At 37.8% G+C, this 109,262-nt stretch carries 105 protein-coding genes, 1 tRNA gene, 2 pseudogenes and 3 riboswitches; of the genes and pseudogenes, 67 read left to right on the forward strand and 41 right to left on the reverse strand.

What is annotated here, in order from left to right; all coding sequences use genetic code 11:
- From CZ490_RS22595 to CZ490_RS02245, 6 genes are all read left to right on the forward strand, one after another.
- A partial coding sequence (locus CZ490_RS22595; protein WP_234987155.1) for a BclA C-terminal domain-containing protein occupies positions 1-716 on the forward strand: 716 nt, incomplete at its 5' end.
- A gap of 195 nt (positions 717-911) precedes the next feature.
- Positions 912-1,619 carry a hypothetical protein gene (locus tag CZ490_RS02225; RefSeq protein ID WP_200801537.1) on the forward strand — a complete coding sequence of 236 codons (708 nt, stop codon included), beginning with the start codon at positions 912-914 and terminating at the stop codon, positions 1,617-1,619.
- Positions 1,620-1,934: 315 nt separating this feature from the next.
- The gene (locus CZ490_RS02230; protein WP_077617353.1) at positions 1,935-2,162 is read left to right on the forward strand and encodes a hypothetical protein; all 228 of its coding nucleotides are present in this window, start codon (positions 1,935-1,937) and stop codon (positions 2,160-2,162) included.
- A 103-nt stretch (positions 2,163-2,265) separates the two neighbouring features.
- Positions 2,266-2,394, forward strand: coding sequence for a YjcZ family sporulation protein (locus tag CZ490_RS02235; protein ID WP_077617354.1), 129 nt, complete (start codon positions 2,266-2,268; stop codon positions 2,392-2,394).
- A gap of 150 nt (positions 2,395-2,544) precedes the next feature.
- Positions 2,545-2,799 carry a sporulation-specific transcription regulator SpoVIF gene (gene spoVIF / locus CZ490_RS02240; protein ID WP_077617355.1) on the forward strand — a complete coding sequence of 85 codons (255 nt, stop codon included), beginning with the start codon at positions 2,545-2,547 and terminating at the stop codon, positions 2,797-2,799.
- A gap of 136 nt (positions 2,800-2,935) precedes the next feature.
- Positions 2,936-3,178 carry a hypothetical protein gene (locus CZ490_RS02245; RefSeq protein ID WP_077617356.1) on the forward strand — a complete coding sequence of 81 codons (243 nt, stop codon included), beginning with the start codon at positions 2,936-2,938 and terminating at the stop codon, positions 3,176-3,178.
- A 12-nt stretch (positions 3,179-3,190) separates the two neighbouring features.
- Here CZ490_RS02245 and CZ490_RS02250 read toward each other — a convergent pair whose 3' ends face one another.
- The 5 genes from CZ490_RS02250 to CZ490_RS02270 form a co-directional block, all read right to left on the reverse strand.
- Entirely contained in the window at positions 3,191-3,865 is a 675-nt protein-coding gene (locus CZ490_RS02250) for a DUF421 domain-containing protein (RefSeq protein WP_077617357.1), read from the reverse strand.
- 117 nt (positions 3,866-3,982) lie between these two features.
- Complete coding sequence (locus CZ490_RS02255) at positions 3,983-4,405, reverse strand: GNAT family N-acetyltransferase (protein ID WP_077617358.1); 423 nt, start codon at positions 4,403-4,405, stop codon at positions 3,983-3,985.
- A 7-nt stretch (positions 4,406-4,412) separates the two neighbouring features.
- The gene (locus CZ490_RS02260; RefSeq protein WP_077617359.1) at positions 4,413-4,928 is read right to left on the reverse strand and encodes a YjcG family protein; all 516 of its coding nucleotides are present in this window, start codon (positions 4,926-4,928) and stop codon (positions 4,413-4,415) included.
- 104 nt (positions 4,929-5,032) lie between these two features.
- Positions 5,033-5,758, reverse strand: a complete 726-nt coding sequence (locus CZ490_RS02265; RefSeq protein WP_077617360.1) for an alpha/beta hydrolase — start codon at positions 5,756-5,758, stop codon at positions 5,033-5,035.
- A gap of 107 nt (positions 5,759-5,865) precedes the next feature.
- Complete coding sequence (locus tag CZ490_RS02270) at positions 5,866-7,095, reverse strand: dicarboxylate/amino acid:cation symporter (RefSeq protein ID WP_077617361.1); 1,230 nt, start codon at positions 7,093-7,095, stop codon at positions 5,866-5,868.
- Between the two features lie 137 nt (positions 7,096-7,232).
- A riboswitch (cyclic di-AMP (ydaO/yuaA leader) is annotated at positions 7,233-7,389 on the reverse strand.
- 209 nt (positions 7,390-7,598) lie between these two features.
- Between CZ490_RS02270 and CZ490_RS02275 the strand changes: the two genes are divergently transcribed.
- Positions 7,599-7,671: transfer RNA gene (locus CZ490_RS02275), tRNA-Val, on the forward strand.
- 114 nt (positions 7,672-7,785) lie between these two features.
- On the opposite strand, the gene sstT is transcribed toward CZ490_RS02275, so the two are convergent.
- The 3 genes from sstT to CZ490_RS02290 form a co-directional block, all read right to left on the reverse strand.
- Positions 7,786-9,021: a serine/threonine transporter SstT gene (sstT, locus tag CZ490_RS02280; RefSeq protein WP_077617362.1), complete on the reverse strand. Its 1,236-nt coding sequence runs from the start codon at positions 9,019-9,021 to the stop codon at positions 7,786-7,788.
- A gap of 314 nt (positions 9,022-9,335) precedes the next feature.
- Entirely contained in the window at positions 9,336-10,013 is a 678-nt protein-coding gene (locus tag CZ490_RS02285; protein WP_077617363.1) for an SOS response-associated peptidase, read from the reverse strand.
- 25 nt (positions 10,014-10,038) lie between these two features.
- On the reverse strand, positions 10,039-11,298 hold the full coding sequence (locus CZ490_RS02290) for an ATP-binding protein (RefSeq protein WP_200801538.1): 1,260 nt from the start codon (positions 11,296-11,298) through the stop codon (positions 10,039-10,041).
- A gap of 206 nt (positions 11,299-11,504) precedes the next feature.
- On the opposite strand from CZ490_RS02290, the gene CZ490_RS02295 reads away from it, so the two are divergent.
- Together CZ490_RS02295 and CZ490_RS02300 are read left to right on the forward strand one after the other, a co-directional pair.
- Positions 11,505-12,002 carry a PTS sugar transporter subunit IIA gene (locus CZ490_RS02295; protein ID WP_077617364.1) on the forward strand — a complete coding sequence of 166 codons (498 nt, stop codon included), beginning with the start codon at positions 11,505-11,507 and terminating at the stop codon, positions 12,000-12,002.
- A 248-nt stretch (positions 12,003-12,250) separates the two neighbouring features.
- Positions 12,251-13,510, forward strand: a complete 1,260-nt coding sequence (locus CZ490_RS02300; protein ID WP_077617365.1) for a helix-turn-helix transcriptional regulator — start codon at positions 12,251-12,253, stop codon at positions 13,508-13,510.
- A 194-nt stretch (positions 13,511-13,704) separates the two neighbouring features.
- Here the strand turns inward: CZ490_RS02300 and CZ490_RS22125 are convergent, their stop codons facing one another.
- On the reverse strand, positions 13,705-13,872 hold the full coding sequence (locus CZ490_RS22125; RefSeq protein ID WP_142255324.1) for an ACS family MFS transporter: 168 nt from the start codon (positions 13,870-13,872) through the stop codon (positions 13,705-13,707).
- Positions 13,873-13,977: 105 nt separating this feature from the next.
- The gene (gene cudC, locus CZ490_RS02305; protein WP_077617366.1) at positions 13,978-14,508 is read right to left on the reverse strand and encodes a choline uptake/conversion transcriptional regulator CudC; all 531 of its coding nucleotides are present in this window, start codon (positions 14,506-14,508) and stop codon (positions 13,978-13,980) included.
- 325 nt (positions 14,509-14,833) lie between these two features.
- Here cudC and proV point away from each other — a divergent pair, with 325 nt between their 5' ends.
- The 4 genes from proV to CZ490_RS02330 all read left to right on the forward strand — a co-directional run bounded on the left by proV (position 14,834) and on the right by CZ490_RS02330 (position 21,068).
- Entirely contained in the window at positions 14,834-16,084 is a 1,251-nt protein-coding gene (gene proV / locus CZ490_RS02315) for a glycine betaine/L-proline ABC transporter ATP-binding protein ProV (protein ID WP_077617368.1), read from the forward strand.
- Complete coding sequence (locus CZ490_RS02320; protein ID WP_077617369.1) at positions 16,084-16,932, forward strand: ABC transporter permease; 849 nt, start codon at positions 16,084-16,086, stop codon at positions 16,930-16,932. The genes proV and CZ490_RS02320 overlap by 1 nt, the downstream gene beginning before the upstream one ends.
- Complete coding sequence (locus CZ490_RS02325) at positions 16,932-17,834, forward strand: glycine betaine ABC transporter substrate-binding protein (protein WP_077617370.1); 903 nt, start codon at positions 16,932-16,934, stop codon at positions 17,832-17,834. The genes CZ490_RS02320 and CZ490_RS02325 overlap by 1 nt, the downstream gene beginning before the upstream one ends.
- A gap of 165 nt (positions 17,835-17,999) precedes the next feature.
- A complete protein-coding gene (locus CZ490_RS02330; protein ID WP_077617371.1) occupies positions 18,000-21,068 on the forward strand; it encodes an efflux RND transporter permease subunit in 3,069 nt (1,022 codons plus the stop codon).
- A 13-nt stretch (positions 21,069-21,081) separates the two neighbouring features.
- Here CZ490_RS02330 and CZ490_RS02335 read toward each other — a convergent pair whose 3' ends face one another.
- Complete coding sequence (locus CZ490_RS02335) at positions 21,082-22,914, reverse strand: DNA ligase D (protein WP_077617372.1); 1,833 nt, start codon at positions 22,912-22,914, stop codon at positions 21,082-21,084.
- Positions 22,915-22,988: 74 nt separating this feature from the next.
- Positions 22,989-23,897 carry a non-homologous end joining protein Ku gene (gene ku, locus CZ490_RS02340; protein ID WP_077617373.1) on the reverse strand — a complete coding sequence of 303 codons (909 nt, stop codon included), beginning with the start codon at positions 23,895-23,897 and terminating at the stop codon, positions 22,989-22,991.
- 427 nt (positions 23,898-24,324) lie between these two features.
- On the opposite strand from ku, the gene sigI reads away from it, so the two are divergent.
- Positions 24,325-25,077: an RNA polymerase sigma factor SigI gene (sigI, locus tag CZ490_RS02345; RefSeq protein WP_077617374.1), complete on the forward strand. Its 753-nt coding sequence runs from the start codon at positions 24,325-24,327 to the stop codon at positions 25,075-25,077.
- Positions 25,074-26,126: an anti-sigma factor domain-containing protein gene (locus CZ490_RS02350; protein ID WP_077617375.1), complete on the forward strand. Its 1,053-nt coding sequence runs from the start codon at positions 25,074-25,076 to the stop codon at positions 26,124-26,126. Before sigI ends, CZ490_RS02350 begins: the two co-directional genes overlap by 4 nt.
- 45 nt (positions 26,127-26,171) lie before the next feature.
- Here CZ490_RS02350 and CZ490_RS02355 read toward each other — a convergent pair whose 3' ends face one another.
- Positions 26,172-26,366, reverse strand: a complete 195-nt coding sequence (locus CZ490_RS02355) for an alpha/beta-type small acid-soluble spore protein (RefSeq protein ID WP_077617376.1) — start codon at positions 26,364-26,366, stop codon at positions 26,172-26,174.
- A 211-nt stretch (positions 26,367-26,577) separates the two neighbouring features.
- Between CZ490_RS02355 and CZ490_RS02360 the strand changes: the two genes are divergently transcribed.
- A complete protein-coding gene (locus tag CZ490_RS02360) occupies positions 26,578-27,927 on the forward strand; it encodes a TrkH family potassium uptake protein (protein ID WP_077617377.1) in 1,350 nt (449 codons plus the stop codon).
- 33 nt (positions 27,928-27,960) lie between these two features.
- Here the strand turns inward: CZ490_RS02360 and CZ490_RS02365 are convergent, their stop codons facing one another.
- Positions 27,961-28,311 (reverse strand): DUF3905 domain-containing protein, encoded by a 351-nt coding sequence (locus CZ490_RS02365; RefSeq protein WP_407639773.1) that lies wholly within the window; start codon positions 28,309-28,311, stop codon positions 27,961-27,963.
- A gap of 147 nt (positions 28,312-28,458) precedes the next feature.
- Between CZ490_RS02365 and CZ490_RS22455 the strand changes: the two genes are divergently transcribed.
- Positions 28,459-28,614 (forward strand): hypothetical protein, encoded by a 156-nt coding sequence (locus CZ490_RS22455; protein WP_200801539.1) that lies wholly within the window; start codon positions 28,459-28,461, stop codon positions 28,612-28,614.
- Between the two features lie 224 nt (positions 28,615-28,838).
- Here the strand turns inward: CZ490_RS22455 and CZ490_RS02370 are convergent, their stop codons facing one another.
- Positions 28,839-30,581, reverse strand: a complete 1,743-nt coding sequence (locus CZ490_RS02370; RefSeq protein WP_077617379.1) for a B12-binding domain-containing radical SAM protein — start codon at positions 30,579-30,581, stop codon at positions 28,839-28,841.
- A 278-nt stretch (positions 30,582-30,859) separates the two neighbouring features.
- Here CZ490_RS02370 and CZ490_RS23145 point away from each other — a divergent pair, with 278 nt between their 5' ends.
- Both CZ490_RS23145 and CZ490_RS02380 read left to right on the forward strand, forming a co-directional pair.
- Positions 30,860-32,623 (forward strand): methyl-accepting chemotaxis protein, encoded by a 1,764-nt coding sequence (locus tag CZ490_RS23145; protein ID WP_077617380.1) that lies wholly within the window; start codon positions 30,860-30,862, stop codon positions 32,621-32,623.
- 128 nt (positions 32,624-32,751) lie between these two features.
- Positions 32,752-33,222 (forward strand): methylated-DNA--[protein]-cysteine S-methyltransferase, encoded by a 471-nt coding sequence (locus CZ490_RS02380; protein ID WP_234987156.1) that lies wholly within the window; start codon positions 32,752-32,754, stop codon positions 33,220-33,222.
- A 114-nt stretch (positions 33,223-33,336) separates the two neighbouring features.
- Here CZ490_RS02380 and mtnA read toward each other — a convergent pair whose 3' ends face one another.
- The 3 genes from mtnA to CZ490_RS02395 form a co-directional block, all read right to left on the reverse strand.
- A complete protein-coding gene (mtnA, locus tag CZ490_RS02385) occupies positions 33,337-34,389 on the reverse strand; it encodes an S-methyl-5-thioribose-1-phosphate isomerase (protein WP_077617382.1) in 1,053 nt (350 codons plus the stop codon).
- A 4-nt stretch (positions 34,390-34,393) separates the two neighbouring features.
- Positions 34,394-35,587 (reverse strand): S-methyl-5-thioribose kinase, encoded by a 1,194-nt coding sequence (gene mtnK, locus CZ490_RS02390; RefSeq protein WP_077617383.1) that lies wholly within the window; start codon positions 35,585-35,587, stop codon positions 34,394-34,396.
- Positions 35,588-35,690: 103 nt separating this feature from the next.
- A riboswitch (SAM riboswitch) is annotated at positions 35,691-35,849 on the reverse strand.
- A gap of 84 nt (positions 35,850-35,933) precedes the next feature.
- Positions 35,934-36,722 (reverse strand): carbon-nitrogen family hydrolase, encoded by a 789-nt coding sequence (locus CZ490_RS02395; protein WP_077617384.1) that lies wholly within the window; start codon positions 36,720-36,722, stop codon positions 35,934-35,936.
- Between the two features lie 173 nt (positions 36,723-36,895).
- On the opposite strand from CZ490_RS02395, the gene CZ490_RS02400 reads away from it, so the two are divergent.
- From CZ490_RS02400 to CZ490_RS02430, 7 genes are all read left to right on the forward strand, one after another.
- Complete coding sequence (locus CZ490_RS02400) at positions 36,896-38,068, forward strand: pyridoxal phosphate-dependent aminotransferase (RefSeq protein WP_077617385.1); 1,173 nt, start codon at positions 36,896-36,898, stop codon at positions 38,066-38,068.
- A 121-nt stretch (positions 38,069-38,189) separates the two neighbouring features.
- A riboswitch (SAM riboswitch) is annotated at positions 38,190-38,298 on the forward strand.
- A 79-nt stretch (positions 38,299-38,377) separates the two neighbouring features.
- Positions 38,378-39,616, forward strand: coding sequence for a 2,3-diketo-5-methylthiopentyl-1-phosphate enolase (gene mtnW, locus CZ490_RS02405; RefSeq protein WP_077617386.1), 1,239 nt, complete (start codon positions 38,378-38,380; stop codon positions 39,614-39,616).
- A 2-nt stretch (positions 39,617-39,618) separates the two neighbouring features.
- Positions 39,619-40,281 (forward strand): 2-hydroxy-3-keto-5-methylthiopentenyl-1-phosphate phosphatase, encoded by a 663-nt coding sequence (locus CZ490_RS02410; protein ID WP_077617387.1) that lies wholly within the window; start codon positions 39,619-39,621, stop codon positions 40,279-40,281.
- Positions 40,274-40,900, forward strand: coding sequence for a methylthioribulose 1-phosphate dehydratase (locus CZ490_RS02415; RefSeq protein WP_077617388.1), 627 nt, complete (start codon positions 40,274-40,276; stop codon positions 40,898-40,900). Before CZ490_RS02410 ends, CZ490_RS02415 begins: the two co-directional genes overlap by 8 nt.
- 22 nt (positions 40,901-40,922) lie before the next feature.
- Positions 40,923-41,465 (forward strand): 1,2-dihydroxy-3-keto-5-methylthiopentene dioxygenase, encoded by a 543-nt coding sequence (locus CZ490_RS02420; RefSeq protein ID WP_077617389.1) that lies wholly within the window; start codon positions 40,923-40,925, stop codon positions 41,463-41,465.
- Between the two features lie 181 nt (positions 41,466-41,646).
- Entirely contained in the window at positions 41,647-42,276 is a 630-nt protein-coding gene (cbpA, locus tag CZ490_RS02425) for a cyclic di-AMP binding protein CbpA (RefSeq protein ID WP_077617390.1), read from the forward strand.
- A 314-nt stretch (positions 42,277-42,590) separates the two neighbouring features.
- Entirely contained in the window at positions 42,591-42,845 is a 255-nt protein-coding gene (locus tag CZ490_RS02430) for an aspartyl-phosphate phosphatase Spo0E family protein (RefSeq protein ID WP_142255325.1), read from the forward strand.
- A 115-nt stretch (positions 42,846-42,960) separates the two neighbouring features.
- Here the strand turns inward: CZ490_RS02430 and CZ490_RS02435 are convergent, their stop codons facing one another.
- Positions 42,961-44,193 carry an MFS transporter gene (locus CZ490_RS02435; protein ID WP_077617391.1) on the reverse strand — a complete coding sequence of 411 codons (1,233 nt, stop codon included), beginning with the start codon at positions 44,191-44,193 and terminating at the stop codon, positions 42,961-42,963.
- 218 nt (positions 44,194-44,411) lie between these two features.
- Here CZ490_RS02435 and CZ490_RS02440 point away from each other — a divergent pair, with 218 nt between their 5' ends.
- Entirely contained in the window at positions 44,412-45,359 is a 948-nt protein-coding gene (locus CZ490_RS02440) for an aldo/keto reductase family protein (RefSeq protein ID WP_077617392.1), read from the forward strand.
- A gap of 43 nt (positions 45,360-45,402) precedes the next feature.
- Here the strand turns inward: CZ490_RS02440 and CZ490_RS02445 are convergent, their stop codons facing one another.
- Positions 45,403-46,905 carry an ATP-binding protein gene (locus CZ490_RS02445; RefSeq protein ID WP_159439895.1) on the reverse strand — a complete coding sequence of 501 codons (1,503 nt, stop codon included), beginning with the start codon at positions 46,903-46,905 and terminating at the stop codon, positions 45,403-45,405.
- 231 nt (positions 46,906-47,136) lie between these two features.
- On the opposite strand from CZ490_RS02445, the gene CZ490_RS02450 reads away from it, so the two are divergent.
- Positions 47,137-48,702, forward strand: a complete 1,566-nt coding sequence (locus CZ490_RS02450; RefSeq protein WP_142255326.1) for a bifunctional metallophosphatase/5'-nucleotidase — start codon at positions 47,137-47,139, stop codon at positions 48,700-48,702.
- A gap of 44 nt (positions 48,703-48,746) precedes the next feature.
- On the opposite strand, the gene motB is transcribed toward CZ490_RS02450, so the two are convergent.
- Together motB and motA are read right to left on the reverse strand one after the other, a co-directional pair.
- The gene (gene motB / locus CZ490_RS02455) at positions 48,747-49,505 is read right to left on the reverse strand and encodes a flagellar motor protein MotB (RefSeq protein WP_077617394.1); all 759 of its coding nucleotides are present in this window, start codon (positions 49,503-49,505) and stop codon (positions 48,747-48,749) included.
- Positions 49,498-50,289 carry a flagellar motor stator protein MotA gene (motA, locus tag CZ490_RS02460; protein WP_077617395.1) on the reverse strand — a complete coding sequence of 264 codons (792 nt, stop codon included), beginning with the start codon at positions 50,287-50,289 and terminating at the stop codon, positions 49,498-49,500. Before motA ends, motB begins: the two co-directional genes overlap by 8 nt.
- Before the next feature lie 214 nt (positions 50,290-50,503).
- Between motA and CZ490_RS02465 the strand changes: the two genes are divergently transcribed.
- Together CZ490_RS02465 and map are read left to right on the forward strand one after the other, a co-directional pair.
- Positions 50,504-52,198, forward strand: a complete 1,695-nt coding sequence (locus tag CZ490_RS02465) for a M3 family oligoendopeptidase (protein ID WP_077617396.1) — start codon at positions 50,504-50,506, stop codon at positions 52,196-52,198.
- Positions 52,199-52,314: 116 nt separating this feature from the next.
- Complete coding sequence (gene map, locus CZ490_RS02470) at positions 52,315-53,067, forward strand: type I methionyl aminopeptidase (protein ID WP_077617397.1); 753 nt, start codon at positions 52,315-52,317, stop codon at positions 53,065-53,067.
- A 44-nt stretch (positions 53,068-53,111) separates the two neighbouring features.
- Here map and CZ490_RS02475 read toward each other — a convergent pair whose 3' ends face one another.
- Positions 53,112-53,411, reverse strand: a complete 300-nt coding sequence (locus tag CZ490_RS02475) for a hypothetical protein (protein ID WP_077617398.1) — start codon at positions 53,409-53,411, stop codon at positions 53,112-53,114.
- A gap of 339 nt (positions 53,412-53,750) precedes the next feature.
- Between CZ490_RS02475 and CZ490_RS02480 the strand changes: the two genes are divergently transcribed.
- Both CZ490_RS02480 and CZ490_RS02485 read left to right on the forward strand, forming a co-directional pair.
- On the forward strand, positions 53,751-54,215 hold the full coding sequence (locus CZ490_RS02480) for a GNAT family N-acetyltransferase (protein WP_077617399.1): 465 nt from the start codon (positions 53,751-53,753) through the stop codon (positions 54,213-54,215).
- A 27-nt stretch (positions 54,216-54,242) separates the two neighbouring features.
- The gene (locus CZ490_RS02485) at positions 54,243-55,223 is read left to right on the forward strand and encodes a DMT family transporter (RefSeq protein WP_077617400.1); all 981 of its coding nucleotides are present in this window, start codon (positions 54,243-54,245) and stop codon (positions 55,221-55,223) included.
- A gap of 42 nt (positions 55,224-55,265) precedes the next feature.
- On the opposite strand, the gene CZ490_RS02490 is transcribed toward CZ490_RS02485, so the two are convergent.
- Positions 55,266-57,401 (reverse strand): ATP-dependent Clp protease ATP-binding subunit, encoded by a 2,136-nt coding sequence (locus CZ490_RS02490; RefSeq protein WP_077617401.1) that lies wholly within the window; start codon positions 57,399-57,401, stop codon positions 55,266-55,268.
- A gap of 235 nt (positions 57,402-57,636) precedes the next feature.
- On the opposite strand from CZ490_RS02490, the gene CZ490_RS02495 reads away from it, so the two are divergent.
- Complete coding sequence (locus tag CZ490_RS02495) at positions 57,637-58,680, forward strand: YkvI family membrane protein (protein WP_077617402.1); 1,044 nt, start codon at positions 57,637-57,639, stop codon at positions 58,678-58,680.
- A 41-nt stretch (positions 58,681-58,721) separates the two neighbouring features.
- Here CZ490_RS02495 and CZ490_RS02500 read toward each other — a convergent pair whose 3' ends face one another.
- Positions 58,722-60,800, reverse strand: coding sequence for a helix-turn-helix domain-containing protein (locus CZ490_RS02500; protein WP_159439896.1), 2,079 nt, complete (start codon positions 60,798-60,800; stop codon positions 58,722-58,724).
- Between the two features lie 228 nt (positions 60,801-61,028).
- Between CZ490_RS02500 and CZ490_RS02505 the strand changes: the two genes are divergently transcribed.
- From CZ490_RS02505 to CZ490_RS02515, 3 genes are read left to right on the forward strand one after another with little or no spacing between them, the layout of a single operon-like run.
- Positions 61,029-61,736, forward strand: coding sequence for a DUF5058 family protein (locus tag CZ490_RS02505; protein ID WP_077617404.1), 708 nt, complete (start codon positions 61,029-61,031; stop codon positions 61,734-61,736).
- Between the two features lie 21 nt (positions 61,737-61,757).
- Entirely contained in the window at positions 61,758-62,495 is a 738-nt protein-coding gene (locus tag CZ490_RS02510; protein ID WP_234987157.1) for a small-conductance mechanosensitive channel, read from the forward strand.
- Positions 62,496-62,545: 50 nt separating this feature from the next.
- A complete protein-coding gene (locus tag CZ490_RS02515; RefSeq protein WP_327078396.1) occupies positions 62,546-63,952 on the forward strand; it encodes an amidohydrolase in 1,407 nt (468 codons plus the stop codon).
- Positions 63,953-64,125: 173 nt separating this feature from the next.
- Here CZ490_RS02515 and CZ490_RS02520 read toward each other — a convergent pair whose 3' ends face one another.
- Positions 64,126-64,725: a CPBP family intramembrane glutamic endopeptidase gene (locus CZ490_RS02520; RefSeq protein WP_077617405.1), complete on the reverse strand. Its 600-nt coding sequence runs from the start codon at positions 64,723-64,725 to the stop codon at positions 64,126-64,128.
- A gap of 123 nt (positions 64,726-64,848) precedes the next feature.
- Between CZ490_RS02520 and CZ490_RS22600 the strand changes: the two genes are divergently transcribed.
- Together CZ490_RS22600 and rarD are read left to right on the forward strand one after the other, a co-directional pair.
- The gene (locus tag CZ490_RS22600; protein ID WP_234987158.1) at positions 64,849-64,974 is read left to right on the forward strand and encodes a DUF6254 family protein; all 126 of its coding nucleotides are present in this window, start codon (positions 64,849-64,851) and stop codon (positions 64,972-64,974) included.
- A gap of 231 nt (positions 64,975-65,205) precedes the next feature.
- Complete coding sequence (rarD, locus tag CZ490_RS02525; protein WP_407639774.1) at positions 65,206-66,132, forward strand: EamA family transporter RarD; 927 nt, start codon at positions 65,206-65,208, stop codon at positions 66,130-66,132.
- Between the two features lie 29 nt (positions 66,133-66,161).
- Here the strand turns inward: rarD and CZ490_RS02530 are convergent, their stop codons facing one another.
- Positions 66,162-66,344, reverse strand: a complete 183-nt coding sequence (locus CZ490_RS02530; RefSeq protein ID WP_077617407.1) for a YkvS family protein — start codon at positions 66,342-66,344, stop codon at positions 66,162-66,164.
- Between the two features lie 209 nt (positions 66,345-66,553).
- Here CZ490_RS02530 and CZ490_RS02535 point away from each other — a divergent pair, with 209 nt between their 5' ends.
- Positions 66,554-67,408 carry a patatin-like phospholipase family protein gene (locus CZ490_RS02535; protein ID WP_077617408.1) on the forward strand — a complete coding sequence of 285 codons (855 nt, stop codon included), beginning with the start codon at positions 66,554-66,556 and terminating at the stop codon, positions 67,406-67,408.
- 39 nt (positions 67,409-67,447) lie between these two features.
- On the opposite strand, the gene CZ490_RS22235 is transcribed toward CZ490_RS02535, so the two are convergent.
- Entirely contained in the window at positions 67,448-68,101 is a 654-nt protein-coding gene (locus CZ490_RS22235) for a hypothetical protein (RefSeq protein WP_077617409.1), read from the reverse strand.
- Positions 68,102-68,343: 242 nt separating this feature from the next.
- Between CZ490_RS22235 and CZ490_RS02545 the strand changes: the two genes are divergently transcribed.
- The 7 genes from CZ490_RS02545 (at position 68,344) to CZ490_RS02575 (ending at position 74,347) form a co-directional block, all read left to right on the forward strand.
- Positions 68,344-68,538, forward strand: coding sequence for a hypothetical protein (locus CZ490_RS02545; RefSeq protein ID WP_077617410.1), 195 nt, complete (start codon positions 68,344-68,346; stop codon positions 68,536-68,538).
- A 92-nt stretch (positions 68,539-68,630) separates the two neighbouring features.
- Positions 68,631-69,083 carry a MarR family winged helix-turn-helix transcriptional regulator gene (locus CZ490_RS02550; RefSeq protein ID WP_077617411.1) on the forward strand — a complete coding sequence of 151 codons (453 nt, stop codon included), beginning with the start codon at positions 68,631-68,633 and terminating at the stop codon, positions 69,081-69,083.
- Positions 69,084-69,260: 177 nt separating this feature from the next.
- Complete coding sequence (locus tag CZ490_RS02555) at positions 69,261-70,004, forward strand: GTP cyclohydrolase II (RefSeq protein WP_077617412.1); 744 nt, start codon at positions 69,261-69,263, stop codon at positions 70,002-70,004.
- Positions 70,005-70,300: 296 nt separating this feature from the next.
- Positions 70,301-70,891 carry a cell wall hydrolase gene (locus CZ490_RS02560; protein WP_077617413.1) on the forward strand — a complete coding sequence of 197 codons (591 nt, stop codon included), beginning with the start codon at positions 70,301-70,303 and terminating at the stop codon, positions 70,889-70,891.
- A 134-nt stretch (positions 70,892-71,025) separates the two neighbouring features.
- Positions 71,026-71,985: a nucleoside hydrolase gene (locus CZ490_RS02565; protein ID WP_077617414.1), complete on the forward strand. Its 960-nt coding sequence runs from the start codon at positions 71,026-71,028 to the stop codon at positions 71,983-71,985.
- Positions 71,986-72,182: 197 nt separating this feature from the next.
- Entirely contained in the window at positions 72,183-72,527 is a 345-nt protein-coding gene (locus tag CZ490_RS02570) for a DUF4257 domain-containing protein (RefSeq protein ID WP_077617415.1), read from the forward strand.
- Between the two features lie 200 nt (positions 72,528-72,727).
- A complete protein-coding gene (locus CZ490_RS02575) occupies positions 72,728-74,347 on the forward strand; it encodes an ABC-F family ATP-binding cassette domain-containing protein (protein ID WP_077617416.1) in 1,620 nt (539 codons plus the stop codon).
- 50 nt (positions 74,348-74,397) lie between these two features.
- On the opposite strand, the gene CZ490_RS02580 is transcribed toward CZ490_RS02575, so the two are convergent.
- Positions 74,398-74,658 (reverse strand): spore germination protein, encoded by a 261-nt coding sequence (locus tag CZ490_RS02580; RefSeq protein WP_407639775.1) that lies wholly within the window; start codon positions 74,656-74,658, stop codon positions 74,398-74,400.
- 72 nt (positions 74,659-74,730) lie between these two features.
- Positions 74,731-74,916, reverse strand: a complete 186-nt coding sequence (locus CZ490_RS02585) for a hypothetical protein (protein ID WP_077617417.1) — start codon at positions 74,914-74,916, stop codon at positions 74,731-74,733.
- A gap of 173 nt (positions 74,917-75,089) precedes the next feature.
- Here CZ490_RS02585 and CZ490_RS22240 point away from each other — a divergent pair, with 173 nt between their 5' ends.
- On the forward strand, positions 75,090-75,245 hold the full coding sequence (locus CZ490_RS22240) for a hypothetical protein (protein WP_159439897.1): 156 nt from the start codon (positions 75,090-75,092) through the stop codon (positions 75,243-75,245).
- A gap of 72 nt (positions 75,246-75,317) precedes the next feature.
- Here CZ490_RS22240 and CZ490_RS02590 read toward each other — a convergent pair whose 3' ends face one another.
- Positions 75,318-75,512, reverse strand: coding sequence for an alpha/beta-type small acid-soluble spore protein (locus CZ490_RS02590; RefSeq protein WP_077617418.1), 195 nt, complete (start codon positions 75,510-75,512; stop codon positions 75,318-75,320).
- 693 nt (positions 75,513-76,205) lie between these two features.
- Entirely contained in the window at positions 76,206-77,138 is a 933-nt protein-coding gene (locus CZ490_RS02595) for a CobW family GTP-binding protein (protein ID WP_077617419.1), read from the reverse strand.
- Positions 77,139-77,244: 106 nt separating this feature from the next.
- On the opposite strand from CZ490_RS02595, the gene CZ490_RS02600 reads away from it, so the two are divergent.
- The gene (locus CZ490_RS02600; RefSeq protein WP_077617420.1) at positions 77,245-78,300 is read left to right on the forward strand and encodes a GGDEF domain-containing protein; all 1,056 of its coding nucleotides are present in this window, start codon (positions 77,245-77,247) and stop codon (positions 78,298-78,300) included.
- 64 nt (positions 78,301-78,364) lie between these two features.
- On the opposite strand, the gene CZ490_RS02605 is transcribed toward CZ490_RS02600, so the two are convergent.
- The 4 genes from CZ490_RS02605 to CZ490_RS02620 form a co-directional block, all read right to left on the reverse strand.
- Entirely contained in the window at positions 78,365-80,293 is a 1,929-nt protein-coding gene (locus CZ490_RS02605; protein WP_077617421.1) for a TRAP transporter permease, read from the reverse strand.
- Positions 80,294-80,325: 32 nt separating this feature from the next.
- Positions 80,326-81,333, reverse strand: coding sequence for a TAXI family TRAP transporter solute-binding subunit (locus tag CZ490_RS02610; protein ID WP_077617422.1), 1,008 nt, complete (start codon positions 81,331-81,333; stop codon positions 80,326-80,328).
- Positions 81,334-81,412: 79 nt separating this feature from the next.
- Complete coding sequence (gene nadC, locus CZ490_RS02615) at positions 81,413-82,273, reverse strand: carboxylating nicotinate-nucleotide diphosphorylase (protein ID WP_077617423.1); 861 nt, start codon at positions 82,271-82,273, stop codon at positions 81,413-81,415.
- A gap of 240 nt (positions 82,274-82,513) precedes the next feature.
- Entirely contained in the window at positions 82,514-83,746 is a 1,233-nt protein-coding gene (locus CZ490_RS02620; RefSeq protein WP_077617424.1) for an aminopeptidase, read from the reverse strand.
- 214 nt (positions 83,747-83,960) lie between these two features.
- Here CZ490_RS02620 and CZ490_RS02625 point away from each other — a divergent pair, with 214 nt between their 5' ends.
- The 7 genes from CZ490_RS02625 to CZ490_RS02650 all read left to right on the forward strand — a co-directional run bounded on the left by CZ490_RS02625 (position 83,961) and on the right by CZ490_RS02650 (position 93,682).
- Positions 83,961-84,461 carry a DUF1648 domain-containing protein gene (locus CZ490_RS02625; protein ID WP_077617425.1) on the forward strand — a complete coding sequence of 167 codons (501 nt, stop codon included), beginning with the start codon at positions 83,961-83,963 and terminating at the stop codon, positions 84,459-84,461.
- A gap of 44 nt (positions 84,462-84,505) precedes the next feature.
- The gene (locus CZ490_RS02630; protein WP_077620914.1) at positions 84,506-85,213 is read left to right on the forward strand and encodes a copper homeostasis protein CutC; all 708 of its coding nucleotides are present in this window, start codon (positions 84,506-84,508) and stop codon (positions 85,211-85,213) included.
- 103 nt (positions 85,214-85,316) lie between these two features.
- Positions 85,317-88,253, forward strand: coding sequence for a PD-(D/E)XK nuclease family protein (locus CZ490_RS02635; RefSeq protein WP_077617426.1), 2,937 nt, complete (start codon positions 85,317-85,319; stop codon positions 88,251-88,253).
- Positions 88,246-91,455 carry a UvrD-helicase domain-containing protein gene (locus tag CZ490_RS02640; RefSeq protein WP_077617427.1) on the forward strand — a complete coding sequence of 1,070 codons (3,210 nt, stop codon included), beginning with the start codon at positions 88,246-88,248 and terminating at the stop codon, positions 91,453-91,455. Before CZ490_RS02635 ends, CZ490_RS02640 begins: the two co-directional genes overlap by 8 nt.
- A 251-nt stretch (positions 91,456-91,706) precedes the next feature.
- Positions 91,707-91,829, forward strand: coding sequence for a hypothetical protein (locus CZ490_RS22755; protein WP_268761982.1), 123 nt, complete (start codon positions 91,707-91,709; stop codon positions 91,827-91,829).
- Between the two features lie 330 nt (positions 91,830-92,159).
- On the forward strand, positions 92,160-92,975 hold the full coding sequence (locus tag CZ490_RS02645; protein WP_077617428.1) for an NAD-dependent epimerase/dehydratase family protein: 816 nt from the start codon (positions 92,160-92,162) through the stop codon (positions 92,973-92,975).
- Positions 92,976-93,094: 119 nt separating this feature from the next.
- Positions 93,095-93,682 (forward strand): YdcF family protein, encoded by a 588-nt coding sequence (locus CZ490_RS02650; RefSeq protein ID WP_077617429.1) that lies wholly within the window; start codon positions 93,095-93,097, stop codon positions 93,680-93,682.
- Positions 93,683-93,732: 50 nt separating this feature from the next.
- Here the strand turns inward: CZ490_RS02650 and CZ490_RS02655 are convergent, their stop codons facing one another.
- The 3 genes from CZ490_RS02655 to CZ490_RS02665 form a co-directional block, all read right to left on the reverse strand.
- Positions 93,733-95,058, reverse strand: coding sequence for a (Fe-S)-binding protein (locus tag CZ490_RS02655; RefSeq protein WP_077617430.1), 1,326 nt, complete (start codon positions 95,056-95,058; stop codon positions 93,733-93,735).
- Positions 95,055-96,467, reverse strand: coding sequence for a glycolate oxidase subunit GlcD (gene glcD, locus CZ490_RS02660; RefSeq protein WP_077617431.1), 1,413 nt, complete (start codon positions 96,465-96,467; stop codon positions 95,055-95,057). The genes CZ490_RS02655 and glcD overlap by 4 nt, the downstream gene beginning before the upstream one ends.
- A gap of 87 nt (positions 96,468-96,554) precedes the next feature.
- Positions 96,555-97,664, reverse strand: coding sequence for a CdaR family transcriptional regulator (locus CZ490_RS02665; RefSeq protein WP_159439898.1), 1,110 nt, complete (start codon positions 97,662-97,664; stop codon positions 96,555-96,557).
- A gap of 174 nt (positions 97,665-97,838) precedes the next feature.
- Here CZ490_RS02665 and mnmH point away from each other — a divergent pair, with 174 nt between their 5' ends.
- From mnmH to CZ490_RS22130, 4 genes and pseudogenes are all read left to right on the forward strand, one after another.
- Entirely contained in the window at positions 97,839-98,903 is a 1,065-nt protein-coding gene (mnmH, locus tag CZ490_RS02670) for a tRNA 2-selenouridine(34) synthase MnmH (RefSeq protein ID WP_077617433.1), read from the forward strand.
- Between the two features lie 168 nt (positions 98,904-99,071).
- The gene (locus CZ490_RS02675; protein WP_077617434.1) at positions 99,072-100,256 is read left to right on the forward strand and encodes a DUF5667 domain-containing protein; all 1,185 of its coding nucleotides are present in this window, start codon (positions 99,072-99,074) and stop codon (positions 100,254-100,256) included.
- A 145-nt stretch (positions 100,257-100,401) separates the two neighbouring features.
- Positions 100,402-100,746: a hypothetical protein gene (locus tag CZ490_RS02680; protein WP_077617435.1), complete on the forward strand. Its 345-nt coding sequence runs from the start codon at positions 100,402-100,404 to the stop codon at positions 100,744-100,746.
- An 86-nt stretch (positions 100,747-100,832) separates the two neighbouring features.
- Positions 100,833-100,928: pseudogene (locus CZ490_RS22130) on the forward strand (acetyltransferase); the annotation flags it as partial.
- A gap of 268 nt (positions 100,929-101,196) precedes the next feature.
- On the opposite strand, the gene CZ490_RS02685 reads toward CZ490_RS22130, so the two are convergent.
- A complete protein-coding gene (locus CZ490_RS02685; RefSeq protein ID WP_077617436.1) occupies positions 101,197-101,520 on the reverse strand; it encodes a hypothetical protein in 324 nt (107 codons plus the stop codon).
- Positions 101,521-101,667: 147 nt separating this feature from the next.
- Here CZ490_RS02685 and CZ490_RS02690 point away from each other — a divergent pair, with 147 nt between their 5' ends.
- Genes CZ490_RS02690 through CZ490_RS02700 form a run of 3 tightly spaced genes read left to right on the forward strand, consistent with a single transcriptional unit; the run spans position 101,668 to position 103,829 of the window.
- Positions 101,668-101,871, forward strand: coding sequence for a hypothetical protein (locus CZ490_RS02690; RefSeq protein WP_077617437.1), 204 nt, complete (start codon positions 101,668-101,670; stop codon positions 101,869-101,871).
- Between the two features lie 43 nt (positions 101,872-101,914).
- Positions 101,915-103,060 (forward strand): GNAT family N-acetyltransferase, encoded by a 1,146-nt coding sequence (locus tag CZ490_RS02695; protein WP_077617438.1) that lies wholly within the window; start codon positions 101,915-101,917, stop codon positions 103,058-103,060.
- 25 nt (positions 103,061-103,085) lie between these two features.
- On the forward strand, positions 103,086-103,829 hold the full coding sequence (locus tag CZ490_RS02700; protein WP_077617439.1) for a hypothetical protein: 744 nt from the start codon (positions 103,086-103,088) through the stop codon (positions 103,827-103,829).
- A gap of 36 nt (positions 103,830-103,865) precedes the next feature.
- Here CZ490_RS02700 and CZ490_RS02705 read toward each other — a convergent pair whose 3' ends face one another.
- Entirely contained in the window at positions 103,866-104,861 is a 996-nt protein-coding gene (locus CZ490_RS02705; RefSeq protein WP_077617440.1) for a zinc-binding dehydrogenase, read from the reverse strand.
- A 608-nt stretch (positions 104,862-105,469) separates the two neighbouring features.
- Between CZ490_RS02705 and CZ490_RS02710 the strand changes: the two genes are divergently transcribed.
- From CZ490_RS02710 to CZ490_RS02730, 5 genes and pseudogenes are all read left to right on the forward strand, one after another.
- Positions 105,470-106,540 (forward strand): DmpA family aminopeptidase, encoded by a 1,071-nt coding sequence (locus tag CZ490_RS02710; protein WP_234987159.1) that lies wholly within the window; start codon positions 105,470-105,472, stop codon positions 106,538-106,540.
- 12 nt (positions 106,541-106,552) lie between these two features.
- A complete protein-coding gene (locus CZ490_RS02715) occupies positions 106,553-107,254 on the forward strand; it encodes a gamma-glutamyl-gamma-aminobutyrate hydrolase family protein (protein WP_077617442.1) in 702 nt (233 codons plus the stop codon).
- 115 nt (positions 107,255-107,369) lie between these two features.
- On the forward strand, positions 107,370-107,816 hold the full coding sequence (locus CZ490_RS02720; protein WP_077617443.1) for a GyrI-like domain-containing protein: 447 nt from the start codon (positions 107,370-107,372) through the stop codon (positions 107,814-107,816).
- Positions 107,817-107,949: 133 nt separating this feature from the next.
- Complete coding sequence (locus CZ490_RS02725) at positions 107,950-108,768, forward strand: ADP-ribosylglycohydrolase family protein (RefSeq protein ID WP_077617444.1); 819 nt, start codon at positions 107,950-107,952, stop codon at positions 108,766-108,768.
- A gap of 215 nt (positions 108,769-108,983) precedes the next feature.
- Positions 108,984-109,262: pseudogene (locus CZ490_RS02730) on the forward strand (Crp/Fnr family transcriptional regulator); the annotation flags it as partial.

Here is a 109,262-nt window from a genome sequence, read left to right on the forward strand (position 1 = left end):
CAGGTCCGACAGGCCCAACAGGTCCAACCGGCCCAACAGGTCCAACCGGCCCAACAGGTCCGACAGGCCCGACAGGTCCGACAGGCCCAACAGGTCCAACCGGCCCAACAGGTCCGACAGGCCCGACAGGCCCAACAGGCCCAACCGGCCCAACAGGTCCAACCGGCCCAACAGGTCCGACAGGCCCAACAGGCCCAACCGGCCCGACAGGTCCAACAGGAGTATGTGAATGTAAAGAAAGATATTGTAACGTCTATTATGATGGTCCGCTAACTGTTAATGTAACAACTGGTTCACCAGTTCCATTTGATGAAGAAGGTGAGTGTTCAGAAACTGATGGAACACCAGATTTTATACGAAATGCAACCTCAGTAACTGTTGTAAATGCAGGAGTATACCTTGTTAACTACAGTGTTATTTTTAATAATACACCTGCCACTAATGATGTTTTTGGGGTGTTTCAATTATATGTAAATGGTGACCCAATTCCAGCTAGTAGATTTGGAACTAGAGTAACACTCGCAAATAATCCAGCAGGAAATACAACAAGATTACAAGTAAATGGAGAAGCAATTGTTGCCATTCCTGCAGGGGGAATACTTGAATTAAGAAATATCGGAGGATCCACAGTTCATATTCGAGTTGAAGTAGCTGGTACAGCAATCAATGGTGCTGCAATGACGATTGTACAACTAGACAATGAAGAAGAAGTTTAACAAAAAAGGCATAGGGACTTTGTCTCTATGTCTTCATTATTTTAAAGATGTAATTCCTATAAGTATTTATATCTTACTTAATTTTGGAAGCAAGAGCTTAAAAATAAATTTAAGAGGGACATGTGCTGAGTCATTATTCAAACTCAGTAAATACAATATCAAGACATTAAAATTGAAAGACTGAGGTGATTAAAATTGTCGGGGATTCATTTCCATAATGATGAATGTGAATGTTCGAAGTGTTGTATTAGCGGACCAAGAGGTCCAAAAGGTAAACGTGGCCCAACCGGCCCAACCGGCCCAACCGGCCCAACCGGCCCAACCGGCCCAACCGGTCCACCTGGAGTTTGTGAATGTCCTACATGTGACTGTTGTACAGAAGGAATGAGAGAGGTACTAGAAGCATTAGCTGCTAGGACCCCGGATGTTGAAGTTGACCTAGGAACTATTGATCAAACAGGTCCAGGTCAGGGTAACAATAATTTTATTATACAAGCTGTAGTAGATGGTTTTGTTGCAGTTGGAACAGTCCCAGGTATGGGAACAACTCGACGTAATGCGGCATTTCCAATTTGTAATGTTGTCGGAATTACAGCCAATGATGCAGCAACAGTTGCGATTTTAAATGGTCTAGAACTTCCAGGTGATATAGAGGATTGTGAAGATTGTTGTGAGGAATCCATGAGGGAATTTTTATCAAGAGTTATTGGTCAAAGCATAGATATTGATACAACAGCTACTGGTCAGTTTAATAATCTCCAGAATGTCTTTATCCGCTCTGCGGAAGATATTGGCCAAGGTGTAGTGAGAGTTACTGATACTGCAGAAGGACCTCCAGGTCGTGTATGGATTTTAAGTCTTTGCGAAATTACAACTGTTCAAGGATTTGCAACATTGATTTAATAGTAAGTAGGAGGCTGTTCATTTGAACTAGCCTTCTTCTCTTTTAAAAATGGCGCTTGCCTTTGACAAAAATCTTAGCAGGCATTGTAGCATTAATGATTGATAATAAAAAGAAACCGAATCAGAATCAATGATTTACTCCGGATGATATTAAAGAAATTTATTATATGGTGCAGTTAAATGGAAAGGCATTAATTATAATACTTATGGTGCTGGGTATATTAATGCGCAAAACTCCATCAAGTAATTTTCACCTAAAAAACAGGCTCATGCAGCCTGTTTTTATCATTTTATAAAGCAAGCGGAGGTGTAGCGATGAGTAAATTTGAAAAAGAGATAGAACGTTTTGTTGCTGACTACTATAAGGACCATAATGAAGTGAAGGGTAAACTTGATAAATGGGCTGCTGAAAACGAAAAGGGATTGAACCAACTGGCAATAGAAGCAGGGAAGTTCGAAAAAGAGCTTGAAGCAAGAATGGAGAAACTAGATCGGTGGTTTGCAAAACAACAGAATGAATTGGATAAGAACTTGGAGAGTTAACGCGGATTCTGAATTTCCGCACTTGCCCTGTGTTCCTGTCCTCACCAAAACAAGCCTCCAAACATATTTTATAATGTACTCTTTTAAAGAGGAGGTGCGAAATATGGGCTACGGATTCGGTGGTTGCGGCTATGGTTATGGCGGTGGCGGATACGGCGGCGGTTCAACTTTTGTTTTAATCGTCGTATTGTTCATCCTATTAATTATTGTAGGTGCTTCTTTCTACAACTAATTAAATAATTTTTCCAGTAGAAGTACGAGTCGATCGGCTCGTACTTTCTCCATTTATCACATGAAATGAAGGATACAATTTTTCAGCGATTCGTCGCACCACTTGTTGGTTGGGTTCATAAGATATACCACAATGTAAGGAGGCTTCGAAATGGATAATAACTTTTTTAAGAATATTGAAAAGAAAACAGGCGTGAATATGCAGGATGTATTCCAGTTAGCAAACTCTTTGCAAAATGCTAATTTTAAGGATGAGAAAACAGTTCGTTCAGTAATTAGAAGGGTTTCTCAAATTGCAAATAAGCCAGTAAACAAACAGCTTGAAGACAAAATTGTAAAAAGCATTGTAAGTGGAGACGAAAAATTGGACTTCGGCACTATTTCAAAAATGATAAATAAAAAATAAGGCAAGGGGTCTGGCGAAATTGTCAGGCCTTTTTCTAGATGACCCTTATAATCATCGGGAAGCATTCGAATTCTATCAGTAATAAAAACAAAAAAACATACATATAAAAAAATAAATCGAGTTGGAGGGCGAGTATATGGGCTATATTTTACCAATCAATAATGAACAATACACTCAATATGTACATCGAACAACGCCTTATAAAACGAATTATTTAAGGCTTCATCAAATTAACCCAGCTTCATTGACCTATAATCAGCGTAATTATGACCAACAGCATACCGAACAAAAATCAACAATGAAAAAACCAAGCCAATATGTTGAAGCAGTTCGTGCACAATATACTGGAAAAGGATTACTATACAATGAGCGCATTTAATAAAAGGGAAGGTTAGTATTCTTGAATGTACAAGCCTTCCTCTTCAAGCCATTCTGCAAAAAGTAAATCCTTGTATGTGGTTACACCTTGATTCTTCAATTCTGATTGTAGCCAAGCTTCAGAAAATCCACTTTCCCTCAGGTTTTCTTCAATTAAGACACCATCACTTACTAATGTTATCGGAAGTCTAACCTTCTGTTCCGCCATCTTGTAGTCACTTCGAGTAGGTGGATCATAAGGTGATTTTTTGAGGACACTAATCGAACCGTCTGTTTCCAGGATGGCATACTCAGCTTCTCTAATCGAAAAAACACCCTTCGAACGGAGGAGATGCTGAAGTTGGTTAATATCCAATTTGTTTTTCTTTAAATGCTCTTTTATAATTTTTCCTTTATGTATTATAATCGTAGGCTTCCCCTCAAGAAATGGTCTCGTCCTGCGAATCTTTTGTGTAATCACTTCTATCACATAAATCAGGCCTCCCCAAATAACGATGGCAAATAGAATGTGGGAGATCCCTATCTTTTGGTCAAATACAGCATTTCCAACTAGTTCACCGAGTACTAAGGCGGAGATAAAATCAAAAGCCGTAATTTGGGTTATTTGTGTTTTTCCTAGTATTTTAGTAAGTACCAATAACCCTAAAAGCCCAACCCCTAAATCAAGTGTAATCCTAAAGTATTCCATTAAGCTCACCCCTCTATGGTAGAATGAGCAGGATTGTCCTTTTTTATCCAATAATCACCCCAAATAGGATAAACGCGGTCAATGTAAAAAAGGATGTCATTTGACATCCTTTCGTGCTTATACTTCTTTTATCATCGTGACATGAGGTATACCAGCATCCATGAAAATGCCAGATACAGTTTCATATCCCAATTTTTTATAAAAGTTTTCTGCTTGAGTTTGTGCATTGAGCTTTAATTTTGAAATACCTCGCTCTTTTGCAATATCCTCCATTTTATGCATAATCACATTTCCTGCACCTTTTTTACGATGTGAAGCAAGTACACAGATACGCTCTACTTTGCCGTAACCATCTAGTACACGGAAACGTCCGGCTCCAACAGGTTCATTGTTATCATAGAGGACAATATGTGTAGACTCATCCTCAAATTGATCGATTTCTTCCTCTAGAGGGACATTTTGTTCATCAACAAATACAACTTTTCTTATTGTAAATGCATCGTCTTTTTCTTTGTTGTTTGTTACGATTCTAGGTTCCATGTTGTGTTTACTTTTCCTTTCCTAATCGAAATGTTTCATATACAGTCCAAGATCCATTTTCTAGTTGATAAAGAAGATGGATGCGGTCAATTTGTTCCTCATGGTTAATGTTTAGCATACGTAATTGGCCATATACATCTGAATGTTCATCACTTGATAACTTTTGGCCAATGGTAATGTGTGGGACAAACGCATATTCAGGTTCTCCTGCAAAATACCCAGAGTGGAGTGCATTATGTAAGTTTTGTAGTTCTTCAACAGGGTCTACTTTTAAATAAATAACATTATTCACAGGAGAGAATGAGCTAACTTTTAATATCTTAAGTGTAAATGGTTCTGCCTGTTTTGTAATTGAATCCAGTTCTTTAGTAATTTCATTAATTTCATCATCGGATGCGTCAAATGCATTCTTAACTGTAATATGTGGTGGAATCAATGCATAATGCGGATCATACCGTTTACGATACGAATTTGCTGTATCTTGAAGTACTTTGGATGGGAAAATCACTATACCATATTTCATTTTTGTTACCCTCCTCATGATTAATCAATCAAACTTGGAAGTACTTGGATTTGTTTTACATCATTATAACAAATAACTAAAAATGATAGAACACAAAAACTGTGTCATTTCAACATTTTTGACAGTGCTCTTGGTAAGTCAGGCTGCCAATGCGTCCATGTATGATTACCATTAAATTCTTCATAAAAATAAGGATAGCCCTTGTTCGAAATAATTTTATGTAATTCTCGGTTTGGTGTTAGAAAATCCTCCACCTCACCTTTCGTTGTTTTTACTTCAGTCTCACCTGTTCCAATCACATGATACAAGTCAAGAAGATGTGGTTCTTCAAACTTTTCTACTTGGCGAAGAACATGATTATTGACAAGAGGTGATTGCATGATTACCTTCCCAAATGTATGAGGATATTCGAGTGCTGTTAGAAGGGAAATGGTTGCCGCTAATGAATCCCCAATTAATGCACGGCCTTGCCCCATTTGGTAGGTTGGAAATTCTTGATCTAAAAATGGTACAAGTTCTTCCCCTAAAAATCGTTTATATAATGGGAATTGCTCACCCTCAGGGTGATATTTCCTACGGCGGTCTGCAACACTTTTATACGGTACGCCAACTATAATAGTGTTGGCTATCTCCTTTGACTCCAATAACGAGTCTGCAACCCGCGCGACTCTGCCAAGATTAAAATAGTCACGTCCGTCTTGAGCGATTAGTACATTGTATTTATAAAGAGGGGAGAAGGTTGCTGGTAGATAAACGATAAGCTCAAGTTCCTCATTTAAGATCTTACTATGTATAGTCATTTCCCTAACTGTACCTTTATTAACCGTCATATTTTATCCTCCAAACACTCAATCAAAATCAAACTTACTTCTTTATTATAACGCCTGAAAAAAAGGAAAGCGACAGGAAATAGTCCCTGTCGCAAATTCTTGAAAAATTATACGGTAGCTTCATCCATGTGCTTTTTTTCTGATTCTGCAACATAGACTGCACACGCAGCATCACCTGTAATATTGATGGCTGTACGTGTCATATCAAGTAAGCGGTCAATACCGATGATTAATCCAATTCCTTCTGGAGGTAAACCAACCGATTGAAGAACCATTGCAAGCATAATAAGTCCGACCCCTGGCACACCAGCTGTTCCAATACTTGCGAGTACAGCAGTTAAGATAACTATTAGAATTTGAGAAAAAGTAAGATCATAACCGTATACTTGTGCAATGAAAATTGTGGCAACACCTTGCATAATAGCAGTTCCGTCCATGTTGATTGTGGCCCCCAATGGTTGAACAAAACTACTGATTGATTTAGGAACCTTTAGATTGTTTTGAGCCATTTCCATTGAAATTGGTAGTGTGGCGCTACTACTTGATGAGCTAAAAGCAACCGTCATCGCCGGAGCAAAGCCTTTAACAAACTCAATTGGGTTGCGTTTTGCTAATAAGGCTACAGTTCCACCATATGTGATAACAGCGTGAATGAGTAGGGCAGCAAGTACGATTAAGAAATAGCCAATCATTGCTTTAATTGCAGCATAACCTTGGCCTCCAATGGCAGTTGCAATTAAGCCAAACGTACCATACGGAGCAGTTCTCATAACAAGATGAACAAGATACATTAATATTTCATTTGCTTGTTCAAATAAATTTAAAATACCCTTTGTTTTCTCGCCTAACACAGTTAAAGCTAATCCGATAAATATCGAAAATGCGATAATTTGAAGCATATTTGCATCATTCATAGCGGTGAAAGGGTTTGTTGGGATAATCCCAATTAACGTTTCCATGAAGGGAGGTGCTGAAGTGGCACCTTCATAAGTTGCCCCTTCTGTATTAAACCCTCCACCGGAGCCAGGCTTAAATATAGAAGCAAGAGCGATTGCAATCGTAATGGCAATCGTTGTTGTTGCAATGAAATAAGTAATCGTTTTAGCCCCAATTCTACCGAGTTTTTTTGGATCTCCAAGACCCGCAACTCCTAGAGTAATAGAAACTAAGACAATTGGAACAACGAGCATTTTAATTAAACCTAGGAAAATCTGTCCAAGTGGAACAAAAACCCAGTTATTTGCATACTCAAAAATTGTTGGTGATGTGAGATTTAATATAAGACCGACAATGGCACCTAAACCTAAACCTAATAAAATCTTTTTGGTTAATGACATAAATAACCTCCTCAAAGATGTAGTTGAATGTGTATAGTGGCAGCAAAAGGGTAGTGGTATTTCGATGAAAAGCATACTTTAGGAGACGCAAAAAACCACGAGAGTCTGCCCGTGGCTTAGGTGTAAAAATTACGCAACTATGCTCTCTCCAGATGCTTACGAGGTTAGCTGTCGGATTCGGATGAAGAGTATTTTCCTACCTTTTTATAAAAAAGGATTCACCCCGTGTGCACTTCCTTTTGCACGAATATGGTTCCCCCGTTTCCCAAAATGGGAATTCAGCGTATATTAAATTGTACTTTGCCTTGATATAATATTTATAGCTTATAATATGTATTTATGTCAATTATAACATATTTTCTCACAATTCTTATGTTGTAAATAGTATGACGTTTTATTAAACCTATATATTTAATAAGTAACCTATTCTCTCATGATAATTAATAGAATACAATTGACAAATTAACTAAACGCATGTATATTATGAAGTATTCTAATACTTTGATTCCGTAGCTCAGCTGGGAGAGCGCTACCTTGACAGGGTAGAGGTCGTTGGTTCGAACCCAATCGGAATCACTAACAAGAAACCCTTGATAATTTTCTATTATTAAGGGTTTTTTTTATTACATTCTAATACTTTCTTAAAAACCACCCGCACAACTTATGCGGGTGGTACTATCTTACATATAATTAAGCGGATTTAATCACAACATTCTTCTTTTCTTTTCGCTTTTTCGCGTATTCAGCTGTAGCTGTGAATAGTACGTCTGATGAAGAGTTAAGGGCTGTTTCGCAAGAATCTTGTAGGACACCAATGATGAAGCCTACAGCGACGACTTGCATGGCAACATCGTTTGGAATTCCAAATAAACTCGACGCAAGTGGAATAAGTAAGAGTGATCCACCAGCAACCCCTGAAGCCCCTGCTGCTGACACTGCTGAAAGTACGCTTAAAATTAGAGCTGTTCCAAAATCTACCTCAATTCCAAGTGTATGAACGGCTGCAAGAGTCAGTACTGAGATAGTGACTGCAGCTCCGCCCATGTTAATCGTACCACCTAGCGGGATAGACACTGAATACGTATCTTTATTTAATCCAAGTTTTTCACAAAGATTCATGTTTACAGGAATGTTTGCAGCAGAGCTACGTGTAAAGAACGCAGTCATTCCGCTTTCTCTTATACATCTGAATACAAGTGGATAAGGATTTTGACGAATGTATACATAAACAATTAACGGGTTTACAACCAGCGCGATAAAGAAGAGACACCCAAGTAGTAGGGCTAGGATTTTTCCATATTCCATAAGCGATGAAAGCCCGTTTGTAACAAAGGCATCGAAGACAAGTCCCATGATACCGAGTGGAGCAAGGCTAATTATCCATTTTACAACGGTCGTGATTGCATCAGATACATTAGAAAGTAAAGTTTTTGTTGTGTCATTTGCACTTTTTAATGCAATTCCAAGTACAATGGCCCAAGCGAGAATTCCGATGTAGTTAGCATTTATGAGAGCATTAATAGGGTTGTCCACTATATTAAATAACAATGTTTGAAGTACTTCTAAAATACCACTTGGTGGTGTAAGGTCTTCTGCCCCAGTTACAAGTGATAACTTAACTGGAAAGACAAAGCTTGCTACAACAGCAACAAATCCTGCTAAGAAGGTACTAATCGCATATAAACCAATGATGGACTTAATATTTGTTTTAGCACCACTTCGTTGTTTAGAAATTGCGTCAATAACTAAGAATAAGACCAATACGGGGGCAACTGCTTTTAAAGCTCCAACAAACAAAGAACCGAAAATAGATACCCATTTGGCTCCATCTGGAACTAGTAAAGCCAATAGTATACCAGCTATAATCCCAACTAGGATTCTTTTTACTAAACTAATTTGATTCCATTTGTGAAACAGATTTTTCATCCTTTTTCCTCCTCATCTAGATGTCTTATAATGTTTGATACTTATATATTTTTGTAAGTTTAACACGAAAATTGTAAATTGTGAATAAATTTTAAAGTTAAAATAGTTTAGTGAAATAGTAATTTTGTTCGTTTTTAACTAGAATATTTATTTGTAACACGAATATTGGCTTTATTTTATCATAGGAATGTATGTTTTTCTCGTATTGTCTTTACAATGAAAACATTACCAATCTACCATAAATTAACCAAAAGATTTAATCCAATAAATGATAAAAACGACTGATTTCCGGTAAGAAATTAGTCGTTATTCGTTTAACATATTCTTTGTATTAAATTTGGTGAGTTGTTCCGAGGAGAGTTAACTAGTGATGAAACCTCATAAGCCTCCATGGCGTCCGCATGCAATGGTTTGAGTAAGTGAGACACTACAGATACATCGTCCAATGATGGGTCAAGCCATGTTTTTTCATCTTCTTTTTTTAGAATAACTGGCATTCGATTATGAATATCCTTCATGAGCTCATTGGGGGTTGTCGTAATAATCGAACACGAAAATAATGTTTTCCCATCAGGAGAATTCCAACGTTCCCATATGCCTGCCATAGCGAAAAGTTCCTCGGATTTTAATTTTATCCTCATTGGTGTCTTTAAGTTGTTTGCATCCTTTTTCCATTCATAAAAGCTATCCGCTATAACAAGACAGCGTCTTTGCTTAAAAGCCTGCCGGAAGCTAGGTTTTTCGGCTAGCGTTTCGGCACGAGCATTTATCATTTTATATCCAATTTTTTCATCCTTTGCCCACGATGGAACAAAGCCCCAACGTAAGTATCCCAAACGATTCCGTTTGCCGTCATTGATTACTGAAAGGACAGAATGAGAAGGGGCTATATTAAAGCTTGCGGTGTACAAATCTTGTTCTATAGCTGCTTCAATATCAAAACGGTTAAGTATTTCATCAAACTCTGCGGATAATGTAAATCTTCCACACACGGCAAAATTCACCTGCCTATATTTATTAAGTAGAAGGGGGATGATAGATGGGTAGTTTAATGATAAAGGAGGTGCCCTTACCAACCACACTTTCTACATCAATTGTACCTTTTAATTGATTAATAATTTGAAAACAAATCGTTAGTCCAATACCAGTTCCTTTATCCTTCGTAGAATAAAAGGGTGTACCAATTTTCGCAATCTGTTCTTTTGTCATACCTGGTCCGTTATCGGTAATTTTTACAACTATCTCTTGGTCTTTTGAGAGGGCGTTGATTTGTAATACTCCATCATTACCCATTGCTTCGATTCCGTTTTTAATGATATTTATTAAAACTTGCTTGATTTCGTCTTTATTCCCATTAATAAAAAGGGATTCTTCAATTGAGGATTGCACCGCAACATTTTGAATATTTGTATAAGATGTCATTAACTCTATTGTTTTTGCAAGTTCTTCACTTATGTTAACCAATTGACTACTCGTATTATTAGGCTTTGCTAAAGATAAATAATCATTAATTATTGATTGAGCACGGTTTAATTCTAAAAGTGAAATTTCGAGATAATTACGTTGCTTATCCGTTATATTGTCGTCACGACCAATTAGTTGGATAAATCCATTTACCGTTGTTAATGGATTACGAACCTCATGTGCAACAGAAGCAGCAAGTTGACTAATAACATTTAATTTTTCCGAACGTCTAAGTTCCTGCTGTAGTAGGATTTGCTGATTTAAGTTTTCAAATATTAGAATCACTAATAGGAGTGTAACCCACGTAATGAATGAAAAAATTAACATAACGAGGATCTGCTCATGTAAATTATTCTTCATTAATGTGATAGCTCTTGTTAACACAATCATACTGTATAAAGCAGTTAAAACCATTAATTTGCTATATAAGAGAAGGGAACAGTATTTTTTCAATAGAAAATAAAAAAGAATAGCTATTATTGCGTAGTTCATAAACAATGTAAAAACATTAGATTCACCCAGTAATTGAAGATAAATCAACATAATAAAAATTATGCCGATACCCGGCAAAAAACCAACATAAAGAAAGGAAAGAAAAATTGGGATAATCCTGAAATCAAAACTAAAACCATTTGCATAAGTGACCGGAAAAGACAGGGTTAAAACAAGGATTAGCACCATCATTCCAAATAATTTAACAGCAAGAAATTTTTGCGAGTTAAAATTGTTTTGAATCACAAGTAAATAATAAAGTAGAATAGGAAAAATGACGATGAGAACATGATATAGTACATGGCCGATATGATCCTGCAAGGTTTCAGCACTTCCCTTAAATCTAAATTTTACGACTATTTTCTTTTTTAAAATTCGACATTATCACTGATATTCCTTCTATTTTCACAAGTGTATTATCATAAAAAATTTTTTAAATATACAGATATAAATTAAATAATTCATATTTCTTTTTTTCTTGTAATGGGTATGATAAAACTAAATATATCTTAATTTGGAGGCTTATTATGTTTAAAAAGTTATTTGGCAGCAAAGACAAAAAAATAGAGGAAGTATTAGTTGCTCCTGCAACTGGTAAAGTACTTCCATTAGAAGAAGTTCCAGACCCAGTGTTTTCGCAAAAAATGATGGGGGATGGACTTGCTATTGACCCAACCGAAGGTAAAATTGTATCGCCAGTAAAAGGTGAAATTATTCAAGTATTTCCGACAAAGCATGCAGTAGGAATCAAAACTGAAATAGGTTTAGAGCTCCTCATACATATTGGGCTTGAGACAGTAAATATGAAAGGTGAGGGTTTCACTGCTCATGTTAAAGAAGGGGATAAAGTAGAGGTTGGTACGCAATTAGTAACCTTTGACATGGATTTAGTTAAAGAGAAGGCGGCAAGTACAATTACCCCGATCGTTATCACTAATTTTGATGATGTGGAATCGTTTGAACAGCTTGGAAATAAAGAAGCAACGGCGGGTACTACTGAGTTAGCAAGAGTCAAAAAGAAATAACAGCGCGGTCCTATAAGGGGCCGTTTTTTCATTACCAAAAAGAGACTGTTGTCGCATTTATCTATAGTACTATTTGTTTATTTGTTCGTGATTTTACATATGTAGATTCGGAAAAGCATAGAATCGTAATGGGTTGGTTATATGAAAATGCAAAAAATGAGTCTTTTTACCTAAAGATAAAAAAAGGGATTTCCAATAATTTCTCGAAATGAGTATATAACCAGTCAGTGAGAGGGCAGGCATAAAATATGGAGATAGGAAGCAGAATACGATTCTTTCGAATTCAAAATAATATGACGCAGGAAGAACTAGCACAAGAAATTATCTCAATTTCTTATCTTTCAAAGATTGAAAATAACCAAACTTCAGCAAGTATTGAGGTTTTAGAATTATTATGTGAACGATTAGGAATTAAACTGATTGAAAGTGAAGAATACACACAATTAAAAGAACTTCATGATTGGTACCACCTTATGGTTGCTCGAAAGAGAGAGCCAGTTCTTGAATTTTATGAGTCCTATGAGTGTAAGAACACAAATGATTCTAGGGTTGCCATTTTCTTTGTATTATTTGAATTAAGGCATTTTATCTTTACAAATCAATTAGATAAAGCTGAAGATCAAATTAAGAAGATTGATTTATACAGAGATATATTTGAAGTTCGTATGAACTATTTTTATGAGAAATTTGTTGGCCAATTTTATTACTTAAAAAGCCAATTCTCTGTTGCAATGGAACATTTTAAGGCTGCAGAGGGAATTTTAACAAGTAGTGTACATTTTGAAAGTTGGGAAACAGCAGATTTATACTATTATATCGGGCTAAATAATAACCGAATGGGGAAACTAGCCTTAAGTATCGTAAATATCCAGAAGGCACTTGCTATCTATCAATCTCTCTATGATTTGAAAAGGAGTGCCGAATGTCAAATACTTTTGGGTATTTGTTATGAAAAAATTGATGAGTTTCAGATGGCAGAAGAGAATTATTTACTAGCAACAAAGGTAGCCGAAGGAATTAACGATTCATCCTTATTAGGTTTAATATTCCATAACCAAGGTGTTTTATATTCGAAAATCGGCAAATCGGAAGAAGCCATCGAGCACTTTTTAAATAGTTTAAAACATAAAGCAGATGATATGGTAATCGGTCGTTTACGCTCTATTCACGGACTAATTGATGAATATTATAAAAGTGGAGAGTATAAGAAATGTCAAAAATGGCTGGAAACTGGTCTAGCTTTAGTCGAAAACCATCAAGGGTATCCAGAATTTAGAATTCATTTTACTTATTATGATTATTTGCTTAATAAGCTTGAAGATTTACAAAGGTTTATTGAAAAAGACGCATTGCCTTATTTTGAAGGTAATGAACATCATCTCCAAGTTGCTTACTATGCAGAAGAACTTGGGAAAATCTATCAAGAAAATCATAAATATAAGTTAGCAAGCTATTATTTTTCAAAGGCTGTTTCGTCTTTGAAAAAACATAGTCATCTAAATCAATAAAAAATGAATGAAAAGGAGCTGGTACTATGAAGAAGTTTATGTTAATCCTAATGCTTGGCCTTGTAACAATTGCTGGTTATCAATTAACTGAAGGTGTTGCAGGGGTAGACAATGATTATCCGGATTCTGTAGAAGTTCAAGTATAACCAAGTAAGCAGCCCAGATCAGACTGGGCTGCTTTTCTTTTGTATCGCTTATAAAAAGTGATGATAATTGTTTTGATTGTTCTGCTTTACCTCATCAACTTGGCTTTGAATTTTGCGGGAGTTAGTAGTGCGTTTCTTTTTTGATAGATGGTCTGCAACGAAACCAACGAAAAGAATGCCTCCAATAAAAATTAACATCCATCCCCAAAATGGCATGTTTTCACCCCCATAATGTAGACTATGTGGGTTGAACAAATTTGATGATGTGTAAGAGTGAAACGTAATCTATTTTACATATAAAAAAAGCAACGTTCATAAACGTTACTTTTTCGGAACATATGTAAAGATATCATGTGACTCAAAGCTATCGACTAAACGGTCAAGCCAGAAATAATATTCTAACGCACTATTAAGTTTTATAATATCGCCCTTAGCCTCTTCTTTAATCTCTTCGCTTATTTGCTCTTCTTTTAAAAGCTCCTGCAAATCAGTTAATGATTTTTGAATGGCACTTACATTCATGGAAATACCATTTCTCCATTTTATCGTAAAAAAATCAATAAAGGTTTGATACCAATCTTCTTCTACCTCATAAAGATCTTTTCGAATTCCTTTTTTCCACACCTTATCGACCATTTTTAAATCCATTAAGTTTCGCACGGATGTACTCATACTGGTTTTACTCATACCCAGTTCTTGTTTCATTTCATCCAGTGTCATTGGCTCGTCATGAAAATACATTAGACCCCAGAGTCTACCGACTGAAGGAGTTACTCCATATAAATTCATATTTTGAGAAATTGCATCAATTACACGTTCTCTTGCTTTTTCTAGCTTGTCTACGCCTTGCAAATAGATTCACATCCTACATCAAAAGTGTTTGATATATATAGCCTACTCATTTGAACAAAGAATGTAAAGTGGAGCAGGTAATTGTAATATGGAGGATATTGGAGGAATTCTAAGTATCAAGTATGTATAGTACGTACAGTTTTTACTTTACAAACTTTACGGAGGTATTTACGGTTTTCTCCGCTTTGAGTATTTTGGAAATCATTACTACAATTAAATGGTCAATGTTACTAAATGCTTATTTCAAGCTATTTGGTATTGTGAAGAATAAAAAAAGTGGATTGTTTAAATGTATAGTTTTAGCAATACATATTGAGGTGAAAGAATGGATAGTGAAAAACAAGTAAAAATTAAGGTGTCCAATGTAACGAAAATATTTGGACGCCAGTATAAGAAAGCAATTCAATTATTAAAGGAAGGGAAAACGAAACAAGATATTCTAAAAAAGACCGGAGCAACAGTTGGTGTCAACCAAGCAAGCTTTGAAGTATATCCAGGTGAGATTTTTGTCATTATGGGCCTATCTGGGAGTGGTAAATCTACATTGGTACGTCTTCTTAATAGATTAATAGAGCCAACAGCTGGTCAAATTATGATTGACGGTAAAGAGGTTGTATCTATGAGTAAGGAAGAAATCCGTGAGGTACGTAGAAAAAAGATGAGCATGGTCTTTCAACGATTTGCTTTATTCCCGCATAAGACGGTTCTTCAAAATGCAGAGTACGGTTTGGAGATTCAAGGTGTAGCAAAGGAAGACCGTTCTAAGAAAGCACTTGAATCGCTAAAGCTAGTTGGATTAGAAGGGTATGAACATCAGTATCCAGACCAACTAAGTGGTGGAATGCAGCAACGTGTCGGTCTTGCAAGAGCACTCGCTAATGACCCTGATATTTTATTAATGGACGAAGCGTTCAGTGCTCTGGACCCATTAATACGTAAGGATATGCAGGATGAATTGATTGAACTACAAGGAACAATGGAAAAAACGATAATCTTCATAACACATGACCTTGACGAAGCGTTACGAATAGGTGATCGTATCGCGCTGATGAAGGATGGTAACATCGTACAAATCGGAACACCTGAAGAAATTCTTATGAATCCTTCAAATGAGTATGTAGAACGATTTGTGGAAGATGTTGATTTGTCCAAGGTATTAACAGCTGGTCATATTGTTAAACGAGCGGAAACTGTACAGGTAGATAAGGGTGCTAGACTTGCACTTAAGATTATGAAAGATAGCGGTCTATCGACTGTTTATGTGGTAGATAAGCAGAAAAAGCTCGTTGGCGCAGTTAGTGCAGTAGATGCTTCGAGAGCAGTCGAGCAAAATCTAGCTTTAATGGAAGTTATGGAAACGGATCTTAAGACGGTTGAAACTAGCACACTACTTGTAGATTTATTCGATGATGTATCACAAGCAACAATACCTGTTGCTGTAGTTGATGAACAAAATCGCCTTAAGGGAATTGTCATACGAGGTGCTGTTATAGGTGCATTAGCAGGTAATGACACATATATCAATGACTTTGGGACTGAACAACTCCCTCCAAGTGTTGAAAAGGAGGCGTTATAATGGAAGGATTATTGCCAAAGCTGCCATTGGCTGACTGGATTGACAGTTTTATCGATTGGTTAGTATCAAACTTTGAATTTTTATTTGAAGGTGTTGCAGCAGGACTTGAAGGTTTTGTAGAGGGAATAGTTGGTGGATTAGGATTTATTCCTTCTATTCTATTAACGATTATTATTGGTGCAGTAGCTTGGAAGATTTGTAATTGGAAAATTGCCCTCTTTACATTAATTGGTTTGCTTTTAATCGATAATCTGGGTTACTGGGCCAATATGCTCGAAACAATCGCGCTCGTATTAACTTCTGTAGGGATATCCATCATTCTTGGTATACCTCTAGCGATATGGGCATCACAAAATAAAACAGTGGGTAATATTGTGATCCCGATACTGGATTTCATGCAAACAATGCCGGCATTCGTTTACTTATTACCGGCAATCTTCTTCTTCAACATTGGTGTTGTACCTGGTGTTGTAGCGTCTGTTATTTTCGCGATGCCACCAACAATTCGTTTAACGATTCTAGGGATTACTCAAGTACCAAGTGATTTAATTGAGGCAACTGAGGCATTTGGGTCAACGACAAAACAACGATTAATAAAAGTTCAGATACCGCTGGCTATGCCAACGATTATGGCTGGTATTAACCAGAGTATTATGCTGGCCTTATCAATGGTTGTTATTGCCTCAATGGTTGGTGCACCAGGGTTAGGTGCAGATGTTTACCGTGCAGTTACACAGCTGCAAACAGGAACTGGTTTTGAAGCTGGTCTGGCGATAGTTATAGTTGCTATTATCTTAGACCGGATTACTCAAAATATAGGAAAAAATAAACAAGGGGGAACTGCTTAATGTTTAAAAAAGTAGTAAAAGCATCATTAGCAATTGGAATAACGTTAGGACTTGCTGCATGTGGTAGCGATTCTGAGGAGGCAGGTAATACACCTAGTTCTTCAACTGCTTCTGTAGGAGAAAGTGTAGAATATGAGATTATTGGAATTGACCCAGGTGCGGGCATCATGAAGGCAACGGCTTCGGCTATTGATGAGTATGGTCTTGAGGAATGGACATTAGTTGAGGGTTCTGGTGCGGCAATGACAGCAGCACTTAAGAAGGCTTATGACAAAGAAGAACCAATCATCATTACAGGCTGGACTCCACATTGGAAATTCTCTGCTTTTGATCTTAAATATCTTGAAGATCCAAAAGGTGTATATGGTGGAGAAGAATTTATTCACAGTATTGGTAGACTGGGATTAAACGAAGACTTGCCAGGAGTGCACAAGCTTTTAAGTCAATTTAAATGGGAAGCTGCAGATATGGAAGAAATTATGGTTGATATCCAAGACGGAGAAGACCCAAAAGAAGCTGCTGCTAAATGGATTGAATCGAATTCAGATAAAGTCGCTCAGTGGACTGAAGGAGTTCAAGAAGGAAATGGAGAAGAGGTAACAATAGCTTTAGTTGCTTGGGATAGTACAATTGCAAGTACAAGTGTAATTACTAATGTTCTTGAAGACCTTGGCTATAAAGTAACACAAAGACAGGTAGAAGCAGGTCCAATGTGGACAGGTGTTGCAGACGGAAGTGTTGATGCCTTCCTAGCTGGTTGGCTTCCGGTAACACATGCAGACTACGCTGAAAAATTTGATGGACAATTCGAGAAGATTGGTACAAGTATGGAAGGTGTAAAAATCGGTTTAGTCGTACCTGAGTACATGGATATCGATTCAATCGAAGATTTAAAAGAATAACTTTTCAATATTTTGTCATATTTAACCAATGAAATGCTTACTGGAAACTGTACACTCTAAGGAGAGTGTGCAGTTTTTTTTTACTAAAAGAGAAACCGTTAATGCGGGGTAAAATGGGTATAATGTCAATTGTGTCCTATTTTTTCTGAAATGAGGTACTGTTTTATGAACATTAGTAGATTTTCAATAAAAAGACCTATATTTACATTGGTTACCATGTTATTAGTGATTATATTAGGTTTTGTTTCTTTAATGAATATCCCCATAAAATTAATTCCTGATATCAATCCGCCTGTTGGTGTAGTTGTAGCTAATTATTTCGGAGCAAGTCCGAATGAAGTTTCAGAAAAAGTGACAAGGCCACTTGAACAAAGTTTGTCAACATTGCCAGGCTTAAAAACTATGTCTTCAACTTCACAGGAGGGCGCCGCCTTAGTATTATTACAGTTCTCGTGGACAACCTCAATTGATGATATTGAAAATGAAATTCTAAGCAGGATAAATCAAACCCAAATCACAGAAGATGCAGAAGCACCGCGCTTCTTAAAATTTGATCCATCGCAATTTCCGATTATTCAACTGTCACTAAGCATGGAAGGTAATGAAAAGGGACTACAGGATCTCGCAGAAAGCTTAACAACGGAACTTAATAAAGTAGAAGGTGTGGCAAATGTAAGTCTGTCTGGTGTTGTTACGGAAGAGATAAAAGTTGAATTAGACCAAGAACAATTGGAAGAGTACGCTTTGACACAGGCTGATATTGTAAATATATTGCGAGCAAACTCAATTTCTCTTCCTGGCAATACGATTGAATCACAGGGATTGAATCTTACCACGAGAGTCATTAGCACATTGGATTCTGTCGAAGACTTAGAAGAACTCTCAATAACGATTGACCCACTATTAGGTGAAAGAGTGGTACTGGGTGATCTAGCAGAAGTTAAACTTGTACCTGAATCACAAAGTACAATAACGCGCGCCAATATGGAACCAGCGATGTTAGTTAGTATCCTTCAAGAATCAGACGCAAATACAGCACAGGTATCGACAGCATTTCATAAAGAATTAGAAGAAAAACTTTCTCAAGAGAAATATAAAAATGTCCAAGCAGATGTTTTATTTGATCAAGGGGACTATGTCAAACTAGCGATTGGAAACATAACGAATACACTAATACTTGGTGGTCTATTTGCAATGATTGTACTTTTTTTCTTCCTTCGAAGTGTAAAGAGTCCGCTCATCATTGGAATAGCAATACCTTATTCCGTTATAGTTACATTTGTGCTCATGTATTTTTCGGATTTCTCGTTAAACATACTTACGCTAGGTGGGCTAGCCCTTGGTATAGGAATGCTGGTAGATAATTCAATCGTCGTTATCGAAAATATTTACAGACATTTATCCATGGGGAAAGACCCTAAGCAAGCTGCAGCGGATGGTACAAAGGAAATTGGAACAGCGATTATTGCATCGACCTTGACTACGGTTGCAGTTTTCTTACCTGTTGTTTTTATTACCGGATTAATTGGTGAACTTTTTACAGAATTTGCTGTAACCATTGCCTTTAGTTTGTTTGCATCCTTAGTTGTAGCATTGACAGTTGTACCTATGCTAGCCAGTCGATTCTTAAAAAGTCCGAATGAGGATGTTGAAGGAATAAGACAGGCATCAAAAGGGATGCGCACTTTAGAAAAAATGACAAGATGGTCTTTAGGTCATCGGTTCATTGTTCTCTTGCTTACCATAGTGGTGTTCGGAGCAAGTATGTTCGGTTTATATTCAGTCGGTACAGAATTTATCCCTAAGAGTGATGAAGGTTTTTTTACAATAAATCTGAAGCTTGAAAATGGTACCTCACTAGAGGAAACACAAAAGACAATTGCAGAAATTGAAAAGCGACTAGAAGATGAGACAGATGTTGATGTATATGTTAGCTTGATCGGCACTACCCAGGAGAAAAGTTTTAGAGGGGGAGGAAGTTCCAACGAAGCAGAGATATACGTCAAGATGATTGATTTCGAGGACAGAGAGCGCACAACATTTGAATTTGTAGATGATATGAAAAGCAAAATAGAGGCTTCAGTTACTAAGCATCATCCGGATGCTACCGTTAGATTTAGTCTTCAGTCTTCATCAGGTGCAACGCCAAATACCTTGCAGTTCCATGTGAAGGATACTGAAAAGAGTCGTCTCGAGGACTCAGTGGCAAAGATTTCGGATGCACTTTCTGATCTGAAGGATGTAACAGAAGTTTCAACTGATGTATCTAATACAGTAGAGGAACTTCAGATTAAGGTAGATAAAGAAAAAGCATTTGAGGAAGGTCTTGCACCTGTTCAAATTGCGACAACAGTCAATGAGGTAACAAGGGGAACGCGATCCCTACAGTTAACAGACGGGAAAAATCAAATATACGCTGTAAATGTTAGCTATGATCGAGATTTCACTAATAATATTGAGGGGTTGAGAGCCCTCCTTTTAAAAACACAAACAAATAACTTTGTTACTTTAGATGAAGTAGCAGAAATTGAAATTGGTGAAGGTCCTTTAACGATCCGTAGAATAGATCAGCAGCACGCGGTACAATTCACAGTAAAATACGTATCGTCTACTAACCTCGGTTCAATTTCCAAACAGGTAGATGATACGGTGGCGGGACTAGGGCTATCTGACGAAACAGACCTAGTGTATAGCGGTGATAAGGAACTGTTAGACTCTTCTATGGACCAGATGATACTAGCGTTTGTACTCGCACTCACGTTAATTTATTTCGTGATGGCAGCACAATTCGAATCATTAAAATATCCATTTGTGATTATGTTCACGGTGCCGTTAATGGTAATTGGTGTTGCGATTGGCCTTTATGTAACTAATACTCCAATTGGCATTACGGCTATTATTGGAATCATCGTATTGGCCGGTATCGTGGTCAACAATGCAATTGTGATTGTGGATTATATTAATAAGAAAAAAGAAGAAGGAATGCCATCACAAGAGGCGATCGTAATAGCAGTCAAAGATAGGACTCGACCGGTTATGATGACAGCCTCTACGACGATCTTAGGGCTCTTGCCACTGGCCTTTGGGCTCGGTGAAGGCTCCGAAATCAATCAACCGATGGGAATTACCGTTATCGGAGGATTGGTTAGTAGTACACTTTTGACGCTATTCATTATTCCGATTGTATATAGCATATTTGATAAAGAGATAAAGAGAAGAGTTAGGGGGAAGTAGTTGAAATAAAACCCTAACTCTGTCTCAAAAATTCTAATACTGGTTCAAATGGCTGCTGTTCTTTCGCATTAAAGTAATTCGCGAAAGGGCAGCCTTTTTCCTTAATTCTGTCAACAATTGTTTCCAAAGGGAAATCCTCGATTGATAAATCATCCGTTATCTCATCCCAATAAAGCGGAGTAGCTACATAGGCGCCATCGTTTCCCCTGACAGAATAAGGAGCTACAATTGTTTTTCCTTCTGCGTGCTGGACATAATCCACATACAAGCGATTTCCGCGATTCTTCTTGAGCCTTTCAGTTGTAAATAGGTCTGGCTCCATGGTTGTTAAATAGTTAGCGATAAACTCCGTGAATTGTCGTGTGTCTTCATACGTAAAACGATTTTCTGGAAGTGGGATATAAATCTGTAACCCCTTGTTTCCAGATGTCTTAACAAATGAAGTTAATTTAAGTCCATCAAAAACATCCTTTAATAGAGTCGCTGCCTTTTTCGCCAATGGAAAGGCATCGCGGGAAGGTGGGTCCAAATCAAAAACAATCTCAGAAGGTCCTTTTGAATAAATTGTTTGGAAGGGAATATGGAACTCAAAACTCAATTGATTTCCTAACCATGTTAATGTTTTTAAGTCATTACATAGAATATAGTCAATGCCCTCAGATACCGAAGTTTGGATAAAATCTGGAGCATAATCTGGGCAATTCTTTTGATAAAAGGATTCCCCATACATTCCATGTGGATAACGAATGACAGTCAACAACCGGTCCTTTAGAAAGGGAAGCATATAGAGAGAAATATCCACCAAATAATGAATATAATCGAGTTTTGTAATGCTTTTATCCTTCCAAAGTGGTTTGTCCGGATGAGTAATCTCGATATCTTCTGGTAGTAACGGAACATTATTGACAAGCTTGTCCCACGTGCAATCCTTCCATTCAAGATCAAAGCGAAATTGTGAAAAGCTAGGCTGTCGTAATTGTTCTTTATATAATTCTAAGTAATGAAGCTCTACACAAATACCAGGGTCAACCTTAATAAATTGTCCTGTCTCCTCAACTGAATTACTTTTTATGACCCTGAGAAGGGCTTGCCTTTCATCAGGAGAGAGCCCGTGCGAAAATAGCCCAATTTCGTAAACCGAGTTATTTTTTAACACACCGACATGGAAAAATGAATTCTTTTTATCATATCCAAGAATAAAAAACGCACCTACCTGCCAATTTTTAATTTTGTACCAGTTCGTTGTACGTTTTCCTTCATCCCATGTGCTGTCTATTTTCTTTGCAATAATACCTTCTGCGCTAGATTCAGTCACTTTCTTCCAGATTGAATGAAAATCAAGTTCATAATTAACTAGCTGTATGAGTTGCCGACTAGTAGGATTAATTTGAACAGATAAATTAGCGTGATTAAATAGCTTCACTAATTCATTTTTGCGAACCTGAAATTTTTCCATCATTAGACTTTTATTATTTAACTTTAATAAATCAAAAACTAAATAATGAGCGGGATTATCTGAAGAAATTTGAGCTATTTTATCAGCGCTCCTTAAACGACCTCGTTTTTGAATTTGCTCAAAGCTTGCCTTATACGGAGATTCAAGTATGCAAAGTTCGCCATCAAAAATGAGGGGGAGCTGTGGTGCCATCAAATCTGAAAACTCTTCACATTGCGTAATAACTTCAGGAAACTGCTCATTTAGTAAATTTCCGTTTCTGCTAATGAGCTGAATACGATCTTTTTCCCAATGCAGCATAGCTCGGAATCCATCATATTTAATCTCATATACCCAATTAGAGCCCGAAGGTGCCTCGAAAATAAGGGTAGGAAGCATTGGTTTTAGCATCGTATCACTCCTTTAAACATAAACAATTGAAAAAACGTTTTAACGAAGAGCTCCCTATTTAAAAGAGCTTTAGCTTACGATCCAACCTTTTTACGGGTTGTTCTAGATTTAGGTTTTCCAGTTGCTGTTTGCTCAGTACCTGTTGGTGCATCTGATTTCGATTTCGTAGTCCCTTTAGGCGAAGCAGATTTCTTTGATGTTGCTGTTTCTTTCGATTTCGTCCGCTCAATACTTGCCTGCAGGGCACTCATTAAGTCAACAACATTTGTGCGAGGTGCTTCTTTCGATGTTGTTCCTTCATTATTATTTACTTTGGATTCAATTAACTCCATTAAAGCAGTTCGATATTCATCTTTATATTTCTCTGGATTAAATTCCGTTGTTAATTGATCAATTAACATAATTGCCGTATCGAGTTCTTTGTCATTTAAATCAATTTCTTCAGGGACTCCTGGTACCTCAGCCACATTTCGGACTTCATCTGGGTAATGGATAGTCTCCATAACAAGGCTATTCTTATAAACACGAATAATAGCCATTTGTTGTTTGGATCGTATTGTAATTTCTGCGATTCCTATTTTTCCGGATTTTACAAGTGCTTCACGAAGTAGGGCATACGCCTTGCTTCCGTTTTCACCAGGTCCCATGAAATAAGAACGACTAAAATAGATTGGGTCAATTTCTTCAAGCTTAACAAAATCGATAATCTCAACGCTCTTATCCTCATGCTCATCTTTTAATTCCTTTAGCTCCTCATCACTCAAAATGACGAATTTTCCTTTTACATATTCATACCCTTTTACAATGTCTTCATTTCCAATATCTTTTTCACAATTTGGGCATGTTTTTTCATATTGGATCGGTGTATTACATTCCTTGTGAAGATTTCGGAGTTTAACGTCTTTATCCTCAGTTGCAGAGAATAGCTTAATTGGGATATTAACAAGACCAAAGCTGATGGAGCCTTTCCACATTGTATGCATTTGAATTCCCACTTTCCTTTTTATATTCACTGTCCAAATTCATGAGTTTTAGTGTTCACGACATGTATGGCATATTAGTAGGCGATCAAGTTTAAGGTGTTACACTTTTTTATATTCTTTCCTAATTCAGACTTAGGGAATGATGGTAATATAAACCTAAGAAATTTTATGATAAATATTTAAACAACCCCCTCAAAAAGAAACGAGATGTCGTAATCTGTAAATGAGTCAAACATTACAAAGTTAATGAGTGTTGTAACGCAAAAGAAATATATGTTACAACGCCTGTCACCTTTTCATTAAAGGTATAGTCTTAGGTATTAGTTCTTTTGTAATAAATTTTAGAAAAGCTATCCATTGTGAAATTTTGCTATTGAATCTCACTCTATACTCTTGCTACTATTAACAAATAGTAAAGAGAATAGAGGTGAAACCAGTGCTTAGCCTATTGTTTAAAATTGGAAAACGAAAAAGCACTCTGGAAGAAACCGTTATCGAGATTCAAAATGGAAATCAGCAACTACAAAATCAGCTAATTGAAGACTATAAACCCTTTATTGCGAAAAATGTTTCCGCAGTTTGTAAACGATATATAAATGAATCAGACGATGAATTTAGTATCGGACTTATTGCGTTTAATGAAGCCTTAGAAAAGTATTCGAAGGAAAAGGGAAGCTCGTTTTTATCCTTCGGTGAGCTGCTCATTAAACGCCGTGTAATAGACTACATTCGAAAAGAAGCGCGTGTCCGCAATATTAACTTCATTTCGAACGGTGAATCGGATGAGGAAGGTGCACAATCAAAGATAGAAGCACACCTTTCTGTAGATGATTACCAAAGGAAAGTGGAACAAGAACAGAGAAAAGAAGAAATTCTCCATTTTCACAAGGTATTACAGGAATTTGGTTTGTCATTTCATGAATTACTTGAGATTTCTCCGAAGCATACAGATGCCAGACAAAATGCAATATTGGTGTCAAAAGTTGTAGTGGAAAATGGGGAGCTTTTGGCAACGTTGTTTGAAAAGAAGCAACTTCCCATTAAGCAGCTGGAATCAAAAGTAGCGGTGAGTCGTAAAACGATAGAGAGAAACAGGAAATATATCATCGCAATGGCAATCATATTATCTGGTGATTATGTCTATTTAAAAGATTATCTAAAAGGGGTGCCAGAGAATTGAAAAAGGGGATCGTTTTGGATGTGAACGATGAATATGTTACGATGCTAACCCCTGAAGGTGAGTTCGTAAGAGCCAAGCATACAAAAAAGAGCTATGAAATTGGCGAAGAAACAACCTTTTTTCCAATCAATGACCGTGTAAGCAGAACTTCTAAGCAACGTTTCTTTCAAGTGAAGAAATGGCGTTACGCATTTGCAAGCTCATTAGTTGCAATTTTATTATTATCTATCTTTATTCCTTTTTCACCGCGTAACGAAGTGTATGCATATATGTCTATTGATATCAATCCAAGCTTTGAAGTCGGCTTAGATGATGAACTTCGTGTTGTCAGTTTAGAGGCATTAAATGATGAGGCGAAAAAACTAGTGGAGTCAATTCCAGATTGGAAAAATAGCAATTTAGATTCGATCACTGAAAGAATCATACAATTTAGTAAAGAGAACGGCTATCTTAATGATGGGAAAGAAGTCCTGATAACAACAGTTGTGGCAGATACACATAATACAGATGTAGACCGTGAGCTTCAACAAGGCATTCAAGAGATAAAAGAAGAATATGAAAAAGAAGAAATCTCGGTAACTTCGGTAAAAAGCACAGTCGAAACAAGAAAAAGTGCCAAAGAAAAGGGAATTTCAACTGGGAAGCTATTAATTAGAGAAAATAAGGTTCCAAAACCTGTACAAAAAGAGAAAGCCCAACCTGTTGAACAAAAGAAACAAATAACTAATCAACAGGATAATGCCATTGATCAAAATAAAATAGAGGAATTTAAAAATCAAGGCAAGCAGAGGGCAGAGGAAGTTCGTGAAGAGCTTGAAGAGAAAAAAGAACAGATAAAAGAAAAAGTCAAAAATAATGTAGAAAACTCTAATATGCCAACCCACGTAAAAGAGAAACTCGAAGAAAAGTGGGAAAATAACCAAAAGAAACACGAAGAGAAATGGGAAAAGAAACAACGCAAGCAAGAAGAAAAGGAACGGGAAAAACAAGAGAAAAGGCAAAATAAAGAAAACAACCGTGGTAAGGGTAAGGAAAATGACGATGATTAAAAGCCGAGGCATGTACCTCGGCTTTTTTCCACTTTATGAAGTTTTTTACTCGCCGCCTCTTAATTGGTGTTGTGCTTGTGAAACTAGGCGCTTTGTAATTTCCCCACCTACAGAACCATTCGATCTTGATGCTGTATCAGAACCAAGATTAACTCCAAATTCTTGAGCAATTTCAAATTTTATTTGATCTAGGGCCTGTTCAATACCAGGTACAAGTAATTTATTACTACTTCTAGCCATTTTAATCACTCCTTATCAATATAGAACAACGTATATTCGTTGTATCTATAGTATAAGAAGAATATTAATTTCAATACTGGAAATGCATACTAATCGAAGTGTTATCATTTTGGAAATGGACTAAGATCTATTAAAAAAATCCTTTTAATACGACTATGATTTCTATATGATATAGAGATAAGATTTTACTTTAGGTTAGGAATGAATTTCAATGATGAAAAAAATAAATCGATACATCAATAACCTTACACCTGCTCAATTAATTTTTGCGTTTTATCTTTTAGCAGTATCAATTTCAGTTGTTTTACTTAGTCTTCCCATTGCCATCAAGGAAGGGGTACAGGTATCCTTTATCGATACACTGTTTACTGCTGCAAGTGCAGTAAGTGTAACTGGATTAACTGTTATCTCAATAAGGGATACATACACTGAAGTAGGTATCTTTATTTTAATCTTTGTACTTCAGGTTGGCGGTATCGGAATAATGACAATGGGCACCTTTATCTGGTTAATCTTTCGGAGGAAAATTGGCCTTAGGGAAAGACGCTTAATCATGGTCGATCAAAATCAATCACAATTATCTGGGTTGGTAAACTTACTTAAACAAATCATCATTATAATTGTTGGAATTGAGTTCTTTGGAAGTTTAGTACTAGGCCTTTATTTTATGCAGTTTTTTGATACCTGGCAGGAAGCGTTTCTCCAAGGGATTTTTGCTGCTGTTAGTGCGACCACAAATGCAGGATTTGATATAACAGGAAATTCTCTAGTTCCATACGCAAATGATTATTTCGTCCAATTTATTACGATTATTTTAATAGTTTTAGGTGCGATTGGGTTCCCGGTATTAGTTGAATTAAAGGATTTCCTTTTTGAGAAAAAAGGAAGATATCGATTTTCACTATTTACGAAGCTTACGACTGTTACCTTTTTATCGTTAGTTATTTTTGGTACATTAATAATTTTCCTCTTGGAATCTAACCACTTTTTTAAAGATTTGGCGTGGCATGAAACGTTTTTCTATTCATTATTCCAATCGGTTACTACAAGAAGTGCAGGTCTTGCTACGATGGATGTGAATCACTTTTCAGAGCCTACCTTATTATTCTTGGGGGCTATGATGTTTATAGGTGCTTCTCCTAGCTCTGTGGGTGGAGGAATAAGAACTACTACATTTGCCATCAATATATTGTTTTTATACAACTATGCAAGAGGAAATAAAAACATTAAAATCTTCAAACGCGAGATTCATGAAGAGGATATAAAAAAATCACTCATTGTTACGATATTTGCCTTCTTTACATGCTTTCTTTCGATATTTTTGTTAACAATTACTGAGAACTTTACGTTTACCGAAATTTTCTTTGAAGTAGCTTCTGCTTTTGGTACTTGTGGGTTGTCCATGGGGATTACTCCTGAACTAAGTAATTTCGGAAAGATCCTTCTAATCTTGTTGATGTTTATCGGAAGGGTAGGTATCCTTAACTTTATTTTCATTATTGGTAAGAAGGGAAAAGATGTCAAATACCATTACCCAAAAGAAAGACTGATTATTGGATAACAAATAGAGCACCGTTTGTGGTGCTCTATTGCTTTAATCATTACCGTAGCTGGTGTCTTTAGAGGGGTGCATGAAAGGAACACCTTTCGGTTGTTTTTTCTGTTCTAGCAGTTCTCGGTTTTCTGTTGTATTCCAGCCGATATCATTGGTTGGATGAACCCACTGGTCACCGGCCATAATCTCTGGATTGACCTCATCGCTCCAATTATTAAGTGGTGAATTTGGTGAATCGTAAAAACTATCTCCAATCACTACTCCATGTTCATTAACAAACGGTTCCTGCATTTTAATACCTGTTCCTTTAAAGGATGGTGCTGATATTTGATGGGGCATCGTTTCATCTAAAATTGGTGATTCTATTTCGGTTCGTTGTTTCTTTTTCATCATTCTACACACCTCGCACAACAATTTTCTCATAGTTTTTACAACTAAAAGCCAAATTATAAATATGTAAACAGGTAGCAGGTAGACTTTACCATTTATGCGCTTGCCACTCATGGAGAAAACTACAGATGAAAAGGGGGGAACAACATGAAACGTAAAGTTAAATTCGATGCTGCAGGAAAGAGCAATATGACTCCAAAGGAAAGTATGCCTGATACGGAATTTTCAGCAGAAGCGGATTACGAAAACCCGATGAAGGGTGCTAACCGCAATTCAAAAAAAGGTAATAGTACGGGTGAATAGTCTTAAAAGGAAGCGACTTGAAAGAGGAACATCGACTAACTACTGCCACATCCTGTAGAAAAGGTCGATGTCAGCACCAACCTGTGCTAGTCTGACAAGCACAAGAAGAGCTGGCTAGAAGGTTCTTCTTCTGCCTTCTGGGCAGATTGGCTCGTGACCTATAGGGGCAAGTTCACTGTAACTTAATTTAAAAAAGAGTCAGCTAGGGCTGACTCTTTACATTATCAAGCTTTTCGAGAAAATACCCTTGCTTGTCTCTCGATTGGATCAAAATATACAAGCAAATACGTTTCCTGCAGATTAATGTCCCCTGTTTGTAGATAAGTTTCTAGATCAAATGGAATTTTTTCAACTACCGTATGCTTATATAGATCTTTCTCCTGAAGCTGTAACGTTGTAAATTCCTCTCCTAGCGCCTCTGGTTTTTCTACAATCTCCTGATAGAAGGATGCACGTTCTTGTTTACTAACAAAGTCCTCCCACCATGGCTTACGCGGCTTGTATTTCTGATTTCGTAAATAATCATACTTCATAATTGCTTCAATGATTGGAAGCTGAGCTTTATTCGTTGCATCTAGAAATTCATACAGACGTTTAAATAAATCCTCAAGTTGGTGACCAATTCTTGACCAACCACGTTCGTCCCAGAAAGTACCGAAATCCTGGAAGAAGTCGAATGGTGTTTCGAAGCTATGGGTCACTAAAAACTCTACTGTTTCATTCATCCGATGGTCATTCCAGTATTTTTCGAGCACATCCTCAACTTGTTTAATTCTTGTTATATCGTCAAAGCTCAAAACATTATTTCCTAAAATTTCATACGGTGAATGATCCATATAGATATAATCATGTTCTGAAGCGCGAATTCGTACTCCTGTTCCGCGAAGCATTTTTAAAAAGCCTAGCTGAAGTTCTTCAGGGCGCATCTCGAAAACATCATTAAACGTTTGTCGGAAAGAATGATAGTCTTCTTCAGGTAACCCCGCAATCAAGTCTAAATGTTGATCGATTTTTCCGCCTTCTTTTACCATTGTTACGGTTCGTTGAAGCTTGGAGAAGTTTTGTTTGCGTTGCACTAATTCGTTTGTTAAATCATTTGTTGATTGCACTCCAATTTCGAAACGGAATAACCCTGCAGGTGCATTTTTATTTAAAAAGTCAATGACTTCTGGTCGCATGATGTCTGCTGTAATTTCAAATTGAAATACAGTCCCTGGTCGGTGCTCATCAATTAAAAATTGGAACATCTCCATTGCGTAGCTTCTACTTATATTAAACGTGCGGTCAACGAACTTAATGGTTTTAGCACCATGGTCCATTAAGAAACGAATATCAGATTTAATCTTTTCACGATCAAAATAACGAACTCCTACCTCAATGGAGGAAAGACAAAACTGACAATTAAAAGGACAACCACGACTTGTTTCAATATAGGTTACACGCTTTGAAAGATGTGAAAGGTCTTCTTCAAATCGGAATGGAGAAGGAAGGTCCTTCAAATTAAGTTTGTTTCGTTGTGGGTTGATTTTTAATTGTTCCTTTTTACGGAAACAAACTCCACTAATTTCTTCTGTACTTTCCCCATCACGTATAGCCGTTAAAAGGTCCTTAAAGGTTTCTTCACCCTCACCAATGACAATATAGTCAACCTCAGGTATACGTTCTAGCCATTCGTGAACATCATAGGTTACTTCAGGGCCGCCAAGGATGATAATGAGTCCCGGGTTTATTTTTTTCAGCATCTTAATAACTTTAATTGTTTCTTCAATGTTCCAAATGTAACAGCTAAAGCCTATTACATCAGGTTTTTTACGAAACAAATCCGTAACGATATTCATAGCTGGATCTTTAATTGTGTACTCAGCGAGTGTTACATCAAATTCAGGCTCAGCAAAAGCCTTTAAATATCGTATTGATAGACTTGTGTGGATATACTTTGCATTCAGTGTACTTACAACAATGTTCATTCTCTTGCTCCTTAATCATTAATCCAATACGCCTTGGCGTATTTGCGCCCAGATTTTCTTCGAGCCTGCTCGAAAAAATACCTTTGAAAATCTGAGGCATCCGCCGGAGGCTGTGACTTAATTCACAACTAATATATTTTACCACAGTAGAATAGTAGCACCAAATCTACATCAAAAATAACAGAATATATTTCAAAATCCGACAATTTCCACTATAATAATAAATAGTGTAAACGGTTTATGAAAGAAGAGAGATAGACAGCAAAGGGGGAAGACAATTGAAGGGGTCAAAAAGAAAGAAAAGGGAGAAAAATGTTCAAAAGAAATCATCATTGAAACTATCAAGTTGGTGGCATAATTTGAAAATTGGCCATAAATATGGAGTGGCATTTACCCTCACAATACTTTTATTTTGTATTTCAGCATTCATTATTTTTATTCAGCTCAATAATGTTAATAATGCAATGAAGAATATGAAAAGTAACGGTGAGTCCTCCATTTTAATTACAGAAATGGCAAGTGTGTTTAATCAATTAGGTAATGAAATTAGCATCTACATACAAACCAGTAACGGTAAGCATGTGACAGCTTTTCAAGATTTAAGTAAGCAATATGATGAGTTATCAACTAGTATTAAACCTGCCATTACGACATTTGAAAGTGAACAACTCTATACTAAAGTAGGAGAAAATAAACAACAGTTGACCGTTTTATTTGATGAAAAAGTTTTCCCAGCTGTCATTGCAACAGATAAACTCAAGTCAATTGAAGCGAGTCAGGAAGCAGATAAGTTAATTAAGGATACTGTAAGGCAATTGGAGCAGCTAAAAACAATCATGAATGTTAATACTGATCGTGCGTCCTCTGCAGCAAGTTCAAATGTATCCGGAACATTAGTCGTTTTACTTGTTTCAATTGCTGCATCTACTGTTATCGCCATTTTGAGTCTTGTTATTATTGGTCGCAATATAGGTAGTCAGCTTGCAAATTTGGTTAGGGTATCGAATCGAATTGCTGATGGAAATTTAACAATCGATACCATTCAAGTTAAAGGTAAAGATGAAATTGGTTTATTAAGTAAATCATTAAACAGCATGAGTGATAATCTTCGTTCGATGATACATGAAATATCAACTGTTTCAAAGCAGGTGTCATCGAAGAGCTCTGAACTTATGAGCTCATCAAGTGAAGTGAAAGCTGCCAGTCAGCAAATCGCTTCAACTGTGCAGGAGTTGTCGACAGGTGCTGAGGAGCAAGCACACTCGTCTACACAATTAGCTAAAATGATGGAAGAATATACTGAAAAAATTCAAACGGCCAATCAGAATGGAACCGAAATTAGTAAGTCATCACAAAATGTTCTAGAAATGACGAAAAAAGGTCATGAGTTTATGAACACATCAACTGAACAGATGAATAAAATTAACAGTATCATGGAATATTCAGTTGAAAAGGTTAAAGGACTCGATGAACAAACAAAGCAAATTTCAACTCTTGTAAAAGTTATTCGTGAGATTGCGGATCAGACCAATTTACTAGCACTCAATGCTGCTATTGAGGCTGCTCGTGCTGGAGAGCATGGCAGGGGGTTTGCAGTTGTTGCTGATGAGGTTCGTAAACTAGCCGAGCAAGTTTCTCATTCTGTTAAAGATATAACAGAAATTGTAAATAGTATCCAAACGGAATCAAACTCAGTTGCGGATAGTTTATTAAACGGATACAATCAGGTGGAAGAAGGAGCAAAGCAAATTCAAGTGACAGGTCAAACATTTGAGGATATCTATGATGCCGTAACAGTTATGGTTAAACGAATCCAAATGATTTCAGAAAATCTAGATACAATCGCTAGCAGTACTGTAGAGATGAATTTATCCATAGATACTATTGCAGCTGTATCCGAACAATCTGCAGCTGGTATCGAGCAAACATCTGCATCTGTTCAACAAACAAACAGCTCAATGGAATCAATCTCTGACCACTCAGAACTCCTATCAGACCTAGCAGAAAGACTAAACACGATGATCACTAGATTTAAACTCTAAATCGTACAAAACCAGTGCTACCTATGGGCACTGTTTTTTTATAAAATAAAAATTTACCCAATTCGATTTGGTCATTGTAAAATAAATGATAGAGAAGGGAGTACGAACGAATGTATAAATACAGTGAAATGCAAACTGACATTTTTGGCACTATTTATATCCTCACACATGAACAAACATTAATCGATATATCGTTAACAAAAGAAGACTGGGAAACAGTATGTAACAAATACGATGTCACCTTTGCTCCAGATGATGCTACCCTTGTAGAAATTAAGAATCAGCTCGAGGACTATTTTAAAGGCAAACGCAAAACTTTTAGTTTTTCAATAGCATGTAAAGGTACGGCATTTCAGGAACAAGTGTGGAATGAATTATTAAACATTCCCTATGGTGAAACGCGCTGCTATGCAGATATTGCAAATGCCATAAATAATCCTAAGGCAGTACGCGCTGTCGGACAAGCAAACCGAAAGAACCCGATACCTATCGTTGTCCCATGTCATCGTGTAATTGGAAAGGACAAATCACTAACAGGCTACACCGGGACAAGAACGGACTTAAAGGAAAAACTATTAGAATTAGAGGGTGTGCTTTAAAAGGGGTTTTATACTTAGCTAATTTTTTGATTAAAATCGATAGAATGGATAAAAATCATAACCATCAGCAGAAAAAAATCCAGTGTGCAGACACTGGATTTTTTCTACTACCCCTTAAGTTTCAAACAAATGTCGAATTTCTACTTCAAGCTCACCCTGCAAAATACCTTTTTCGGTAATAATGGCAGTAATTAACTCATTAGGTGTGACATCAAAGGCTGGATTATACACTTGAACACCTTCAGGAGCGATGCGTGATCCATTTAAATGAGTCACTTCTTCAGGATTGCGCTCCTCAATAGGGATATCTTTACCGCTTTCTAAAGACACGTCAAAAGTCGAAAGCGGTGCAGCAACATAAAAGGGAATGTTGAATGTTTTTGCTAAGATAGCCAAATTAAAGGTGCCGATTTTATTTGCAGTATCACCATTAGCCGTAATTCTATCTGCTCCTACGATAATAGCATCAATACCTTTTTCAGCAATAGTGTGAGCTGCCATATTATCGGTAATAAGCGTTACATCGACTCCTGACTGGAGTAGTTCCCATGTTGTAAGCCTGGCTCCTTGTAAAACCGGTCTTGTTTCTGAAGCATACACTTTCAGATTTTTACCTTGTTGTGCTGCAAGGTGGAAAGGAGCTAGTGCTGTTCCATAACGGGCCGTTGCAATTGAGCCGGCATTGCAAATGGTTAACACCTTAAACCCATCCTTAAAGAGGTCGAGAGCATTTTCACCGATCTCACGACAGATCTCTTCATCTTCAGCTTGAATGCGGATTGCCTCATGAACAAGTGTAGTTTTTGCTTCATTAACAGACTTTGCTTCTTCAATACTAGCAACTATGCGGTTTAATGCCCAAACCAAGTTGACAGCAGTCGGTCTGGAACTTGCCAAGTATGCTTTATCCTTTAAGAGTCTTTCTTTAAACTCGTGCAATGTAAACTCTTCTTCGTAACTTTGAGCAGCAAGGGCTAATCCAAATGCTGCGGTAATCCCAATTGCCGGTGCGCCACGGACTTTTAGTGAGACGATACTATCCCAGACGTCTTCAATAGTAAGAAGCTCGACAAACACAGTCTCTAAGGGAAGCTTAGTTTGATCTAATAGTTTAATTGATGTTTCATTCCACTGAACGGATTGTGGCACTGTTTTGATTATTGTCATGTTGTCACTCCTTAGCTGTTTTTTCGACGTAGTTTCGTAGAGTTCCTAATTCTTTAATCACCTTTCGGTTAAGAATTAACTCTCGACCTAGACGCAGTGCTTGTTGTTTCGTTGCAATTCTGACTGCGAAATCCTTAATACCATCTAAATCTGCAACGTGGGCAAGCCCAATTGTTCTACGAATTAGTTCACAGCCTGCAAATCCAATTGCGTCTTCAAATGCTTGCTCAAGGATAAATTCTAAAAAGCCTTCCGTATCGCGGTAAGAATCGACAGCTTCATTTTTCCAAAGAGCGGAGAAGGTTGTAGAGAATACATCCCAGGTCTTTTCGATATGTTGATACAACGGTTCACGGTTCTCTGTGTCTCTTGAAATTGCATTAAGTAATAAATTTGCAATAAATTGGCCGAGGTCAAAACCAAGTGGACCAAAGTAGGCGAATTCGGGATCAATGACTTTCGTTTCAGTATTGCTTGCGAAAATACTGCCAGTATGTAAATCGCCATGTACTAGTGCATCTGCTTGAGTTAAGAATTTTTGCTTAAGCTTTGCAACCTCTAGCTTTAAAGTGGTGTCTTTCCAGATTTCTTCGACATTCGTTCTCAGTTGCTCTTCGAAACTATTTGTGTCGATATCGAAAAATGGATCTGTAAAAACTAAATCCTCCGTAATTTTACAAAGATCAGGATTAATAAATCGTTGAACAAGCAACTTTTTCTTCGTTGGCTCAAGTCCATAGTCCGATGTGTAAAACAATGTTTTAGCTAAAAATGTTCCAATGTGCTCTGATAAAAGCGGAAAGTTGTGACCCTCAATTAGTCCAGCCCTTGAAATTTGTAAGTGTGAGAGGTCTTCCATGACAGTTATCGCGAGTGCTTCATCGGTATAATAAACTTTTGGTACAAGTGATGGTACATAGTCAGCTGTAGATAATAAGGCATTAGCTTCGATTGTTGCCCTCTTAAGAGATAGCGGCCAGCTTTCTCCAACTACTTTTGCATATGGTAATGCTTGTTTGATGATGATGCCATGTTCATTTTTTACATCTGTAATGTGGAATACGAGGTTTAGATTACCGTCACCGATTTCCTCGCACTTAAGTACTTTACCTTCTTCAAATAAACGTAGACGATTAGCTAATGCCACCGCCGTACTTTCAGTTAATGGTTCATAAATCGCTTGTTGTGAGATTGCCATTTTATATACCTCCAATCAGTGTCATTTTTCTCGTTGGAGGCTTTTCTAAAAACAGAAAAGCCTCTTTCTCATTAGAAAGAGGCTTGAAGACAGGGCTTCGCACCTCTTATCTGCCAGAAAGTTATATACTTCCTGCTGGAATTAGCACCGTGCCTTATGGGGGTATCCCCAGCGCTAAAATTAGCGCCCCACCTTACGATGGAATTACGGTCGGTTGCTGGGCTTCATCGGGCCAAGTCCCTCTGCCTGCTCTTGATAAGAGATTCATATATTTAGTTTTTGATTGTTTAGTTGATACTGAAATGAATCATAACAACGAATACACATAATTGTCAATCATTTTTTATTATTGATAAAATGTAGGACGACGGTCCTGGAAAATTGGGATTTGCTTTCTAACATCTTGAACCTTGCTTAGATTAATGTCCGCGACTACTGTTGTGCTTTCAGTACCAGCCTCAGCAATAATGTTTCCCCAAGGGTCTATGATCATTGAATGTCCGGCAAATTCGTTATCTGGATTACTACCTACACAGTTACAAGCAACAACATAGCATTGATTTTCAATTGCACGGCTAAGAAGTAAGGTGCGCCAATGTTCAAGGCGAGGTAGTGGCCATTCTGCTACCACGAATAAAACCTCTGCACCTGATGTTGTATGTGCACGAATCCATTCCGGAAAGCGAATATCATAGCAAATGACTCCAGCAGCAGGGACATTCTCAATTTTGAAGTCACCTTTTTCTTCACCTGACTTTAAATATAAATGCTCATCCATGAGTTTGAACAGGTGAAGTTTACTGTATTCACTAATTACTTCACCGTTACGATTAAAGACAAACATGGTGTTTGTGATATGTTGACCTGTCTTTTTTGCAATGGAACCAGCCACTATGTTAACGGAGTGTTGTTTTGCTAGTTTTTGTATAAATGCCTTAGTTTCGACACCGTCCTCATCAGCAATTTCATCTAATCTTGTTAGATCATACCCGGTTGTCCACAGTTCAGGTAGAACGATAATATCTGGTTTTGTATGTTTCATTGTTTGTTCGATTTCATGCGAAACAATTTTAAAATTTTCTTGCGGTTTTCCGAATAGAATATCATACTGAATACAAGCAATTTTTAGATTCATTTGACAGCCTCCGTAAAAATGATAATTTATAAGTGAGTTCAAAAAGAAGATAAAAAGGACTACTACAGGTTAAGGTTCTTTTTTTTCGGACTTTGAACAGACTCTTTACAAGTTATCTCTAACAATATATGATTTTTGACTAGTATTTCAAGTATTTTGAAGAAGGTGTAGATATGAAAAAATTTCAACAATCAGAAATTCTGCAGAAGTTACCAAAACAGTTTTTTGCCTCACTCGTTGCTAAGGTAAACAAAGTTGTTGCCGACGGCCATGATGTGATTAATTTAGGACAAGGGAATCCTGATCAGCCAACCCCTCAGCATATTGTTGAAGCTTTAAAGGAGGCTGCTGACCAGCCTAAATTTCATAAATATTCTCCGTTTCGTGGTCATGCCTTCTTGAAGAAAGCAGTGGCACAATTTTATCAACGTGAATATGGAGTTGAGCTAGACCCGGAAACAGAGGTGGCCGTTTTATTTGGTGGAAAAGCGGGATTAGTAGAGATTCCGCAATGTCTTTTAAATCCTGGGGATATTGCATTGGTTCCAGATCCGGGTTATCCAGATTATTGGTCCGGTGTTGAACTTGCAAGAGCCGTAATGGAGTACATGCCCTTGAAGGAAGAAAATGGATTTTTACCGGTTTACTCGGATATCGATCGTGACAAACTTGAAAAAGCAAAAGTGATGTTTTTAAATTACCCGAATAACCCAACTGGGGCTGTTGCAACGAAAGACTTTTTCGAAGAAACAATCTCTTTTGCAAAAGAACACGATATATGTGTAGTCCATGATTTTGCTTATGGTGCGATTGGATTTGAAGGGAAAAGACCAGTTAGTTTTTTAGAAGTCGAAGGTTCAAAGGATATTGGGATTGAGATTTATACTCTTTCCAAAACCTATAATATGGCAGGCTGGAGAGTTGGATTTGCTGTAGGAAATTCAAGTGTGATTGAAGCGTTAAATGTCATTCAAGACCATATGTATGTAAGTCTATTTAGTCCAGTTCAAGTAGCCGCAGCGGCAGCTTTGAATGAATCACAGGATTGTGTAAAGGAACTTGTGGATAAGTACGAATCAAGACGCAAAGCTTTTATTGGTGCGCTACAGGATATTGGTTGGGATGTTAAGGCACCTGAAGGTTCATTTTTCGCATGGCTACCAGTACCTGAAGGCTACACATCTGTTAGTTTTGCAGATTTATTGCTTGAGAAAGCACATGTTGCAGTTGCACCAGGAATCGGCTTTGGTGAATATGGTGACCGCTATGTACGTGTTGGACTATTAACCGATGAAGGCCGACTTGTTGAGGCGGCGAATCGAATCAAAAAACTAAACTTGTTTTAAAATTAAAAAACATTTGACAAGAAAAATGATACCTGTCATAATCCTAATTAAATTCCATTGTGAAATAGAAAAAAGGGTTGGGCTTTTCTAATGGAGGCTCAACAATTACATAAAATTTATTTTCTTATCAAGAGCAGGCGGAGGGACTAGCCCAGTGAAGCCCGGCAACCGACTTACATCGCGTAAGCACGGTGCTAATTCTTGCAGCTAATTAAGCTGGGAGATAAGAAGATGTTAGTTTGCTAACCTCTTCTTATGAAGAGGTTTTTTCGATTTCTTCGACATTTTTGATTGAAGCGAGGGGTAACAATGAGCGAAGTGATTGCCACATATTTGATCCATGATTCAGGGGCCAACTTAGAGAAAAAAGCCGAAGAAATTGCATTGGGCTTAACAGTCGGTTCTTGGACGAATCTACCAAAACTTGAACAAGACCAATTAGAAAAGCATAAGGGTACGGTCATTAGTGTTGAACAGTTAGAGTCAGACGACAGAATCAATCAATATCTTGGAAAAAAAGTAAATAAGGGCATCATTAAAATTGCCTATCCAAGTGCTAATTTTAGTTGGGATTTACCAGCCATTTTAACGACGAGCTTTGGAAAACTTTCCTTAGATGGAGAGGTAAAGTTACTAGACGTAGAGTTTTCGCAAGAGATAAAATCCGCATTTCCAGGACCTAAGTATGGAATTAATGGTATTCGAGAAAAACTTGGAGTTTTTGATAGACCACTGGTGATGAGTATTTTTAAAGGAGTAATCGGCAGGGATATTGAGTATTTAAAAGACCAGTTACGAGAGCAAGCCCTAGGTGGAGTAGATATCATCAAGGATGATGAAATCTTATTTGAAAACCCTAAAACACCTTTTGAAACTAGAATTATAGAGGGTAAAAAGGTGTTAGATGAAGTCTACAGCGCAACAGGGCACCGAGCATTGTATGCTGTGAATCTATCTGGAAGAACATTTGAGTTAAAGGAAAAAGCTAGGAAGGCTGTAGAACTTGGTGCTGACTTGTTATTGTTTAATGTGTTTGCTTACGGAATCGACGTCCTTCAAGCTCTAGCGGAGGATTCAGAAATTACATTACCAATTATGGCTCATCCAGCAGTTAGCGGTGCACTTACGCCATCTAAATTTTACGGTTTTTCGAATTCATTGCTCTTAGGAAAATTACTACGATATGCAGGTAGTGACCTAGTCTTATTCCCTTCACCGTATGGTAGTGTTGCACTAGAAAGAGAACAGACACTTGCGATAGCAAAGGAATTAACAAAGGTTGATGAGTCATTCGCGCCTTCTTTTCCTGTACCATCTGCCGGCATTCATCCAGGCTTAGTACCCCTCTTGATCAATGATTTTGGTATTGACAGTGTAATTAATGCGGGTGGTGGCGTTCACGGTCATCCTGATGGAGCTGTTGGGGGCGGAAAAGCCTTTAAAGCTGCCATAGAAGCAGTACTCCAGAAAAAAACTCTTGTAGAATATGCACAAAATAGCTCGGAGCTTCAAAAAGCGATAGAATTATGGGGTTCCAAAGAGGTGTAACGATGAAAAAACCTATTATTTTCTGTGATTTTGATGGCACAATTACAAATACGGATAACATTATTGCCATTATGAAAAAATTCGCGCCTCCTGAGTGGGAACAATTGAAGGATCAAGTACTTTCACAAGCCATTCCTATTCAAGAGGGTGTTAGTAAGATGTTCGCGCTTTTACCTTCTGCATCGAGAAAAGAAATTACAGAATACATTCTTGAACACGCGGAAATCCGCGAGGGCTTTGAAGAATTTGTAGCATTCTTAAAAGAACAAGGTATCCCCCTATACATCGTCAGTGGTGGAATCGACTTTTTTGTAGAACCGCTATTAGACGGGCTTGTTTCTAAGGAGCAAATATACTGTAATAAGGCTGACTTTTCAAAAGAAAGAATCAATATTGTATGGCCATATACATGTGATGAAAAATGTGAATATGACTGCGGATGCTGTAAACCCACTTTAATTCGAAAGTTAGCCAAACAAACTGATTTTAAAATAGTAATTGGTGATTCGATTACAGACCTTCAGGCAGCTAAGCTGGCTGACAAGGTCATTGCTAGAGACTTTCTCGTTGAAAAATGCAAAGAATTAGAGATTACACACACACCGTTTCATTCCTTTTTTGGTGTAATTGAAAGTCTCAAAAAGGAGGTTGTGACAAATGCTTAGATTGAAACAATGGAGTGAACTTGCAGATGTGAAGGATGAGCTTGCGAGCCGGGATTGGTTCATGGGAACGAGTGGGAACCTTGCAATCAAAGTATCTGACAATCCAATTACTTTTTTAGTTACAGCAAGTGGCAAGGATAAGAGGAAACGAACAGATGAGGACTTTCTACTCGTTGATGGAGCGGGGAATCCAGCTGCTCCAACAGATTTGAAACCATCTGCAGAAACATTGTTGCATGTAGAAATCTATAACAAAACCAATGCTGGTTGTAGTCTTCATGTCCATACTGTCGATAACAATGTTATTTCTGAACTTTACGGGGATAAGGGAGAAGTTGTCTTTCAAGGACAGGAGATTATAAAGGCACTTGGCTTATGGGAAGAGGACGCGGAAATCCGCATTCCGATTATTAAAAATCATTCCGATATCCCGACACTTGCCAAACATTTTAGTGAGCATGTGAAGAGCGACTTTGGTGCAGTTCTAATTAGAAATCACGGAATTACAGTTTGGGCCAAAGATGCATTCGACGCAAAAAAACATCTAGAGGCCTATGAATTTCTATTTAGCTATCATCTAAAACTACTAGCATTAAATCCCATACAAATTAGGGTATAAAATAAAAAACGAGGTGGAGAAAATGGCAAATATTCATTTACGTAACACAGGAGAAAGAGTAGAAGGACAAGAAAAGGTAGCTGCATTTTTAGAAGAGCAGGGTGTTCTATATGAACACTGGGATACTAGTAAACTACCAGCTGAACTTAAAGGAAATTGTAAAATTAATGACGAAGAAAAAGAGCAAATCTTATCGATTTATGAGGAAGAAATCAAGTCATTAGGTGAACGCAATGGATACCAAAAATGGGATGTTATTGCACTTTCTGAGGCAACTCCGAATCTGGATGAACTTTTAAAGAAGTTTGAACAAGTACATGTCCATACAGAAGATGAAGTTCGTGCAATTGTAGCAGGGCACGGAATTTTCGTTATCAAAGGAAGTGGAGACACAGGCTATTTCGACGTAGAATTAGAGGCGGGTGATGTGATTTCTGTACCAGTTGATACACCACATTTCTTTACATTAATGGATGACCGTGAAGTGGTTGCTGTGCGCTTGTTTATCGACCCGGAAGGTTGGGTGGCACATCCTTTTAAAGACCCAGAATTTGCTCAAAACTAAATGGATCAGAAAGAGCTTTATGGTAGTGTTCCATAAAGCTCTTTTCGATAGGTCGAAAGTACGAATTTTATTTACATATTTATCCGAATATGTTACATTTTTGTTCACTGGTATACATACAATTTCTTGAATATACTATAGTAGAGAGGCATTTCTTTCTATTTTATGAGGAGTGGGGAAAATGAAAATACGCTATAATTTTGTCCAAAAATCAGATGTGAAATTTTGTGATGACAAACTTACGATTGAACAGGCTCTTCAATTATTAAATGAAACAGGTTTTCGCTCAATTCCCGTATTATCGAAAAATGGCACAAACTTTGAAGGTTTAATTTACAAAGTTGATATTTTAGAGTACTTATATGAAAACAAAGGAGACGCAAATGCAAATGTGTCTACACTTGTCGAAAGTAAGGATGCCTACGTATATGAAGAAGACTCATTCTTTAAGACATTTTTAACAATCCGACGTTTACCATTCATTGCTGTACTGAATACTGAAAATGAATTCCAAGGAATTATCACTCATGCAAATGTTATGGATGTCCTAGAGGATTCATTCGGAATGAAGACGGGTGGTTATACTTTAACTATTGCTACAATTGAACATAAAGGGGCCATTAAGGAGCTTGTTTCATTGATTCGTGATATTAATATTGATGGCATGCTAACCCTTGATAATGGTGAAAAATATCTCCGCCGCATAATTTTAAATCTACCTGGTTCACTTGGCGAGGAAAAGATTCAAGAAGTTAAGCGGAAACTAGAAGCAAAAGAATTCCGCGTTACACATATCGATCGAATTAAATAAAAAATGAATAAATGAATAAAACCTATAGATGGAAAATCTATAGGTTTTTCTATCAAAATTTTTTGTCGTTTTATGTGTTATTATAGGTGTCGAAAAAAGTTGAACTGCGTCTTGGAAGCGATTTCGTACACAATTTTGTAAATTTTTTAAAGAAAAAAATGTCTATTTTTGCGAATCTATTTACATAAATAGTAGATTTTGTAATAATTCATAGAGTAGCAACTAGTGATGAACCAAAAGTTTTAGTGTGGTACATACCATAGTTGTATGCGGCGTTAGGACTCATCTAACGTGTGAATAAAGGAGTGGAAGTTTTGGAAACCAGGCGTGTAGATTACAAACAGATACTATTAGACGAAATCAATAAAAAAAGAGAAGAAATGATCACTATTGCTAATAGTACGGGGTTTACAAGTAATGAAACAATCGAATGTAGTCAAGAACTTGATGAACTTATAAATATCTATCAACGAGCAGAAACAGCAGAACGAAACCATTCACTTTTTCGTCAGTTTTTAAAGAGAGTCATGTTATTTTTCGCACTTCAAAAAGTCAGCTATAAATCATAAATATAAGATGCAAGTTCCAAACAATTCATAGCATGGATTGTTTATTTTTTTTGATAAAAAAAGCGAAAAGTATTTCATGAAAAAAAGGACGCTTAGAGCGTCCTTACCAATCAAATTAAGCATTATTCCATTCATTTAGTTTTCGATCAGTTGGTAACAGGAAGGCTAAGAGTCCCAACAAAGGAAGGAAGCCCATAATGATGATGGTCGGTGTCAATCCGATAGCATCGATGATTGAACCAATTGCTACACCACCTATCGCTCCCATACCGAACGCTAGGCCAACAATCAACCCGGACATCATCCCAATTTTTCCTGGCATCAATTCCTGCGCGTATACGACTGTAACGGAGAAGCTGGATAACAGGATAAATCCAATCACTGTTACGAGTACAATCGCGACATGCGGACCGACAAAAGGGAGAATCAGTGCCATTGGAGCTGTTCCTAGTAAGGAAACGATTATCACATTTCGTTTTCCAAACTTGTCAGCCAAAGGTCCACCAAAGAATGTTCCTAATGCTCCTGTTGCTAAAAATAGGAAGATAAAAATTTGAGCTTGTGAAATGCTGTACCCATACTTTTCGATTACGTAAAAAGAGTAAAAGTTTGTGATGCTTGACATATACCATGTGCGTGCAAATACAAATAAAATAAGAACAACTAATGCAAATTTTATAGCTTTCATGTTTCGCGGAACAGACGAAATTGCTTTTTGAACCTTCTTTTGAAGTTCAATTGTCTTTAGGGTTTTTGAATACCATTTAGCAATATAGATAAGTAGGCCAACCGCAAGTGCTGCAACTAATGAAAACCAAATAGCTCCAAATTGTCCGAGAGGAACAAGTATTAATGCCGTAATAACTGGGGCAAGAGCCTGACCTGAATTCCCTCCCACTTGATAAATGGATTGTGCCAATCCACGTCTGTTACCAGCAGCCATGTAGGCAACACGCGACCCTTCTGGATGGAAAACAGCAGACCCTACACCAATTAACAAGACTGAAAGAATAATAGTTACAAAATTAGGCGCAAATGCTAGCCCAATCACACCAAAAAAGGTAAAGGTTAGGCCAATTGGCAAAGCGAAAGGCATTGGTTTTTTATCCGTATACCAACCCACAACAGGTTGGGCAACTGATGATACAATCTGTAATGCAAAAGATATTAATCCAAGCTGTGTAAACGATAATCCCATGGATCGTTCTAAAATAGGAAACATTGCTGGAATAATAGCTTGGATGGAGTCATTTAACATATGGCAAAATCCAATAATAAATAATATTGAGTAAAGCGTTTTCTGAGCATCGGCTTCTGTACTTGTAGCCTGTGTTTTAACTGCAAGCATTTTAAACTTCCCCTTTGTTTCTCTCATGTTATAGTTTTTTCATCCTTCCCTCTATGAAAAACCTTTTTCCCATTTTTGTAAAGAGAAAAGTAAAAATAAATAGGATGTAAATCAAGACAGAAAGCGACATATCTATTTTTTCCAGTAACAGCTTTACCTAGTTTGAAATTTCTGATAAATTTAGTGGTAAGATAGTAATCTCGATAAGGAGGCATGACATGAAATACAGAAGATTGGGCCGGTCTGGTCTTAAGGTTAGTGAAATAAGTTTAGGAAGCTGGCTAACTTTTGGTAAAACAGTTGATGAAAAAATGGCAGCAAAAACGGTTCATAAAGCGTATGAACTTGGTATAAATTTCTTTGATTCGGCAAATGTATATGAGCGTGGAGAAGCTGAGCGTATATTAGCGAGCGCTTTAAAGGAATATCCTCGAGAATCATATTGTATTACAACAAAGGCATTTGGCCAGATGGGAGACGGCCCAAATGATAGAGGTTTATCCAGAAAGCATATAATGGAACAGGTTCACGCAAGCTTAAGACGGATGGAATTAGATTATGTAGATGTGTTTTATTGTCATCGCTATGATGAAGAAACTCCTTTAGATGAGACACTTAGAGCAATCGATGATTTAGTAAGACAAGGAAAAATCCTGTATGTCGGGGTAAGTGAATGGACAGCAGCCCAAATCCAAGAAGCTGTTGCGATTGCAGATAAATATTTATTAGACCGAATTGTCGTCAATCAGCCTCAATACAATATGCTCCATCGTGATATAGAGGATGAGATAATCCCAGTTTGTGAGAAAAATGGGATTTCACAGGTCGTGTATTCACCGTTGGCCCAAGGAGTCTTAACGGGAAAATATCGAGATGGTACGATACCATCCGGTAGTAGGGGAGCCAATTCCCAGGTAAATACATGGGTAAAAAATATCATAGGCGGAATCGTTTCAACTAAACTAGATCGACTCGAGGAGTTTGCACTGGAATTAGGTGTTACCTTGCCTGAATTAGCCCTTTCATGGATATTGAGGCAGCATAATATAGCAAGTACACTTGTTGGTGCAACAAATCCCGAACAAATTGAGGCAAACGCCAAGGCATCAGAACTAGTACTTGGATTTGAAGAGATTAAAAGAGTGGAAGCAATCCTTACAGTTTAATCATTTCATAACAAAGCCCACTTTATTTAAAGTGGGTTCATTATTATGATTCTTCATGTAGTGGCAAACGAACTTCAACTAATGTACCTTTGCCTTCTGTACTATCAATTGTTATTGTCCCATTATACATATTGACAATTCGTTTACATATCACAAGTCCAAGGCCAGTTCCAGTATCCTTATTTGTGAAAAATGGGTGATAAACCTTGTCCAGAATACTCTCCGGAATTCCGACACCTGAATCTGAAATCTTCAGTAAACAATTTGAATCAACTTTTTGAATGGAGATAGTCAATTGTCCTCCAGTTGTTTGCATCGATTCAATTGCGTTTTTTGATAAATTTAAAACAACTTGTTTGATATTATCTTTTGAGCAATGAATGTAGAGTGGTGATTCTGATAGTTGCAAATTTAGATCTACATTATATAAATTTGACTCAGATTGAATAATGGGATGGACTTCTTTAACGATTTCATTGAGATCTTGGCTCTTCCTAATATCTGCAGTAGGTTTTCCAAGAATCAAAAACTCATTTACAATATCATTGATTCTCGTTATTTCCTGTTGAATGACAGAGAAATAGAATTGATCACTCTGGTCTTTGTGTTTTTCGCTTAAGAGTTGAATAAGCCCTTTAACACCGGTAAGCGGGTTTTTAATTTCATGGGCTGTACTTGCCGCTAGAGTTCCTACCAGTTCTAATTTTTGTAACTCATTTTCCTCTCGCTCACGTGCGGCTTGTCGTTTTAATAGATGATACTTTCCAAATAGAAATAGTATGTGAGTAAGTATCAATAGAATACCACTAAAAATTACTGAGTTTTGGATAAAATGGTTTTCAGGAGTTAATGTAACCTGTGGCTTTGCTTCTACCGTCCAGTTCACATTAGCGAGTTCAGTACGAATGATATCCGAATTTATTGAGTGGAAATCATCATTTGTCTTTATTAATTCTTGGCCGGAAGAGTCTATGACTCTTAAAATTTCATCGGGTGTTAAGACTTTGACTACGTTTTCCAAATAATCTAAACGCAGGCTATGTAGTAGCACTCCTTCGACTTCATTTGATTTTAGAACAGGTGTAGCTATTGTAACGATATACCTACCTGTAATACTTCCAGTATGTGCGGATGAAATAACAGGTTGTTTTGTTAAAATTGCCTGCTGAAAGTATTCTCGATAGCCTATATTCAATTTTTTATCTAGGGGTAATGAAGAAACTAGAATCTCTCCATCTGGGCTCGCCCAATGGAGACCAGAGAAACGATCATCTTTTTTCTGAATGGAAGTTAGTATATTTTGAATTTCTTCAGCACTGTTTTTATTTTCTAGTACTATCCCAAGAGTTTCAGTACTTGCCACCGTTTCACCAATAAATCTGTCAATATAGCTAGATTGAAAGTTAACAGCCTCTATTGTTTTTTCTGCCTGTTTATTAATGGTAACCTGATAGTGAAAATTTGTGAAAAGTATACTACCTATGGCAGTAGGTAAAATTACAATTAATAGATATATTAAGATATTCTTTAGAACCTGAGATTTCAAAAACATTCCCCTTACCATTTATATTGTAAAAATATTATATCAAAATGGAAGTGGGAAAAAAATTTAATTCGACAAAATAAGAAAATTGGTAACTATGTTTAAAACTTTTTGATTATATATTGTAGTTGTTTCAACCTATATGCAGCCAAAAAGGAAAGTATACAATTTTTTACACTTAACCTGGTAATATGTGTATACTAAGAATTGAGCCTATACAGAAGAGGTAAAGAGATGAAATCTATTACAATTACAATTCTTGAAACAAGCGATGTTCACGGCAATATATTTCCAATTAATTATGGGAATAATGAGCCTGCAGGACTAGGTCTTGCAAAAATTGCGACTGTCATCAAACAAGAGAGAAGTCGTAACCCGAACACAATCGTTATTGATAATGGAGATCTTATACAAGGAACGCCTTTAACGTATCATTTTGTGCGGTCAAATAACAAAAAAATAAATCCCATGATTAAACTGTTAAATCACTTAAAATATGACGCAGCAGTTGTCGGAAATCATGAATTCAATTATGGAATGAAAGTTCTCCAACAAGTGATAGAAGAGTCAACTTTTCCATGGCTATCAGCCAACATTCTAAATGATAAAGGTAATCCTTTTATAGGTAAGCCTTATATCATCGTTGATTTAGAAGATGGAATTAAGGCAGCAGTTCTTGGTGTCACTACTCACTTTATTCCAAACTGGGAAAACCCTGATCATATTAAAGGACTTACTTTTGGTGATGCTTTTGAGACAACGAAAAAATGGGTAGAGAAAATCCGTAAGCAAGAAAACCCCGATCTAATGATTGTCTCCTATCACGGTGGATTTGAAGCAGAACTTGAAACGGGTGAACCTTCTGAAAAATTGACTGGTGAAAATCAGGGATACCTTATTTGTAAGGAAATAGATGGGATTGATCTACTATTAACAGGGCATCAACACCGGACATTGGCTGGTACGGTCAATGGTGTTCCAATTGTGCAGCCTAGTTTTAATGGGCAAGCTATTGGAAAGGTTACTCTACAACTGTCAAAATGTGATGAAAGATGGAAGATTACTGAAGCAAAACCAGAAATCCTTTTCGTTAGTGAAATAGAAGTTGATAACAGGTCAATCGAATTAGTTGAAGAGTATGAAAAAGAGACACAAGCCTGGTTGGATCAGCCAATTGGGCAGGTTATTGGAGATATGACAATCGACGACCCACTTAAAGCGCGCCTATACGATCATCCGCTTATTGAATTTATTAATAAGGTGCAAATGGATGTGGCGAAAGTAGCCATCTCAAATACGGCTCTATTTAATAATATTTCAAAAGGTTTTCCTTCAAAGATTACAATGAGAGACATAGTTTCAAGCTATATATATCCCAATACGTTGTCAGTCATTCGAATAAGTGGAAAAGACCTGAAGGAAGCACTTGAAAGAAGTGCGGGTTACTTTATGCTTGAAAACGGGGAGGTGGTTGTAAATCCCTCATTTACAACACCAAAGCCACAGCATTACAACTATGATATGTGGGAAGGTATTAATTACACGTTTGATTTATCGAAGCCAATCGGGGAACGTGTAGTTGAGTTAACTTTTGAAGGTAAACCCATTCGTCCAGATAGCAAATATGATGTGGTTATGAATAACTACCGTGCAGGTGGTGGTGGTGAATATCTGATGTTTAAGGATAAGCCCATTATTAAGGATATCCCACTTGATATGACGGAGTTGATTGCTAATTATATTCTTAAAAGAGGAACAATTAAGGCAACAGTGGATGAAAATAGGAAAGTGATTTGGTAACAAAAAGTGCCCAGGATAGCCTATATCCTGGGGTATTTTTATGATTATTGCTGTTCAGTGTTCGGTAGTATTAAAATCTCAACACGTCGATTGAGTCTTCGTCCTTCTGCTGTATCATTCGTTGCAACTGGCTCGTATTCACCTAGGCCACGCGCACTGAAACGGCTTGGATCTAGTTTTTTATTTTCTAGCAGGATAGCCATAAAGTTTATGGAACGCATCACACTTAAATGCCAATTGTTTTTGAACTCGCTATTTTTAATGGGAATCGCATCGGTATGCCCAGAGACAATAATAGTGCGTGGTGGATTCATCACCAAGAGTTCAGATATTTCATGTGCTAATTCTCTATCTTCTGCCCTAACTTTTGCACTACCGGAGTCAAAAAAGGCACCGTCCTGAATTGTCACGTACAAACCTTCTTCAGTTAAGTTCGTTTTTAAACTCATCTCTAATTTGTTTTCAACGATATAGTCGTTAATTTTCTCTTGTACTTTCTTAAGTTCCTCTTGCTCTTGTTCTGCTTTTGATTCTACTGTTTCTAGTGATTCATCCCTTTTACCTGTAGTCCTATTTTCAATTTCCACTGGCACAGGACTCTCATAATCTAAAACTGAAGAGCCCCCACTAAAAATACTATTAAATGAACTTTTTAGAGTGTTGAATTTCTGAGCATCAACATTACTTGCGGCAAACAGTACGATAAAAAGAGCTAGCAACAATGTCAAGATATCCGCATAGGGAACCAACCATGATTCATCCATATGCTCTTCGTGCCTTTGTTTTCTTTTTCTTCTAGCCATCTATCGTTTCACCTTCAGTCAAAACCTTGTCGCGGTCTTTGTTAGATAGGTACATTGAAAGTTTTTGTTCAATTGCTCGAGGAGATTGACCTTCAAGTACGGACAAAACACCTTCAATCATGACTTCTTTAATTTTAATTTCTTGTTTTGATTTTTGTTTTAATTTATTTGCAAAAGGATGCCATAATACATAACCTGTAAAAATCCCTAACATGGTTGCAATGAACGCAGCTGCAATAGCCTCCCCAAGTGCATCAGTATCATCCATATGCCCCAATGCCGCTATCAGACCAACTACTGCTCCTAATACCCCAAGTGTCGGTGCATAGGTACCTGCTTGTGAAAAAATAGAAGCACCTGATAAATGACGTTCTTCCATTGCTTCGATTTCTTCACTCATTACATCACGGATAAATTCCGCACTTTGTCCATCAACTGCCATACTCAATCCATTTTTTAAAAATGGATCGTCAACTTCAGCAACCTTTGCCTCAAGCGCTAAAAGTCCTTCCTTTCGAGCGATAGTAGCCCAGTTAGAGAACATCGGAATCAAATCTTCAACACTTAACATCTTTTTTTCTTTAAAGAGTACACCGAATAGCTTTGGTACCTTTTTTAATTCACTCGTAGGAAAAGCAATCGTAACAGCACCTACTGTTCCTAAAATAATGATCAAAAACGCAGCAGGGTTTATTAATGCTGATAATGAAACACCTTTTAAAACCATACCTACAAATACCGCAACCAATCCAAGTATGACACCTATTAATGACGATTTATCCAACTATATCACCTATGCTTTCATACAAAATAACTAGAGTAGAACATGTTTGTTGTATCTCTCATTCTACTATTTTTATCGACAAACTTACTAGGATATTTAGCGATTCCTATCAATTTATGACGAAAACTTCTTGGTAGATAAGTTATGTAGTTGTAGTTTAAAATGTAAGAGTATACATATTATTCTAATCTCTTATCGAAAAGGGGAACCTTCTATGAATTTTAATGAGTTTAAGTATGAACGTCCGAATATGGACGAAGTAGAGCAATCATTCAATGTTGCACTAGAAAAATTTAAACAAGCAGCAAATTTCACTGAACAAGATGAGGCAATGAAGGAAATTGTCGCAATCCAAAACAAAGTGGATACTGCCTTCAACATTTGCTATATCAGACATACCATTGATACGAATGATGAATTCTATAAACAAGAGCAAGATTACCTCGACGAAATTCAGCCATTGGTTCAAGGCTTAACAACGAACTATTATGAATCTCTAGTGAGCTCGAAATTTCGTCCTGAATTAGAAGGGAAATGGGGGAGGCAGCTTTTTGATTTTGCTGAAACACAAGTAAAAACATTCTCGCCTGAGGTTGTAGAGGACCTTCAATTGGAGAACAAGCTTACATCCGAATATACGAAATTAGTCGCCTCAGCTAAAATTATGTTTGAGGGAGAAGAACGTACGTTAGCACAATTGCAGCCTTTTACTGAATCAACAAATCGTGATGTACGTAAAAGGGCAAATGAAGCACGTTTTGAATTTTACAAGGGGCATCAGGAGAAATTTGATGACATCTACGATCAACTTGTGAAAGTTCGAACACGTATTGCACATAAGCTAGGGTTCAAAAGTTTCGTTGAGCTTGCATATGTAAGATTATCAAGAACCGACTACAATGCGGAAATGGTAGCAAACTTTAGAAAGCAAGTGAAAGAACATATCGTACCATTATCCGTAAAGCTACGGGAGCGTCAAGCAGAACGGATTGGACTTGATAGTTTAAGATATTATGATGAATCATTCAGTTTTCAGTCAGGTAATCCTGTACCTAAGGGTGACCCTGAATGGATTATTGAAAACGGGAAAAAGATGTATGAAGAGCTTTCTGAAGAAACGAAAGAGTTCTTCAATTATATGATTGATTCGAATTTGATGGACCTTGTTGCAAAGAAAGGGAAAGCTAGTGGAGGATACTGTACGTACATTAGTGAATACCAGGCACCATTTATTTTTTCAAACTTCAACGGAACTTCAGGGGATATAGATGTATTGACCCATGAAGCAGGTCATGCCTTCCAAGTTTACTCAAGTAGACATTATGAGGTACCTGAATACAATTGGCCAACATATGAGGCTGCAGAAATTCACTCTATGAGCATGGAGTTTTTTACATGGCCATGGATGGAATTATTCTTCAAGGAGGATACAGATAAATACAAGTTTTCTCATTTAAGTGAAGGACTTCTATTTTTACCATATGGAGTAGCAGTGGATGAATTCCAACATTTTGTGTATGAAAATCCGGACGTAACACCTGCAGAGCGTAATAAGGCATGGCGAGAAATAGAGAAAAAGTATCTACCTGGACGTGATTATGATGGCAATGAGTACTTAGAAAAAGGTGCCTTCTGGCAGCGGCAAACTCATATTTACACGGATGCCTTCTATTATATTGACTACACATTAGCTCAAATTTGTGCGTTCCAATTTTGGAAAAAGTCACGAGAAAATCATGACGAAGCATGGGCTGATTACATTCATCTTTGTAAGCAAGGTGGAAGCAAGCCATTCACCGAATTGGTGAAGGTTGCAAATCTACTTTCGCCATTTGAAGAAGGGACAGTTGAGTCGGTTGTAGGTGAAATTGAATCCTGGCTGAACAGTGTAGATGATAAGAAATTGTAAAAAAATCATTGGGACTGTGCCTTTTATTCAAATTTTTCAAATTGAATTGTATGTTATGCAAAAAACATTTATTAAGGATATAATAAAAACATCAAATTAGTATTGAGGGTGTTTTCATGATTCATTTAAAAACAAAACGAGAAATTGAATTAATGCGAGAAGCAGGACAAATTTTGGCCGCATGTCATAAGGAAATTCGCAAACTAATTCAACCTGGAATTACAAGTTTAGAAATTGACAGCTTTGCTGAGGATTATATAAAAAAGAATGGTGCTACGCCTGAACAAAAAGGTTATAAGGGCTATAAATATGCAACCTGTGCTTCTATAAATGATGAAATTTGTCATGGCTTTCCACGTAAAGAACCCTTAAAGAACGGTGATATCGTTACGATTGATATGGTAGTTAATCTTGGTGGCGCACTTGCAGACTCTGCATGGTCGTATGGCGTTGGAGAAGTATCCCCGAAGGCAGCGAAACTCCTTGATGTAACAAAAACGGCAATGTATAAGGGGATTGAACAAGCTGTGATTGGAAATCGACTTGGAGACATTGGTCATGCAATTCAATCATATACCGAAGGCGAAGGATTTTCAGTCGTACGTGACTTTATTGGTCACGGAATTGGTCCATCGATGCACGAGGAACCACAAGTTTTACACTATGGTCTTCCAAACAAAGGGCTACGCCTGAAGGAAGGTATGGTCTTCACAATTGAGCCAATGGTCAATGTTGGAAAATGGCAATCAACAATGGACAAGAACGGCTGGACGGCTCGTACCATCGATGGAAGTCTATCAGCTCAATATGAACACACAATTGCAATCACCCAAGATGGTCCATTCATCTTGACTGATCAAGATGCATAAACCCGAAAAAAAGTGTCACAAAAAATTTTGTGGCACTTTTTTCGTTAGAGAAACATTTCAACTAATCTTGGGAAGATGAAGTCTGATACCCAATGAAAGTAAAGGGGGAAAAAGACGACGAGTAAATTCCCGTATAGGCAGTATCTACAATAAAACTTCTTTGCCGTTCCAGGCTCTTCTGCAATAGACGCAAATACAGCTCCAACTAAACATGTAAAAATGAAAAAACCATAACCAAATAAACTATCAAACCTCTCATTAAACAAAATAAACCCTAATGCAGAACCATTAAAAAATAATAGGAAAAAGGACATTGATAAGAAAAATGTAGGAATAATGGACATGTTTTCCACCTCAATACAGTATATGAGTGTGTACTAGGGGAGATGACGATGTTATTTATTTTAGAAAATTGATTTAGATTTAGGATAAAAGAGCAAGTCTTTATGTTAAAATGAATTATTAGAATATTCCCTACAATGAAGGGTGTATTTGTAAAATTTTCAATACCAATAGTTTATTAGTTAATTCTCGACCTAGTTATCATGTCTAGCTCCAGGCGCCATCGGCTCTCTGGTCTAAGCCAATCGCTTCGGAAGGCAAAAAGCACCTTCTGTCAGCGCTTGTCTTATGCTTGTCGCCGATAAGCGGGCGCCTTGCGCTTTTCTATTGGGGGAGGGTAAATGAAAAAAATCATCTTGCGTGATGTAACAATGGAAAATTTACTGGATGTCATTCGCTTAAAATCAGAGGATAAAGAATTTGCTTTGTTCGAAAAATGGATTGCGTCAAATGTGTTTTCACTTGCCCAAGCCAAAGTTCAACCGGATTGGGTAACGAAGGCAATTTATGACAGAACACAGTTAATCGGGTTTACAATGTATGGTCTTGAAAATGAGCGAAACCGCTTTGAATTATGTAGGATTATGATTGATTATAAATACCAAGGAAAAGGCTACGGGACTCTAGCGGTGAAGGAGATCATATCAGAAATGATCAAAACATTGCCTTTTTGTGATGAAATTTACTTGTCGGTTATTCCGACAAATTTAGCAGCAATTCACGTTTATACGAAAGCAGGATTTGCAAAAACAGGAGAAATCATAAAAGGCTTTGTGGATGAAGATGTATATTGTTTCAAGGTCTAGTTCGTTTAAAGTGGAAGGAGTACAGAAATGAAAGCGATACTCATAGGAATCGTTTCATCCCTTTTTTTTGCAGTAACATTTATTCTAAATCGTTCAATGGAGCTATCAGGTGGTAGCTGGCTCTGGAGTTCTTCATTAAGGTATTTTTCAATGCTGCCATTTTTAATCGGAATTGTACTACTGAGAGGAAACTTGAAAGAGCTACTTCTAGAGTTAAAAACAAATCCTGTTAAATGGGTCTTGTGGAGTACGATTGGTTTCGGGTTATTTTATGCACCACTTACCTTTGCTGCAGCATCGGGGCCGGGTTGGTTAGTAGCGGGAACGTGGCAATTTGTTATTATTGCGGGTCTTCTCGTCGTCCCCTTTTTTTATAAGGCAATTGAAACAACGGATGGTCTGCAAAAGGTCCGTGAAAAAATCCCTGTTAAAGGTCTTATATTTTCTAGTTTTATATTTATTGGAATTCTTTTAATACAGCTTCAGGAGGCAGACGGAGGCATAGGAATGGAAATGCTTCTTGTTGGAATTCTTCCAGTTGTTGTTGCAGCATTTGCATATCCATTAGGAAATCGAAAAATGATGGAACATTGTAAAAATGAATTTGATACATTTCAACGTGTGCTAGGAATGACACTTGCGTCAACACCATTTTGGATTATTATTGCTTGTATTGGAGGTGCTACTGCCGGCCTACCGAGCGCAGGACAGATTTTACAATCATCTATTGTCGGTATATCCTCCGGGGTCATTGCAACTGTTCTATTCTTTTTTGCAACGGAAATGGTTAAACATGACCAAAATAAGCTAGCTGCAGTTGAAGCAACTCAGGCGACTCAAATTATCTTTGTGATGGTTGGCGAGGTTCTTATCCTAAGCGCTCCACTACCGACGACGTATTCCTTCTTTGGGCTCTTGATGATTGCAGGTGGAATGGTACTGCATAGCATGTTCTCAAATCGAAAAACACCTATTAAAGTAAATGAACTTGAGACGAAATCATTATAAAAAAATGCAGAGCTTAGTGGCTCTGCATTTTTTTGTGATACCTTATTTCACAACAATTTTATTGTCTTCAACTGTTACAACTAGGTTTGCTTGATCTTCGTTTTCTAAGAGAACATCTGTGATTTGGTCTTCAAGCTGTTCTTGGATGACACGACGTAATGGACGTGCACCAAAAGCAGGGTGATAACCAAGCTCAGCTAATTTTCCTTTCGCACCTTCATCGACGGTAATGGATACTTCTTGCTCGTTTAGAGTTGCTTCAAGCTCATGTAACATTAGGTCCACGATTTGTAGTAGGTGTTCTCTTTCGAGTTGTTTGAATTCGATAATAGCATCGAATCTGTTCAAAAACTCAGGCTTGAAGAAGGAGCCGAGTGAATCAAGGATAGATGACTCTTTGTATGCATCTGTTTCAGCTTGTTCAAAACCAACGGTGATTTTCTTAGGACCTCCGACACCTGCGTTACTAGTCATAATAATAACTGAGTCTTTGAAGCTTACTGTACGTCCTTGGCTGTCGGTTAAGCGACCATCCTCTAGAATTTGCAGGAACATATGCTGTACGTCTGGATGTGCCTTTTCAATCTCATCTAAAAGAATGATGCTATACGGATTGCGACGGACTTTTTCGGTTAGTTGACCTGCTTCCTCGTGGCCAACATACCCCGGAGGTGAACCGATGATTTTAGACACAGAGTGTTTTTCCATGTACTCACTCATATCGAGACGGATCATCGCATCCTTTGAACCGAATAATTCCTGGGCAAGTGTTTTGGTTAATTCCGTCTTACCAACACCAGTTGGTCCTACAAACAAGAAGGAACCAATCGGACGATTTTTTGCCTTTAAACCTGCACGGCTACGACGAACTGCTTTAGCAACCTTTGTAACTGCTTCGTCTTGGCCAATGACTTTTTTAGCTAAGTTTTCAGCTAAATACTTCATTTTTTGTTGTTCATTTTCTTGGAGTTTACCAACAGGTATCCCTGTTTTCTTTTCAATAATTTGTTGAATATTTGCTACATCGACAAGATTTTCTTCTTTAGAATCTGTATTATTTAACTGCTTTTCAAGAAGTATTTCTTGATGACGAAGCTTTGCGGCCAATTCATAATTTTCTTCGCCAGCAGCTTTTTCTTTTTCAGCGGCAATTTTAGCCAATTCATCTTCAATATCTTTTGGATTTGTACCACCTGAAACTAAATTCATTTTCGAACCAGCTTCATCAAGTAAGTCAATTGCTTTATCTGGTAAGAAGCGGTCTTGAATATAACGATGTGATAATGTCACACAGGCTTGGATTGCCTCAGTTGTGTATTTTACACCATGGAAATCTTCATATTTTCCTTTAATGCCTTCTAGAATTTGAATTGCTTCATCGATAGTTGGTTCATTTACTGTAACTGGTTGGAAACGACGTTCTAATGCTGCGTCTTTTTCAATTTGACGATATTCTCTTAGAGTCGTTGCACCTACAAGCTGTAGCTCACCACGAGCAAGAGCAGGTTTTAAAATATTTCCTGCATCCATTGAACCTTCAGCAGAACCTGCCCCAACTAATAGGTGTATTTCATCGATAAACAGAATAACATTTTTACGTTTTTGAAGTTCTGTAATTAATTGTTTCATACGATCCTCAAATTGACCACGAACGCCAGTGTTCGCAACAAGTGAAGCAACATCTAATAAGTATACTTGTTTATTTGAAAGCTTGCTAGGAGCTTTTCCTTCAGCAATTTGTAGTGCTAAACCTTCAGCAATAGCAGTTTTCCCTACACCCGGTTCCCCAATAAGAACAGGGTTGTTTTTATTACGGCGATTCAGAATTTCAATTACTCGCCCTATTTCCTCATCACGACCTATTACTGGATCTATTAGTCCAGCTTTCGCCATTTGTGTAAGGTTTCGACCAAAATGGTCAAGGAGACCTCCGCCATTTCCACCTTGTTTTGATTGTGCTTCTTGGTGATTGCTTCCCATTTGCTGACCAAAAGCCTTACCTTTAAACAGGTCTTCGAATGTGAACTGAGGGAAACCGGACATTCCTGAAGGTATTTTCATGTTGTTCTTCTCCTTCGCATAGCACTCACTACAAAGCTGAAGTTGTCTTGTGTCATGATTCACTTGTACGTGTAATTGAATAGTAGCTTCATTTTGATTACATGCTTGACAAATCATAAATAATACCTCCTTGAATTTTGACTATCTTTGACCAATTTAATAATGAAATAGGTCTTATCGATGTCTGACCATCTTTGACCTTATGTCTATAGTATACTTTGACCAAATTTGACTTTCAAGTAAAAAGTCCTTGTAAATTTTTCCTATGGTAACCGAAAATTTTAGCTCGTCTTATTTGTAGGACTTGTACATATATATCAAGTAACATAGACAAATAATGAGGTGGCTTTTAGTGCGAGGGAATTGGGGAGCGGCGTTCCAAATTGGAGCGGTATATGTTGGAACAATCGTAGGAGCGGGCTTTGCAACAGGTAAAGAAATTGTTGAATTTTTTACTCAATACGGTTTATTAGGTTTGGTCGGAATTGGAATCAGCGGTTTCCTATTTATATGGTTAGGGACGAGGATTATGATTATTGCAAATCGGATACAAGCAGATTCATATAAGGAATTTAATGAATATTTATTTGGTAAAAAAATTGCGTTAGTAGTGAATACACTTATGCTGCTAGTGTTAATTGGAGTCACCTCTGTCATGCTTTCAGGAGCAGGGGCGGTTTTTCATGAACAATTGGGACTTTCCTATCAACTCGGTATTTTAGTCACATGTGCACTATCAATAGTTGTTCTAACATATGGAAGTAAAGGTTTGTTTGGTGTGAACATGTTCGTAGTACCGATTATGATTTTCTTTAGTATTGTGATTGCAGTCGAAGTTATTTCTAGCGATGCAGCTAGTTTACTGCTTATACCTGAATTGGAGTCGCGAAACATTAAGTGGATGATCTCTCCTTTTTTATATTCGGCATTTAATTTAACGATGGCAATGCCAGTTTTAGTTCCATTAGCAAAAGAAATTGATCAAGAAAAAACATTAAGGTGGGGCGGGTTTATCGGTGGAGGCGCATTATGCCTGATTCTAATTACAAGCCATATCTCCTTGTCAGCACTACCGAATGTCGAGAGCTTTGAAATCCCGATGGCTGAGGTTATGAAAAACTTCATGGTGGCGTTTTACTGGTTATACATTTTAGTGATTTATGGTGAAATCTTTACATCAGTAATCGGAAATCTTTTTGGCCTTGAGCGGCAATTAAAAAATACAATCAAACTACCATCAACAATCATTGTAATTGGCATTCTAGCGGTCGCTTATGTCATAAGTCAACTAGGATATGGTTCCTTAATTTCGTTTCTATATCCGTTATTTGGGTATATGAGTTTAATACTACTGGTTCTGTTATCAAGGCCTATAAAACGATTACCGAAAAAATAAAGAGGTTAGCTAAAACCTCTTTATTTTAGATGTAACCGTACCTAAACCTCCTCGGAGTAGGCAAAAGATTCTTTTAAGTGACAGGCTAACTGTATCTTTAGGAAATCTTTTGGATCATTAAAACTTAAATGTAGGATATCCTCAATTTTCTTAAGACGTTGATATAATGTATTGATGTGTATATGGAGACTTTTCGCTGTTTCATTAATAGATTTATTCAACTTTATATATGTAACCAAAGTTGTTTCCAATTCGTTTTTCCTTGACCATTCTGAGTGTAACGGGTGGAAAAAGTCATTTATGAATTCCTTTATTTCATTACTGTCCTGATTAATAAAGAGACGATTTACTCCAATGCTCTCATAGGTAATGATACCTGTTTCTTTTTTGTTTACTAAATATGAAACGGATTTCTTGGCTTCTTCATAGCTCTTCCCTATATGATAAGCTCCTTTTTTAGTTGAACCGATACCTGCACATAAGAGGGTATCGTTATTATTAGTCCAATCGTTTATGATTGTCTTCAATTGCTTTATTGGTTCATCAATTAAAGTACTATCCTCTAGTGAAACAAGCAAAATTATTTTATTATGAAATCCATAGATGAGACTCAATCGGGGAATATTCTTCTTTATAAATGAAATGATACTGTGAATATCTGCACTTAGTTTATATAAATCTTTATGATTAACAAGCTCAATAACACCTACAAAAAAGGTATGGGAAGGATTAAGGTTGAATTCTTTTCTTTTACTAATCAGTGTCTCGGGCTCCCTACTCCTTATCACTTCATTAAAAAACTCGTGTGTTTTTTTATAATAGATTTCTTCAAATGTATGTTTTTTTACGAGTTCAAGTGCGAGTATGGCTCCACCTTGCTCAATTACAATTCGATCAAACATCGATAGTGTATAGTTGTAGGGTAAGATAAAACAACCAAGAAAAATGGTACCATTGAAGATTGGATAAAGGTAATAGTTTTCCTCCACTGGCTTTCTTATTTTTATGAAAACAGGCTTTCTTTTCGCTTTAAATAGGAGAGAAATTTCATCGGTACTAAAATAATTTGGTTGATTGGCTCGACCATGATACCAATCATTTTCTAAATAATCGTAAAAGGATACATGTCCATTAATCATTTTTCCTATTTCTTTAACGATGGTCTTTAATCCCTTATTTTGTAGTGAGAATTTAATAAGTGTGTTATGAACTTCGTTTCTTTTTGAAAGTTCGTGTAATTTCTCTCTCACTTCAGTATAAAGACGAGCATTTTGTATCGCAATCGCTACTTGTGAAGCAAACCCTTGTAAAAGTCGAACATCTCCGTCTGTAAACTTTCCCATTTTATCAAACTGGTGAATTGTCATTACACCAATCCGTTGATTCCCAATTGAAATAGGGACACTAACGATTGCTTGAATTACTTTCCCTCCTGTAGAAGAGTTAATAATCTGTAAATTCCCCTGAGTAATAGAGTTTTCACTCATTTTATCAAAGATTTGTTCTGTTGAATGGTAGATTAATGGTTTTCCTTCTTTAAATACCATACCTGTAATAGATTCCCCGACATTCATTTTTAACATTCTTATTATTGGTTCAAAACCCACACTTGTTTTACAATTTATTTTTTTCTCAATAGGGTCATAGAGCTGGAGATAACCTGCATTTGCTACAGGTATTACCGACAAAGCATTCTTAACAATTTTTTCTAATAGATCTTCAAGCACAAGGGATGAAGAGACCGAACGGATACCTTCGATTAGGATTTCTAGTTCAGTATCTTTTGTTTGAATTTGACTTTTGGCCTCTAACAATTCAAAACATACATATAAGTAGTCCAATTCACTTTTAGTAAAGGGACAAGTTAAACTATTTGAGCAAAGTAGCACCTGGTGCCCACTCGTATATGAAAATGCTACATATACGTACCCCTCATCAGAAACGACCTGGTATTTTGCATCATGACTCCAGTTTTGTTGTGTCACATTTACTTTATCTATGATGCCTTTTCTATGAAAGAGCTGAAATGAGGTGTCTTGTGGCTTTTGAATCCAAATCTCATAATGAGCACTTTCAAAACTTCTATCCAAAAAGGAAATAAGCAGCTGTTTGGTCGTCATTTGTAACCTCCGCATCATGAAAGGAATATAGAATGTTCCATATTTTACAAAATTTAAATGTAATATAATACATTGTATTACGTGTTTGAATGAATTACTATAAAAATTAGAAAATATAGAATCTTCTATTTTTAAAAAATGAATACGCTTACTTATGGTGTGGTTAATTTACTAGTCAAGGGACTTATGGTGAAACACAGGAAAAATAGTTAAAGGAGGAAGATTTGATTGGAAAAAGTACTACAAACTGCAAATAGCTGGCCACTTTGGATCTTTGCCGCACTGATAGTTGGTATAGTAATCTTTCAAGCTATCATTTTTATTCGACTGGCCTCAAATGCAAGTAGATCCGTTGGCATGTCCTCTACAGAGGTGAAGTCTGCAATTAGGGCCGGCGCGATTAGTTCGCTTGGGCCATCGTTAGCAATCATTGTTGTTGCAATATCGATGATTTCATTAATAGGAAGTCCTGTTACATTAATGAGGATATCTATTATTGGTTCTGCGGCAATTGAAACAGTCGGAGCAAGTATTGGCTCAAAAGCAGCTGGAGTTGATTTAGGCTCTACAGAGTATACATTACAAGCCTTTACGAATGCTGTATGGGTAATGTGCCTTGGTGGAATGGGCTGGTTATTATTCGTTGCTCTATTTACGAAGTCTCTAGGAAAGATTCAAAAAAAGGCAGAGGCGAATCCAAAAGGTGTAAAGATGTTAAGCACAGTTTCTGTTGCGGCTATGATAGGTGCTTTTAGTTATCTCGGTGGGGGAGAAATGGTAAAAGGTATGAGTGAATTTATCGTATTTATCATCGCTTTTATCGTAATGCCTATTATTATCTGGATAGGAGATAAATCCCAATTAAGATGGTTAAAAGAATGGTCGTTAGGTCTGGTAATTATTGTGGGTATGATTGCGGGTTACTTAATATCTTAAAAAGGAAGGTAGGAGAACTTAATGCCAGTTAATCGAGAGGAAAGTAATATACTCTTAAATGAAGCAATTCCGGGTACCCAGGGAATCGTACCAACTTCAGCAATGGACTTTGAGACTTTTCAGATAAAGTCCCATTTTTGGGGAAGGCTAACGATTTGGGCGGTCATTGCCTTAACCTTAATCGTACCCTTATATCTATCATTTGTTCTTGGACATCATCCTGGTTGGGGGACTATTATTTCGGGTTTTACAGCTTATGCAGCTATCATTATGTTTGTTTGGGTATTGGAACCGATTAGTTATTATCCTGTTTTAGGTGTTTCTGGTACATATTTAGCCTTTTTAACAGGTAATATTGGAAATATGTGCCTTCCGTGTGCTTCGGTTGCACAACGGGTTATTAACGCAGAACCAGGAACGAAAAAGGGGGAAATTACAGCTTCATTAGCGATTGCGACGGCTTCCATCGTAAATGCGATTGTACTTATTTTAGCCATACTAAGTGGTGCCTATATCCTTACCATACTGCCAGAGTCGGTTATAAGCAGCCTGAATTTTGTCCTTCCTGCTATATTTGGAGGAGTGATTGCTCAATTTGCAATAAAGAAACCACTATTTGGTATAGTTGGAATCGCATTTGGTTTGTTTGTTAATCTAGGTCCCGTTCCTCGTGCCTTTCAGACATTTGTCTGCATACTCGGTACAGTCATTGTTTGTTTGCTTTTAGAGAGGATTAAAAAACAAGAGAAAATTAGGTAAAGTGATGCTTATGATTTATAGTCGTAGGAAAGGAGTGAAACTACATTTTTATGGATGTACGAATGCGTAAACAAACAATTCTTCAATGGTTAAAAAGCGGACAGTCTGAGTTCACCGCAATGGCAAAACATATATGGGAGAATCCACAGGTCGCCTACGAGGAGACATATGCTAGTGAGCTGCAATCCTTAAAATTAAAAGAAGAGGGATTTCGTATACAACCATCCATTGGCGGAATGTCTACAGCCTTTGTTGCTGAGTACGGTTATGGTAAACCAATTATTGGGATATTAGGTGAATACGATGCGTTACCTGGTCTCTCACAAGTTGTCAAACCAGTTCAGGAACAGGTTGAAAAAAATGGACCTGGTCATGGATGTGGCCATAATTTACTTGGAACAGCAGGTGTAGAAGCGGTTGTAGCGTTAAAGAAAGTGATGGAGGAATATAATCTATCTGGTACGATTCGTTATTATGGCTGTCCAGCGGAAGAAGTGTTATCTGGTAAAACGTTTATGGCAAGGGAAGGTGTCTTTGATGATTTAGATTGCGCTCTAACTTGGCATCCATGGACCTCAAATATGGTACTAAATATGAGTATGCAAGCGATTGTTTCGATTAGGTTTCATTTTGAAGGAATCCCTGCACATGCTGCATCAGCACCACATGCCGGAAGAAGTGCACTAGATGCCGTGGAATTGATGAATGTCGGTACAAACTTCTTAAGAGAACACCTTCTGGATGGATCACGCATTCATTATGTGATTACAAATGGGGGACTTGCACCTAATATTGTTCCAGAGCATGCTAGTGTTTGGTATTACTTAAGAGCAGCCACAAAAGAGCAAGTTGAAGATATCCTTGGGCGAGTTGAGAAGATTGCACAAGGTGCAGCCCTCATGACAGAAACTGAGGTTCGGTCAGAAATAGATGCTTTTGCTTATGACACACTTCCTAATGACGTTTTAAATGACCTCATGTTTGAAAATATGAAACTAGCAAATCCATTAGAATATACTGTAGAAGAAGAAAATTTCGCTAGGGAATTAGTAAAAACAGTGGATACTACTATTGTAAAAAGTGCACAACGTCTAACGGATGAACTTCTCCCAACCAATTATCAAAATGATAAACTAACAAAGGGAAAAGTATTAACAGGTTCAACCGATGTTGGTGATGTTAGCTGGATTACTCCGGTTGGATCGATTATGGCTACATGTGCCCCTGTTGGGATCCAGTTACATACATGGCAGGCAACAGCTTCATTTGGTTCATCCATTGGTTTCAAAGGAATGCATTTTGCTGCACAAACAATGGCATTATCGGCATTTGATTTGTTACTCAATAAGAATCAGGTATTAGATCGAGCTAAAGAGGAATTTCGTTCAAGTACAAGAGAAAAGCCATATGTTGTGGGGATTCCAGAAAATGTTCAACCATCCCCAGTTAAAAAATAGAGCCTTTTAATAATGGTCCTGGATAAACCTTTTACAATGCAAAACACATACGAAATGGCAAAAATAGAATCTCAGGCAACGCGAAAAAAATCACCTAGGAGATCATCGAAGGTGTAGTTACCATTCGTTGATCTCCGTTTTTTTTCGTTTCGACATAAGGGGTACCGCCTAAGTCAAAATATAGGAAATAGGACAAGTAAAAATAGATTAAATATAAGATGAGAAAGGATTACTAGAAATATATTTCGTTTCCACATATACAAGCTTCCCCAGATTACACCTCCAGCAAAAGTTGCAAGCAAAAAGAGTGGATTTAACGTGTATATATTGGCTGACGTATAGAGTAGTGATGATAATATAACCACGACTTTTTTATTCTGTATTGTATACTCAATCCGCCCTTGTATATAGCCACGCCAAAACAGTTCTTCACCAGGAATGATAATTAAAAAGAGGGCGAAGTAATGCCATGTGAGCTGTGGCTGGACCTTCATGTAAAGCGTAGTAACATCGGCTAACTGATTAGGTAATAGAACTCCAGAACCGAATTTTCCAATAATAAAGAGACCATACAATAGGAGACCGGAAAAGATACTTAAACCAAGGCTTGAAGCTGAGATATTATGATAATCAAAGTTTCCGGAATTTATTGCTGCAACGGATAATATGAAGAAGGATACCGTGAACATGACCCAAAAAGGAAGGTCTGTTAGAAAACTAACTGCCAATAATATGTGCGCAAGTATGAATAAAAGATAAAAGTGTTTTTTCATCGTGATTGCCTCTTTACTTATGATATGTCGTACTCATTTTATCATGTTGATGATTTTTTTAGAATAAATTAGCCGTGGCGACTCATCCTAAAGATGATAATCAAAAAGAAGGAGATGCCAATAATGACACAATCAAAGAGCCAACAAGAACGTCAATGGAACGTACGTAAACAATCACAAAACCCTCATGGTAAAGTAAAGTCATTCGAACAACTAGCAGAAGAGGCTGGAAAAAATCGCAAAGAATAGTGATGATTTGCTACACACCCTTATTGGGGTGTGTTTTTTTGAGCGAAAGGACTGAATTGATATAGGATATGGTACATAAACATCATAATTTAAGCTGAATCAGTCACATAACAGATAATCTTTCCAATTCATTTTCGTTGTGAAATATCGGGAACCGAAATATAATTAACAAATGACATAATGAAAATGATTTTTAGACAGGAAAGAAGGATCGGTATGGGGCAAGACAACATGAGAGAGTATAAAATTGGCATTCTATATACGGCGATTGCCTATATAGCTTGGGGGGTATTGCCTCTTTATTGGAAATTAATTGACTCAATTCCAGCAGTGGAGATACTAGCGCATCGGATTGTATGGTCGCTCGTTTTTGTTTTACTGATTATTCTTATATCAAATAAGGGCAAGCAGCTAGTAACGAGTCTCAAAGAAATCTTTAAAAACAAAATTAAACTAGTAGGTATTATTGCATCATCTATTCTTATTACAATTAACTGGGCAACTTATATTTGGGCGGTTAATACGGACCATATTATTGATGCAAGCCTAGGGTATTATATCAATCCATTGGTTAGTGTCCTTTTGGGCATTATCGTGCTAAAAGAACGCCTTTTGTTCTGGCAGGGAATCTCATTTGGGTTAGCTGGGATTGGCGTACTTATTTTGACGTTCCAGTATGGGAGTTTCCCGTGGGTTGCTTTTACACTTGCACTTAGCTTTGGATTTTACGGACTAACGAAGAAACTTGCAAAGCTTGACTCGCTCATTGGTTTAGCGATGGAAACAATGGTGGTTGCTCCAATTGCACTCATTTATTTAGGATTTCTTCATAATAGTGGAGTTGGGTCTTTTTCAGGAGCTTCATTTGATGTGAAGCTATTATTAATGGGGGCTGGAGTTGCAACAGCATTGCCGTTACTATGGTTTGCTTCAGGAGCAAATCGAATTCCATTATCAGTAGTTGGAATCCTCCAATACATTGCACCAACAATTAGCCTCTTGTTAGGAGTTTTCCTTTATCAGGAGCATTTTACAAAAGTTCATTTGGTCACGTTTATCTGTATTTGGGCGGCATTGCTCATTTACTCATTCTCAAAAACGAAATTATTGACTTCCTTCCAACCGAAATTTACAAAGGATAAATCATTAGGAGCTTAAGCTCAAAAAGGGAGCCGAAAAAGCTCCCTTTAAACTGCATTAATAATTCTATAGTTCTTGTGATTTACGACAGTTCTACTCTCTAAATCTAGGTCTCTATAGTTTGACATATATGTTAAGTCTACAATAACTGAGTTTTCATTTACTTTTTCTACAATACCTTTAAGTCCTTCTCTAAACTCAATGATATCCCCGATTTCTGCAATTTTCATCATGTCACCCTCCATAGCATTCTTTGAAATTCAAAGTATCAGAAAATAGATATATCTTACAAAAAAACCATTTTTTTATATTTTGCCTTATTTTCATAATTAAGTAAAGCGTTTTCATTAGTAATTTATTATAAATGATTATAAATTGTGTGACAACAATTAAATATTTTTTTATAGTAAGTAAATAAGACATTTTTTGGGAGAGAAGTATAGTGAGAGATATAGGTTTAGTTTTAGAAGGTGGTGGAATGCGTGGTGTTTACACGGCTGGCATTCTCGAATATTTTATGGAGCAAGATGTTTATTTTCCATATGTAGTGGGTGTCTCTGCGGGTGCATGTATGGCAGCGTCCTATTTATCTAGACAAATGGGGAGGAATCGGACAGTTAATATTGATTATGTTAATCACCCAAACTACTTATCATTGCGGAATTTGGTAAAGAATAAACAGCTATTTGGGATGGATTTTATTTTTGATGAAATTCCGAATAAACATGTCCCATATGACTATGATTCTTTTTATCAATCAAAAGAAGAATTTGTGGTGGGTACGACTGATTGTGAAACAGGAGAGCCTCTATATTTCAAGAAAGAGGATTACGGAAATAACATACTTAAGATCATTCGTGCTTCAAGTTCATTGCCATTTGTAGCACCGATTATTGAATTCAAAGGGAAAAAGTTATTAGATGGTGGTATTACAGATCCGATACCATTGGTAAAAGCACAGAAAGATGGAAATCAGAAAAATGTAGTGATTTTAACCCGTAATAGAGGGTATTTGAAAAAGAAGTCCAGCATGGGGTGGGTTGTAAGACGCTCATTTAAAGAATATCCATACCTAGTTAAAGCTATGGAGAGCCGATATCAGCGATATAATGAAACACTTGCTTACATAGATAGGGAAGAGCAAGCGGGAAGAATATTTGTCTTCAGCCCATCAGAACCACTAGAAGTGGGAAGGGTTGAACGAAATCCAGTGAAGTTAACAAATTTATATGAGCTGGGGCTAAAAGACGCACGTACACAGTTTGATCAATTTCAAAAATGGTTGCTCAGTTAAAGTAGAAAAAGGTGCCTCAGTATTGAGACACCTTTGTTCTTATCTCGGGCCAAATCCGCCCATCATCCCAGGTCCACCCATAGGTCCATGATGCTGTCCGCAGCCGCAACCGGGACCATGAGGACCAAATCCAGCCATAGGCCCAGCACCAGGTCCTCCGGGCCCGAATCCAGCCATAGGCCCAGCACCAGGTCCTCCTGGCCCGAATCCAGTCATAGGTCCCGCACCAGGTCCTTGAGGTCCGAAGCCAGGTCCTCCGGGCCCGAATCCAGCCATAGGTCCCGCACCAGGTCCTTGGGGTCCGAAACCACCCATCATGCCTGGTCCACCCATAGGTCCGTGTGGTTGCCCACAACCGCAACCAGGTCCATGAGGTCCATGGGGTACCATCATTTGTGGTGCCATACTAGGAGGTACTTGAGGATTAAACCCTGCAGACATCACTGCGTCATCATCCTCATGGCTAGCGCCACAACCACAATCTTCATCCATCATCTGTTGTTGAATCGGGTATTGTTGGCTGCCTTCTACTTCATATGGTGAAGCACCAGGATATCCCATTTGCGGGACATTTGTACCTTGCATCATATCTTCAGGAGCATAGCCCATTCCGTGTTGTTGTGGGGCTGTTGGTAATCCCTGTTGATTATACATATTGGGATTCATAAACATTGGGTTTTGATAATTCTTCATCGAATCCACCTCTCATTTGTATTAAAACAGCTAAAAAGTCAACAATTCTGTGTCATTCAACTCATTAATTCACTACTTTTTGAAGACTTTTAACTTTTTCATCGAACGTATAAATGCCTACTAGACATTTCCACCATATCTTATGCCTATTAACGGATTGTGTGTGATATCGTGATATAAATGGGTATTTGCCTTGTTTCTAATGAAAGGACACACTATAATCTATCAGTGAGGTGTTTAATTTGGATGAGCAATTTGTTAATGAAATTTTAAATAAACTACGTGATGGAGAACTAAGTGAATATTTGGTTAAAAAAGATCAATTTTTGGAGTTTCGAAATGTATTGGTAATACGGGAGGACTTTAAGCATTTTCGTGGAATCGCCATTCATGGTGGGGATGTCCTGTATCGGTATACGGAGGCTGCAAGGAGTTAGTGGGACAAAAGTCTTATCAATATAGTTGACAAATACTGTGAAAATCGAGTAAAATTATCTTGAATTCGAGATAATGAAAAAGGGTGGATTGTATGGAAGCAAATGAATCAATCAATGTTCCTAACCTCTCCTTAAAGTTTTTTGTGATACTATCTAGAGCATTCCGTTCAGTGAATGAGCGGGTAGAAGAGGATGTAAAAGGATACGGATTAAACTTAACTGAATTTGCTGTATTAGAGCTTCTCTATCATAAAGGAGACCAGCCGATTCAGCACATTGGAAAAAAGGTCTTATTGTCGAGCGGAAGTATAACATATGTTGTGGATAAATTAGAAAAGAAGAATTTCCTCGTACGAATTCCTTGTCCGAAGGATCGACGTGTCACATGGGCGTCTATTACGGAGGAAGGCAAACAATTTATGGATACTATATTTCCTAAACACCAAGAGGCTATAGAAGAAATTGTTGGAGGTCTGTCTGATTCTGAAAAAGAGGAAATGATGACTCTATTGAAGAAGCTTGGGTATCACGCAGAAAAAATATAAGTAATTATTCAATAGCCTTGTAGAAACGACACATCGAATAACTTCGATGTTCTTTTTTGCTCTTTTTGAAGCGTGTATTTTTTAGGATAGGAACACAGTGTATATTGCTTGACCTCCCTTTTAAAAAAATACTATACTTTCCAAAATAGAGAGAAAAGGTAGAGAGGGAGAATGGATATGGTTACAAATGAAGCAAAGAGCCTTCTTTTGAATAAAATGAAGATGATTCAAAAAGCAGATCAACAAGATATCTGTTTAGTTGGTCCTGTTCGTTTACCAGTCCAATTAGATGATCAAATTGTGACATTTAATTGGTATACATGGTTGAAGGTTGAGCGTGAAATGAGTCCAGTGGATGTACTTGATTCACTTTCACAAACTACTTTAGCAGAGATGCAACAATCGTCAGTTCTTGTTTATGGTGAGTTTGATACGGAAGATGAAGCGCTTATTCGAATGCACAGTATTTGTCATACGGGAGATATTTTTGGGAGCAAGCGCTGTGACTGTGGTTTCCAATTGCGTGAATCAATGAGAATGATTGTTTCGAATGGTTGTGGTGCTCTCTTTTATTTAGCAAACCATGAGGGAAGAGGAATTGGATTGTTCACAAAATCTCTTGCGTATATTCTTCAAGAAGAAGGACTAGACACCGTAGAAGCGAACCACGCATTAGGATTTGAGGACGATAGCCGCAATTATGAAGATGCGATTCGCGTGTTAACAGAGTTACGTGCTAAGCCAGTTACGTTAATTACAAACAATCCGAAAAAACTAGCGGCCTTACAAAAACATGGGTTATTATCGGACACACATATCCCCCTCTGGGGAGATGTTTCGGATTATAATAAGAACTATTTAGCAACGAAGGTTGAAAAGTCGGGTCATATCCCATCCGACGAAAAAATTGCAATTGGATAAGTTTCAATCTAATGGAAGCTGTAGGAAACTACAGCTTTCTTTTTTTGTATAAATCAGTTGAAATTCTTGTAAAACATATTACATAGCTGTGATGTTTGTAAAATACAGCCCGTATATTTCCTCTATGTCCATTAATTAGGTAAAAAAAACAACAGGGATATTTTTTCCATGTATTTTTTCGGATGAGTTGTCTCATAGGTTCTAGCGTTCTGCCATTTATTGGACGATGAATCGAAATATTACAGCTGTTAACCTTCTAGTAGGCGTAAAACAAAGATACTAGGAGGAATTAAACGATGAAGAAACTAAAAAAGATTGGATTTGCAACTGCCTTAACACTTTCATTATTCGCTTCAAGTGTGAGTGCATCGGCAGCAACTCATACAGTACAATCAGGTGATACATTTTGGAACCTTGGAATGAAATATGGAGTTTCAGTGTTAACTCTTAAGGAAGTAAACAAACGATCAAGTGATTTAATCTATCCAGGTGAAAAACTTGAAATACCACAATCAGTTTCAAGCGAGGAAAAAGAATTACTAGCTCGACTTGTACATGCTGAAGCCAAAGGTGAACCATATGAAGGTAAGGTTGCTGTGGCAACGGTTGTATTAAATCGTGTAGATTCAGATGAATTCCCTGATACGATTAAAGAAGTCATTTACGAGAAAACACCAGGTGGTGCTTTTGCGTTTAGCCCGGTGCTAGATGGCCAAATCAACCAAGCAGCTGACGAAGAATCTAAACGTGCTGTAGACGAAGCCATTACTTTCCGTGGTCAAGGTAAAGGGTCATTATTCTTCTTCAATCCAAAAAAGACATCAAATGAATTTATGTTCTCTAGGGAAGTAACAACAGTAATCGGTAACCACCGTTTTGCAAAATAAACCTTTTTATTAAAACACTCATTTCGTTAAGAAATGGGTGTTTTTTATCATTATTAAGTGAGTGTGTATGTGATGATTAACTTCCTCATATAGTGAGTAATATGGATAGATATTATTGGAGGGAGAGGGAAGGTATGGCAGTAAAAGTCCTGTTTTTTGGAGACCCAGGAATAGATGATTCTCTGGCAATTATGTATGGATTACTCAATCCAAATATCGATCTTGTTGGAATTGTGCCAAGCTATGGAAATGTGGAACAAGAGCAAGCAATACAAAACGTGGCCTATTTATTATCGTTAGCAGGTAGAACGGATATCCCGATTATTGCAGGTGCAAAGGGACCATTGTCTGGCGAAATTATACCGTTTTACCCAGAGATTCATGGAGAAGAAGGGCTTGGACCAATTCAGCCTCCTGATACGTTACCAGTAGCAGAATTATTAAATTTTGACGAGATTTTTAAAATCATTGAGCGCTATGAAAATGAACTCTATATCGTTGACGTAGGAAGGTCAACATCACTTGCCATTTCGTTTATCCTTGGTGGGGATATCATGAACAAAGTTAAAGGCTATTATATTATGGGCGGGGCTTTTCTCGTGCCTGGAAATGTAACCTCAACTGCTGAGGCTAATTTTTATGGTGATCCAATTGCTGCCAATTATGTTGTTGAACATGCTCGAAACCTTTCCGTTTTTCCATTAAATGTAACGTCTGAAGCATTATTAACTTCTGATATGGTAGATACCATTATCCAACAGGGAACCCAAAATCCGTATCGAAGTTTAATAAAGCCTATTTTTGACTATTATTATGAAGCCTACAAGGAACTTGTACCAGGAATAGAAGGAACACCTTTACATGATGTTGTTGCACTAAGTGCAATTGCGAATCCAGGAATTGTTCAGTATGCGAGACGTAGAGTACAAGTAGAATTATTTGGTGAGACAAAAGGAGAAAGTATTGCGGATTTTCGCCCGAAACCAGAGGAACAACCCACAGAAACGCTGGACAGAATTGCATTACGCTTTGATTATGAAAAGTTTAGTTCTGATTTTATGAGGGTGATGACAGAAGGAAGGGTGGATAGGTAGTTTTAGGTAGTCCTTTAGGGTGGCGAAATAAATAATATACAGAAAATGGTACCAATGTATCAGAAGAGTATTTTAAATTTTCGGAAAATATACCCAAGCTTTCTTATCCACATTTAGCATATAATGTGAATAAGGAAGCTTCTGTTTGTTGCCTAAGGTCAAGCATTACAAAATCTAGACCTTTAGGGGGTGATGACATGTTACTTCATCTCGCACTAGCAATCCTAATTGGTGGTTCTATGGGGTTGTTGGGACATGCTAAAAAACAGGGGAAGATTGAAAAACCACGTATGACAAAGCGTTTTATTCATCTAGGATTTTTAGAAGAAGTCTTAATTGGCATGATTGCTTCAGTATTAATCGTCGCTTCTAGTGACACAGAATCTATTTTTAGAGTGGTGTTCCTCTCAATTTTAGCAGGCTATGGGGGAGAGAGAATCATGCAAGGATTCGATTTAGTCAGACACACAGAAAAACAGAGCATTTCGCCACTGCAAACAAATCAAGAACAGGAGAACAATGAGAAGAATGATGCAATGTAAAGTGAATCAGATAAAAAAAGTATCCCAAGCTTTATTTTTATGACTCTATTGGCAGTAATTACTGTGCGTGGAGTCATTTTTATTTTGAGTTAAAGTACTGTGGATTTTTCCCATCTGTTCATATTGCTCCAAAAGTAGAGATGTTTCTAGTAAAATGGTATAATCAGTAGCAATGATATGAAATGGAGGATTTACAATAGATGATTACAGTAACAAATGTAGGTTTGCGTTACGGTGACCGCAAACTTTTTGAAGATGTTAATATAAAGTTTACACCGGGTAATTGTTATGGCTTGATTGGGGCAAATGGTGCAGGTAAATCTACTTTCTTGAAGATTTTATCTGGTGAGATTGAGCCGCAAACTGGTGATGTGCATATGACACCGGGTGAGCGCCTTGCTATATTAAAACAAAACCATTTTGAATATGAGGAGCATGAAGTCCTTAAGGTTGTTATTATGGGACATGCCCGACTCTTCGAAGTGATGCAAGAGAAGGATGCCATTTATATGAAGGCTGATTTTTCTGATGAGGACGGTATGAGAGCAGCTGAACTCGAAGGTGAATTTGCTGAATTAAATGGGTGGGAAGCAGAATCTGAAGCTGCCATCCTATTAAAAGGATTAGGAATCTCAGAAGACCTTCACACGAAAAAAATGGCTGAACTTACTGGTTCTGAAAAGGTAAAAGTATTATTGGCACAGGCATTATTTGGAAAGCCTGATGTTCTATTACTTGACGAGCCTACCAACAACTTGGACCTCAAAGCAATCAAGTGGCTAGAAGAGTTTTTAATTAACTTTGAAAATACGGTAATTGTCGTATCCCATGATCGTCACTTCTTGAATAAAGTATGTACACACATGGCTGACCTCGATTTTGGTAAAATTCAAATCTATGTTGGTAACTATGATTTCTGGTATGAGTCAAGCCAGTTAGCTCAAAGAATGGCACAAGATACAAATCGCAAAAAAGAAGAGAAGATTAAAGAACTTCAAAACTTTATTGCACGATTCAGTGCGAATGCATCAAAATCTAAGCAAGCAACATCTCGTAAAAAGTTGTTAGAAAAAATTTCACTTGATGATATTAAACCATCTTCTCGTCGTTACCCATTCGTAGGTTTCACTCCAGAACGTGAAATTGGTAATGATCTTCTACGTGTTGAAGGCCTTACAAAAACAATTGATGGCGTTAAAGTACTTGATAATGTGAGCTTTATTGTGAATAAAGAGGACAAGCTAGCATTTGTAGGTAAAAGTGAAATAGCTATTTCAACCTTATTTAAAATCATAATGGGTGAAATGGAAGCTGATAGTGGTACATTTAAATGGGGAGTTACAACGTCACAAGCATATTTCCCTAAGGACAACTCTAAGTACTTCAATGGTGACGAGCCTACATTAGTAGATTGGCTTCGTCAGTTTTCACCAAATGACCAAAGTGAAAGCTTCCTTCGCGGGTTCCTTGGAAGAATGTTATTCTCTGGTGAAGAGGTCTTGAAAAAGCCAGGCGTTCTTTCCGGTGGAGAAAAAGTGCGTTGCATGCTTTCAAAAATGATGTTAAGTGGCTCAAATGTATTGGTACTCGACGATCCAACCAACCATTTAGACCTTGAGTCCATTACAGCTCTAAACAATGGCTTAATTGCATTTAAAGGGTCAATTTTATTTACATCGCATGACCATCAGTTCGTCGATACAATTGCAAACCGTATCATCGAAATCACACCGAATGGTCTCGTTGATAAGCAAATGACATATGATGAATATCTTGAAAATGCAGAGTTGCAAAAACAAGTTGAATCAATGTACGCATAAAAAATAGAGGGTATCAAAGGGCCAAGCATTGACCTTTTGATTCCTCTTTTTTATGTCCCTGTTGCAGTGTTTGCATCGGAGAAATCTGGATCAAGTGTATTGGATCGACTTACATGATTGTGGTTGGTCACATAAATACCTGTATTGAAAGATCCCGAACCTGTAATGGTCTTACTCGAGGATGTAGGCGAGACATAAAAAGAATTACCGGTGACAATGACTCCCTCATTGCTGTTGATCTCAATCGGTCCTAAAAAGATAGACGCCATATGATTTGCACCTGCCCTAGCTAAGGATTCTAGTACTAGCATATGGGACTTTAGGAAATGTGAAAGGTACAAACCCCTAAAAAAGAAAAAGATAAGCCACAAAGGGCTTATCATTTACTTACCAAGTAAGGCTAATATACCTTTAAAGATGAGAACAAAAGAAAAGACGATTATCGTGAGGACCCCCACCAGTGTGAATACTGTGTGTAAACTCGTTAAAACGGTATCGTATGCAGTTACTCGAATAAGAGCAAACCCTGCTAAAATACAGGCTAAAAATAAGAAAGCAAATTTATCCAATCGATTTCCCTCCTTTACTACACTATATGTCCCATTTTCTCGAAAGTGAGGAAAACCAAGATTATTTAATCATTTTTTAACAATCAGGAATAAAAACGTTTTACGTGAATAGAATGGTTTTGTCGGGAAAAAATGAAGAACTACGAAGGTTTGAAAACGATAGGGTGGGACAGATGGCATTAGTAAAAAATTGTATCATTGTGCTGTTATTTGCATTATTAGTTGTGGGAATGATTTTATTGGGAGTAAGGACAATCGAAGCAAAGGAAAATCCAACTGTGGCGATGACAACAGAGGTAATATACGTAGAAAACGCCGTTCATTTCTAAAGGGAATGAACGGCGTTTTTTTGTGTGTTTATAAAGTGATAAGGGAGCCGCAAAATGGGCTCCCTATGTTAACTATTGTTGCGAACCATTTCTAAGTTGCTGCTGAGCCATCGCAACGAGGCGTTTCGTCATTTCGCCCCCAACGGACCCATTCGCACGTGCGGTCGTATCTGCACCAAGCTGAACTCCAAACTCATTGGCAATTTCTTCTTTCATTTGGTTTAGAGCATTCTCGCTACCAGGAACCAATAGTTTGTTTCTTGCCATGATACACCACTCCCGACTTATATTTTGAGTAACCAATGATGATTACTCATTATTAAATTCCCACGTAAAGCGCGAATCCATGCTTGGGAAAAGGGACCAATTGACGGATGACTAGGTATGTGAAAGATATTTTGGATTGTGAATGGAATTTATTAAGGGATAATGGGAAAACGAACCAGTTAAAGTGATATACAGGTTCCTATATGTAAGAAATTAGGAAAAGTCAAACCCGCAAATACATTATACAGGTTCACAAATGTAAAAAATTAGGGGAAAACGAACCAGTAAAAGCGATATACAGGTTCGTATATGTAAGAAATTAGGAAAAGTCAAACCCGCAAATGCATAATACAGGTTCGCGAATGTAAAAAATTAGGGAAATGCGAACCAGTTAAAGCGATATACAGGTTCACAAATGTAAAAAATTAGGGGAAAACGAACCAGTTAAAGCGATATACAGGTTCGTATATGTAAAAAATTAGGAAAAGTCAAACCCGCAAATGCATAATACAGGTTCGCGAATGTAAAAAATTAGGGAAATGCGAACCAGTTAAAGCGATATACAGGTTCACAAATGTAATAAATTAGGAAGAAGCAAACCCGCAACAGCGAAATCCAAGTTTGCAAATGTAAGTATTCAGAAAAAACGAACCAGTTAAAGCGATAGCCTGGTTCGCAAATATAAAAATCGATCTACTCCATCTTCAAACTTTCTTCCTCTAGCTTTTCCATCTCTACTTTCATCCAATTAGGATCCATTTTTTCGCCAATAAATACTAATGTTGACTTGTAGTTCATCAGTTCCTTCATGTAAATGGGCGTTCCGTAAGAGTATTGGAATAAATAAGTGTGATTTGAATGGGTAAACTTTAAATAGCCCTTAATCCGAAAAATAGTGTCAGGCATATTCTTAAGCCACTCTTCAAACAAATCAAGGTCAAGTTGATTTGAAAATGTATGTACATACGTTTTTAGCTTCAAATCAAGTTGTACATGGGCACGCTCATGTGGTTTACGCTCTGCTTTTTTTAGTGTACGCAGGTCATCAAGTTTCACAGCAGCATGTTTGGTTAGCAAGCACTTGGCTTCATTGTTAATCGATTGAATTTCAAAGAGAATATTTCCTTGTTCCATCTCTGACAACTGGTCAACCTTATTGAGTAACAACACGTCCGCATGATGCACCTGTTCTCGTAACAGCATTTGAAGCTGAGGGCTCAGCGTATTTCGTTCCTTCCAGCGATTAACGTCGACTAGTGTCACGATGGATTGGACAAATAATTGATCTGCAAAAAGTGGCGACATACACGCATCCAACACTTCAATTGGATGAGCAACACCTGTAGTTTCAATATAAATCGCATCAAGTTCATGGTCCTGTAATAGCCCTTGTAGATTAACTTCCAGTTGGCCTTGAATGGTACAACAAACGCATCCATTTAACAATTCCTTTAGAGGAGTATTCTCTGAAACCGCATTTGAATCTATTGAAACCTGTCCAAGTTCATTCATCACGACGGCCACTTTACGCCCCAATTCTTTTTCTTGAGTTAGAATATTTTGTAACAAAGTGGTTTTACCACTTCCTAAAAATCCAGATAAAATAAAAACCTCAATTTTTTCCATAAAAACTCCTCATTCTTTTTCTTTATAAATATAGTGCTTATCTCTTATAATAAAAGTACCATCTCTTATTATAACGAATAATTCCTAACAGGAAAGAGGAGCAGCTTTGAAACACCTTCATACGAATTATTCATTCTTTGATTTAAAGATTCGAACATATAAAGTTATGCTCCCTATTTTAATAGTTGCTTCTGCGTTCGCCACTTATTTGGAGATTACTATTGGTTCAAACAGCCTCTTTAATAGGGTTGCACTACCTTCTCTTTTAGTATGGTTCATTGTGATTTACTTGATGGTATTTAAACAAAACTCAAACCTTTTTCGATATATCGAATACGTGACTATAATTTTAATTAGTGCCTTATTCTTAGGGAAGTTTTGGGTAGCCCTTCATTTGGAATTTGGTGTTTCCCGTGAATATGAGTTTGGTGAGTTTTTTAATTGGATACCGTTGTTTTTTATCTTTATTTTCTTCACATTTAATGGAAAAAAGGCACTTCTTGTTTCACTTGGCTTTTTAACGTTAACAACAATCATTGCGCTCGATTACTTCTTGCTTGTGGATTTTGATAGGTATAGCATTAGTCCTATTATTCAATTTCACCTATCAAACATGGTTTATGTAATAGCCCTTTATTCGTTGCAAAAGCTTAAGGAAGTCCTATTACATGCAGATGCATTAAGGAAAACATCGATTACCGATTTTCTAACAGATTTACCGAACCGCAGGTATATGCATTCTTTGTTGTCTCAAGAATTTGAAAAGGAGAACAACTTATCGGTAATTCTATTTGATGTTGATAATTTTAAATCAATTAATGATCAATATGGTCACGATATTGGAGATCTTGTGTTAATCAAACTCTCTGTTACGATTAAGTCCTATCTTGGTGAAAAGGGAGTTCTCGGTAGATGGGGAGGCGAAGAATTCCTTATTGTCTTAAAAAACACCCCAGTTATAAAAGCAACAGAAATTGCTGAAGAAGTCAGGGTGTTGCTTGAAAACACTAAGATTGATGAGGTTGGAAGGGTTACTTCGAGCTTTGGAGTAGCAGGGAAAACTGAAAATGATGTGCCCCACATGTTGCTGAATCGTGCAGACAAAGCCCTATACGAAGCAAAGGAAAATGGGAAAAATCAAGTATGTATCAAAACCGTTTGACAGTTGCTAATAAAATAGAGAGCTAAAAAGTTCAGTGTAAAACAACACTGAACTTTTTATTTAATTATGCACCTTTTTTTTGTGGAGTGTATTGTACATGTCGATTTTTTTGATGTGCAATGACTAGAGTAAACAGGATGATGCCTATACCACTAATTAAAACATGTGGGTAAATGAGCAATAGCCCACTTGTTAATAATAGCAGTCGTTCTATTATTGTCGTCCTCCTCTGGAGCCAGCCAATCACACCGGCACTTAATGAAATAACACCAATTACCGCTGTTACGATCGAAAGAACAATATCAATTGGATCTCCATCTAGCAATAAGGCGGGTTCAAGAACGAACATAAACGGAACGATGAAACCCACTAATCCTAATCGTACGGCTTCTAAACCAACTCGGTTCGGGTTACTATCTGAGATTCCTGCGGCTGCATAAGCTGCCACAGCTACAGGTGGTGTAATTGCAGAAAAAATAGAGAAATATACGATAAATAAGTGAGCTGACATTAATGAAACACCTAACTCCATCAATGCGGGAGCAGCTAACATCGCGGTTAAGATGTAAGCTGCTGCAACCGGCATCCCCATTCCTAAAATGATACAAATGAGCATAACGAGAAGTAATGTAGGAAAAAGCATACCTTCAGTAAGGCCGAGTACCACACTCGTTAGTTTTCCGCCAAGTCCTGTTGACATAATCCCGGAAATAACTAAACCTGCTGCCGCACAAGCTGTCGTGACCGGGATGGAGGACCTTGCACTGTCGACCATCGCTTCAAAAATTTGCTTAATTCCCATTCTCGTCTTTTTACGAAACCAGCTTACTACTACAATCGATAAAACACCATAGAGTCCAGTGCTAGATGCACTAAAGCCATTTAATAGCATAACGAGCAAGACAACCAGGGGAATAAAATAGTACCATCCTTCCTTTAACACTTGGGTGACCATAGGTATATCTTTTTTATCTGCAGTTGGCAAATTTAATCGTAACGCTTCAAAATGAACCATTGCAAGTAAAGAAACGTAATAGAGAATACCTGGAATGATAGCAGCAACAACAATCGTAATATACGGTAGCTGAGTAATAGCTGCCATCAAAAAGGCAGATGAACCCATAATTGGTGGTAAGATACTGCCTCCAGTTGATGCAGCAGCCTCAACGGCTGCCGCAAAAGACGGTTTATATCCAGCACGTTTACTCACCGGTATAGTGAACGAGCCTGTCGTTACAACGTTTGCTATTGGACTTCCTGATATCGTCCCAAAAAATGCACTAGCTAAGACAGCCACTTTTGCAGCTCCGCCACGCGTTCTTCCAGCTAGAGCAGTCGATAGATTGAAGAAAAACTCACCAGCTCCTGCTTTATGCAAAAATGAACCGAATAATAAAAACATGTATACAAATGAAGCCGAAACGGCTAAAGGTGAACCCCAAAGGCCGTTAAAGCTATATGATAAATCCTCGATCACTTCAGAAAATGAAAACTCACGATGCCAAATAAGCCCTCCTAAATGATGCCCCCACAATGCATAACCGATTCCAATTAAGACGACGATAACGATGGGCACTCCAATTGTCCTGCGGGCTGCTTCGATACTTAACACTACAAATATAAAGCCAACTATAATATCCGTAGTTGAGAGGGGATCGACAATTGGAATTCTTTCTGAAATCCGCTCTGCATGAATAGTAAAGTAGATCCCAGCCCCGAGGGCTAAAAGAGCAAAAATAGAATCCACAATAGTTGGGGTCATTGTGGTTTTCCCTTTTTTTGAATAGCTATAAGACAAAAAGGATAAGAGTAGGATGAAGGATAAATGGGTCGCTAAAAGCTGAATTGGTGCCATTTTACCCCAAACAACAGACCAAATTTGAAATACAGATAGAATAAATGAGAAACCTAAAAATATGGTCAAATGTGGACCTGTCAATTGTCGCTTTTCACCTTCTGTGAGGCCACTAGTCATAATATGTTTAAAGCCCATTATGTTGGGAACTCCCTTCAAAATGTGGTGAATTATTGGATGAGCCCTTTTTCAATAAAAAATCGCTTCGCGCCAGGATGAAGAGGGACCTTCCCAACTTTCGTAAAGGTATCATCTGATAGTTTTTTAAATTCTTTATGAACTGTCCCTAGATATTCAAAGTTTTCATAGATTGATTTTGTAATCCGATACACTTCTTCTTCAGGAACATCCTTGTGAACAATTAATATAGCGGGTGTATATAAGGTATCTAGCTCTTGCTTTAGAAAGTCATAACTTCCTGCAGCGATTGTTCCTTGTTCCATTCCTAATTTATCTGCAACAGCCTGCAAAATATCTTTATTCATCGAGATAAACTTCATGTTAGTAGTGGTGGATGCTTCTAATATATCACTAGAAGGAACAGACACAGCGTCACCTGTCACATCAATCCGATTTTCTGCCATCAGTTCAAATGTTTTAGATCCACTTAAATGGTCAACAGAGCCACCCCAGGCCTTGATATCTTTGTAGGTTACACCGTATTCTTGCAATATTGCTCTTGTAATCATTTCACCTGCTGAGCCTCTTTGATCGACTGCTAATCGTATCGGGACTTCATTTTCAATAACCTCGTCTAATGAATCAAATCCAACATTGGCTCTTGCTATTAATTGATAATAGTTAGCTGGAATAATAACACTAATTGCCCGAATGTCTGGATAGGCATCTTTATAGGGCTCTGAACCACTGAATGCTGAATAAGCTGTCATCGCGTAAGAGATTCCATAAGGAACAGTATTTGTACCGACACTTGCTGGATTCTCCACAATTCCCCCAGGCTCGACTGTTACAAGTGCTCCTTTATTTTCGCGTCGGATTGTTTCTGCGATTCCCTCTGTAAAAACTGACCATGCGCCACCTGTACGTCCACCAATAATGGTCGTACGAATATCTTCTGTTGAACCGACAGAAACCGCTCCAACTTTATTCATACAACCAGATAGAAGTAAACAGCTAATTATGAAGATGAGAGGCAAGGTCCATTTTCTTTTATACATTCTTTTTTACCCCCAAAAGATATGGTAATCGAATACTCACCTAGAAATTGGCGAGACTAGTCGGAATATCGGTCTTTAACTACTGATTGATAACAACCTTTTTATCTCCTTCTTTAACTTGTAAGCTAATATCTAGGGCTTTAACAGAATGAGTTAGAAAACCTAATGATATATTCTGGACACCGGTTCCTGAATAGCTTGCTAAATTAGCTAATGTGATTCCTCCAGAAGCTTCAGTAATGATTCCATTTGGCACTAACTGAGTGAATTCTTTGACCTCTTGTGGGCTACGATTATCAAACATGATTACGTCTGCGCCAGCTTCTACCGCTTCCATTACTTCTTCTGCGCACTCTGTTTCTACTTCAATCTTGACCATGTGACCAAGTTTTTCACGTGCAGCTTTAACCGCTTTTGTAATCGAACCGCAATAAGCAATATGATTATCTTTAATCATGACACCATCATAAAGTCCAAACCGATGGTTCTTGCCACCCCCGGTTACTACCGCATATTTATCTAGCATACGAAGTCCAGGGATGGTTTTTCTTGTATCACAGATTGAGATGGAAGGGTCGTTTAACGCTTCCACACATTTATTTGTCATGGTCGCAATTCCACTCATTCGTTGGATGAGATTTAAGATTACTCTCTCACCAGTAAGTAGATGGCGGGTTGGGCCACTTACTGTTGCAATTGTATCCCCGGTTAACACACGATCTCCATCAGAAAAGCGAAGTTCAACTTGAATGGTTGGGTCTAAGAGGTGATACGCTTCTTTTATGATTGATAAACCTGAAATAATTCCATTTTCTTTGGCGATGAATACACCTTGACTTGTTTGTTCAAGAGGAAAAATGGATTGACTTGTAAGGTCACGTTCACCAATATCTTCAAGTAAAAACTCTTGTAGCATTTTTCGTAATTTTAGTATATTCATAGTTTGCCTCCTAAAATAAATAAGTTTGATAATAATTTCACAAACTTAATCAAAAAATTTGATTGAATTGGTTTGCTTGACATATGTGAAAATACAGGTGTCTTGTCATCTATATTTACATATTCTTAACCGAATTTCAATATAATCAATAAATTTAATTTTTTAAAGAGAATTTGCAAAATGTGGGAAGATGAGAAAGGAAAAGGCACCACTGGAGTTAAATCTCAGTGATGCCTATTGTTAAAATGCCCAGTTACCTCTACGGAAGACTGGTTCTGAGCTACCGTCTGCGTTGATGCCGTCGATGTCCATTTCACCTGATCCGACCATGAAGTCGACATGTGTGATGCTTGAGTTTGCTCCTCTTTTCGCAAGCTCTTCACGTGACATTGTCTTACCACCTTCAATACAAAAAGCATAGGCATTTCCGATTGCAAAATGATTAGACGCATTTTCGTCAAAAAGGGTATTGTAGAAAAGAATTTTTGATTGTGAAATCGGTGAATTATGTGGAACAAGCGCCACTTCACCTAAATAGTGGCTACCTTCATCTGTTTCCACTAGGCGTTTAAGCGTATCTTCACCTGTTTCAGCCTTCACGTCCACGATTCGTCCGTTTTCAAAGGTTAATGTAAAGTTATCAATTAAATTCCCACCGTAGTTAAGGGGCTTGGTGCTGGTCACAAACCCATTTACACCATCTTTTGCAGGGACGGTAAAGACTTCTTCAGTCGGCATATTGGCCACAAACTGAATCTGTTGTTCATTCTCACCACCGCCACCAATCCAAACGTGACCATCAGGAAGTTCTACCGTTAAATCAGTTCCTGGCGCCTTATAATGCAGTTTCTTATATTTTTTCTTATTAAGGTAGTCGACCTTTGCATGTAAAGTTGTATTGTGTTCTTTCCATGCTTGGACAGGGTCCTCTAAATCAACACGAGTTGCTTGGAAAATCGCTTGCCAAAGCTTTTGTACTTGTTTCTCTGACGAAAGGTCTGGGAATACTTTTGCAGCCCAGCTTTCTGAAGGAACCGCAATAACTGACCAGCTCACCTTATCCGCCTGAGAATAATTACGAAATGTTTGCAATGCTTGGCCGGCAGTTTTATTGGCTTTGGCGATTCGTTCAGGATTTACACCTTTTAATAAATCAGGGTTTGAAGAAACAATCGATAAAAAGGCAGCACCATTTTCTGCGAGTTCTTCCATTCCTTTTGCCTTCCACATCGGGTAATCAAGAAAAGCTTCATCAGGTGCAAGGTCAAAACGAGTACGTGTAATGTTGTCATCATTCCATTCAACGTAAACGTTTCTTGCTCCAGCCTCATACGCGTTTTTAACCACTTTTCGTACATATTCAACTGCCGAGATAGGTGCATTAATAAGGAGGTTCTGTCCTTTTTGAATATTTACCCCGACACGTACAGCTAAGTCAGCATATTTATCTAGCATTTGTTCAAACGTAGTCATATGTAATCTCCTTTAAGTCTGGTGCTAAAAACTAGCACGCAAATATGGTTTTTCAATTTCTAGTGTAACAGAAACAATTCGAACCGCGAAATAAAAATTTTCATAAAAATGGAATTAGAGGAGCTCTAACTAATATGTGACCATTATTATTTATAAAATGAAACCCTTTCCCTGATTCGTACGTATTTACTAGTATGGAAAGGGGTGGTTTTTCATGTCCAACAATCCGGTGTTAAAACTACCAACAACGTCATCTGAAAGAATACTAGCAATCCTTTCAGTCCTTTTTATACTTGGGAGTTATACTTTTATCCTGGTGAACTGGAGTGAGATACCTGACAGGGTTCCTACCCATTTTAATATTGTAGGAGAAGCTGATAGTTGGGGCGGAAAAGCCAGTGTTTTCATACTCCCAATTGTCTCAACCTTTTTGTTTAAAACATTGTTTATTCTAAGTAAATTTCCACATGTCCATAATTATCCAGTTAAAGTGACACCTGAAAACGCTGAAGGCATCTATAAAGCCTCTCGAAAAATGCTCATTACGATGAATTTTTTCATGACCTTCTTTTTGGCAATTGGCACTTGGGAAATGATCAATGTGGCACAAGGAAAAGCTGGACTAGGAATATGGTATATGATTGGTTTCTTCGTGTCTATTTTTGGAACAATGGGATACTATATGTACAAGATGTTTAGAATGCGAAAAAAATAAGTGGAACCAGAGTGGTGGTTCCGTTGAAAGTAGGCAGTGATACCATGATCATTGAGATAATTGTTCAAGATACCACAGATGCGAGGATTGCTGAAGAGTATGGGGCAAATCGACTAGAGCTAGTCACAGCAATGACAGAAGGGGGATTAACCCCTTCATATGGGGTGATTAAAGAGGTGGTACAGGCGGTATCCATTCCTGTCCATGTAATGGTCCGTCCTCATGGCTATTCATTCACGTATTCAGAGGATGATAAAACAGTAATCTTAGAAGATGTAAAAGCCTGTAAGGAACTGGGTGCAGCAGGGATTGTTTTTGGTTCTTTAACAGAAGATGGTGAGATTGATGAGGCTCTTCTTGAAAAGGTGATTAAGGCAGCGGACGGAATGAAGATTACCTTTCACCGAGCTCTTGACGAAGCGAAGAATATCGTAGAGGCGTATAAAACCCTTCAAACCTACAGTGATTCCATACAAACGGTATTAACTTCTGGTGGAGCACAGAAGGCGTTGGATGGTGTAGAAAATCTGCTGGAGATGCTCAGTTTATCGAGTGATAAGCCGTCACCGGTTGTTATGCCAGGTTCTGGGCTATCCCATAATAATATTGTGGAGCTACATGAGAAACTTCAGGCAACACAGTACCATTTCGGTTCTGCGGTTCGGATAAATGGGAAGTTTAGCGAACCAATAAATGGGAATACTATTAAGACGATAAAACAATTACTAGAATCTTACAACAAGGATGTCTGAATGATACATTTAGGCGTCCTTTTATTTTTGTCATATAGATGCAAATAAACGGCTACCTTGCTAGAGGCATTACACTAATATCACATAAGGGAGAGTGAAAACAATGGAAGTCCTCATCAAACAACTCGAAAGGATTTGCAAACAGTATCTGTTAACTGAAAAAATTCTACTTGTGGATACATATAAAATTGGCGAACAAATAGTCAGAGCATATACCCAAAAAGACAAACATGCAGTGAATATTAAAATAAAAACTATTAAGGATTTTGCTCTTGATGTTTCCCAGATTGAACAAAAGCAACTTATTGAAGACGCAGTAGGAGCTCATTTACTGTATTCTTTGTTAAACGAATACCAACCAAGTTTCGAGTACTTTAAAAATGTAGAAATTACACCTACATTAGGTCAGAGCATGTACCAAACAGTGAAGCGACTTCGGCTAGCAGGATACACTAGCGACTCCCTCAATGTAGAACATTTTGTTTCACCTGCAAAAGGTGAGGATATAAGGCTTATTTTACAGTCATATGAACAACTGCTCGAAAAGCATAATCTAGTCGATGATGCCGAACTCTATCAAAGGTCGCTGGAAAAATATAATGCTAGTAATCAAGTCTTAATACTGCAAAGCAATCTAACCTTAGCATTCCTACAAACGGAATTTTTAAAGACGATGCAGCCGGCTACCTATTTTCATTTACCTATGGAAGCTGTACGTGGGCTCCCAGCACCAGAAATGTCATCTTTTTCAAAGGTCGTATATGGAGATGAAACTCCATTGAGTTATTTATATGATATTGAACATGCCAAAGAAACCGTCCAAACACTCTCTTTATTTACTGCCAAAACAGAGGAGATGGAGTTGAAGGAAGTCTTATTTAGAACCAAGGAGAAAGGGATAAAGTTTGATGAAGCTGCCATTTATTACAGTGCAAGTCCTCGATATGTAACAGCTATGTATCATCTTGCTGAACGATTGCAGATACCGGTGACATTTGGCGAGGGTATTCCGATTGGGTTCACTACTCCAGGCAAACTAGTATCAGGGATTTTAGAGTGGATGAAAGAGTTTTATAGTGTTCAAGTTTTTTTAAAGCTGCTTCAAGAAAACCTAATCGATTTAGGAGAAGATGCACCAACAAAAGCAAAAATGGCAGCGATGCTTCGTGGAGCGAACATTGGCTGGGGCCAAGAGCGCTATCTTTCACAACTAAAAATGAAGATTGCTGAATTAAACGATAGTGGTGACCGAGTTCAGGAATATCAGTGGCTTCTAAAATTGTTCACAACAATGTTCAAACACATGCCTAATCTTCAACGTGATGGGACTATTGTCTATCGTGATTTACTCAAAACAATCCAATTTCTCCTTCACAACTATTGTCGAGTCTCATCAGGATTTGACCATGCAGCTAAAGAGGCTTTGTTAGATCGAGTTGAGTCCCTTTTACCTTATGCAAATGATGTGATTCCAGAACCGTACCAAAAAGTTAACGATGACTTATTATCAATCCGTACAGGAAAGTCCCGTCCGAGGCCGGGATTCTTGCATATGTCTACCTATAAAGAGGGTATCTTTATGAATCGTGAGCATCTGTTCATCGTCGGTTTAGATAATCAACGGTTTCCTGGGAAATCAGGAGAGGACCCTTTGCTTTTGGATACTGAGAGAAAGAAACTTGGTCGACTTCTTCCGTTAGAAGGTGAAAAGTCTAACCGAGACTTATACATGATGTTGCAGTTATTCGCATCATCGGCGAACAAAGAGATTACAGTAAGTTATTGTAGGTTTTCCATAAATGAAAATCGAGCCGTTACTCCGTCGTATCTATTTTTACAATGTTATCGAATTCATACCGGTGACGTTTCAGTAGATTTCCAAACGTTGCGACAAAAAGTGCCGATAGCAGACCGAAAGCTCCCTCTTGAAAGAGGAGATTGGTGGACTCATAAAATCACAAACACACAATACGGACTACTAGATGATTCACTAGTAAGCGAATTCGCTAATGTTAAAAGAGGTCTTCAAGCGGAAAAAATGCGGCTGGACCCTGCTTTTACTGTGTATGAAGGAAAGATTGAGAGCGATACGACCGATTTTGATCCCCGGAAAAATCACGACCTTATGATTTCAGCGGGAAAACTCGAGAAAATCGCCAAATGCCCTTATGCCTTTTTTTTAGGGAATGTGTTGCGACTGCGTGTGAATGAGGAAATTACGTATGATTCGAGTAAATGGTTGGATGCAAAAACGAGAGGGACATTACTACACGAAATTTTTGAGTCGTATTATAAGGAAATTAAAGCTCGGAAAGAAAGACCATCTTATGGGAACCATCTAGAACTACTAACCAAATTGGCAAAAGACAAACTGAAGTATGTGAAAACTCTTATACCACCACCTAACGCCAGAACAGAAAGACTAGAATCAGAGGAAATCATTGAGTCATGCGAGACATTTTTACGAATTGAAGAGGAAAATAGTGCAGCTGGCGAACCGTTGTATTTCGAATATTCCTTTGGGGAAGATTCTCCGGCTGTAATTGAACTTCCATCAGGGAACGTACGTGTTAGAGGCATTATTGATCGTGTGGATCGATTACCCGACGGAACTTATCATATCATTGACTATAAAACTGGCAGTAGTTGGGGCTATAAAACGAAGGAGTTTTTTAAAGGTGGAAGACAGCTTCAACATCTACTATACACGCTTGCGATAGAAGCTCATCTAGGTATCGAGGAAGGTACCGTCAAACAAAGCTCCTACTTGTTTCCAACTAAAAAAGGAGCGGGCAAACGATTTGTGCGTGAACAAGAGGAAACAACGAGAACGAATGGAAAAGACATTGTAGACAAGCTCCTTTCAATCGTGGAGCATGGCCACTTTACGATGACAGATGATGAAAATGAATGTACATTTTGTGAGTTTAAAACGATTTGTAGACGATCTACCTATGATAAAGATGCATTAAAACAAAAACAACAAGACGAGACAGCCCAGGGATTAAAAAGCTTTTTGGGGGTGCGAGCCTATGACTAAGGTAGTTATTGATCAGGAAGCTAGGGACAAAATAGGGAATGTACTGAATCAGAACTTTCTTGTGGAGGCAGGTGCGGGTTCAGGTAAAACAACTAGTCTTGTTAATCGAATGGTGAACTTAATTTACACCGGGACAGCGAAAGTAGACGAGATGGTTGCAATCACATTTACAAAAAAAGCTGCTGATGAACTCAAGACTCGTTTTTTAACGATGCTTGAAAAAAAGGCAAAAGAGGAAACAAATCTAGATGTGAAATTCCTTCTTGAGGAAGCATTGCAACATATTGACCAATCATTTATTGGTACCGTTCATTCTTTCTGTGCTCGTATATTACGAGAAAGACCTGTTGAAGCGGGACTTGATGTTTCATTTTCTGAACTCGATGATCAGGAAGACGATGAAGTTGCAAAGGCAGCTTGGTTGGTTTACATGCATAAGCTTGAAACGGATAACCCACAGAAAGCAAGAATGATAAAGGATTTAGGATTTGATGATAAGGACTTGAGTGAACGATTTAGTACAATGAAAAACTACCCAGATATAGAGTGGGCAAGTGCTTATGTTGAAAAACCGAATCTTGAGGTTGTGTATGAACGCTTTATCGCTCTGTTAAAGGAGGCAAGTCGCTGTATTCCGAAAGATATCCCAAAAGGTCCAGACAAATTACAAGAGGCGATTCAAGAAGTACTCCGGCAAACTAGATATCAAGATAAAGCAGATTCGTTGATGGTTAATGTTTTCAAATCGTTCGATAAGAAACTTAAGGCAACGCAGTACAAATGGACGACCAAAGAAGATGCTAAGGAATATGAAATTCGTATTTCAGATTTTTTCGAGGATTATATCAAACCATTACTCGTGAGGTGGAGTGAGTATTGCCATCCATTTGTAATTGATTTATTTAAGGGTGCTTTTTTAGAATATGAAAAAATAAAACAAGAACGGTCATTGATGAACTTCCAGGATTTATTAATGAAAACGGCGGCTCTACTTAAAAACAATGCAGAGGTACGGACGTATTTTCATCAAAAGTATAAGAGGGTGCTTGTGGATGAGTTCCAGGACACTGATCCCATTCAAGCAGAGATTATGTTTTATTTAACAGGCGAAGATGTTACTGAAGAAAATTGGACGAGGTGTAAACCCCGCCCCGGATCACTCTTTGTAGTGGGTGACCCGAAGCAAGCCATTTATCGTTTCCGTCGTGCTGATATTGATATTTACAATCTGGTCAAGGACTTAATCGAGTCTCATGGTGGTGAAGTCCTTCAGTTGATTATGAACTTTAGAACGGTTGATACCATAACAAACCAATTAAATAAAGTGTTCCAGGAGCATTTACCTGAAAAAGAGAGTGTTCACCAGGCCGCCTATCGTCCGCTTTATTCCTTTAAGGAGGGTGACAATTCGGATCTGATTGGGATTAAGAGACTCGTATTAGCTGATGATTACGCAAAGAATAAAACGATTACTCTTGAAAAAGATGCTGAGAACATCACCATGATTATCAGAAAATTACTTGATGATGGTCATGAACCAAAAGAATTTATGATTTTAACAAGGCAAAAAGAGGGAATTGATGTGTACTCGCATGTTTTAGAAGGCGCAGGAATTCCTGTTAGTGTCGGCGGAGAAATGGAAATCAGTATGATACCTGAATTTCAAGATCTCATTCGTCTCTTAGATGCACTTGTCGATACGACTGATCAGATCGCCTTTACTGCTTCACTTCGAAGTGTTTGGTTTGGTATTAGTGATGAGGAATTATTCCAATGGGCTCAGGCTGGAGGCAGATTTTCACTTTATGCAAACATGCCTGTCACGTTGTCTCGTGAAACGGAGCTTCGTTTTCAGGATGCACTTTCAAAGCTACAACAGTATGTTAAGTGGAAAAACATATTTTCACCAGCTGTAGCAATTGGAAAAATTGTTGACGATATTGGTTTATACCCGTTGTTTGTAACCAAAGGATATGGAAAAAGAGAGGCGACTAATCTTCTCCAAATCATTGAAGCGCTTCGGGAGAAGGAAGAGAAAGATGCAACTACTTTCAGAGAAGCAGTCGATTTTATCAGAATGAAAATTGAGAAAAAAACGGATGTTATTAACCTTGAGGACGACGAGAATGCGGTTCGGATCATGAATGTCCATAAAGCAAAGGGCTTGGAGGCATCAATCGTTTTTCTAGCACACCCTGGGAAAAAGCCGGAAATCCGCACTAAAATTTCGTCACACATTAAACGAGAAAATCGCTCTGCAACAGGTTATTTTATGTTCGGAAAGAAGCAAGGACAAACAACAAAGCCTCTAGCACAACCGCTAAATTGGGAAGATTTTCTTGATGCTGAGGAAGCATATCTGGTAGCAGAGGAAATACGGATTCTTTATGTGGCCGCAACAAGAGCGGAGAAGGCAATGATTATTAGTACCTTTGAATCGAAAAACACAAAAAATCCTTGGAGTCTTCTGGTAGATGGTCTACCGGAGCTTGAAGATATTGAAGTTCCTGAAAAAATGGCGGACGAAGCAAAGGCAACCGGAATCCCAATTACCAAAAACGAGTACAATAAGGAAACTACTGGTTTGTTGGATTGGCTAGAGGAGCGTAAACATCCTTCTTTTTCAACCTATAGTCCGACTGAAGATAAACAAGATATCTTCACCCTTGAGATCGAACGTGAGGAAGGTGGAGGTCAGACATGGGGAACTGTTATACATGAGGTCTTTGAAAAGCTGGTTAAAGAGGAAGAGGGAGTATTAGAGGAACTTGTTTCATCTACCACAAAAAGGCATGACATCTCATTAAGTCGAATGGCAGAAATTGTTGATGTGGTGGAGCGGTTTCAACAATCGATGATTTGGGCAGAGCTTCAAATCGCTGAAGAGGTACTAACAGAGGTCCCGTTTACGATTAAAATAGATTCTGGAGACCCATTGTATGAGCTGGTTGGAAGCGAAGGCAAAAGTGAAATGGTGTTTGTAAGTGGGATCATCGATCTCGTGTACAAGATAAATGGTGAATGGAAACTAGTCGATTATAAGACGGACCGACCAAAGGATATTTCGAAGCTACCAGAACTGACAAACTATTATCGAAAACAAATCAAGTTTTATCAGCAAATTTGGGAACGAATTACAGGTGAAAAGGTTGTCGACAAGCAGTTATACTTTGTGACCCCGAATAAGATTGTGGCTGTTTAGTGCGAGTGTTAGAGCTAGTTCGCGAAGTCGGTGGTGTATTGAACTCTAGTGTGTTTTCATAAGATGGATGAAGACCCGAGTGGAGGAGTTTGTAGCAGGGAAAGGTCATCATGAGATGGATGAAGACCTGAATGGAGAAGATTGTAGTAGGAAGAGGTCTTCATAAGGTGTATGAAGACCTGAGTGGAGGAATTTGTGGCAGGGAAAGGTCATCATGAGATGGATGAAGACCTGAATGGAGGAGTTTGTAGGTGGAAGAGGTCATCATAAGATGGATGAAGACCTGTATGGGAGAGTTTGTAGTAGGAAGAGGTCTTCATATGGTGAATGAAGACCTGAACGGAGGCACAGGTAGCATGAAGAGGTCATCATAAGGTGGATGAAGACCTGTATGGGAGAGTTTGTAGTAGGAAGAGGTCTTCATATGGTGAATGAAGACCTGAACGGAGGCACAGGTAGCATGAAGAGGTCATCATAAGGCGGATGAAGACCTGACCGGAGAAACTTGTAGTAGGAAGAGGCCTTCATAAGGTGAATGAAGACCTGAGTGGAGGAATTTGTAGCGGGAAGAGGTCATCATAAGCTCGATGAAGAGGAAACGAGCGGAAGCAGCGACCGAAATTCTCTTCATGTTCTCTATGTATGTTTTTACATTAATAAACAAACCTTAACAAGGAGGACTCTTCACGGAAAGGAGCCATCTAATGAAAAAGAAAATTGCGATCATTGGCGGAACAGGAACAATCGGTTCCATCCTTGAAGAAGGGCTTAGCGCCAAATATGATATCGTGATTCTTGATAAGAATATAGATAATCCTAAACATATTGAAGTGGACGCTACTGATTATCACGACCTCTTACGTACCATCCCAAAAGACTGCAGCGCACTTATTAATTTACTAAATGTTAGCACCGAAAATGACTTTAATGATATTAGTCAATTTAAGAAAAAGACGGACATTCACTTTTTTGCATCCTTCTACATTCTTAGAGCAGCAATTGAGCTAGGTATTCCAAAGGTGGTTTACGCGAGTAGTAACCATGTAACCGATTTTTATGAAAAGGATGGAGTTTCAGGGCTCGGGCGTGAGATAACTGTTGAAGATTATCCCTATCAGCGGACCTTGTATGGGACTCTCAAATTGGCCTCAGAAAATATCGGCCATATTTTAGCGTATGAGGAAGAGAACAATCTATCAGTGATTAACTTGCGCATTGGAAGTGTGAGACGTGACGAAGTGAAGGATCTCCAAAAAAACGAGCGTTTTAATAAGACACTATTAAGTCATGCCGATGTGATTCAGTTGTTTGATTTAGCCATACAATCAACTATCAAGTTTGGAACTTATTATGGAGTATCAGATAATAAAGATAAGCCGTGGTCCATTGAAAATGCTAAACGTGAACTAGGATTCGTTTCGAAAATGACTTCGGAGGATGTACTCGAGCGATCCAAAACGGAGTTAGACAGCATTAATTCAAATTACGAAGACCTCGAGAATCAAAACTGGTTAAACTAAATCACACTCCTAAGGCACCCACACTTTTTGGGTGTCTTTTTTCTTCGAAGACGATAACATATTTCTATTTTTCTCCATTTGGTATAATGATAGAATAGCCCTAAAGGGGTTGTTACTATTTGAAAAAGAGGAAAGCGATGCTATTTATAATTGGTTTTTTACTTATCATTGGTGTTAGTTATTTCGCAGCCATTCATTATAAAATATCTCAGTTTGTCGATGTTGAACCGCCCCAAAATGCTGACTACATGATTATTCTCGGTGCAAAGGTGAATGGGGAGGTTCCTTCACTGGCGTTGCAATATCGGATTGATGCTGCGGTGGAATATGCCAAGAAGAATGAAGATACAATTCTGATTGTTTCAGGTGGACAAGGTCCAGGCGAAGACATAACAGAAGCTGAGGCAATGAAACGTGCACTCGTGAAAAAGGGGATACACGAATCTAGAATCTTACTTGAGGATCGCTCAACCAGTACGTATGAAAATATTAAATTCTCAAAAGAATTGATTCCTGAAGGTGCAAAACAGGGGATTGTTGTGACAAATGATTATCATTTGTATCGATCCATCCAAATTGCGAGAGATGCTGACTTGAAAGTGGAGGGACTACCGGCCAAGACTCCAGAGATTACACTAGTAAAGGCATATGGTCGGGAATATTTATCGATTACAAAGTATTATTTGGAAAAATATGTGTTGAAATAGCAAAAAGAATCGTCACCTGTAACATAGGACGATTCTTTTTTTCTAAGGTATTAATTATTCTCCACTGCTTCGAGCAATAAGTCGACGATATGAACGGTACGGATTTTATCAGATAATCCCTCACGTTCGATACCAAGTTTCATTTGCAGTAAACACCCTGGATTGGCTGTGACGATGGTTTTGGCTCCAGTGGTCTTCACTTTCTTCATTTTTGAGTCTAGGATTTTCATCGACATTTCAGATTCGACGATGTTATAGATCCCGGCTGAGCCACAACAGCTATCCGCATTCGTCATTTCTAGGTAGGTAGTACCTTTAATTGCTTGTAGTAAATTTCTAGGTTCGGAAGCTGTGTTCATGACATTTCGTAAATGGCATGAATCTTGATACGTTATTACTTGGGCAGGTAGAGATAACTCAATCTTATGAAACTCTAATTCTATTAATACTGACGAAATGTCCTTGAGTTTTTTCGCAAACGCCTTGGCACGACTCGCCCATTCGGGCTCATCCTTTAAAAGGTGATCATATTCGATTAAGAAGGCTCCGCATCCGCCCGCGTTTGTGATAATATAATCAGTTTCAATTTCTTCAAAAGCCGCAATATTTTGTTTGGCTAGTTCCTTTGCTTTCTGCTTTTCACCACTATGTCCGTGCAAAGCTCCACAGCAGACTTGTGTTTTTGGTATTACAATTTCACAGCCAGCCAACTGGAGGAGTTTTGTAGTAGCATCATTTGTTTTCATGAACATTGTGTCCATTAAGCATCCTGAGAAAAAAGAAACCTTCTTTTTTTGAACACCGATAGGCTTAAGGTGATAGGGACGATTTTTGAGCTCTTTTAAGGTTGGTACTTCAGGTAGAACACTCTCCATGGTTGATAAGCCATCAGGTAAAAACTTCATTAGTCCACTTTTCCGTACGACTTTTTGCATCCCTGAACGTTGGTAGACACCAAGTAATCCAGTTAACGTCCTCATACGATTTTGATGAGGAAAAAGACCTTCAAAAACGGTTTTTCTAACTGTTTTCGTGGGGAGAGAATGCTTTTTATTTTGATTAATAATATCCCTTGCTTCTTCTAAAAGGTGACCGTAGTTCACTCCGGACGGACATACCGGTTCACATGCACGACATCCTAAGCACATGTTTACTGACCTTTCAAAATCTTCGTCAGGTTCAATTAGACCATCCACAACAGCTTTCATTAAAGCGATTCTTCCGCGTGGTGAATGTGCTTCCTGATAACCAGATTCAATATAAGTTGGGCAGGTAGGGAGACAAAATCCACATCTCATACAATTTAAGAGTTCATCTTGGTCCATGCGCGATTGAAATTCTTCTTTTATGTTTTGTTGTTCCTGCATCGTTGTCATGTTGAAACCACCACACGTTTTCTTGAATCCTTGGCAAACATTTTTCCGGGATTCATAATATTGTTTGGATCCAGACTGGTTTTAATGGCTTGCATCGCAGCAATTCCTGCAGCACCGAGTTTCATCTCTAGATAAGGTGCCTTCATGACACCAACTCCATGCTCACCAGTGATTGTTCCGCCCAGCTCAATGGCTTTTTCAAAAATTTCTTCAAATGCTTTTTCAACTCGTTCAATTTCTTCTGTGTTCCTGACATCAGTTAAGCAAGTGGGATGAAGATTTCCATCACCCGCGTGACCAAATGTACAGATACGAAGCTCATATTTCATTGCTATTTCCTCAATAGCCTTAACCATTTTGGCTATCTCAGAGCGAGGCACAGTAGCATCCTCTAAAATGGTCGTAGGTTTTAAGCGGGCAAGTGCGGATAAGGCTGCACGTCTTGCGGTTCTTAGGCTTTCAGCTTCCTCCTCTGATTCAGCAGATTTAACGGATACTGCATGTTCTTCCTTACAAATCTCTATGATTCTCTCAATGTCCCGTTTTACAATTTCTTCTGGTCCATCCTGTTCAATGAGAAGGATTGCTTTTACATCGGTAGGGAGTCCAACTTTTGCGAATGCTTCTACTGCTTCTAGTGTAGGCTGGTCTAGAAACTCTAGCGTAATCGGGATGATTTTATTTGCAATGATTTTTGAAACAGATTTTGCTGCTGCTTCTAGGTCCTGATACAATGCAAGAATGGTTTGTTTTGTTTCAGGCATGGGAATGAGCTTTAGTGTGGCCTCGGTGATGATTCCAAGTGTCCCCTCTGAACCGACAAAGAGCCGGGTCAGGTCATATCCAGCAACATCTTTCGCTAGCTTTCCACCGGTTTTGATGATGTCACCATTTGCTAAGACCGCTTCAAGCCCCATTACATAATCTCGTGTTACACCATATTTTAGGCCTCGTAACCCTCCAGAATTTTCATTAATGTTGCCACCAATAGTAGAAATCTTCATTGAACCAGGGTCAGGTGGATAAAATAACCCCTTTGCTTCGACCGCATTTGTTACTTCCTGTGTAATCACACCTGGTTGAACGGTAATGGTCAAGTTTTCTTCATCTATCTCTAAGATTTTGTTTAGGTGTTTAAACAGAAGTACAATTCCACCCTCGGTAGGGCATGTTCCTGCACAGAGGTTAGTTCCAGAACCACGCGGAACGATTGGGATTTTATACTCATTACAAACTTTCACAATTTCCGAAATCTCCTCTTTGTTTCGTGGAGCAATCACCGCGTCAGGCATAGATTGGAATTGTGGAGTTGCATCGTAAGAGTATACAAGTCGGCCAGTACTTGAATCATCATAGTTTTCCGGACCAACAATTTTTAACAATCGCTGTCTAGCTTTCGTATCAATCATGTGAACGCCTCCAATAAAGTATCTATATATAAGCATAAAAAAAAGCGGATAAATCCGCTATGTAGAAACATACAAATTTTTTGGCTTTTATTCAATGATTTTTATAGATTTATTTAATATTACAAAGCCGATATAAAGAGTAGCTAGGTCTTTGAAGTTCCTAGGATGAAGGCCAGTACGTTCTTCAACTTTATTTAAACGATAATTAAGGGTATTGACATGGATATGAAGAGCCTTTGCAGTTTCTTTGATGGACTGATTGTGTTTAATAAATTCAAACACAGTGTTAATTAAATCTATATCATCTAAAAGCGTGACCACTGTACGCCTAATGAACTCCGCTTGTACTTTTGGACTGGCTTCATGAATGAGCATTTCCAACTTTAGGTCATCATCAAACGTAATCGTATAGTTTTTCTTAGCCACTTCAAGTGCTCGTTCGGCTTCATCGAATGATTTCTTTATTGAATAATCAAAGTCATTCGTACCAACTCCAAATGAAATTTGTACAGAAAATCGATGTTCTAGTTCTTCTTTTAACTTTTTTAGAATGTCATTTATCTGTTCCTTAGAACGTTCAGCTAAAAGAAGAAGGAACCGTTCGTTTCCCCATCTGACAAATAGATCATCAACTTGCAGGAATGATTGCTCACGTACACGTTTAGTAATGTCTCGAAGTGGAATTTCTTGCTCACTCTCAATTAATCCCATTACAACATGCCGCTTTATGTCAATATTGATACCAAAATGCTTAGCGCGTTTTACAAGTACATCAATTTCTTTAAATTGAAGCCAATCAAAAACAAAGTTTTCGACGGCACGCGCTTCCAATTCCATTTGTTCCGCATAGTAGCTTTCTTGAATGAATAGCTCGGTCATCTTTTTTAGGAGCTCTCCGTAAGCAGATACTTTCTCAGGATTTCCGGTAATTCCAATCACTCCAACAACATCGTCCTTAAATAAAATAGGTAAGTTGATACCTGCTTTTACCCCTTCCAACTGATTCTCCATTTCTTTCGTGATGGTCATTTTCTTATGGTCCCGAGCTGAAAGGAGCGCACCTTCGTGAAATTTACCAATCCGACTACTTTCTGTACTTGCAATAATGGTACCTGAAATATTAACTATTATTAGGTCTTCATCGATTAATCTACGTACTTCATTTATTATTTTTTTCGCGAGTGACGGTATTAACATGTTCAAGCCTCCAAAAACATATTTCATTACTTATTCAATTCCTTTATTCTATCATTTCCAAATATTGTTGTAAGTGCATTTTTTTCACGGAAGTAAATTTTCTGTATTATAATAGAAGAGATAGAATGTGGATATAGTGAAGATAGAAAGACATTCTTGAGAGGAAGAAAAATGATGTTTCAAGATATAACAGTACAAGAATTGCGACAAATGCAGAAGAAACAAACACTTGCTCTAATTGATGTTCGATCACCTTCTGAGTTTGTTGAATCAAATATACCAGGTAGTGTAAATATACCGATTTTTACAGATGAAGAAAGAGCGGAAATTGGTACTATATATAAGCAAGTTAGCCCTGATGCAGCCAAGGAACGAGGACTTGAAATCGTATCGGCTAAGCTTCCAAGTTTTATAAGAGAGTTTTCTGTCATCCCTGAAGATGAAAAAGTGATATACTGCTGGCGTGGTGGAATGCGCAGTAGAACATCGGCTACCCTTGTAGATTTAATGGGAATCAAAGCAAAACGACTAATAGGTGGTATTCATGGCTATCGGTCATGGGTCGTCGACAAATTAGGAGAGCTTGCGACTGAATTTAAGCCTAAGGCTTTAGTGTTAAATGGCTATACCGGTACTGGAAAAACAAAAGTTTTAAAAGACCTGCAGGAAAAGGGATATCCTGTCCTGGATCTAGAAACGATGGCAAACCACCGTGGGTCTGTTTTCGGAATGATAGGGAAAGAGCCACATAATCAAAAAGTGTTTGATCTATTGTTTGTGGAAAGGGCTCTCCAGCTTAAAGAGTCGCCGTATGTTCTTTTAGAAGCAGAAAGCAAGCGTATTGGTAGAGCGACAGTACCTGATTTCATCCTCCAAATGAAGGAAGACGGCTACCATATTTTTATCGATTTGCCGGTAGAGGAACGCGTTCAAATTATTTTAGAAGATTATCGTCCATGGGAATATCCAAGTGAATGTATGTCAGCCTTTCAACGAATCAAGAAACGTATTCATACACCTATAGCCGCACAAATTGAAAAAGACCTTGAAACCGGCGACTATCGTTCCGCTGTGAAATTGCTGTTAGAGTCTTATTATGACCCGAGATATCACCATACAGCCGAGCAAATCCCTGAGGAGCGAAGTAAGGTATTACATGTGAAAACAGTAGAAGAAGCTACAATAATGATTGAAGAGTTCATTACTGGAGAGGTTATAAAGACCCCAACAAATTCATGATGGAAATAACTAAGACCTAGTGCCATTCGCACTAGGTTTTTTGGTAAATATATAGCATTTCCATAGACTTAAGAATCATATATTATTTTCCATTGTAGAAGACGGACATATACGTGTCAGCTTCCGTCGAATGTTTTATCGTTAATTAATATTAGGGGGAACCAGAACATGACGAAACGCAAGATCAAGAAGTCTATCATCAGCGGAACGGTGGCATCAGCACTTATTTTATCATTAGCTACACCAGTCGCTTTTGCAAATGAGGAAGGAACAGATTTAGAGTCAGTTGTTACTGAGGAAGCAGTTGCAGAGGATATCCCGGTAAACTATGAGACACCAGAAGAGAAGGTTGTAGAAGAAAACATTGGTGACGAAGCGACGGAAGAAGTAGTCGAAGGTGAAGAAGTAATAGAGGATAATACAACTGAAAATGATGAATCTGATGAAAGTAAAGAGGACGTTCAAACTGAAGAAGTACCATCTCTAGTACCTGGGGATTTCTTTTATTTTGTAAAACTAATGATTGAAAAAGTACGTCTTGCAGTAACGGTTGATGATTATAAGGAGGCAAAGCTTCTAGCAGATTTCGCAGCTGAACGCATTGCAGAGGCAAATGCCTTATTATCAGAAGGTAAAACAGAAGAAGCTGAAGAATTGCTACAAAAAGCAATTGAAACACAAGAGGCTGCAACCGAAAATCTAACGGATTCTGAAGAGGTTGCAAACGATGAAAACGAAGCAACTGAAGATGAGGCTTCTGAAGTGGAAGTTGTTGAAGAAGAAGCTACCGAAGTCGGTGTAGAAGAAGTAACTATAGATTCAGAAAGTACAGAAGTTAAGGTGAAACTCGCAAATAATATTGACGCATTAACCGCAGCTCTTGCTAAGGTGAAAAACCCAACTGCTCAACAAGCATTGATGAAAAATATTCAAAAGTCATTTGCGAAACTAGATAAAAAACTTACTAAAATGGAGAAAAAGGCAGGTAAATCTGAGGTTACAGAACAAGAAGAAGTAATCGAAAAAACAACTGAAGAACCAGTTGTCGAGCAAGAAGTAGCTGTTGAGGATGTAGTGGGTGAACCAGTGGTGGAAGAAACAACAGAAATAGATGTACAACCAGTAGTCGCTCCTCCTGTAGTAGAAAAGAAACAAGGAACAGTAAATGAAAAGCGCGAGAAAGCTCAGCAAAAGGCACAAGAGAAACAGCAACAAGCCCAAGAGAAAAAGGCTGAAAGACAACCAATTGCAAAAGAGAACAAGCAAAATAACAATTCAAATAAAAACAACGGTCAAAACAAAGGGAATAATGGAAACGGAAATGGCAATGGCAACGGGAACGGCAAAAACTAGGAACTAACGCTAATATTAAAAGGGGTGAAATCACAATGATTTCATCCCTTTATCTTTTACTAGATACTCCTAATTCTGTGTAAATTAGCTTAATATTTTTAATGTGGTATGATTAGAGGAGATACTTCCCAAGGAGGATGACCAAATGAGTACCGTAAAACGTAAAGGCGATAACAAGTTTTCATTCGAAAATGAGCGGGTCCTTTGTTTGACACAGGTTATTGAACGGACAGAAAACAATGTGACCAAGAAGATGGTGGTACGTGATAAGAAAATGGGTATTGATTTTTCGGTTGTCATTCCGATAAGGCTAAAGAAGAATGGTGATGTTCATTACTATGCCTCAAAGGAGTTTATGATTAAGGGAAAAAAGATTGCTAAGAAATATACAATGTCAAAATACTATGATTCGTTAGGTGAATGGGAATCACTTCAGAGTGAGTTTTTTGACCCGTACAATAGAACAGTGAATAAATTAATATATAAATAAGTAAATGCTAGTGATGCTTAATGCAAACAGAAAGAGAAAAAGTGGTTGCTTGAGAGCTTTATAATCCAGTTGACCAAGAGCCTGTGGTGATTGCATCTGGTGCCGTCGTTACGAAGGATGTTCCTGAAAATGTGGTAGTTGGTGGAAACCCAGCTAAAGTTATAAAAGAAATCACTTGTTAAAAGAAAAAGAGCGAGATGACAAGCCATAGATCAATATGGCTAAATTCTCTTGCTCTTTTTTGTTTTTTACACTTATAGATAACTCTAAATGTAATCACACTAGGATGACTTTTGTTTTGTTATATTATTTATTTGAGAAAAGGTCTTTAAAGGCTTGCGTAATTTCAATGCCTTGGAAGATAAATAGACTAGTCACCGTTAGAGAGCATAATCCAATCATAATAAATCTAAACCACATAATTTTTCCCTCCTTGATTTTTAAAGTGATCTAAAAACAAGGAGCTTCTACCACATAATTTGATTGGTAGAAAACGGGTGTTATCCATAGGGGGGTTATGGAGGTTTGGTTCAATTCAATGTTTTTAAAAAACACTCGAAGGACGATAAAAACCGCAGTGATTGAAAAAAGAACCCAAGAAATCTTTGGTTTATCATCATCATTAGAAGAAAGATTGTCGTAAGAAAGACCTTTTATTATTACTGTGTTTTCTTGAATGTCCGCTGATTTAAACGCTTGGGAATGTGCGATTGTAGCTGAAAAAGACATGATCGCAACAAACATAATGATGGTAAGAACCAATTGTTTCTTCATTATTACCATCTCCCTATTGTTAATGTTATTATCTTACACCCGTTGAAATGAAAAATCTATAAAAAAATTTTTACAAAGAATGAAGAATCTTTATAGTAAATTGAAAAATCTAGTAACTATGTTAACCTAAAATAGGGGTGAGGATAAATGAGTAAAAGAAGAAAATTAAATCTATACACCGCAGTGATTGTGAGTTTACTTATCGTCAGTATGGGGGTTGTTAGAATTATAGATATGAGAGAAAACCATACACTAAATCTGGACATCGCAGAAGCATGTATGGATGAGGGTGGTACGGTTGTTAGTGTACAAGACCATATCTTTAGTCTATCAGAGGTAAGTTGCGAGTAAAATATTTCAGTACGGGTTGATTTTTATATAGGAGTTGGTTGAGATGCGCATTGAGAGAATTACAGAAGACCGATTTTCAGATTCACTTCATTTATCAGAGTATGCTTTCCAGTATAAAGTACCAAAAGAAGAGCGAAAAGAAGTCTTTAAAAAGGTAAGTAAACACCAAATTTATGGAATCTATGAAGATGACATATTAGCTGCTAAGCTTCATCTGATTCCGCTGACTACCTACCTTGGTGAACAAATGTTTAAAATGGGCGGGATTGCCGGTGTTGCCACATATCCGGAATACCGGAGAAGAGGCTATGTAAATGAACTGCTGACCTATACACTTGAAACCATGAAGGCACAGGGATTTACCGTGTCAATGCTTCATCCATTTGATGTTTCTTTTTACCGGAAGTATGGGTGGGAGTTATTTAGCAATCGCTTAAAGACGGTACTGCAGCAGGCTGATTTAGTAATGCTCGAACCTACAAACGGGACCGTGAAGCGTTATGATTCTGAAACGATAAACGTTGAAAAACTCAATCAGATTTATGCAAGATATGCTTCACAATTTTCAGGATTGCTAGTTCGTGAGGCTGATTGGTGGAATGGTGTGCTTGATGATCTTCGTATTGCCGTTTATTATGATGTGGAGCAAAATCCTACGGGGTATATCCTTTATGAAACGAAGGATAATAAAATGAAAGTTGAGGAGTTTGTCCCGGTAAATTTTGAGGCACGTCGAGGGTTATGGAACTTTATTTGTCAACATGACTCAATGATTTCCGAGCTTGAAATGATTACATATGAAAAAGAACCGTTATTTTTTGCGTTAAAAAAACAAAAAACGGTTAAACGCGAGGTTCATCCGTATTTTATGGCCCGAATTGTAGATGTTGAGTCTTTTTTAACAGAATTTACATTCGCGGGAAATGAAACGGTAAAACTACAAATTACAGACCCATATGCAACATGGAATGAAAATACCTATCTCGTAAAAAATGGCACAGTTAATGTCACTGATGATCACGAAGGGGCACTACAGCTTTCTATTAATGCAATATCAACGGCACTCTTTGGTCACCAGCGTCCAACAGAATTATTTGAAGCAGGAATGATAACCGGGGATAAAAATCAAGTAGATGCCTTTGAAAGAATAATCCCTAATCGTCCTGCGTATATGTATGATTTCTTTTAAGGAGTAGCTTTAAGGAGGAACACGTGTGGCAATCGTAGCTTCTTCAATGTTCGATACGTATAAGAGTAAAATTCTATCCTTACCAATGGATTATACAGAAACAGACCTCAAAAGTGAGACCTTTCTATTAGATAAGGATGAAAACAAGCATCTTGAAATCTATTATGCGCCTTTTGAATATGTGAATGAAGCTGCAAAGGTGATGATTGTAGGAATTACACCGGGCCTCCATCAAATGAAGAGGTCCTACTCGACGATACTCGATCCGACCTATCAAGGCCTATCAGACGAAGACCTACTTCATCAGGTAAAGAAAAACTCTAGCTTTGAAGGGCCGATGAGAAAGTATCTTATTCAAATGCTAGATAAATTGGGTTTACACTCCTATTTAGACATTGCATCAACTAGTGAGTTGTTTTCGACTTCGTCTCATCTTGTTCAAACTGCATCGGTGATTCGGTATCCTGTTTTTTATAAGGGAAAAAACTATAGTGGTTCAACACCGAAGATGTTAAAAACAGAAGTGTTAAAAAAACATATTATGGAAAGTTTTACAAAGGAAATCGAGAGTATGCAAGAACCGCTAATCATCCCTTTAGGAGTAAATGTAACCGCTGTGTTCGAAAACCTTGTTGAAAAAGGATATGTAGCGCCTACTGCCATTCTTTACGGATTTCCGCATACTTCAGGTGGAAACGGCCACCGTCATCGCCAATTCGCAGAAAACCAGGAACAAATGAAGAAAAAACTGGCGAGTTATTTTGGATAAAAAAACTGCACTCCAAGTCGGGTGCAGTTTTTCTTGTTAGTCTTCAATTTTAATTGCAATTTTTCCAAACTGTTCTGCTTCATCAATACGTTGCATTGCTTCCGCTGTTTCCGAAAGAGGAAATACTTTATCAATTACAGGTTTGATTTGATGTTCACTTACAAATTGAAGCATTTCATTAAATTCTTCTGTACTAGCCATGGTTGAGCCAAGTAAGGTATATTGACCATAGAAAAATTCTCGAAGATTAAAATCTACGCTATCACCTGCAGATGCCCCAAATGTGACCATCTTTCCACCTTTTCGAAGCTGCCCAAGAGATTTGTGGAAAGTTGCAGCTCCAACTGTCTCAACCACGATATCAGCTTTTTCTCCGTTCAACGCTTCATTCCAGTCACCGTTACTGTTAATCGCAACATCAGCACCAAGTTCGAGCGCGCGTTTTAACTTAGCTTCGGAGCGGGAAGTCACAATCACACGTGCTCCAATTGCTTTTGCAAAGAGTAATAGGAAGGTTACCGCACCACTTCCGATACCAGGCAAAAGTACAGTATCACTCGGTTTAACATCTGCACGAGTAAATAATGCACGATATGCAGTCATCGCAGCAAGTGCCAATACGCCAGCCTCATCCCATGATAAATGTGCTGGTTTTGGTGCGATATTATCTGCAGATATTGTAATTTTTTCAGCAAAGGTCCCGTGGTCAGGTAAACCAAGAATCTGATGACCCTCAGGTGGCGCATCGCTTTTTTCCTTCCAGCCTAAAGAAGGATTAAGGATCACCTCATCGCCAATCTGAACACCTTCAACACCAGGGCCTACTGCTTCGACAATTCCGGCGCCATCTGAACCAATAACGAGTGGTGGATCTGTTTCTTTATGTCTATGTAAAATAAATAAATCACGGTGATTGAGGCCAGAACTTTTTAACTTAACCTTCACTTCACCTTGTTTTGGTTCAATCTCATCAATATCTGAATAGGATGTTCCGTCTAAACCCGGAACTTTATAATGTAAAAACGCTTTCATGTTTTCCCCTCCCAATTTGTCAGCACGATAGTTTTATTTTAATTGAATTCTGCAGAAGATTTCAACTAATTGGATTTGTGGTGGATGTGAGGGGCACAGTTGTACCCCTTGGAAGAAGCGAGAGTTGAGTGGAGGCGTGCAAGGATTTGGTTAGCGCCTATATAAAAATAGGAGAAGGTAAACCCGCAAACGAGAGATACAGGTTCGCACATGGATAAAATTAGGAAACGGTAAACCCGCAAACGAGAGATACAGGTTCGCACATGGATAAAATTAGGAAACGGTAAACCCGTAAACGAGAGATACAGGTTCGCATTTGGATAAAATTAGGAAACGGCAAACCCGCAAACGAGAGATACAGGTTCGCACATGGATAAAATTAGGAAACGGCAAACCCGCAAACGAGAGATACAGGTTCGTATTTGGATAAAATTAGGAAACGGTAAACCCGCAAACGAGAGATACAGGTTCGCATTTGGATAAAATTAGGAAACGTCGCACCCACAAAGTGTAAATAGATGCTCTCATTAGGATAAAATTAGGAAAAGCCGAACCTGACAATGAGAAGAAAGAGATGCAAGTAGTCTATACTATAAACAAACATATGTATGAAAGGGATATCAATTATGAAAAAGAGACTACGTGATTACGGAATTGTAATCGGCAGCTTACAACCAGGTCCATTAAATATAATAACAGATGTAAAGGGAGTCAAAGTAGGGCACTCCACGCTTTCAAACGGTGACATTCAAACCGGGGTAACGGCAATCATCCCCCATGAGAATAATATTTTTAACAATAAAGTCGTGGCTGCATCATATGCTATGAATGGGTTTGGAAAGACGATTGGTACATTGCAAATCGATGAGCTTGGTACAATTGAAACCCCGATTTTGCTCACGAACACACTAAGTGTAGGCGTAGCTGCACATCAGCTGATCAACTATATGCTTGAGCAAAATGAGGAAATTGGCAATACAACGGGTACCGTAAATCCTGTTGTTGGTGAGTGCAATGATATGTTCCTAAATAATATTCGGGAGCAGGTAATCACGGAGGAACACGTTAAAGAAGCATTAGAATCAGTGGATACTCAGTTTGAAGAAGGCAGTATTGGTGCTGGCAGGGGGATGAAATGCTTTGGATTAAAAGGAGGAGTTGGCTCATCGTCCAGAATCCTTACATATCCACATGGCACCTATACTATCGGGGTTTTAGTGGTATCAAATTTTGGGAAAATTGAGCAACTTAGGCTAAACGGAATGGATGTGGGTACCAAGATAAAAGCAAAACTTCCTGCACGAGAAGAGGAAGGTGACAAGGGTTCAATTATGATTATCATCGCAACCGATTTGCCAGTTACATCACGTCAAGTAAGACGAATCATTAAGCGGGCTTCAGTCGGGCTAAGTCGAACAGGTTCAATCATGGGAACTGGAAGTGGAGACATTTTTATTGGTTTTTCAACAGCAAACAAAATGAGTCACGAAAACAAAGAGAAATTGCTTATGATTCAAGCAATTCATGAAGAGGATATCGACCTGGCTTTTCAAGGAGTTGCCGAGGCAACAGAGGAAGCTATCTTAAACTCAATGCTAACGTCAACAACAACAGTTGGACGTAATGGAAACGTCCTTTATTCATTAGCTGAATTTATGGATGAAATTATTCCGAAATGAGGGGGAATCCACATGAATAAACCGATTATTGGTGTTACCTCACATGTTGAATTGGATTCTAAACATACGCTGTCGAATGATTATATTCAAGCAGTCATTGAAGCAAGAGGAATTCCTATTATTTTACCAATTGGGGTTAATGAAGATGTTTCACAGATTGCGACTAAGATAGACGGACTACTTTTAACAGGGGGTGGGGATATTGACCCAACTTTATTTGGTGAAGAACCTCATCCAAACCTTGGTACGATTTCACCGGGAAGGGATAGTGTTGAACCTGCCTTGATTAGAGAAGTGCTTACTTCTAATAAGCCAATCCTTGCAATTTGTCGTGGAATTCAAATCTTAAACATCGCACTAGGCGGGGATATGTATCAAGATATTTATGATCAGCACGAGACCAAACTTCTGCAGCATTCTCAGAAGGCAACAAAGAGCCATCTTTCACATTTTGTGAAGGCGAAGGAAGGTAGTTTATTAGCATCTATTGCGGAAAACACCGAGTTTAAGGTGAATACGTATCATCACCAATCAGTTCGCCATGTTCCATATCCACTTGAGGTTTCCGGGGTAGCCTCGGATGGCATTATCGAAGCCATTGAGAGTACAGGGCATCCCTTTGTATTAGGGGTTCAGTGGCACCCAGAATGTTTGGCGGTAAATGGTGACGAAGTTTCGAAACGGATTTTTACTAGGTTTGTAGAAAGTTGTTAAAGATAATAATTTAAGGGTCGTATTAAGCCTTACTTCAAAACAGGAAGTAAGGCTTTTAGCGTCGAATTATATAGTTTAGTATATTATGTAATTTATGTGGATGGGAGAGTTTATTATGTCATATATGATGGTAAAGAAAGAATTTATGGTTATCGGTTTAAAAGGAAGTGGGGAGTTTGTTAACTTTGGAATTGACGTTCCCTTGCTTGCAAAGAAATTAATAAGTCGTTCTCATGAAATCCCTCATTCAACTGAGATAGAAATCGCATTATACGAGCCTAAAAAGGACTTGGAACACAAGATAGGTGATTATTATGTGGGATTACTTGTAAGTGAAAAAATAAATGAAGTACCACAAGGACTGGAGTTAATTGAAATTAAAAAAAATTATATAACTACTAGAGGTAACATAAACAATTTAGGTGAACTTCATTTGGATTTGTTAAATTGGGGAGAAGCGCAAGGATATCATAGAGACCTCGATTCTTTAATTGTCGAGACATATCATCCCATTGTCGACGGAGGGGAAGAAGTACAAATTTATTTGCCTATTAAAGAGTAAGCGACAGTTCAATCCTTAACCTATGTTTAAGGTAATAGGAAATGCCGGGTTAAGTATTATCCCTGACAGTTTAAGCAAAATATCATTAAGACAGAGCATCATTTGAAAAGTGGTGTTGTAAGGTGGTGAAGTTATGAGTAATCGGTTAAAAAATGCTATATATGGATTGGCTGTTGCTGACGCTCTGGGAGTTCCTTACGAATTCAAGCAAAGAGGAACATTCAAATGTACGGATATGATTGGTTACGGAACGTGGGACCAGCCAAAAGGAACATGGTCAGATGATACATCGATGACTTTGGCAACATGCAAAAGCATAAAGGACAAGCGGAAAATAGAAACAGAAGATATGATGAAGAATTTTAGATTGTGGTATAAAAAGGGAAATTTTACAGCACATAATGAAGTATTCGATATCGGGGGAACGACACAATATGCAATAACTACTGGTCAAGGCGTAAACGACGTAAACGCTAATGGAAATGGGTCACTGATGAGAATCCTTCCACTAGCGTTTATAGATTGTACTGAGGAAGAAATAAGAAAGGTTTCAAATTTAACACATGCGCATGAGTGGTCAACAAAAGCCTGTATTATTTATGTGAAGATAGCAAAAGGACTGATTAATGGGGAGAACATAGGTATAATGGTGAAAAGCAATAAAGAAGAGGAACCTTACCATAGGCTTTCCTATATTCATGAACTTCAAGAAACTGAAATTAAATCAAGCGGTTTTGTTGTGGATACATTAGAGGCTGCACTTTGGTGCGTAGCAACAACGAATAGCTACTCTACCTGCGTATTAAAAGCTGTGAACCTTGGAAATGACACGGATACTGTTGCTGCAGTAGCAGGAGGTTTAGCTGGAATTATCTATGGTTATGAAAATATCCCAGAGAAATGGATTAACGAATTGGCAAATAAGGAACTAATAAATGAATGTTTATTTTAAACAAAAGGCACTCACTCGAGTGTTCTTTTTGCTTTTCCTAGGTTGGGCCAATTTAGATTGATTCTCTCCTTTTCTATCTCGTCACAATTCATTCACAAATCATTGAACAAATTGTGAAATACTTCACATTTATATTGTGAAATTGTTCACATGGATTTATAGTATAGACATAGAGATAAAACAAATAAAAAAGAGGATTAAGGAGAGGGTTCAAGATGATCAACACATTTATTAGAGAAAACCGATGGGCAGCAGCTATTTTAACAGTTTTACGTGTATACCTTGGTTGGACTTGGATGACAGCTGGATGGGGCAAAATCACAGGTGGATTTGATGCAGGTGGCTTCCTTGGGAATGTTGTAGCAAACCCTGTACTAGATAAAGCAACAGGCACTGCACTTTATCCAACATACACTGCTTTCGTTGAAGGCTTTGCCGTTCCAAACGTAGAACTTATCAACATTATGATTCCTTGGGGAGAATTCCTTGTAGGA

The sequence above is a fragment of the Litchfieldia sinesaloumensis genome (assembly GCF_900156865.1).
Lineage (GTDB): Bacteria > Bacillota > Bacilli > Bacillales > Bacillaceae_L > Ferdinandcohnia > Ferdinandcohnia sinesaloumensis.

Excerpts from the sequence above, each read along its gene's own strand:
- CZ490_RS02395 (WP_077617384.1), bottom strand. The coding sequence starts at position 36,722 with ATGAATCTAAAAATTGCTTGTATTCAGTATGATATTCTATTCGGAAAA.
- CZ490_RS02680 (WP_077617435.1), top strand. The coding sequence starts at position 100,402 with ATGAGTACCGTAAAACGTAAAGGCGATAACAAGTTTTCATTCGAAAAT.
- mnmH (WP_077617433.1), top strand. The coding sequence starts at position 97,839 with ATGTTTCAAGATATAACAGTACAAGAATTGCGACAAATGCAGAAGAAA.
- CZ490_RS02475 (WP_077617398.1), bottom strand. The coding sequence starts at position 53,411 with ATGTCCATTATTCCTACATTTTTCTTATCAATGTCCTTTTTCCTATTA.
- CZ490_RS02355 (WP_077617376.1), bottom strand. The coding sequence starts at position 26,366 with ATGGCTAGAAGTAGTAATAAATTACTTGTACCTGGTATTGAACAGGCC.
- CZ490_RS02595 (WP_077617419.1), bottom strand. The coding sequence starts at position 77,138 with ATGGAAAAAATTGAGGTTTTTATTTTATCTGGATTTTTAGGAAGTGGT.
- map (WP_077617397.1), top strand. The coding sequence starts at position 52,315 with ATGATTCATTTAAAAACAAAACGAGAAATTGAATTAATGCGAGAAGCA.
- CZ490_RS02705 (WP_077617440.1), bottom strand. The coding sequence starts at position 104,861 with ATGAAAGCGTTTTTACATTATAAAGTTCCGGGTTTAGACGGAACATCC.
- CZ490_RS02300 (WP_077617365.1), top strand. The coding sequence starts at position 12,251 with ATGGAGATAGGAAGCAGAATACGATTCTTTCGAATTCAAAATAATATG.
- CZ490_RS02380 (WP_234987156.1), top strand. The coding sequence starts at position 32,752 with ATGCAAACTGACATTTTTGGCACTATTTATATCCTCACACATGAACAA.
- CZ490_RS02570 (WP_077617415.1), top strand. The coding sequence starts at position 72,183 with ATGTTACTTCATCTCGCACTAGCAATCCTAATTGGTGGTTCTATGGGG.
- CZ490_RS02485 (WP_077617400.1), top strand. The coding sequence starts at position 54,243 with ATGAAAGCGATACTCATAGGAATCGTTTCATCCCTTTTTTTTGCAGTA.
- CZ490_RS02580 (WP_407639775.1), bottom strand. The coding sequence starts at position 74,658 with ATGCTAGTACTAGAATCCTTAGCTAGGGCAGGTGCAAATCATATGGCG.
- mtnK (WP_077617383.1), bottom strand. The coding sequence starts at position 35,587 with ATGGCAATCTCACAACAAGCGATTTATGAACCATTAACTGAAAGTACG.
- CZ490_RS02255 (WP_077617358.1), bottom strand. The coding sequence starts at position 4,405 with ATGGAACCTAGAATCGTAACAAACAACAAAGAAAAAGACGATGCATTT.
- CZ490_RS22125 (WP_142255324.1), bottom strand. The coding sequence starts at position 13,872 with ATGCCATTTTGGGGATGGATGTTAATTTTTATTGGAGGCATTCTTTTC.
- CZ490_RS02655 (WP_077617430.1), bottom strand. The coding sequence starts at position 95,058 with ATGACAACGATGCAGGAACAACAAAACATAAAAGAAGAATTTCAATCG.
- spoVIF (WP_077617355.1), top strand. The coding sequence starts at position 2,545 with ATGGATAATAACTTTTTTAAGAATATTGAAAAGAAAACAGGCGTGAAT.
- proV (WP_077617368.1), top strand. The coding sequence starts at position 14,834 with ATGGATAGTGAAAAACAAGTAAAAATTAAGGTGTCCAATGTAACGAAA.
- CZ490_RS02415 (WP_077617388.1), top strand. The coding sequence starts at position 40,274 with ATGCTTAGATTGAAACAATGGAGTGAACTTGCAGATGTGAAGGATGAG.
- CZ490_RS02690 (WP_077617437.1), top strand. The coding sequence starts at position 101,668 with ATGAGTAAAAGAAGAAAATTAAATCTATACACCGCAGTGATTGTGAGT.
- CZ490_RS02360 (WP_077617377.1), top strand. The coding sequence starts at position 26,578 with ATGATGAAAAAAATAAATCGATACATCAATAACCTTACACCTGCTCAA.
- CZ490_RS02230 (WP_077617353.1), top strand. The coding sequence starts at position 1,935 with ATGAGTAAATTTGAAAAAGAGATAGAACGTTTTGTTGCTGACTACTAT.
- CZ490_RS02335 (WP_077617372.1), bottom strand. The coding sequence starts at position 22,914 with ATGCTAAAACCAATGCTTCCTACCCTTATTTTCGAGGCACCTTCGGGC.
- CZ490_RS02560 (WP_077617413.1), top strand. The coding sequence starts at position 70,301 with ATGAAGAAACTAAAAAAGATTGGATTTGCAACTGCCTTAACACTTTCA.
- CZ490_RS02440 (WP_077617392.1), top strand. The coding sequence starts at position 44,412 with ATGAAATACAGAAGATTGGGCCGGTCTGGTCTTAAGGTTAGTGAAATA.
- CZ490_RS02520 (WP_077617405.1), bottom strand. The coding sequence starts at position 64,725 with ATGAAAAAACACTTTTATCTTTTATTCATACTTGCGCACATATTATTG.
- CZ490_RS02515 (WP_327078396.1), top strand. The coding sequence starts at position 62,546 with ATGGATGTACGAATGCGTAAACAAACAATTCTTCAATGGTTAAAAAGC.
- CZ490_RS02710 (WP_234987159.1), top strand. The coding sequence starts at position 105,470 with ATGAAAGGGATATCAATTATGAAAAAGAGACTACGTGATTACGGAATT.
- CZ490_RS02610 (WP_077617422.1), bottom strand. The coding sequence starts at position 81,333 with ATGTATAAAAGAAAATGGACCTTGCCTCTCATCTTCATAATTAGCTGT.
- CZ490_RS02575 (WP_077617416.1), top strand. The coding sequence starts at position 72,728 with ATGATTACAGTAACAAATGTAGGTTTGCGTTACGGTGACCGCAAACTT.
- CZ490_RS02410 (WP_077617387.1), top strand. The coding sequence starts at position 39,619 with ATGAAAAAACCTATTATTTTCTGTGATTTTGATGGCACAATTACAAAT.
- CZ490_RS22240 (WP_159439897.1), top strand. The coding sequence starts at position 75,090 with ATGGCATTAGTAAAAAATTGTATCATTGTGCTGTTATTTGCATTATTA.
- CZ490_RS02635 (WP_077617426.1), top strand. The coding sequence starts at position 85,317 with ATGGAAGTCCTCATCAAACAACTCGAAAGGATTTGCAAACAGTATCTG.
- CZ490_RS02330 (WP_077617371.1), top strand. The coding sequence starts at position 18,000 with ATGAACATTAGTAGATTTTCAATAAAAAGACCTATATTTACATTGGTT.
- ku (WP_077617373.1), bottom strand. The coding sequence starts at position 23,897 with ATGCATACAATGTGGAAAGGCTCCATCAGCTTTGGTCTTGTTAATATC.
- CZ490_RS02550 (WP_077617411.1), top strand. The coding sequence starts at position 68,631 with ATGGAAGCAAATGAATCAATCAATGTTCCTAACCTCTCCTTAAAGTTT.
- CZ490_RS02665 (WP_159439898.1), bottom strand. The coding sequence starts at position 97,664 with ATGTTAATACCGTCACTCGCGAAAAAAATAATAAATGAAGTACGTAGA.
- CZ490_RS02400 (WP_077617385.1), top strand. The coding sequence starts at position 36,896 with ATGAAAAAATTTCAACAATCAGAAATTCTGCAGAAGTTACCAAAACAG.
- CZ490_RS02640 (WP_077617427.1), top strand. The coding sequence starts at position 88,246 with ATGACTAAGGTAGTTATTGATCAGGAAGCTAGGGACAAAATAGGGAAT.
- CZ490_RS02365 (WP_407639773.1), bottom strand. The coding sequence starts at position 28,311 with ATGAAAAAGAAACAACGAACCGAAATAGAATCACCAATTTTAGATGAA.
- CZ490_RS22235 (WP_077617409.1), bottom strand. The coding sequence starts at position 68,101 with ATGAAGAATTATCAAAACCCAATGTTTATGAATCCCAATATGTATAAT.
- CZ490_RS02565 (WP_077617414.1), top strand. The coding sequence starts at position 71,026 with ATGGCAGTAAAAGTCCTGTTTTTTGGAGACCCAGGAATAGATGATTCT.
- mtnA (WP_077617382.1), bottom strand. The coding sequence starts at position 34,389 with ATGACAATAATCAAAACAGTGCCACAATCCGTTCAGTGGAATGAAACA.
- CZ490_RS02480 (WP_077617399.1), top strand. The coding sequence starts at position 53,751 with ATGAAAAAAATCATCTTGCGTGATGTAACAATGGAAAATTTACTGGAT.
- CZ490_RS02605 (WP_077617421.1), bottom strand. The coding sequence starts at position 80,293 with ATGGGCTTTAAACATATTATGACTAGTGGCCTCACAGAAGGTGAAAAG.
- CZ490_RS02370 (WP_077617379.1), bottom strand. The coding sequence starts at position 30,581 with ATGAACATTGTTGTAAGTACACTGAATGCAAAGTATATCCACACAAGT.
- glcD (WP_077617431.1), bottom strand. The coding sequence starts at position 96,467 with ATGATTGATACGAAAGCTAGACAGCGATTGTTAAAAATTGTTGGTCCG.
- CZ490_RS02260 (WP_077617359.1), bottom strand. The coding sequence starts at position 4,928 with ATGAAATATGGTATAGTGATTTTCCCATCCAAAGTACTTCAAGATACA.
- CZ490_RS02715 (WP_077617442.1), top strand. The coding sequence starts at position 106,553 with ATGAATAAACCGATTATTGGTGTTACCTCACATGTTGAATTGGATTCT.
- CZ490_RS02620 (WP_077617424.1), bottom strand. The coding sequence starts at position 83,746 with ATGACTACGTTTGAACAAATGCTAGATAAATATGCTGACTTAGCTGTA.
- CZ490_RS02530 (WP_077617407.1), bottom strand. The coding sequence starts at position 66,344 with ATGAAAATTGCAGAAATCGGGGATATCATTGAGTTTAGAGAAGGACTT.
- CZ490_RS02630 (WP_077620914.1), top strand. The coding sequence starts at position 84,506 with ATGATCATTGAGATAATTGTTCAAGATACCACAGATGCGAGGATTGCT.
- CZ490_RS02645 (WP_077617428.1), top strand. The coding sequence starts at position 92,160 with ATGAAAAAGAAAATTGCGATCATTGGCGGAACAGGAACAATCGGTTCC.
- rarD (WP_407639774.1), top strand. The coding sequence starts at position 65,206 with ATGAGAGAGTATAAAATTGGCATTCTATATACGGCGATTGCCTATATA.
- nadC (WP_077617423.1), bottom strand. The coding sequence starts at position 82,273 with ATGAATATACTAAAATTACGAAAAATGCTACAAGAGTTTTTACTTGAA.
- CZ490_RS02245 (WP_077617356.1), top strand. The coding sequence starts at position 2,936 with ATGGGCTATATTTTACCAATCAATAATGAACAATACACTCAATATGTA.
- CZ490_RS02270 (WP_077617361.1), bottom strand. The coding sequence starts at position 7,095 with ATGTCATTAACCAAAAAGATTTTATTAGGTTTAGGTTTAGGTGCCATT.
- CZ490_RS02555 (WP_077617412.1), top strand. The coding sequence starts at position 69,261 with ATGGTTACAAATGAAGCAAAGAGCCTTCTTTTGAATAAAATGAAGATG.
- CZ490_RS02500 (WP_159439896.1), bottom strand. The coding sequence starts at position 60,800 with ATGACGACCAAACAGCTGCTTATTTCCTTTTTGGATAGAAGTTTTGAA.
- CZ490_RS02295 (WP_077617364.1), top strand. The coding sequence starts at position 11,505 with ATGTTTAAAAAGTTATTTGGCAGCAAAGACAAAAAAATAGAGGAAGTA.
- CZ490_RS02625 (WP_077617425.1), top strand. The coding sequence starts at position 83,961 with ATGTCCAACAATCCGGTGTTAAAACTACCAACAACGTCATCTGAAAGA.
- CZ490_RS22600 (WP_234987158.1), top strand. The coding sequence starts at position 64,849 with ATGACACAATCAAAGAGCCAACAAGAACGTCAATGGAACGTACGTAAA.
- CZ490_RS02510 (WP_234987157.1), top strand. The coding sequence starts at position 61,758 with ATGCCAGTTAATCGAGAGGAAAGTAATATACTCTTAAATGAAGCAATT.
- CZ490_RS02325 (WP_077617370.1), top strand. The coding sequence starts at position 16,932 with ATGTTTAAAAAAGTAGTAAAAGCATCATTAGCAATTGGAATAACGTTA.
- mtnW (WP_077617386.1), top strand. The coding sequence starts at position 38,378 with ATGAGCGAAGTGATTGCCACATATTTGATCCATGATTCAGGGGCCAAC.
- CZ490_RS02465 (WP_077617396.1), top strand. The coding sequence starts at position 50,504 with ATGAATTTTAATGAGTTTAAGTATGAACGTCCGAATATGGACGAAGTA.
- CZ490_RS22455 (WP_200801539.1), top strand. The coding sequence starts at position 28,459 with ATGAAACGTAAAGTTAAATTCGATGCTGCAGGAAAGAGCAATATGACT.
- CZ490_RS02725 (WP_077617444.1), top strand. The coding sequence starts at position 107,950 with ATGAGTAATCGGTTAAAAAATGCTATATATGGATTGGCTGTTGCTGAC.
- motB (WP_077617394.1), bottom strand. The coding sequence starts at position 49,505 with ATGGCTAGAAGAAAAAGAAAACAAAGGCACGAAGAGCATATGGATGAA.
- cbpA (WP_077617390.1), top strand. The coding sequence starts at position 41,647 with ATGAAAATACGCTATAATTTTGTCCAAAAATCAGATGTGAAATTTTGT.
- CZ490_RS02450 (WP_142255326.1), top strand. The coding sequence starts at position 47,137 with ATGAAATCTATTACAATTACAATTCTTGAAACAAGCGATGTTCACGGC.
- CZ490_RS02720 (WP_077617443.1), top strand. The coding sequence starts at position 107,370 with ATGTCATATATGATGGTAAAGAAAGAATTTATGGTTATCGGTTTAAAA.
- CZ490_RS02695 (WP_077617438.1), top strand. The coding sequence starts at position 101,915 with ATGCGCATTGAGAGAATTACAGAAGACCGATTTTCAGATTCACTTCAT.
- CZ490_RS02265 (WP_077617360.1), bottom strand. The coding sequence starts at position 5,758 with ATGACGGTTAATAAAGGTACAGTTAGGGAAATGACTATACATAGTAAG.
- CZ490_RS02235 (WP_077617354.1), top strand. The coding sequence starts at position 2,266 with ATGGGCTACGGATTCGGTGGTTGCGGCTATGGTTATGGCGGTGGCGGA.
- CZ490_RS02250 (WP_077617357.1), bottom strand. The coding sequence starts at position 3,865 with ATGGAATACTTTAGGATTACACTTGATTTAGGGGTTGGGCTTTTAGGG.
- CZ490_RS02490 (WP_077617401.1), bottom strand. The coding sequence starts at position 57,401 with ATGATTTGTCAAGCATGTAATCAAAATGAAGCTACTATTCAATTACAC.
- CZ490_RS02420 (WP_077617389.1), top strand. The coding sequence starts at position 40,923 with ATGGCAAATATTCATTTACGTAACACAGGAGAAAGAGTAGAAGGACAA.
- CZ490_RS02675 (WP_077617434.1), top strand. The coding sequence starts at position 99,072 with ATGACGAAACGCAAGATCAAGAAGTCTATCATCAGCGGAACGGTGGCA.
- sstT (WP_077617362.1), bottom strand. The coding sequence starts at position 9,021 with ATGAAAAATCTGTTTCACAAATGGAATCAAATTAGTTTAGTAAAAAGA.
- CZ490_RS02435 (WP_077617391.1), bottom strand. The coding sequence starts at position 44,193 with ATGCTTGCAGTTAAAACACAGGCTACAAGTACAGAAGCCGATGCTCAG.
- CZ490_RS02320 (WP_077617369.1), top strand. The coding sequence starts at position 16,084 with ATGGAAGGATTATTGCCAAAGCTGCCATTGGCTGACTGGATTGACAGT.
- CZ490_RS02590 (WP_077617418.1), bottom strand. The coding sequence starts at position 75,512 with ATGGCAAGAAACAAACTATTGGTTCCTGGTAGCGAGAATGCTCTAAAC.
- CZ490_RS02685 (WP_077617436.1), bottom strand. The coding sequence starts at position 101,520 with ATGAAGAAACAATTGGTTCTTACCATCATTATGTTTGTTGCGATCATG.